At 33.3% G+C, this 115,343-nt stretch carries 106 protein-coding genes and 1 riboswitch (2 of these 107 running past the window's edge); of the genes, 46 read left to right on the forward strand and 60 right to left on the reverse strand.

The features are described from left to right. Both C8C87_RS06420 and C8C87_RS06425 read left to right on the forward strand, forming a co-directional pair. Positions 1-579 carry the 3' portion of an NAD(P)H-dependent oxidoreductase gene (locus C8C87_RS06420; RefSeq protein ID WP_121342013.1) on the forward strand. It extends 15 nt beyond the left edge of the window, so 579 of the gene's 594 nt are visible here — the last part of the coding sequence; its start codon lies off the left edge, out of view; its stop codon occupies positions 577-579. A gap of 2 nt (positions 580-581) precedes the next feature. Beyond that, positions 582-872, forward strand: a complete 291-nt coding sequence (locus C8C87_RS06425) for a putative quinol monooxygenase (RefSeq protein WP_121342014.1) — start codon at positions 582-584, stop codon at positions 870-872. A 93-nt stretch (positions 873-965) separates the two neighbouring features. Here the strand turns inward: C8C87_RS06425 and C8C87_RS06430 are convergent, their stop codons facing one another. Further along, the gene (locus tag C8C87_RS06430; RefSeq protein ID WP_121342015.1) at positions 966-2,510 is read right to left on the reverse strand and encodes a hypothetical protein; all 1,545 of its coding nucleotides are present in this window, start codon (positions 2,508-2,510) and stop codon (positions 966-968) included. A gap of 154 nt (positions 2,511-2,664) precedes the next feature. On the opposite strand from C8C87_RS06430, the gene C8C87_RS06435 reads away from it, so the two are divergent. The 14 genes from C8C87_RS06435 to C8C87_RS06500 all read left to right on the forward strand — a co-directional run bounded on the left by C8C87_RS06435 (position 2,665) and on the right by C8C87_RS06500 (position 18,863). Continuing rightward, complete coding sequence (locus C8C87_RS06435; protein ID WP_099716341.1) at positions 2,665-3,840, forward strand: 2-isopropylmalate synthase; 1,176 nt, start codon at positions 2,665-2,667, stop codon at positions 3,838-3,840. A 38-nt stretch (positions 3,841-3,878) separates the two neighbouring features. After that, positions 3,879-4,994 carry a 3-isopropylmalate dehydrogenase gene (leuB, locus tag C8C87_RS06440; protein WP_099715561.1) on the forward strand — a complete coding sequence of 372 codons (1,116 nt, stop codon included), beginning with the start codon at positions 3,879-3,881 and terminating at the stop codon, positions 4,992-4,994. A gap of 272 nt (positions 4,995-5,266) precedes the next feature. Beyond that, on the forward strand, positions 5,267-6,940 hold the full coding sequence (ilvD, locus tag C8C87_RS06445) for a dihydroxy-acid dehydratase (protein ID WP_099715560.1): 1,674 nt from the start codon (positions 5,267-5,269) through the stop codon (positions 6,938-6,940). A gap of 80 nt (positions 6,941-7,020) precedes the next feature. Next, on the forward strand, positions 7,021-8,715 hold the full coding sequence (ilvB, locus tag C8C87_RS06450; protein ID WP_099715559.1) for a biosynthetic-type acetolactate synthase large subunit: 1,695 nt from the start codon (positions 7,021-7,023) through the stop codon (positions 8,713-8,715). Between the two features lie 73 nt (positions 8,716-8,788). After that, positions 8,789-9,313 (forward strand): acetolactate synthase small subunit, encoded by a 525-nt coding sequence (gene ilvN, locus C8C87_RS06455; protein WP_099715558.1) that lies wholly within the window; start codon positions 8,789-8,791, stop codon positions 9,311-9,313. A gap of 65 nt (positions 9,314-9,378) precedes the next feature. Further along, complete coding sequence (gene ilvC, locus C8C87_RS06460) at positions 9,379-10,848, forward strand: ketol-acid reductoisomerase (RefSeq protein WP_121342016.1); 1,470 nt, start codon at positions 9,379-9,381, stop codon at positions 10,846-10,848. Between the two features lie 530 nt (positions 10,849-11,378). Then, complete coding sequence (gene acs, locus C8C87_RS06465) at positions 11,379-13,286, forward strand: acetate--CoA ligase (RefSeq protein WP_099716340.1); 1,908 nt, start codon at positions 11,379-11,381, stop codon at positions 13,284-13,286. A 146-nt stretch (positions 13,287-13,432) separates the two neighbouring features. Further along, positions 13,433-14,563 carry an NAD(P)/FAD-dependent oxidoreductase gene (locus tag C8C87_RS06470; protein WP_121342017.1) on the forward strand — a complete coding sequence of 377 codons (1,131 nt, stop codon included), beginning with the start codon at positions 13,433-13,435 and terminating at the stop codon, positions 14,561-14,563. Next, complete coding sequence (locus C8C87_RS06475) at positions 14,564-15,277, forward strand: methyltransferase domain-containing protein (protein WP_121342018.1); 714 nt, start codon at positions 14,564-14,566, stop codon at positions 15,275-15,277. It abuts the gene before it with no gap. After that, the gene (locus C8C87_RS06480) at positions 15,274-16,326 is read left to right on the forward strand and encodes a type III polyketide synthase (protein ID WP_121342019.1); all 1,053 of its coding nucleotides are present in this window, start codon (positions 15,274-15,276) and stop codon (positions 16,324-16,326) included. The genes C8C87_RS06475 and C8C87_RS06480 overlap by 4 nt, the downstream gene beginning before the upstream one ends. A 2-nt stretch (positions 16,327-16,328) precedes the next feature. Beyond that, a complete protein-coding gene (locus C8C87_RS06485) occupies positions 16,329-16,763 on the forward strand; it encodes a 3-hydroxyacyl-ACP dehydratase FabZ family protein (RefSeq protein WP_121342020.1) in 435 nt (144 codons plus the stop codon). Then, positions 16,764-18,035 carry a beta-ketoacyl synthase gene (locus C8C87_RS06490; RefSeq protein WP_121342021.1) on the forward strand — a complete coding sequence of 424 codons (1,272 nt, stop codon included), beginning with the start codon at positions 16,764-16,766 and terminating at the stop codon, positions 18,033-18,035. A 51-nt stretch (positions 18,036-18,086) separates the two neighbouring features. After that, a complete protein-coding gene (locus tag C8C87_RS06495; protein WP_121342022.1) occupies positions 18,087-18,344 on the forward strand; it encodes an acyl carrier protein in 258 nt (85 codons plus the stop codon). 27 nt (positions 18,345-18,371) lie between these two features. After that, on the forward strand, positions 18,372-18,863 hold the full coding sequence (locus tag C8C87_RS06500; protein ID WP_121342023.1) for a 4'-phosphopantetheinyl transferase superfamily protein: 492 nt from the start codon (positions 18,372-18,374) through the stop codon (positions 18,861-18,863). 8 nt (positions 18,864-18,871) lie between these two features. Here the strand turns inward: C8C87_RS06500 and C8C87_RS06505 are convergent, their stop codons facing one another. Together C8C87_RS06505 and C8C87_RS06510 are read right to left on the reverse strand one after the other, a co-directional pair. Further along, positions 18,872-19,468: a PolC-type DNA polymerase III gene (locus tag C8C87_RS06505; protein WP_121342024.1), complete on the reverse strand. Its 597-nt coding sequence runs from the start codon at positions 19,466-19,468 to the stop codon at positions 18,872-18,874. A 2-nt stretch (positions 19,469-19,470) separates the two neighbouring features. Then, positions 19,471-21,387 (reverse strand): DUF294 nucleotidyltransferase-like domain-containing protein, encoded by a 1,917-nt coding sequence (locus C8C87_RS06510; RefSeq protein WP_121342025.1) that lies wholly within the window; start codon positions 21,385-21,387, stop codon positions 19,471-19,473. Between the two features lie 185 nt (positions 21,388-21,572). Here C8C87_RS06510 and C8C87_RS06515 point away from each other — a divergent pair, with 185 nt between their 5' ends. Continuing rightward, complete coding sequence (locus C8C87_RS06515) at positions 21,573-22,079, forward strand: DUF2911 domain-containing protein (protein WP_121342026.1); 507 nt, start codon at positions 21,573-21,575, stop codon at positions 22,077-22,079. Positions 22,080-22,364: 285 nt separating this feature from the next. On the opposite strand, the gene fucP is transcribed toward C8C87_RS06515, so the two are convergent. The 4 genes from fucP to C8C87_RS06535 are packed head-to-tail and all read right to left on the reverse strand — an operon-like array spanning position 22,365 to position 26,998. Continuing rightward, positions 22,365-23,720 carry an L-fucose:H+ symporter permease gene (fucP, locus tag C8C87_RS06520; protein WP_121342027.1) on the reverse strand — a complete coding sequence of 452 codons (1,356 nt, stop codon included), beginning with the start codon at positions 23,718-23,720 and terminating at the stop codon, positions 22,365-22,367. A gap of 20 nt (positions 23,721-23,740) precedes the next feature. Beyond that, the gene (locus C8C87_RS06525; protein WP_121342028.1) at positions 23,741-24,679 is read right to left on the reverse strand and encodes a carbohydrate kinase; all 939 of its coding nucleotides are present in this window, start codon (positions 24,677-24,679) and stop codon (positions 23,741-23,743) included. 52 nt (positions 24,680-24,731) lie between these two features. Then, positions 24,732-25,586 (reverse strand): sugar phosphate isomerase/epimerase, encoded by an 855-nt coding sequence (locus C8C87_RS06530; protein WP_099715545.1) that lies wholly within the window; start codon positions 25,584-25,586, stop codon positions 24,732-24,734. Between the two features lie 29 nt (positions 25,587-25,615). Further along, positions 25,616-26,998, reverse strand: coding sequence for a carbohydrate porin (locus C8C87_RS06535; RefSeq protein WP_121343311.1), 1,383 nt, complete (start codon positions 26,996-26,998; stop codon positions 25,616-25,618). Positions 26,999-27,466: 468 nt separating this feature from the next. Here C8C87_RS06535 and C8C87_RS06540 point away from each other — a divergent pair, with 468 nt between their 5' ends. After that, positions 27,467-28,204 (forward strand): NUDIX domain-containing protein, encoded by a 738-nt coding sequence (locus C8C87_RS06540; RefSeq protein WP_099715544.1) that lies wholly within the window; start codon positions 27,467-27,469, stop codon positions 28,202-28,204. 43 nt (positions 28,205-28,247) lie between these two features. Here the strand turns inward: C8C87_RS06540 and C8C87_RS06545 are convergent, their stop codons facing one another. Then, positions 28,248-28,667 carry an Lrp/AsnC family transcriptional regulator gene (locus C8C87_RS06545; RefSeq protein ID WP_121342029.1) on the reverse strand — a complete coding sequence of 140 codons (420 nt, stop codon included), beginning with the start codon at positions 28,665-28,667 and terminating at the stop codon, positions 28,248-28,250. A 106-nt stretch (positions 28,668-28,773) separates the two neighbouring features. Between C8C87_RS06545 and C8C87_RS06550 the strand changes: the two genes are divergently transcribed. Together C8C87_RS06550 and C8C87_RS06555 are read left to right on the forward strand one after the other, a co-directional pair. Then, positions 28,774-29,493: a sulfite exporter TauE/SafE family protein gene (locus C8C87_RS06550; RefSeq protein WP_121342030.1), complete on the forward strand. Its 720-nt coding sequence runs from the start codon at positions 28,774-28,776 to the stop codon at positions 29,491-29,493. A 121-nt stretch (positions 29,494-29,614) separates the two neighbouring features. Next, positions 29,615-30,844: a multidrug effflux MFS transporter gene (locus tag C8C87_RS06555; RefSeq protein ID WP_121343312.1), complete on the forward strand. Its 1,230-nt coding sequence runs from the start codon at positions 29,615-29,617 to the stop codon at positions 30,842-30,844. 13 nt (positions 30,845-30,857) lie between these two features. On the opposite strand, the gene C8C87_RS06560 is transcribed toward C8C87_RS06555, so the two are convergent. From C8C87_RS06560 to C8C87_RS06575, 4 genes are all read right to left on the reverse strand, one after another. Further along, positions 30,858-32,138 (reverse strand): NAD(P)/FAD-dependent oxidoreductase, encoded by a 1,281-nt coding sequence (locus C8C87_RS06560; protein ID WP_121342031.1) that lies wholly within the window; start codon positions 32,136-32,138, stop codon positions 30,858-30,860. A gap of 96 nt (positions 32,139-32,234) precedes the next feature. Then, positions 32,235-33,572 (reverse strand): DEAD/DEAH box helicase, encoded by a 1,338-nt coding sequence (locus C8C87_RS06565; protein ID WP_121342032.1) that lies wholly within the window; start codon positions 33,570-33,572, stop codon positions 32,235-32,237. A 143-nt stretch (positions 33,573-33,715) separates the two neighbouring features. Then, complete coding sequence (locus C8C87_RS06570; protein ID WP_121342033.1) at positions 33,716-35,260, reverse strand: DEAD/DEAH box helicase; 1,545 nt, start codon at positions 35,258-35,260, stop codon at positions 33,716-33,718. 106 nt (positions 35,261-35,366) lie between these two features. Beyond that, the gene (locus C8C87_RS06575) at positions 35,367-35,894 is read right to left on the reverse strand and encodes a DUF6155 family protein (RefSeq protein WP_121342034.1); all 528 of its coding nucleotides are present in this window, start codon (positions 35,892-35,894) and stop codon (positions 35,367-35,369) included. Between the two features lie 102 nt (positions 35,895-35,996). Between C8C87_RS06575 and C8C87_RS06580 the strand changes: the two genes are divergently transcribed. From C8C87_RS06580 to C8C87_RS06590, 3 genes are read left to right on the forward strand one after another with little or no spacing between them, the layout of a single operon-like run. Continuing rightward, positions 35,997-36,275 carry a DUF3817 domain-containing protein gene (locus C8C87_RS06580; RefSeq protein WP_099715537.1) on the forward strand — a complete coding sequence of 93 codons (279 nt, stop codon included), beginning with the start codon at positions 35,997-35,999 and terminating at the stop codon, positions 36,273-36,275. Then, positions 36,268-37,524, forward strand: coding sequence for a mechanosensitive ion channel family protein (locus tag C8C87_RS06585; protein WP_099715536.1), 1,257 nt, complete (start codon positions 36,268-36,270; stop codon positions 37,522-37,524). The genes C8C87_RS06580 and C8C87_RS06585 overlap by 8 nt, the downstream gene beginning before the upstream one ends. Beyond that, on the forward strand, positions 37,508-37,942 hold the full coding sequence (locus tag C8C87_RS06590; RefSeq protein ID WP_233550012.1) for an ACT domain-containing protein: 435 nt from the start codon (positions 37,508-37,510) through the stop codon (positions 37,940-37,942). Before C8C87_RS06585 ends, C8C87_RS06590 begins: the two co-directional genes overlap by 17 nt. Positions 37,943-37,963: 21 nt before the next feature. Here C8C87_RS06590 and C8C87_RS06595 read toward each other — a convergent pair whose 3' ends face one another. After that, positions 37,964-38,347 carry an acyl-CoA thioesterase gene (locus tag C8C87_RS06595; RefSeq protein WP_099715534.1) on the reverse strand — a complete coding sequence of 128 codons (384 nt, stop codon included), beginning with the start codon at positions 38,345-38,347 and terminating at the stop codon, positions 37,964-37,966. 69 nt (positions 38,348-38,416) lie between these two features. On the opposite strand from C8C87_RS06595, the gene C8C87_RS06600 reads away from it, so the two are divergent. The 16 genes from C8C87_RS06600 to C8C87_RS06675 all read left to right on the forward strand — a co-directional run bounded on the left by C8C87_RS06600 (position 38,417) and on the right by C8C87_RS06675 (position 54,945). Beyond that, on the forward strand, positions 38,417-38,818 hold the full coding sequence (locus C8C87_RS06600; protein WP_099715533.1) for a glyoxalase: 402 nt from the start codon (positions 38,417-38,419) through the stop codon (positions 38,816-38,818). A gap of 212 nt (positions 38,819-39,030) precedes the next feature. Then, complete coding sequence (locus C8C87_RS06605) at positions 39,031-39,744, forward strand: esterase family protein (RefSeq protein ID WP_121342035.1); 714 nt, start codon at positions 39,031-39,033, stop codon at positions 39,742-39,744. Between the two features lie 18 nt (positions 39,745-39,762). After that, complete coding sequence (locus C8C87_RS06610; RefSeq protein WP_121342036.1) at positions 39,763-40,710, forward strand: RimK family alpha-L-glutamate ligase; 948 nt, start codon at positions 39,763-39,765, stop codon at positions 40,708-40,710. Between the two features lie 150 nt (positions 40,711-40,860). Next, positions 40,861-41,967 carry a carboxylate-amine ligase gene (locus C8C87_RS06615; protein ID WP_099715530.1) on the forward strand — a complete coding sequence of 369 codons (1,107 nt, stop codon included), beginning with the start codon at positions 40,861-40,863 and terminating at the stop codon, positions 41,965-41,967. Between the two features lie 40 nt (positions 41,968-42,007). Beyond that, on the forward strand, positions 42,008-42,838 hold the full coding sequence (locus C8C87_RS06620) for a type 1 glutamine amidotransferase (protein WP_121342037.1): 831 nt from the start codon (positions 42,008-42,010) through the stop codon (positions 42,836-42,838). 15 nt (positions 42,839-42,853) lie between these two features. Next, positions 42,854-44,044 carry a hypothetical protein gene (locus C8C87_RS06625; RefSeq protein ID WP_121342038.1) on the forward strand — a complete coding sequence of 397 codons (1,191 nt, stop codon included), beginning with the start codon at positions 42,854-42,856 and terminating at the stop codon, positions 44,042-44,044. A 479-nt stretch (positions 44,045-44,523) separates the two neighbouring features. Continuing rightward, a complete protein-coding gene (locus tag C8C87_RS06630; protein WP_099715527.1) occupies positions 44,524-45,087 on the forward strand; it encodes a gluconate 2-dehydrogenase subunit 3 family protein in 564 nt (187 codons plus the stop codon). Positions 45,088-45,141: 54 nt separating this feature from the next. Continuing rightward, positions 45,142-46,845, forward strand: coding sequence for a GMC oxidoreductase (locus tag C8C87_RS06635; protein ID WP_121342039.1), 1,704 nt, complete (start codon positions 45,142-45,144; stop codon positions 46,843-46,845). Between the two features lie 10 nt (positions 46,846-46,855). Further along, a complete protein-coding gene (locus tag C8C87_RS06640; RefSeq protein WP_233550013.1) occupies positions 46,856-48,019 on the forward strand; it encodes a Gfo/Idh/MocA family protein in 1,164 nt (387 codons plus the stop codon). 39 nt (positions 48,020-48,058) lie between these two features. Then, positions 48,059-49,111, forward strand: a complete 1,053-nt coding sequence (locus tag C8C87_RS06645; RefSeq protein WP_099715524.1) for a sugar phosphate isomerase/epimerase — start codon at positions 48,059-48,061, stop codon at positions 49,109-49,111. A 13-nt stretch (positions 49,112-49,124) separates the two neighbouring features. Further along, positions 49,125-49,505: a c-type cytochrome gene (locus C8C87_RS06650; RefSeq protein ID WP_233206902.1), complete on the forward strand. Its 381-nt coding sequence runs from the start codon at positions 49,125-49,127 to the stop codon at positions 49,503-49,505. Positions 49,506-49,609: 104 nt separating this feature from the next. After that, positions 49,610-51,067 (forward strand): Gfo/Idh/MocA family protein, encoded by a 1,458-nt coding sequence (locus C8C87_RS06655; protein ID WP_099715523.1) that lies wholly within the window; start codon positions 49,610-49,612, stop codon positions 51,065-51,067. A gap of 32 nt (positions 51,068-51,099) precedes the next feature. Further along, entirely contained in the window at positions 51,100-51,837 is a 738-nt protein-coding gene (locus tag C8C87_RS06660) for a DUF1080 domain-containing protein (protein WP_099715522.1), read from the forward strand. 70 nt (positions 51,838-51,907) lie between these two features. Further along, on the forward strand, positions 51,908-53,146 hold the full coding sequence (locus C8C87_RS06665) for a nucleoside permease (RefSeq protein ID WP_099715521.1): 1,239 nt from the start codon (positions 51,908-51,910) through the stop codon (positions 53,144-53,146). Positions 53,147-53,156: 10 nt separating this feature from the next. Continuing rightward, positions 53,157-54,050: a hydroxypyruvate isomerase family protein gene (locus C8C87_RS06670; protein ID WP_121342040.1), complete on the forward strand. Its 894-nt coding sequence runs from the start codon at positions 53,157-53,159 to the stop codon at positions 54,048-54,050. 19 nt (positions 54,051-54,069) lie between these two features. Then, entirely contained in the window at positions 54,070-54,945 is an 876-nt protein-coding gene (locus tag C8C87_RS06675) for a sugar phosphate isomerase/epimerase (protein ID WP_099715519.1), read from the forward strand. A gap of 56 nt (positions 54,946-55,001) precedes the next feature. On the opposite strand, the gene C8C87_RS06680 is transcribed toward C8C87_RS06675, so the two are convergent. Further along, positions 55,002-55,997 (reverse strand): phytanoyl-CoA dioxygenase family protein, encoded by a 996-nt coding sequence (locus tag C8C87_RS06680; protein ID WP_121342041.1) that lies wholly within the window; start codon positions 55,995-55,997, stop codon positions 55,002-55,004. Between the two features lie 155 nt (positions 55,998-56,152). Between C8C87_RS06680 and C8C87_RS06685 the strand changes: the two genes are divergently transcribed. After that, positions 56,153-56,989 (forward strand): AraC family transcriptional regulator, encoded by an 837-nt coding sequence (locus tag C8C87_RS06685; protein WP_121342042.1) that lies wholly within the window; start codon positions 56,153-56,155, stop codon positions 56,987-56,989. A gap of 43 nt (positions 56,990-57,032) precedes the next feature. Here the strand turns inward: C8C87_RS06685 and C8C87_RS06690 are convergent, their stop codons facing one another. The 24 genes from C8C87_RS06690 to C8C87_RS06805 form a co-directional block, all read right to left on the reverse strand. Beyond that, positions 57,033-58,688, reverse strand: a complete 1,656-nt coding sequence (locus tag C8C87_RS06690; protein ID WP_121342043.1) for a M1 family metallopeptidase — start codon at positions 58,686-58,688, stop codon at positions 57,033-57,035. Between the two features lie 60 nt (positions 58,689-58,748). Continuing rightward, positions 58,749-59,795, reverse strand: coding sequence for an alkaline phosphatase D family protein (locus C8C87_RS06695; protein ID WP_121342044.1), 1,047 nt, complete (start codon positions 59,793-59,795; stop codon positions 58,749-58,751). A gap of 149 nt (positions 59,796-59,944) precedes the next feature. Beyond that, positions 59,945-61,159 (reverse strand): acetyl-CoA carboxylase biotin carboxylase subunit family protein, encoded by a 1,215-nt coding sequence (locus tag C8C87_RS06700; protein WP_121342045.1) that lies wholly within the window; start codon positions 61,157-61,159, stop codon positions 59,945-59,947. A 3-nt stretch (positions 61,160-61,162) separates the two neighbouring features. After that, on the reverse strand, positions 61,163-62,596 hold the full coding sequence (locus C8C87_RS06705) for a M17 family metallopeptidase (protein WP_121342046.1): 1,434 nt from the start codon (positions 62,594-62,596) through the stop codon (positions 61,163-61,165). 67 nt (positions 62,597-62,663) lie between these two features. Then, positions 62,664-63,800, reverse strand: coding sequence for an alpha/beta hydrolase (locus C8C87_RS06710; RefSeq protein ID WP_121343315.1), 1,137 nt, complete (start codon positions 63,798-63,800; stop codon positions 62,664-62,666). Positions 63,801-63,931: 131 nt separating this feature from the next. After that, on the reverse strand, positions 63,932-64,531 hold the full coding sequence (gene hisIE, locus C8C87_RS06715; RefSeq protein WP_121342047.1) for a bifunctional phosphoribosyl-AMP cyclohydrolase/phosphoribosyl-ATP diphosphatase HisIE: 600 nt from the start codon (positions 64,529-64,531) through the stop codon (positions 63,932-63,934). A gap of 38 nt (positions 64,532-64,569) precedes the next feature. Continuing rightward, positions 64,570-65,325: an imidazole glycerol phosphate synthase subunit HisF gene (gene hisF / locus C8C87_RS06720; RefSeq protein ID WP_121342048.1), complete on the reverse strand. Its 756-nt coding sequence runs from the start codon at positions 65,323-65,325 to the stop codon at positions 64,570-64,572. Continuing rightward, positions 65,319-66,047 (reverse strand): 1-(5-phosphoribosyl)-5-[(5-phosphoribosylamino)methylideneamino]imidazole-4-carboxamide isomerase, encoded by a 729-nt coding sequence (gene hisA, locus C8C87_RS06725; protein WP_121342049.1) that lies wholly within the window; start codon positions 66,045-66,047, stop codon positions 65,319-65,321. Before hisA ends, hisF begins: the two co-directional genes overlap by 7 nt. A 105-nt stretch (positions 66,048-66,152) precedes the next feature. Then, on the reverse strand, positions 66,153-66,734 hold the full coding sequence (gene hisH / locus C8C87_RS06730; RefSeq protein WP_121342050.1) for an imidazole glycerol phosphate synthase subunit HisH: 582 nt from the start codon (positions 66,732-66,734) through the stop codon (positions 66,153-66,155). A 77-nt stretch (positions 66,735-66,811) separates the two neighbouring features. Next, entirely contained in the window at positions 66,812-67,948 is a 1,137-nt protein-coding gene (gene hisB, locus C8C87_RS06735) for a bifunctional histidinol-phosphatase/imidazoleglycerol-phosphate dehydratase HisB (protein WP_121342051.1), read from the reverse strand. A 24-nt stretch (positions 67,949-67,972) separates the two neighbouring features. Continuing rightward, complete coding sequence (gene hisC / locus C8C87_RS06740; RefSeq protein WP_121342052.1) at positions 67,973-69,022, reverse strand: histidinol-phosphate transaminase; 1,050 nt, start codon at positions 69,020-69,022, stop codon at positions 67,973-67,975. Continuing rightward, positions 69,012-70,304 carry a histidinol dehydrogenase gene (gene hisD / locus C8C87_RS06745; protein ID WP_121342053.1) on the reverse strand — a complete coding sequence of 431 codons (1,293 nt, stop codon included), beginning with the start codon at positions 70,302-70,304 and terminating at the stop codon, positions 69,012-69,014. The genes hisC and hisD overlap by 11 nt, the downstream gene beginning before the upstream one ends. Positions 70,305-70,383: 79 nt before the next feature. Then, positions 70,384-71,241 carry an ATP phosphoribosyltransferase gene (gene hisG, locus C8C87_RS06750; RefSeq protein WP_099715505.1) on the reverse strand — a complete coding sequence of 286 codons (858 nt, stop codon included), beginning with the start codon at positions 71,239-71,241 and terminating at the stop codon, positions 70,384-70,386. Between the two features lie 280 nt (positions 71,242-71,521). Continuing rightward, positions 71,522-72,034, reverse strand: a complete 513-nt coding sequence (locus C8C87_RS06755; RefSeq protein WP_121342054.1) for a hypothetical protein — start codon at positions 72,032-72,034, stop codon at positions 71,522-71,524. A 56-nt stretch (positions 72,035-72,090) separates the two neighbouring features. Next, entirely contained in the window at positions 72,091-73,209 is a 1,119-nt protein-coding gene (locus C8C87_RS06760; protein WP_121342055.1) for a VIT1/CCC1 transporter family protein, read from the reverse strand. 16 nt (positions 73,210-73,225) lie between these two features. Beyond that, positions 73,226-74,341, reverse strand: coding sequence for an efflux RND transporter periplasmic adaptor subunit (locus C8C87_RS06765; protein WP_121342056.1), 1,116 nt, complete (start codon positions 74,339-74,341; stop codon positions 73,226-73,228). A gap of 10 nt (positions 74,342-74,351) precedes the next feature. Then, a complete protein-coding gene (locus tag C8C87_RS06770) occupies positions 74,352-78,686 on the reverse strand; it encodes a CusA/CzcA family heavy metal efflux RND transporter (RefSeq protein ID WP_121342057.1) in 4,335 nt (1,444 codons plus the stop codon). A 59-nt stretch (positions 78,687-78,745) separates the two neighbouring features. Next, entirely contained in the window at positions 78,746-80,140 is a 1,395-nt protein-coding gene (locus C8C87_RS06775) for a HAMP domain-containing sensor histidine kinase (RefSeq protein WP_121342058.1), read from the reverse strand. 6 nt (positions 80,141-80,146) lie between these two features. Beyond that, a complete protein-coding gene (locus C8C87_RS06780; protein ID WP_121342059.1) occupies positions 80,147-80,809 on the reverse strand; it encodes a response regulator transcription factor in 663 nt (220 codons plus the stop codon). Positions 80,810-80,829: 20 nt separating this feature from the next. Continuing rightward, entirely contained in the window at positions 80,830-82,251 is a 1,422-nt protein-coding gene (locus C8C87_RS06785) for a DUF3570 domain-containing protein (protein ID WP_121342060.1), read from the reverse strand. Between the two features lie 44 nt (positions 82,252-82,295). Beyond that, positions 82,296-82,508: a DUF4266 domain-containing protein gene (locus C8C87_RS06790; RefSeq protein ID WP_099715498.1), complete on the reverse strand. Its 213-nt coding sequence runs from the start codon at positions 82,506-82,508 to the stop codon at positions 82,296-82,298. Between the two features lie 15 nt (positions 82,509-82,523). Next, positions 82,524-83,507 carry an FAD:protein FMN transferase gene (locus C8C87_RS06795; protein WP_369869864.1) on the reverse strand — a complete coding sequence of 328 codons (984 nt, stop codon included), beginning with the start codon at positions 83,505-83,507 and terminating at the stop codon, positions 82,524-82,526. Next, positions 83,507-83,941 (reverse strand): thioredoxin family protein, encoded by a 435-nt coding sequence (locus tag C8C87_RS06800; RefSeq protein WP_121342062.1) that lies wholly within the window; start codon positions 83,939-83,941, stop codon positions 83,507-83,509. Before C8C87_RS06800 ends, C8C87_RS06795 begins: the two co-directional genes overlap by 1 nt. A 129-nt stretch (positions 83,942-84,070) precedes the next feature. Continuing rightward, positions 84,071-84,514, reverse strand: a complete 444-nt coding sequence (locus C8C87_RS06805; protein ID WP_121342063.1) for a ubiquinol-cytochrome c reductase iron-sulfur subunit — start codon at positions 84,512-84,514, stop codon at positions 84,071-84,073. A gap of 247 nt (positions 84,515-84,761) precedes the next feature. Here C8C87_RS06805 and C8C87_RS06810 point away from each other — a divergent pair, with 247 nt between their 5' ends. Further along, entirely contained in the window at positions 84,762-86,858 is a 2,097-nt protein-coding gene (locus tag C8C87_RS06810; RefSeq protein WP_121342064.1) for an LTA synthase family protein, read from the forward strand. Positions 86,859-86,915: 57 nt separating this feature from the next. Here C8C87_RS06810 and C8C87_RS06815 read toward each other — a convergent pair whose 3' ends face one another. The 16 genes from C8C87_RS06815 to C8C87_RS06890 all read right to left on the reverse strand — a co-directional run bounded on the left by C8C87_RS06815 (position 86,916) and on the right by C8C87_RS06890 (position 103,794). Next, positions 86,916-87,914 (reverse strand): zinc dependent phospholipase C family protein, encoded by a 999-nt coding sequence (locus tag C8C87_RS06815; RefSeq protein WP_121342065.1) that lies wholly within the window; start codon positions 87,912-87,914, stop codon positions 86,916-86,918. 234 nt (positions 87,915-88,148) lie between these two features. Further along, a complete protein-coding gene (locus C8C87_RS06820; RefSeq protein WP_121342066.1) occupies positions 88,149-89,126 on the reverse strand; it encodes a YeiH family protein in 978 nt (325 codons plus the stop codon). Between the two features lie 75 nt (positions 89,127-89,201). Beyond that, the gene (locus C8C87_RS06825) at positions 89,202-90,098 is read right to left on the reverse strand and encodes a LysR family transcriptional regulator (RefSeq protein WP_099715491.1); all 897 of its coding nucleotides are present in this window, start codon (positions 90,096-90,098) and stop codon (positions 89,202-89,204) included. Between the two features lie 14 nt (positions 90,099-90,112). Further along, a complete protein-coding gene (locus C8C87_RS06830; RefSeq protein ID WP_121342067.1) occupies positions 90,113-92,140 on the reverse strand; it encodes a hypothetical protein in 2,028 nt (675 codons plus the stop codon). A 64-nt stretch (positions 92,141-92,204) separates the two neighbouring features. Continuing rightward, positions 92,205-92,951, reverse strand: a complete 747-nt coding sequence (fabG, locus tag C8C87_RS06835) for a 3-oxoacyl-[acyl-carrier-protein] reductase (RefSeq protein WP_099715489.1) — start codon at positions 92,949-92,951, stop codon at positions 92,205-92,207. A 183-nt stretch (positions 92,952-93,134) separates the two neighbouring features. After that, a complete protein-coding gene (locus C8C87_RS06840; protein ID WP_121342068.1) occupies positions 93,135-94,457 on the reverse strand; it encodes a Na+/H+ antiporter NhaC family protein in 1,323 nt (440 codons plus the stop codon). A gap of 54 nt (positions 94,458-94,511) precedes the next feature. Beyond that, a riboswitch (SAM-I-IV-variant riboswitch) is annotated at positions 94,512-94,608 on the reverse strand. Between the two features lie 127 nt (positions 94,609-94,735). Further along, positions 94,736-95,158: a hypothetical protein gene (locus tag C8C87_RS06845; RefSeq protein WP_121342069.1), complete on the reverse strand. Its 423-nt coding sequence runs from the start codon at positions 95,156-95,158 to the stop codon at positions 94,736-94,738. A 215-nt stretch (positions 95,159-95,373) separates the two neighbouring features. After that, on the reverse strand, positions 95,374-96,246 hold the full coding sequence (gene sucD, locus C8C87_RS06850; RefSeq protein WP_121342070.1) for a succinate--CoA ligase subunit alpha: 873 nt from the start codon (positions 96,244-96,246) through the stop codon (positions 95,374-95,376). A gap of 94 nt (positions 96,247-96,340) precedes the next feature. Next, entirely contained in the window at positions 96,341-96,703 is a 363-nt protein-coding gene (locus tag C8C87_RS06855; RefSeq protein WP_099715486.1) for a hypothetical protein, read from the reverse strand. A gap of 1 nt (position 96,704) precedes the next feature. Continuing rightward, positions 96,705-97,634: a UDP-3-O-(3-hydroxymyristoyl)glucosamine N-acyltransferase gene (locus C8C87_RS06860; RefSeq protein ID WP_121342071.1), complete on the reverse strand. Its 930-nt coding sequence runs from the start codon at positions 97,632-97,634 to the stop codon at positions 96,705-96,707. A gap of 69 nt (positions 97,635-97,703) precedes the next feature. Then, the gene (gene efp, locus C8C87_RS06865; RefSeq protein WP_099715484.1) at positions 97,704-98,270 is read right to left on the reverse strand and encodes an elongation factor P; all 567 of its coding nucleotides are present in this window, start codon (positions 98,268-98,270) and stop codon (positions 97,704-97,706) included. A 55-nt stretch (positions 98,271-98,325) separates the two neighbouring features. After that, positions 98,326-99,111 carry an acyl-ACP--UDP-N-acetylglucosamine O-acyltransferase gene (gene lpxA, locus C8C87_RS06870; protein WP_099715483.1) on the reverse strand — a complete coding sequence of 262 codons (786 nt, stop codon included), beginning with the start codon at positions 99,109-99,111 and terminating at the stop codon, positions 98,326-98,328. Positions 99,112-99,181: 70 nt separating this feature from the next. Then, positions 99,182-100,570 carry a bifunctional UDP-3-O-[3-hydroxymyristoyl] N-acetylglucosamine deacetylase/3-hydroxyacyl-ACP dehydratase gene (locus C8C87_RS06875; protein WP_121343316.1) on the reverse strand — a complete coding sequence of 463 codons (1,389 nt, stop codon included), beginning with the start codon at positions 100,568-100,570 and terminating at the stop codon, positions 99,182-99,184. Then, positions 100,563-101,606 (reverse strand): UDP-3-O-(3-hydroxymyristoyl)glucosamine N-acyltransferase, encoded by a 1,044-nt coding sequence (lpxD, locus tag C8C87_RS06880; RefSeq protein ID WP_099715482.1) that lies wholly within the window; start codon positions 101,604-101,606, stop codon positions 100,563-100,565. The genes C8C87_RS06875 and lpxD overlap by 8 nt, the downstream gene beginning before the upstream one ends. Before the next feature lie 40 nt (positions 101,607-101,646). Further along, positions 101,647-102,876, reverse strand: coding sequence for an HD domain-containing protein (locus C8C87_RS06885; protein ID WP_099716332.1), 1,230 nt, complete (start codon positions 102,874-102,876; stop codon positions 101,647-101,649). A 123-nt stretch (positions 102,877-102,999) separates the two neighbouring features. After that, a complete protein-coding gene (locus C8C87_RS06890) occupies positions 103,000-103,794 on the reverse strand; it encodes a DUF1080 domain-containing protein (RefSeq protein WP_121343317.1) in 795 nt (264 codons plus the stop codon). 242 nt (positions 103,795-104,036) lie between these two features. Here C8C87_RS06890 and C8C87_RS06895 point away from each other — a divergent pair, with 242 nt between their 5' ends. Genes C8C87_RS06895 through C8C87_RS06910 form a run of 4 tightly spaced genes read left to right on the forward strand, consistent with a single transcriptional unit; the run spans position 104,037 to position 110,261 of the window. Then, on the forward strand, positions 104,037-104,525 hold the full coding sequence (locus tag C8C87_RS06895) for a GbsR/MarR family transcriptional regulator (protein ID WP_099715480.1): 489 nt from the start codon (positions 104,037-104,039) through the stop codon (positions 104,523-104,525). Positions 104,526-104,560: 35 nt separating this feature from the next. Continuing rightward, entirely contained in the window at positions 104,561-105,667 is a 1,107-nt protein-coding gene (locus tag C8C87_RS06900; RefSeq protein ID WP_121342072.1) for an efflux RND transporter periplasmic adaptor subunit, read from the forward strand. A gap of 33 nt (positions 105,668-105,700) precedes the next feature. Further along, a complete protein-coding gene (locus C8C87_RS06905; RefSeq protein WP_099715478.1) occupies positions 105,701-108,871 on the forward strand; it encodes an efflux RND transporter permease subunit in 3,171 nt (1,056 codons plus the stop codon). Beyond that, positions 108,861-110,261, forward strand: a complete 1,401-nt coding sequence (locus C8C87_RS06910; protein WP_121343318.1) for an efflux transporter outer membrane subunit — start codon at positions 108,861-108,863, stop codon at positions 110,259-110,261. The genes C8C87_RS06905 and C8C87_RS06910 overlap by 11 nt, the downstream gene beginning before the upstream one ends. 116 nt (positions 110,262-110,377) lie before the next feature. On the opposite strand, the gene C8C87_RS06915 is transcribed toward C8C87_RS06910, so the two are convergent. From C8C87_RS06915 to C8C87_RS06940, 6 genes are all read right to left on the reverse strand, one after another. Then, a complete protein-coding gene (locus C8C87_RS06915; RefSeq protein ID WP_121342073.1) occupies positions 110,378-110,857 on the reverse strand; it encodes a GyrI-like domain-containing protein in 480 nt (159 codons plus the stop codon). Positions 110,858-110,889: 32 nt separating this feature from the next. After that, positions 110,890-111,429: a GNAT family N-acetyltransferase gene (locus tag C8C87_RS06920; protein ID WP_121342074.1), complete on the reverse strand. Its 540-nt coding sequence runs from the start codon at positions 111,427-111,429 to the stop codon at positions 110,890-110,892. 91 nt (positions 111,430-111,520) lie between these two features. Continuing rightward, positions 111,521-112,603, reverse strand: a complete 1,083-nt coding sequence (locus tag C8C87_RS06925; RefSeq protein WP_121342075.1) for an acyltransferase — start codon at positions 112,601-112,603, stop codon at positions 111,521-111,523. A gap of 178 nt (positions 112,604-112,781) precedes the next feature. Beyond that, positions 112,782-113,183, reverse strand: coding sequence for a hypothetical protein (locus C8C87_RS06930; protein WP_143394896.1), 402 nt, complete (start codon positions 113,181-113,183; stop codon positions 112,782-112,784). Positions 113,184-113,402: 219 nt separating this feature from the next. Further along, positions 113,403-113,987 carry a hypothetical protein gene (locus tag C8C87_RS06935; RefSeq protein WP_147402358.1) on the reverse strand — a complete coding sequence of 195 codons (585 nt, stop codon included), beginning with the start codon at positions 113,985-113,987 and terminating at the stop codon, positions 113,403-113,405. 172 nt (positions 113,988-114,159) lie between these two features. Continuing rightward, positions 114,160-114,375: a hypothetical protein gene (locus tag C8C87_RS06940; RefSeq protein WP_143394895.1), complete on the reverse strand. Its 216-nt coding sequence runs from the start codon at positions 114,373-114,375 to the stop codon at positions 114,160-114,162. 464 nt (positions 114,376-114,839) lie between these two features. On the opposite strand from C8C87_RS06940, the gene C8C87_RS06945 reads away from it, so the two are divergent. Beyond that, positions 114,840-115,343: the 5' portion of a response regulator gene (locus C8C87_RS06945; protein ID WP_121342078.1), read on the forward strand. 1,050 nt of this gene lie beyond the right edge of the window; the window shows 504 of its 1,554 coding nt (coding positions 1-504); its start codon is at positions 114,840-114,842; its stop codon lies beyond the right edge, outside the window.

Raw genomic sequence — 115,343 nt, forward strand, 5'->3', positions numbered from 1 at the left:
ATAATCAATGGCGGACAAAAGTTTGGTCATTCCGGAGGACGATTTAATGAAACAATTTCGAACGAAACTTTCAATTTTTTCAAAAAAAACAGCAATTTTGAAGTAAAAACAACCAATATCAATGACGACTATAATCCTGTGGCTGAAGTTGAAAAATTTGTTTGGGCCGATGTAATCATCTATCACACTCCAATATGGTGGTTTCAGTTGCCTCACGGATTTAAAAAATACATTGATGTGGTTTTTACTGAAGGGCATGCCAAGGGAATTTACAAAAGTGACGGACGTTCATCTGAAAATCCAACTATTAATTACGGAACAGGAGGAATGCTTCACGGTAAAAAATATATGGTAACTACTTCTTGGAATGCCCCAAAAGAAGCTTTTACTTTACCGGGAGAATTTTTCAATCAGCACAGTGTGGATGAAGGACCATTATTTGGTTTTCACCGAATGAACGCTTTTACAGGTATGAAGCCGTTACAAAGTATTCATTTTCATGATATTGAAAAAAATGCTGATGTTGTAAATGATCTCAAAGTGTATGAAAACCATTTAACACAATTATTTTTAAATTAATTATGCCAATAAATCTAACCGTTATCCTAAAAAGTAAACCGGAAAGTTGCGAGACATTGAAATCGCTTTTGCTGGATTTAGTTCAAAATTCGACTAAAGAAGCTGCTTGTTTGCAATATGATTTGCATCAAAGTCTTGAAGAGTCAACTATTTTTATTTTTCATGAAGTATGGGAAAATGTGGCTGGATTGAAGCTTCATGATGAGAAATCGTACCTTATTTCTTTTTTCGAAAATGCGAAACCATTGTTACAAGAAGCGCCTATTGTTTATAGAACAGAAAAATTAGCGTAATAATTACGGTGTAATTACTCGATGTAAAAAGAGGAAGAAAAGAATTATAGGTTAACAAAAAGGAGGCGGTGCCTCCTTTTGTCATATAAAATGTTATCGATTGATCAATTTTGCTTTCTCCTTAATAATATCACTGATTTTTCGGTTTTCAATTTTGCTTTCGAGCCAAGAAATAATGTCCAAATAAAGGAAAGCTCTTTTTTCATAAGTATTTTTTTCCAATTCAATAAATCGAGCTCTCATTTTTATAAATTCCTTCTTGATATCTGTTGGATAAATAGAGTTTAAGTTTTTCAAAAATCGAATGATTTCTTTTTGCACTTCATGTAAATCATTCATTTTGATAAGGAATTTATAAGTGTTTTTCAACTGATTTTCCAGGTAATAATCCTTACCTAATTCATAATGAGCAATTAAACACAAAATTCGAGCAAAACACATCAAATCTTCTCGCATCGAAAGATTTTTGTTGTTTATAATTTTCTCTAAATAAAAGATACATTCCGCATATTTTTCGTTCCCAAAATAAATTGAGGCAAATTTATAATAGAACAACATTTCGTGATGCTCATCAAGATGGTCCGTATGAAGTTTTAATTTATTTAATACTTCGGGAATTAAGTATTCGCTTTCGGCAAACGTTCCTTCCAGAATGTGGTAATTCAATTTATTGTTATAAACATATAAGAACGATAGTGACGCAATATTGTCATTCACGGGAAAACGTGGGTCTTTTATGGTATTTTCGAGCAGTGATAAATACTTTTTGAATTTTGATTTGTATTTCAACATGTATAAAGATTCCAATAAATAATGGTTTCCTTTTAAGAAAAATACAGGGTTTAAATAAATCATATTAGGGTTGTCATAAAAAAGCGTCACCCATTTTAAAGAATATTTATAGCAGGAAAGAAAATCCTGTACTAAGAAACTTCGCCATAAATACGCATTATAAAACCAATATTTTTCTCTAAAACCAAACTTTTTATCATCAAATTTAGAAATGTGCTTATTGAAATAGTCGTCTATATAGGTATACTCTTCATCACTTTTTACATAACCGGTTTTAAGCATAATCCCATACAGTTGCAGGGATAAATTAGATAATTTACTGGAAATGGTATTGCGGTAATTTAATTCTTTGGCCTGAATAACCAATTCATCAGCCCGTCCTTGAATACTTCGTGTGATGTATTGTGATTCAATAAGTTTTTCAAATTCTACGATTTCATACGCCATGAGTTTTTCATCATTCTCTAAAGCTAAAATTTTTGTTTTATCCAAAATTTTTAAACTCTGCTTGTATAACCCTTTATTGTACAATATAGCAGCAAAATCAATTTGTTCTCTAAGCTGATATCGAATGTTTTGACTTGGAATATTCAATCGGATGCTCACTAAAATTTGCTTGTACAAATATGATTTAAGATTCGATAATTGCACTTTTTTAATGATACCGCTTTTCAGAATGAGTTTCTCATCATAGATTTCTGATTTGTCTAAAATGTTGAATAATTCGATGAATTTTGTATTGGAACTGGTTTCCAATCGGCTTGCAAAAATCTTAAATTGTCTTTTTTCAGATTTTGAAAGCGATTTTATTAATACAAATAAGAAATCTTTTTGATGGTTAGCCATTGTAAAATATAGTAGCTTAATATGTTGTTTTTTAGTAGCTTACAAAGTTATTATTTGTTTTATAAGCAGTATATTTCATTAAATTGAGTTTTATATTAAAGTAATGAAAGATATTTTTGTTATCAAGATGTGAAATTACATTAAATAAATGAAAATGAATAGAGAGAAAGTTCAAATTTTTGATACCACTTTAAGAGATGGCGAACAGGTCCCAGGATGTAAATTAGATACCAATCAAAAACTCGTTATAGCAAATCGACTGGACGAAATGGGTGTTGACATTATAGAAGCTGGTTTTCCTGTTTCTAGTCCGGGTGATTTTTTATCTGTTTCAGAAATAAGTAAAGTGGTAAAAAATGCAGTTGTCTGCGGATTAACAAGAGCGGTGAAAAATGATATTGATGTTGCTGCAGAAGCTTTAAAACATGCAAAAAGACCTCGTATACATACTGGAATTGGAACTTCTGATTCGCACATAATACACAAGCTAAATACAACTAGAGAAGATATTATTGCCAGAGCAAAATTTGCCGTTTCACACGCTAAATCGTATGTTGAAGATGTTGAATTTTATGCTGAAGATGCAGGTAGAACAGATAATGAATTCTTGGCGCGAGTCTGTGAAGAAGTAATAAAATCAGGTGCTACCGTACTTAATATTCCAGATACAACAGGGTATTGTTTACCAGAAGAATATGGTGCGAAAATTAAGTATTTAAAAGAAAACGTCAAAGGAATTGAAAACGTAATCTTGTCTTGTCACTGTCATAATGATTTAGGAATGGCTACGGCTAATTCAATTGCAGGAGCAGTAAATGGGGCCAGACAAATTGAATGTACCATAAACGGGATAGGTGAAAGAGCAGGAAATACAGCACTTGAAGAAGTGGTGATGATTTTCAAACAACATCCTTATTTGAATTTAGATACTAATATCAATACACGTCAGCTGAATGAAATGAGCCGATTGGTTTCTGAAAGTATGGGAATGATGGTGCAGCCTAATAAAGCGATTGTTGGTGCTAATGCTTTTGCGCACAGCTCCGGAATTCATCAAGATGGTGTGATAAAAAATAGAGCAACTTATGAAATCATGGATCCTTTAGAAGTAGGTGTAAATGAATCATCTATAGTTCTTACAGCCAGAAGTGGTAGAGCAGCATTGGCTTACAGAGCCAAAAAAGTTGGGTACGAACTTACAAAAGTGCAATTAGATGTTGTCTATGTTGAATTTTTAAAGTTTGCTGACATTAAAAAAGAAGTGTTGGATGATGATATTCATCAAATAATTGAAGCTTGTAAAATGAATAAGGAATTAATCCTTAACTAAAATATTTTGATTTCTAATAAAATCTAAATCCTACTATTATGAACTTAAAAATAGCAGTACTTTCAGGAGACGGAATAGGTCCGGAGGTAATCTTACAAGCAAAAAAAGCATTGTATGCAATAGGTGTTGTTTTTGATCATGAGTTTGTTTTTGAAGACGCGCTTATTGGTGCTATTGCTATTGAGAAAACAGGAAATCCTTTACCGGAGCAAACATTGAACCTTTGTTTGAATACTGATGCTATATTGTTTGGAGCCGTTGATGATTCAAAATATGATACCCATTCAGATTCAAAATCACGCCCTATACAAGGATTATTAAAATTGCGACAAGCATTAGGATTGTATGCGAATATAAGACCTATAAAACCATACAATGACTTATTGGATTTATCTCCTTTAAAAAGAAAAATAATTGAAGGAGCTGATTTTATAATTTTCAGAGAAATTTCGGGAGGATCTTATTTCAGTGAAAAAAAGATCAATGAACAAGGCACTTTAGCATCTGATTTATGTGAGTATTCCGAAGAAGAAATTATTCGTATTAGTCATTTAGCTTTTAGAACTGCTCAAAAAAGACAAAAAAAGGTGACTTTGGTAGACAAAGCCAGTATCCTTGAAACGTCAAGATTATGGAGAAAAGTGGTATCAGAAATCGCAGAAGGATATCCTGATGTAACCTTAGATTTTCTTTTTGTTGATAATGCGGCAATGCAAATAATCATTAATCCAAAACAGTTTGACGTCATTTTGACAGAAAATTTATTCGGAGATATTTTATCAGATGAAGCGAGTGTAATTACCGGTTCAATAGGATTATTGCCATCAGCATCTTTAGGAAATTCAAATGCGCTTTTTGAGCCTATTCATGGTTCTTATCCAGAAGCAAAAAGAAAAAACATTGCCAATCCTATTGCTTCAATAGTATCTGCGGCGATGCTTTTGGAACATTTTGGTCTTCATATGGAATCTCAAAAAGTATACGAAGCAGTGCATAAAGCAATCGAATTAAATGTCGTCACGGCAGATTTGAATCCGTATTCAAAATTTGGAACGAATGAAGTGGGAGACTTTATCTCAAATTACATTTTAAGTAAAGACGACTTATATTTTAAAAGTGACAATGTCTACATAGGACAATCGACTATTGTTTAAAAAGCAATAATCAAAATGCATTTAATAATTGAAAATGCATATAATATTGAGGTTATATTTTTTTAGTACTATTTGTTTTTATACTTTTGAAGCAAATAAAAATAAAAAATGCAAATCGTATCTATTATTTCTTCAATTATTAATGTCAATGTGATTATCACATGTGCAGAGGGAATGGTATAGATATAATTAAAAAAATATTTAAAACCTCCCAATTATTTTGGGAGGTTTTTTTTTGGAATAAATTTAAAAAATAGAGAAACAATCATATAATGGAATTAAATAAATACAGCAAAATAATTACGCAAGATGAAACACAACCAGCTTCTCAGGCCATGTTGTACGGAATTGGATTAACTGAAGAAGATCTTAAAAAAGCGCAAATAGGTATTGTGAGTATGGGTTACGATGGAAACCCATGTAATATGCACTTAAACGATTTGGCTAAAGATATTAAGACTGGCGTCTGGGCAGTAGATTTAGTTGGTTTGATTTTTAATACTATTGGTGTCAGTGATGGAATTTCAAATGGTAATGATGGAATGCGTTTTTCTTTAGTTTCCCGTGATGTAATTGCAGATTCTATTGAAACGGTTATGGGAGCACAATGGTATGATGGAATGATTGCTGTTCCGGGTTGTGATAAAAATATGCCAGGAGCGCTAATGGCTATGGGTAGAGTAAATCGCCCTTCTATTATGGTTTATGGAGGATCTATTCACCCAGGAAAATGGAAAGGAGAAGATTTGAATATTGTTTCTGCTTTTGAAGCTTTAGGTAAAAAAATTAGCAATACAATCACTCCCGAAGATTTCAAAGGAGTAATTCAAAATGCTTGTCCAGGTGCAGGTGCTTGCGGTGGAATGTACACAGCGAACACTATGTCATCAGCGATTGAAGCATTAGGGATGAGTTTACCTTACAGTTCTTCTAATCCTGCTTTGAGCCCAGAAAAAAAACAAGAATGTGTTGATGCTGGTAAAGCGATCAGAATATTATTAGAAAAAGATATTAAGCCAAGAGACATTATGACCCGTAAAGCATTCGAAAATGCAATTACAATCGTAGCTGTTTTAGGAGGTTCTACTAATGCGGTTATGCACTTAATTGCAATGGCTCACTCGGTTGGTATTGAATTGACATTGAAAGATTTTCAAGATATTAGTGATAAAACACCTTTATTAGCAGATTTGAAACCAAGTGGAAAATACTTAATGGAAGATTTACACAATGTTGGTGGTGTTCCGGGAGTAATGAAATATTTATTAAAAGTAGGTTTATTGCACGGAGATTGTTTGACTGTAACCGGAAAAACAATTGCAGAAAATTTAGCTTCAGTTCCTGATTTGCATGATGGTCAACAAGTGATTCATGAAATTCAAAATGCTTTAAAAGCAACTGGAAATATTCAAATTTTATACGGAAACATTGCAACAGAAGGTTGTGTGGCTAAAATTAGTGGTAAAGAAGGAGAATTTTTTGAAGGTACAGCTGTAGTTTTTGAAGGTGAAAAAGATGTAATCAGAGGAATCCAAGCTGGTGAAGTAAAACCAGGAAACGTAGTAATCATTCGGTATTGTGGTCCAAAAGGTGGTCCTGGAATGTCTGAAATGTTAAAACCAACTTCTGCTATTATGGGAGCTGGTTTAGGAAATTCAGTTGCTTTGATTACTGACGGACGTTTCTCTGGAGGTTCACACGGTTTTGTGGTAGGTCACGTTACACCAGAAGCGTATGATGGTGGCGGAATTGCTTTAATAGAAAACGGTGATGTGATTTCAATTGATGCTGTAAAAAACACCATTAATATGAAAATATCTGACGAAGAATTTGCAAAACGTAAAGCCAATTGGAAAAAACCGGAATCACCAATTAAACAAGGAGTGTTACTTAAATATATGCGTTCGGTCTCAAGTGCCTCTGAAGGATGTGTAACCGATAAATAATTTTCAAAAAAGAAGGAATAGAAACAAAACAAAATATTTTAAATATATGTTTCTATCTCTAAAAAATAATAAACGTACCCATGGGAACAAATAAAATATCCGGCGCCGAAGCCGTTATAAGATGCTTATTAGAAGAAGGAGTAGATTTGGTTTATGGCTATCCAGGTGGAGCTATAATGCCAGTTTACGACGAATTATATAAATTTCAAGATCAATTACACCACGTTCTAGTTCGTCATGAACAAGGAGCAACTCATGCTGCACAAGGTTTTGCAAGAGCAACAGGAAAAGTAGGAGTTGCAATTGCAACTTCGGGTCCGGGAGCAACAAATTTAGTTACAGGAATTGCAGATGCGCAAATCGATTCGACTCCTATGGTTTGCATCACAGGACAAGTAGGAAAACATTTATTGGGCTCCGATGCGTTTCAAGAAACCGATATCATTGGAATTTCGACTCCGGTAACCAAATGGAATTACCAAATAACTGAAGCTTCAGAAATTCCTGAAATCATTGCAAAAGCATTTTATATTGCCAGATCAGGTCGTCCAGGTCCAGTATTAATTGATATTACAAAAAATGCTCAGTTTGACGAAATTGAATTCAGTTATAAAAAATGTACCAGTATTAGAAGTTACAATCCGAAACCAGTTTTAAATCTTGAAAAGGTTAAGGAAGCGGCAGCATTAATTAATACTGCTAAAAAACCATTTATCATATTTGGTCAAGGAGTAATTCTTAGTGAAGCAGAAGCAGAGTTAAAAGCTTTGGTTGAAAAATCAGGAATTCCGGCTGCTTGGACCATTTTAGGACTTTCGGCAATGCCAACAGACCATCCATTAAATGTAGGAATGGTGGGAATGCACGGAAATTACGGTCCTAATGTTTTGACAAATGAATGTGATGTTTTAATTGCGCTTGGAATGCGTTTTGACGATCGTGTTACAGGAAATTTAGCTACTTATGCGAAACAAGCCAAAGTAATTCATTTTGAAATTGATCCAGCTGAAGTAGATAAGAATGTAAAAACTACTGTAGCAGTTTTGGCCGACTTAAAAGAGTCTTTAACAGCTCTACTTCCTTTAATCGAAAACAACTCTCATGAAGCTTGGCACAATGAATTCAAAGAGAAATATGAAATAGAATTAGAAGCGGTAATCAATGACGAGTTAAAACCAAAGAAAGAAGGAATTTCTATGGGAGAAACGATTGAAATGATTAACAAACATTCTAAAGGAGATGCCATTATGGTTTCGGATGTGGGTCAACACCAAATGTTTGCGTGTCGTTATGCCAAATTCAATTCCACCAAAAGCAATGTAACATCCGGTGGTTTAGGAACTATGGGATTTGCATTACCGGCAGCGATTGGAGCCAAAATGGGAATGCCAAATCGTGAAGTGGTAGCCATTATTGGTGATGGAGGTTTTCAAATGACCATTCAGGAACTAGGAACTATTTTTCAAACTAAAGTTCCAGTGAAAATTGTGGTCTTGAACAATGAATTTTTAGGAATGGTACGTCAGTGGCAACAATTGTTTTTTGACAAAAGATATGCTTCTACAGAAATGATCAATCCTAATTTTATAGCTATTGCTGAAGGCTATTATATTAAATCAAAAAAAGTAACTAAAAGAGAAGATTTAGATGCTGCCGTTGCCGAAATGATGGCTTCAAAAGAATCGTATTTCCTTGAAGTTATGGTAGAAAAAGAAAATAACGTATTCCCAATGATTCCTACAGGAGCATCGGTTTCTGATATAAGATTGAGTTAGAAAAAGTTTAAGGTTTAAGGTTTGAAGTTGTACAACTTTAAACTTTAAACAAAAAAACTTTAAACAAAAAAACATGGAAAATAAAACATTCACCATTTCTGTTTATTCAGAAAACAACGTTGGCTTATTAAATAGAATATCTGGAATATTCTTGAAACGCCATATCAATATTTTGAGTTTAAATGTATCCGAATCTGAAATTGAAAATGTTTCCAGATTTATCATTGTAGTTAATACTACTGAAAAATGGGTGCAAAATATAGTAGGACAAATCGAAAAACAAATCGAAGTCATCAAAGCATTTTATCATATTGACGAAGAAACTATTTTCTTGGAAAATGCACTATTCAAAATTGAATCGAGCTTGCTTTTTGATGAAAAACAAATTCAGAACATAATTAAGGAAAGCCACTCTGAAATAGTTACTGTTGCGAGAGACTTTTTTGTGATTTCAAAATCAGGACAACGTGCTGAAATAGAATCGTTATACGAAAAATTAAAACCTTTTGGAATCATGCAATTTGTTCGTTCCGGAAGAATATCGGTTTCCAAAGCAAAAATGGAGATTTCAACATTATTAGAAGAACTTAAACAGTAGTTCGTTTAATTTTCAATTAGTAAACCTATCAATTATTAAATTTTACAATCATTAAATAATAAAAAATGGCAAATTATTTCAATTCATTACCACTTAGATTACAATTAGAACAATTAGGCGTTTGCGAATTCATGGATCAATCTGAATTTGTAGACGGAATTAAAGCTTTAGCAGGAAAAAAAGTAGTCATTGTAGGATGTGGAGCACAAGGTTTGAACCAAGGTTTGAACATGAGAGATTCTGGTTTAGATATTTCTTATGCATTGCGCGCAGATGCAATTTCAGAAAAAAGAGCTTCGTTTAAAAATGCTTCTGATAATGGTTTCAAAGTGGGAACGTATGAAGAATTAATCCCAACGGCTGATTTGGTTTGTAACCTTACACCAGATAAGCAACATACAGCTGTAGTTACAGCTATTATGCCTTTGATGAAAAACGGTTCAACTTTAGCGTATTCTCACGGTTTTAATATTGTAGAGGAAGGAATGCAAATTCGTAAAGACATCACTGTAATTATGTGTGCGCCAAAATGCCCAGGATCTGAAGTGCGTGAAGAATATAAAAGAGGTTTTGGTGTACCAACTTTAATCGCGGTTCACCCAGAAAATAATCCAAACGGAGAAGGTTTTGAACAAGCAAAAGCGTATGCTGTTGCTACTGGTGGTCACAAAGCTGGAGTATTGAACTCTTCATTTGTAGCCGAAGTAAAATCTGATTTAATGGGAGAACAAACCATTCTTTGTGGAATGTTACAAACAGGTTCTATTTTATGTTTCGATAAAATGGTTGAAAAAGGAATCGAGCCGGCTTATGCTTCAAAATTAATTCAATACGGTTGGGAAACAGTAACTGAAGCCTTGAAACATGGTGGAATTACTAATATGATGGATCGTTTGTCAAATCCTGCAAAAATTGAAGCGTATGAATTAGCAGAAGAATTGAAAGATATCATGCGTCCATTGTTCCAAAAACATCAAGACGACATCATTTCTGGAGAATTTTCAAGAAACATGATGATTGACTGGGACAATAATGATGTTAATTTATTGACTTGGAGAGCTGCAACTGCAGAAACTAATTTTGAAAAAACCGCTCCAACAGCAGCACATATTTCAGAACAAGAATATTTTGACAATGGTGTTTTAATGATTGCCATGGTTAAAGCGGGTGTAGAATTAGCTTTTGAAACAATGACTCAATCAGGAATCATTGAAGAATCAGCGTATTACGAATCTTTACACGAATTGCCTTTGATTGCAAATACTGTAGCAAGAAAAAAATTATATGAAATGAACAGAATCATTTCGGATACAGCGGAATACGGTTGTTATTTATTTGACCATGCTTGTAAACCGTTATTGGCTGATTTCATGAAAACGGTTGATACAAATGTGATAGGAAAACCTTTTTCAACTTCTAATGGAGTAGATAATGCGGTTCTTATTGCTGTAAACAAAAGTATTCGTCAACATCCAATTGAAGAAGTAGGTGAGTGGTTGAGAGAATCAATGACTGCCATGAAAAAAATAGGATAATAAAAAATAGGAATTACCACACAAGAGGGTGTGTTGGGATTAGCTCTATATCATTTGATTTCATAATATTTTGAATTAGTTAAAACTTATTAAAAAGATAAATGGATATGGATGCTTGTACATTCACTTAACTTTAAACGAGCTTAAAGTTGAGTGAAGTAGTCCCTATTAAAAATATTGGGAAGTAGTAGAAATATCCATGTTTATTTTCTAAATAAATCATGCTAAAAGATTAGTAGTAGAATTCCTTGATTGGAACAAAATAGTTTTGGTTGATTATTGTTCAAAAAATCATCGTTTATAGTACTAAAATAATTGTTGTTAAATTTTGTTGATACATGAGGTGAGGTAGATTTAAATCTATCTCGCCTTTTTGTGTTTTACTTATTTTGCCAAAAACAGTAAAAATTAAACAAATTAGTATTAAAAGTGCTTTTTTATTTGGGAATCTATTTTTTTTAGCGAGTATTTATGATTTAAATAATTTTAAGAATAGCGAGAGATTTAATACTTTTATAAAAAATTATAACATGAGCTACTACAAAATTGAAAATTTAGAACAATATTTTAAACATTACAATAAATCAGTTCGTGAACCTAGAAAATTTTGGGGTAAAATAGCAGAAGAAAATTTCACTTGGTACCAACAATGGGATAAAGTTGTCGAATTTAATATGGCTGATGCCGATATCAAATGGTTTACCGAAGCAAAAGTAAATATTGTAAAAAATTGCATTGACAGGCATCTTGCCAAAAGAGGAGAAAAAACAGCAATTATTTTTGAACCAAATGATCCAACAGAAGCTGCACTACATATTACTTATAATGAATTGCACCAACGTGTTTGCAAAATGGCAAACGTATTGCGTGAACAAGGCATAAAAAAAGGAGATAGAGTTTGTATTTATTTACCAATGATTCCTGAATTAGCGGTTTCAGTATTAGCTTGTGCCAGAATTGGAGCGATACATTCGGTTATTTTTGCCGGATTTTCGTCTACAGCTGTAGCCACTCGTATCAACGACAGTGAATGTAAAATGGTTATCACCTCAGATGGTGGTTTCCGCGGTAACAAAACCATTGATTTAAAAGAAATCGTTGATGAAGCATTAGAAAAATGTACTTCTGTAGAAAAAGTTTTAGTAGCCAAAAGAATTCATACCGATATTAATATGAAAGAAGGTCGTGACCAATGGTTGCAACCCCTTTTAGATCAAGCATCTGATAACAATGTTGCTGAAATTATGGATGCCGAAGACCCATTGTTTATACTATACACTTCTGGTTCAACCGGTAAACCAAAAGGAATGGTGCACACTACAGCAGGGTATATGGTGTACACCGCTTATACTTTTAAGAATGTTTTCAATTATGAAGAAAACGATGTTTTTTGGTGTACTGCCGATATTGGTTGGATTACCGGACATTCCTACATTCTTTATGGTCCATTATTAAATGGAGCAACTACAGTAATTTTTGAAGGAGTTCCTTCGTATCCTGACTTTAGCCGTTTTTGGGAAGTAATCGAAAAGCACAAAGTGACACAGTTTTATACTGCACCAACTGCTATTCGTGCTTTGGCAAAAGAAAATATAGAATTTGTACAAAAATATCCATTGAAGTCACTTAAAGTAATCGGATCTGTTGGTGAACCAATAAATGAAGAAGCTTGGCACTGGTACAACGACCACGTTGGTGATAAAAGATGTCCTGTAGTAGATACATGGTGGCAAACAGAAACAGGAGGAATTATGATTTCGCCTTTGGCATTTGTGACACCAACAAAACCTACGTATGCAACTTTACCATTACCGGGAGTTCAACCGGTATTAATGGATGAAAAACGCAATGAAATAGAGGGAAATCAGGTAGTTGGTAGTTTGTGCATTAAGTTTCCATGGCCAGGAATTGCCAGAACTATATGGGGCGATCACCAACGTTATAAAGACACTTATTTCTCTGCTTTTCCAGGTAAATATTTCACTGGTGACGGTGCTTTGCGTGATGAAGTAGGATATTATAGAATTACCGGTCGTGTAGATGATGTGGTAATTGTTTCAGGTCATAATCTTGGAACAGCACCAATAGAAGATGCTATCAATGAGCATCCAGCTGTTGCAGAATCAGCAATTGTAGGTTTCCCGCATGACATAAAAGGTAATGCTTTATATGGTTTTGTTATCCTTAAAGAAACTGGAGAAACAAGAAACAAAGCAAATCTGGCTAATGAAATTAATCAACACATATCAGATCATATTGGACCAATTGCTAAATTAGATAAAATTCAGTTTGTTTCTGGTTTACCAAAAACCCGCTCTGGAAAAATTATGCGAAGAATCCTTAGAAAGATTGCCGAAGGAGATTATTCTAACTTTGGAGATATAACAACTCTTTTAAATCCTGAGATTGTAGAGGAAATAAAAGAAGGAAAATTATAAATTAATTAAAAGCCGTTTGAATAAAACGGCTTTTTTTTTGAACAGAAAATATAAAATTATCGCTTATTTCATATCGAATAATTATGTAAGTTTTATATGAAATAATATAGTTGCTTTCTCAAACAAATCCATAAATTTACTTCTATATGAAAAATAAAGAAGTTTTAATTATTGGAGGTGGTTTAGCAGGATTGACTGCAGCGATTCATTTGTCCAAAATTGGACTTCAGATTACTGTAATTGAAAAAAATGAATTCCCAAAACACAAGGTTTGTGGCGAATATATATCTAACGAGGTCTTACCTTATCTCAATTGGTTGAATTTAAACATAGCCAATTTAAATCCAACAAATATCACACAACTTGAATTTTCAACAGCAAGCGGAAAAACCATTAAAAGTGTTCTGCCTCTTGGCGGTTTCGGAATTAGTCGTTTTGCTTTAGATGAATATTTATATAAAAAAGCACTTGAAAACGGATGTAAAATTCTTCAAGATAACGTTGAAAATATACAATTTGAAGACAATCAATTTATAGTTACTACGGCTAAAAAAACTATTTTAAAATCGAAAATAGTTATTGGTGCATTTGGAAAACGTTCTAACATTGACCAAAAATTAAATAGAGATTTTATTCAAAAAAAATCATATTGGCTAGCTGTTAAGGCTCATTATTCGGGAGATTTTCCAAATAATAGCGTTGGTCTTCATAATTTCAAAGGAGGATATTGTGGTGTTTCTAAAGTCGAAAAGGATATAATTAATATCTGTTATTTATCAGATTACGAGACGTTTAAGCAGTTTAAAAATATAGAGGAATATCAAAAAAGTGTGGTTTCAGAAAACCCATATTTGAAAGTAATTTTCGAAAAAAGTAAATTGCTTTTTGAAAAACCTTTAACCATAAGTCAAATATCTTTTGATAAAAAACAAGCTGTAGAAAATCATATTCTAATGATTGGCGATACAGCAGGACTCATTCATCCATTGTGTGGAAACGGAATGGCAATGGCTATTCATAGTGCCAAAATTGTTTCAGAATTAGTGGAGAAATATTATACCAACGAAATTAAATCTAGAAATGAACTTGAGGAAAAATACATTCAGGAATGGAATTTTAATTTCAAGAAAAGACTAAAAATGGGTCGATTGTTATCGAATCTTTTGCAAAAGCAAAAACTTTCATCAGTATTGATGCGTATATTAATTATATTTCCATTTTTATTATCTAAAATCATAAAAAAAACGCACGGAACCCCAATAACTCTAAATTCATAAATGTTTCTAAATACCAAATTCAGAACCGATACGCTTGAAACGATGGATGATTTTGCCATGGAAGGAGAAATCTTGCGTGATGCATTGGATAAAATAGCTAAAATCAATCAGCTTTTAGGAGGGAACCAGCTAACTTTACAAGGCGTTCAGGATTTGACAAGTAGTATTTCAAAATCAAATGAAATTGTAATTGTAGATGTAGGTTGCGGAAACGGTGATATGTTGCGGACTTTAGCTGATTTTGGATTGAAAAATAAGCTGAAATTCCAGTTAATAGGCATAGATGCCAATAGTTTTACAATTAGTCATGCACAACAATTATCTCAAAAATATCCTAATATTAGCTATCGTTGTGAGGATATATTTGAGACATCATTTAAGGAATTAAAATATGATATTGTACTGTGTACTTTGACATTACATCATTTCAAAGACAAAGAAATTGTTGATTTATTAAACGTATTTTATGCGAATTCAACTATTGGAATTGTTATTAATGATTTACAGCGAAGCGCAATTGCCTATCGATTATTTCAAGCGTTGTGTTTTGTGTTTCGATTGAATGAGATGTCTCGTGAAGACGGATTAACTTCAATTTTAAGAGGTTTTAATAAAGAAGAGTTGATTCGCTTTTCTGAAAAATTAAGTTTTAAGAACTATAAAATTCATTGGAAATGGGCTTTTCGATACCAATGGATAATTTCTAAAATATGAGTGTAAAAATCAAAACCGTAACAAAACAGTTACCAAAATATTCCAGAACAACTGAAGAAATCATTCCTTTTTTGGATGCTTGGCTCGTTGGTCAAGACGAACGTTTCATTAGAAAAGTAAAGAAAATTTTTGAAGGAGCCGCGGTTGATAAACGGTATTCCATCATGGATCCGATTGAAGTATTTACCAAAACTTCTTTTGAGGAAAGAAACGATATTTATGTTCGTGAAGTCATTGATTTAGGCGAAAAAGTGTTAGAAAAAGCGCTAAAAAAAGCCAATTGGAACCCCGAAGATTTAGATTATATCATTACGGTAAGTTGTACCGGAATCATGATTCCGTCACTAGATGCCTATTTGATTAATACATTAAAACTACGTCAGGATATTGTGCGACTTCCAGTTACCGAAATGGGTTGTGCAGCAGGAATTTCAGGAATTATTTATGCTAAAAATTTCTTGCAGGCAAATCCCGGAAAACGGGCTGCCGTAATTGCTGTTGAAAGTCCAACGGCCACATTTCAATTAGATGATTTTTCGATGGCGAATATTGTAAGTGCTGCAATTTTTGGCGATGGAGCGGCTTGCGTTTTACTTTCTTCACATGAAGACGATGAAGGTCCGGAAATTCTAGCGGAGCAGATGTATCATTTCTATGATAATATTCACATGATGGGTTTTAAACTCACCAATTCTGGATTGCAAATGGTTCTGGATATTGAGGTTCCAGAAACGATTGCATCACATTTTCCGGATATTATTCATCCTTTTTTAGAAAAAAACAATCTAAAAATGGAAGATATTGATCATTTAATTTTTCATCCTGGAGGAAAGAAAATTATTCAAACTGTTGAGGGTTTATTTTCTGATTTGGGTAAAAATATAGATGATACTAAAGAAGTTTTGCGTTTGTATGGAAATATGTCAAGCGCAACTGTTTTATATGTTTTGGAAAGAATCATGGACAATCAGCCTAAAAAAGGAGAAAAAGGATTGATGTTGAGTTTTGGTCCGGGTTTTTCAGCACAAAGAGTTTTGCTAAAGTTTTAACAATGGAGAGTCAAAAGATTATATCAAAATTACCGTATTCTAAGCCGTTTTTATTTGTGGACGAAATAGTCCAAATCAATGAAAATGGGGTGGAAGGAACCTATACTTTTGATGAAAACCTTGACTTTTATAAAGGACATTTTAAAGATAACCCAATAACACCAGGTGTGATTTTAACTGAAGTTATGGCGCAAATTGGATTGGTTTGTTTAGGAGTTTTTTTATTAGATAATTTATTTAATAAAACTACTTCAATCGCCTTAACATCAACTGAAATAGAATTTTTAAAACCTGTTTTCCCTAAAGAAAAAGTGACCGTTATTTCAGAAAAAATATACTTTAGATTTGGGAAATTGAAATGTAAGGTAAAAATGAAAAATGGAAAAGGAGAAGAGGTTTGTACAGGAATAATCGCAGGAATGGTAATTTCTAAATAAATGAAAAAACGTGTCGTAATTGCTGGTCTTGGTGTTGTTGCTCCAAATGGAGTAGGACTTGATGCGTTTAAACATGCCATCAAAAATGGAATTTCGGGAATCAAGCACGACGCTGAGTTGGAACGATTGCAATTTTCTTGTCAAATAGCAGGAAAACCAGAGATTTCTACTGAACTAGCATTGCAATACTTCTCTGAATTGGAATTGCGAAATTTTAATTCTACTGGGATTTTATATGGCGTAATTGCTGGAATTGATGCATGGAAAGATGCTGGTTTATCGTTGGAAATAAATGAAGAACCAGATTGGGACAGCGGAACTATTTTTGGTACCGGAACTTCTGGAATTGATAAATTTCGCGAGAGTATTTATAAAATAGATGATTTTCAAACGAGAAGATTAGGCAGCACCGCCGTGGCTCAAACAATGAATAGTGGTGTGAGCGCTTATTTGGGAGGGAAATTAGGATTAGGAAATCAAGTCTCCACTAATTCTTCTGCTTGTACGACTGGAACCGAAAGTATTTTGATGGGTTATGAAAGGATAAAATCAGGGCAGGCAAAACGCATCTTGGCAGGAAGCACAAGCGATTCGGGACCTTATATTTGGGGTGGCTTTGATGCAATGAAAGTTTGTACTTTTAAGCACAATGAATATCCAGAGCAAGGCTCAAGACCAATGTCTGCAAATGCTTCAGGATTTGTTCCGGGAAGTGGAGCAGGAGCTTTAGTTTTAGAAGATTTAGAAAGCGCATTGAATAGAGGTGCTACAATTTATGCTGAAGTTTTGGGAGGAAATATAAATTCTGGCGGGCAACGAGGTTTAGGAACTATGACTGCTCCAAATCCTATAGCCGTACAGAAATGCATCCAGAATGCTATTGTTAATTCTGGAATTTCTGCTGATGAAATTGATGCGATTAATGGACATTTGACCGCCACATCCAAAGACAGTCTGGAAATTCAGAATTGGAGTGAAGCATTGGGAAGAAAAGGAAAAGAGTTTCCATTTATAAATTCCTTGAAATCAATGGTAGGTCATTGTTTATCGGCTGCGGGAAGTATTGAAAGTGTGGCTTGTATACTGCAATTGCATTACGGATTTGTTTTTCCGAATATCAATTGTGATGATTTGCATCCTGAAATTACAGCAATAATTGATGAATCCAGAATCCCTAGACAATTGATCGAAAAGGAATTAAATATAATTGCAAAAGCCAGTTTTGGTTTTGGAGATGTGAATGGATGCGTAATTTTTAAGAAATACATTTAGTCACATAATGTCAGGTAATTTGAATTCAATGCATTAAAAAAAGCAAAAAATATGAATAAAGAACAAACAATAGAAGAATTAAAAAATATAGTAAAGCCGTATATTCAAAATCAAGAAGCATTTGATTTGCTTACGGAAGATACTGACTTTATCAATGACTTGAAAATCAATTCTGCTAATTTAGTAGATGTTATTTTAGATATTGAGGAGAGATATGACATTGTAATTGATAATGAAGCTATGGAGCGTATGGTGAACGTAAAGTCAGCATTGGAAATTATTGAAACTAAACTATCAGAGAAAAATTAGTGAATCAGCTGAAAAAAAGTCTGTAAAATGATTGGAAACGATATAGTAGATTTGGCTTTAGCCAGAAAAGAAAGTAATTGGAAACGAAATCGGTTTTTAGATAAAATCTTTACTGTAAAAGAACAATTACTCATTGTTGATAGCCAAAATCCTGAAATAATGGTTTGGAATTTATGGTCCCGAAAGGAAGCTGCTTACAAAATCTACAACCGAGAAACAGGAATTAGAGGATATTTTCCTTTGCAACTGGAATGTAGTTATGAAAATGAAATTTCGGGTTCAGTTTCAATAAAAGGGAAAACCTATTTTACTAAAACGATAATTTCTAAGGAATTCGTACATACGATTGCCGTAGTGAAAAAAGATAATTTTGATACCGTCAAAAAATTAAATTCAAACGACACCATCATAAAATCGAATGGAATTCCTTTTATAATTGATGAGCAAACTAAATTGATCAAGCCAGTATCCATAAGTCATCACGGTCGATTTTGGGAAGGAATTACTCTGATTGATTAGAACAAATATTATTTTATTCCCAGCCTTGATTTTAATTTTAAGAATAATAACGCCGTTTTATACGCATCTTCCGCAGATGAATTTCGATCACTTTTAGGAATATTATATACCGCGCAAAGTTCATCAAGAGAAAATTGTTTATCATTAATATCATGCAGTTTTCTATGCATAATATCAACATCTAAAGCTTCATTTTTCAATCTTCCACAGTCAAGTCGTTCTAATGCAGCGTTGATCATTTCTACATCAAAATCAATGTGATGACCCACTAAAACGGAATTTCCGATAAACTCTATCAATAATTTTATGGCTTCGGCTTCGCCAAGTTTTTTCATTTTGCTTTCCACCAAAAATTCGTTTGAAAGACCGTTATCATGAAGAAACTTGTATTGTAGCAACACAGCCTCGAAACTATCCCCAATAACAATACTATTATCGATTACAGAAAAAGAACCAATAGATAAAATAACATCTTTGACAGGATTCAAGCCCGAAGTTTCTGTAGATAAAACAACAAATCGGCTTGATTTCTTATCAAATTTAGAAAGATAGGTTTTCCAAAATTCTGGATATTCTTTATTAATACTTTTTAACCAGTCTAACATAATTATGAAAATTGAGTAAGTTGAAATTTATTTTTTATTAATTCTTCCAATTCTCTCATAGGAGCCAAAGCATTCTTTAATTTTTCCTTATCAATTTTTGATAATTCATTCAAATTTATAAATTGACCTGAATTATCATTTTTTAAGCCTTCTAAGGTTCTGAATTTTGATAAAATCAAAAAGGCTTCAGCACAATTAAGGTAAATTTCAGCATGTTTAGGATCTGCAATTGCTAACTGCTTGAATCGCTGAAAGGTGTTGTTGATTCCTCGAATATCAAAATTTAAGGTAAACAAACGAGCACCATCAATTAGCGGCATCAAAGCACGTGTTTTTATATCAAATTTATCTTTGTTTGGACCTTCTTCTTCCACAATGAAATTTTTGAAAAAAGTCAGTGGTGAATTTTTTCTCAAAGCATCGTTTCCTAAGAAATCAAAGAACAAAGTGTTATTTTTTGCATTTTTAAAAACAACATTTCCAATAGCATCTTCGATTCTTTGTTCTCCAAAAGTGATTTCGTAATCAAAGAAAATACTGCTTAAATCATTGCTATTTTCACCTGGAGTATTCATCCAGCTGTCGTATTGTTTTGTCCAATCAGTCAATGATTTACACCAAAGCATATTGCTTCCCATATGTCCGTTTGGGCATAATTCATAACCAATTTTTTCAAGCGTAGCTGTTGTTCGTTTTCCAAGTTTAAGAAAATAATCTTTTACCTCACGATATTTATCAGCCGAAACATCTTCGAATATTAAAATACTATCTTGATCAGTTAATAATAGCTGTTCTTTTCTTCCTTGACTTCCAATACTTAGCCAGGCAAAACGGGCAGGAGGTGAGCCTAAATCTAAAATGGATAACTCTACAGAACGTTTAATTATTGCTAAATTAATTTCGCTGGCAATATTAAAAACGTGAGAAAGCGGTATGTTTTTAGAAATAGATGTTTGAATCAAATCTGTTAAACGTTCTCGAATTTGTTTTAATTCTTTAGGATTTTGGGAACGCTTAATTTCTTTAATTAAAACACCTGGATTATTTGCTTGCGCAACTATCAAATCATGTTCAGAAATGACTCCTTTTACATCAGATTTATCAGTTCCGTCGTATGTTACACATAAATGGGTCACATTATGTTTCAACATAAGCAGTTGAGCTTCGGCCAAGGAAACATTTTCTACAACAGTAATAACGGGAGATGACATTATTTTATCTATTGAAACGGTTACAGGAAATCGACCGGTTGCAATTTTGGAACGCATATCACTGTCAGTCACTATTCCTATTGGAAAATTATTGTCACAAACGATAACATTGTTTTTTAATGTTTCAGTCATTAACTGAGCAACTTCTTGCGCAATTGCAGTAATAGTTGTTTTTAATGGTGAAATAGTATAGGATAAAGATTGAAAATATTGCATTTCCGACTGCTGGTCAGAATAGAAAACATTGTCAGAGATAAGTTTACCTCTTAAATTTTCTTTGTCATTTGGATTTCGCGTATTTGTTGCAAAACTCTCCAGCAAAAAGTTTAGTACTTCTGAATTATTCACCACAAAAGGACGAAAAGTAGCGATTGGTATAGCATAAACAATACTTTCTTCTCTTGCTTTGGCTGTCATCATGTAATTATTCTTGGCAAAAAAGGGACGTAAACCAAAAATATCACCTTCATGACACTTATTTAATAAAGTTTCTTCAGAATCTGAAATCACAGATAAATTGATAGTACCTGACGCAACAACATAAAAACTGTCATGCAAAACATCATTAATTTGGAATAATGTTTTATGTTTTTCTAAATTAACAACGCGAATACTTGTAGCTATTTCGGATAACTCCTCAAATGTCAAATGATTAAATGGTGGATATTCCTTTAAAAAATCGGCAATGTGCTCAGCAATTGTATTCATAAGTTGGTCAAATAAATGGTGTATTGTTTGTAAAAATAATAAAATAATAAATCATAATACCGTCATTACAGCAGTAAAACAACTAATTTATAAACTTCATAATATTTTCTTAAAATTAAGGGGAATTATGCTAAATTAAATGAAGTTATTTTATTTTTATAAGCAAAACTAAATCATTTTAAATCATGAGATTACTTAAAAAAATTCACCATTTGCTTATTGCATTTTTGATTATTAATTCTTTAAATGCCCAAGAAAAACCAACCAGCACAAAAGAAGTGGTTACTGGAAAAATTAATGGCGCTACAATTACAATTAATTATGGTAGTCCATCAGTCAGAGCAAGAGAAATTTGGGGTAAATTAGTTCCATTTAATCAAGTTTGGCGTGCAGGTGCAAATGATGCAACAACTTTTGAAACCGACAAAGAAATTACTGTTGAAGGATCAAAATTACCTGCAGGAAAATATTCTTTTTTTGTTTTACCAAATGACAAGGAATGTATCATAATTTTCAATAATGAAGCGAAACAATGGGGAGCTTATAAATACAAAGAAAAAGAAGATCAACTAAGAGTTACAGTTAAGCAAAAAGTTGCAAAATCTAAAGCTGAAAAATTAGCGTATACAATTGATAAAAATACTATCACTTTGAGTTGGGATAATTGGGATATTCCGGTTTCTGTAAAATAAGTTTCTTTTAAATTATAAAACAGCATCACCAATAGGCGATATCACCAATAGGCGATGCTGTTTTTATTTGGTTGAATATGTAATTACAAATATTTAATAATAAATTCTATTTTACATAATATAAATTATAGTGCATTTTAATACAATGGAATATTACAGCTTTCTCAGCAATTTAAATGCATTTGACGCTATTATCATTGATGAGTTGTTTATTGATATGAAAGAACCGAACAATAAATTATTATTATTCGGTTCTTTTAATATTGTTCGGTTCTTTTAATAAAGCTAAACTATTGCATCTGCAACATCTAAAACTTTAATTTTCTTAGATGCTTTCAACGTACTATATCCATAATACGCAACAACAGCCAAACAAATTAAAGGTAAAATAAAAGAAAAATTCACTTCAGGAATAAAGCCAAATAATTTAATATCAGCAAAACCTGAACCTCCTAAATCCAAAATACTTCCTTGCATAACCGGCATTAATGCGCCACCAACGATAGCCATAACTAAACCTGCAGACCCAATTTTTGCTTCGTCTCCCATATCTTTTAGTGCAATTCCATAAATTGTTGGAAACATAATCGACATGAAAATAGAAATACAAACCAGCGAAATTAATCCAGGCATTCCTTGTAAAACAATTGCTCCGGTTGCACAAATCACGCCTCCAATACCAAAAACCATTAATATTTTTGATGGATTTATGGTTTTCATCAAACCAGTTCCAATCCATCTGCCTAATAAAAATAAAATCATGGCCGCTATGTTGTAATATGTAGCTGTTAATTCTAATCTGAATGTTTTATTGATGTTGTCTACGTATTGAAAAATAAAGGTCCAACACATAATTTGTGCACCTACATAAAAAGCCTGTGCAATAACCCCATGTTTATAATTTTTATTTGCAAATAACTTTTTGAATGATTCAGATACAGACATTTTATCTTCTTGTGCCGTTTTAGGCATTTTTGTTAAAATAATAATGATCAAAATTACTAAGACAAAAATTCCTAATCCAATGTATGGAATGCTAATTACATCTAAATCATTTTCTCGAATACTCGCTAATTCACTTGATGTTAATGCTTTGTAGGCTTCTTGCGAATAATCATCTGATTTTATTTCTTTGATGACTAAAAACTGCGCCATGACCAATCCGGTTATTGCTCCAATTGGGTTAAATGCCTGCGCTAAATTCAAACGTTGCGTTGCAGTTTCTTTATTTCCAAGGAATAAAATCAAAGGATTTGAAGTGGTTTCAAGAAACGCTAAACCACACGTAATCACCCATAATGAAACCAGGAAAAAAGTATAACTTTGGTAATGTGCCGCGGGATAAAATAAAAAAGCGCCAGTTGCGTATAATAAAAGTCCTAATATTATTCCTGATTTATAGCTGTATTTTCTAATGAATAATGCCGCCGGCAATGCCATAAAGAAATAGCCAAAATAAAAAGCAAATTGTACTAATGAGGCTTGTGTATTCGAAAGTTCAGGCATCACTTTTTTGAAAGTAGAAACCATCGGAGTTGTTAAATCATTGGCAATTCCCCACAGCGCAAACAGTATTGTTATTATTATAAATTGAAAGACAAATTCTTTACTGACTACAGGGATTTTTTTGAATTGGTTCATTGTTTAGTTGGTTTAATTTGTTAATTAAGAATCACAGCGGATTCATTGGTTTTGGATTCTGTTTGTTCAAAGCCACATAAAAAATCATCTATTTCCGACTGAGAAATTACTGGGTTTGCTCCTTCGTTTTGAGCGACAATTGCGCCAACAGCACTAGCGAAATTGATAGCATATTGAGGATCTTCTCCATTCATTAACATTATGATTAACGACGCTAAAAATGAATCTCCAGAACCCACAGTATCAACTACATTTACTTTGAAACCACAGTTATGATAAAAGGTGTCATTACAATATAAAACTGCTCCATGTGATCCTAAAGTGACACAAACCGTATCAGTATTGGTTTCCTTAGCAATGAATTTAATATTTTGCTCTAATGACTTTTTATTTGAATTTAAATCCTCGCAAATTTCATTTAACTCATCATCATTAAACTTTATGAAATCAGCAGCATGCAATAAATCCAAAACATTTTTCTTGGTATAATGCGGAACTCTTAAATTCACGTCAAATATTTTATATTTTGCAACAGCTAAAAGTTGTTCCAATGTATTTCGGGAAACTGAATCCCTTGAAGATAAACTTCCGTAAACAAAAAAGTCTGCTTTTTCAACAATTGAAATATTCTCATTTGAAGTTTCAATTTTGTCCCATGCCGAAGGATAATTAATATCATACGAAGCATTTCCTTTTTCATTCAAAATAACGTTGACTAAACCCGTTGGATAATTATCTTTTACTTGAACTGCATCGGTGTTAATTCCCGAAACATTCAAATATGTTATTAATTCTTTTCCGTTTAAATCGTTCCCTACTCCACTGATAACGGAAACCTCCCCTCCTAGCGAATTTAATCTTGAAGCCACATTTAGCGGAGCTCCACCAATTTTTTTATGCTCCAGAAAAACATCAAAAAGGATTTCTCCAAAACAAACACCGTTTAATTTCTTTTTCATTTGTTGTGATTTTTTGTAAAAAAGCATTGAATAATTACTTTTTTAGGTTTAATTATTTTTGATTCGTATACCATTTATTGACCATTTCCCTCATGAAAACGAGGCTGCCTTTAGCAAGATCTTCCGAGTTGTATTTTGAAGGTCTCCACAAGGAAGTTGGGCCAACTAATGCTGTGATTTGTGAAGAAAAATTCTCCAGAACAAGTGGGCCTTGATAGTTAATAGCAGCCAAAGCTTTAAAAAAATCATCCCAATGCACGTTGCCTTCACCAGTCATACCACGATCACTTTCTGTTATATGCACATGTTTTAACCTGTTTCCTGCACGAATAATAGGATCGTAGAAATTTCGTTCTTCAATATTCATGTGAAACGTATCCAGATGTAATCCTATATTAGTTGTTCCAATGGATTCAATCATATCCAGCACTTCATCAGCAGCAGTAAAAACATAACTTTCATACCGATTAATGGGTTCGGGAGCAATAGTGATATTGCTTTTGTTAGCATAATCAGCAACTTCAGTAAATACTTGCTGAATGATTATCCTTTCTTCTTTGGTACAAGGATTCCCGGTAAATGTTCCAATAGCGGAATGCAAAACACCTCCTAAGAAATCACCATCCATTTCAGCTACTTTGTCAAGAGCTGATTTTATAATCGAGGTTGCTTGTTCCGGATATAAAGGAATGTGACAGTTTGCGGGTAAATTCAATGTACAACGACCTGAAATGCGGTTTTCGTCAAGTGATTTTTTTGTTTTTTTAGCATCGAAATCCAATGAAGCGGGTAAAATAATTTCAAGCATATCAAAACCATATTCTGCGGTTTTTTCTATTGCAAAACGACCTCCTTCGGCACTCCATCCAGGGATAAATGATAAAATTGTTGTTCCAAAAATTGGCATATTTATATAATTTTAGATTTATTTCTATTTTAAAACAACCACCATTCTGTTTTTACTCCAATAAAAGAGCCCCAACGCTTTTGGTTTACTTGTAAAAACGGAGAATAGTTATTATTGCGAGCGTAATCGTTGTAGTGCGCCAGCGTGCAAACAAGACGAATGTGAGGACGACTCCAAGGATCTTTTTTTCCTAATGGCACAATGGTGGGAGCAAAAGAAAATTTCCACATATTAGCTTCTGGATTATCGCCATCTTTTCGAACGGCATAATGTACTTCTTCAATTAAGTGTAACCATTTCGATACATAATAGAAGCTTCTGAAGCCAACTACGAAATCAGTTTTTTGATTGTATAATTGATTTCCGTTGAAATACTCGTCCGTATTCGTGCTGGCAGAACCACCTTTACTTTTGGTAAAAACGCCATATCCATTGATGCTGAATTTTTGCGAAAGGTTTAGCAAAAAATGTTCTACCATGGTGAAAGAATAGGCATTCGTATATTTTCCTTCAGAATCTGGTGCTCCGTAAGTTGCCCAAGTAAAAGTGTTTCCATTATCTCCTCCATTTGCAATTCCGGAACCATATCGTACAGAAAGTTGATTGAATGAACCTGGTAAAGCGGTTTTTAACGGTTTGTTGTATTTAATTCCTGCAACCCAACCTTTATCGGATGGGTAATTTTTTGAAGCATTTTTTGAATTGGCAGAAACATAATGAAACTCACCCAAAAGTTTGATGACATTATCATTTTTCAAATGAAAACTGTGCTCTCCTATCCAAACCATACGTTGGCGAATGGCAGGATTTGTCGCACCTGCAACGGTAACTTCGTAATTATAAGGATACACATTTGTTGAATCAGCAGAAGCGGGCATCAACATCGTCAGTTCCGTATTTTTATGGCTTACGCCAAAACCTTGCGCAGAGTGATCATCAAAATAAAAATAATCGCTGATGTGAATGTCATCATAACGACGGAAACGTGATCCTGCCCAAGCCGACCATTTGCTTCCCATGATATTTCGGGCTTCAATATACGCTTCGGGAAGGATAAAAGTCAAGCCGTTATTGGAACGGGAACTTACGTTCCCTATAAATTGTCCATTAGCTGAGTACATTCCTAAACGCATTTGAAAAGTTACGTTTGTGCTGTCTTTACCGTCAATTTTTGGAGTAAAATGTATGGCTGGCAATATATCGATATAGTCGCTTTGCTCCATTCGACCTCCTAATGAACCTTGACCGGAAAGATTCAACGGTTTCCACATATTTCCTTCTCCATTTGGCGAAAGCCCAACTCCAATTCTACCCGTTGTTCCTAATGAAAAATTCGAATTAGTGATCACTACCTGTGAATAAATTGGTATAAATAGGATTGAAAATAAGAAAGTAAAAAGTATTTTTTGCATGTAAGTGTTTATTAAAAAAAATGGCTTGAATAAGTTTTTTGGCAGTTTTAAGTTTGTAAAAATGGCACGTATAGGTATTGAAATTTTGTTATTTAATGCTTCTAAAATATTCAATACGCCAATTGATTTATGGTATAAAATTTAGATTTATGAATAGTTTTATGGTTTTTAAATAATAAGCGTCATTTTGAATATTATTTTTCAAATGTATTATATTTTTTTAATTTGCAATAAAAAAAACTAAATAAATATCTAAAATTGGCAAATATAAGCTTGATTATGTACTTTTTTAATAAATATGAATTAATTTGTTATAAATAACATATAACGTAATAGTGACGTTTAATTTTATAAATGAACAATATTACTAAAAAAATATAATTACAAATAAATCATTAGTTTTGTAGTACTAAAAGATGTTGTAAAACATTGCGTCTTTCAAAAACTAATTATATTCTTTGTTCTCATATGATGTCTAAAATAATTCCAAATATATCTGTAGACTGCGTCGTTTTTGGGTTTGACGTCAATACTAAATCACTTAACGTATTGTTGATAAAACGCTATTTAGAATCTAAGGAAAATCACGAGCCATTGGTTAATGATTATGTTCTTACGGGATATCATACATTAGAGGATGAAACCATAGATGAAACTGCTACCAGAGTTTTGAAGGAGTTAACAGGACTTGATAATGTCTATAAAAAACAATTTAAGGTTTTTGGAGACCCAAATCGTTTGATGAATGAAAAAGATGTTATTTGGGCCAAAAATGAAAATTTTAATGAGCGAACGATAACTATAGCCTATTATTTTTTATTAAAAACTCAAGAAGTTAATTTAGAAAATAACAAACATAATCCGCAATGGTTTCCAGTTAATGATTTGCCGGAATTAGGATTTGATCATAAAGATATTATCAATGAAGCCTATGCCGATTTAAAAGAAAAAGCATTGTACAAGCCTATTATTTTTGAGCTTTTGCCTGATAAATTTACCTTCAAAGAATTGCAGGATACCTACGAATCCATATTAGGAAACGAAATTGACAACAGGAATTTTAGAAGAAAACTGCTGACAAAAAAGTATATTATTGAGCTGGATGAAAAGCAAGTAGGTGTATCTAAAAGACCTTCTCAACTCTTTATGTTCAGCAAAGATGTTTATCAAAAAATTTATAAAGAAACGTATTTAATTAATATTTAGATTACTGTTTTTAATAGTCTGAAAATAAATTAGTTAGATAAAACTATGAATCTTTCAAATCTGATAAAATTAAATGTGTTGTTGGTTCTCCATAAACCAAAAGTCTGTCGATAAATTGTTGCAGATGCAATTGGTCAACTAAAACAACTTTCATGAAAATATTATGTGTTCCGGTAATTCTATAAACTTCATATATTTCAGGAAACTGGTTCAAATCATCACAAAATATTTTAAGCTTTCCACTAAATAATTTGAACATAATAAAAACTTCTAAGCCAAAGCCGAGTTTTTTATTATCGAGTTGAACATTATAACCTTTTATAACTTCAGTATCTTCTAGTTTTTGAACCCGTTCTCTAACTGATGATGGCGAAAGTCCTATTTGTTTGCCAATTTCTACAAACGAAGTTCTCGAATTAACTTTGAGACTTTCTATTATTTTTAAATCAAGCGCATCTACCATAAATAAATTTTTAATATAGGCTAAATTACATTTATATTATGGAATAATGACACTAAATCCGTGGATTAAATTTTAGTTTAGCTGGGTGTTATTCTAATTTTGCACTATGGATATGATGTTATTGCTGCTTACTATTGGAATTTTTACTGGCTTTTTTGTTCAAACTATTACCGGATTTGCGGGTGCTTTAATTGCATTACCGTTTTTACTATTTGTAATGCCACTACCGGATGCAATTGGGTATTTATCTATATTCTATTTTATTTCTACACCTATTCATGTGTATAAAGAATGGAATTATATAGACAAGCCTCTTCTTAAAAAATTAGCTTTATCTTCATTTTTTGGACTACTGATAGGAATTATAGTATTAGCATACGGCCAGCCCGTAATTCTAAAAAAAGCGTTGGGTGTATTTATAATTCTGTTTGTTTTAAATAGTTTAAAAGCAAATAAAGAGATACAGTTAATCTCAAAAATGAAATATTTTTTTGGCTTTTTAGGCGGTTTCTTTTCGGGTGTTTTTTCAACTGGCGGACCTTTATATTTAGTAATTGTAAAAAACGAAACCTCAGATGTGAAGACTTTACGTGCCACTATGTTTGGTGTTTTGGGTTTGATAACATTCATGCGAATTCCTGTCCTTGCTTTCGAAGGGATTTTAACCTTAAATCAATTGTACAACTCATTGTATGTTTTGCCTTTTTTCATACTTGCTTTGATATTGGGTAAAAAAGTATACTTAAAATTAAATGAGCTTTTTTTAAAGAGGATTATGCTTGGACTTCTTTTTCTGTCCGGAATTATGTTATTGATTAAAAATTAATTGCTTCATTTCATGCAATCTGTTTTTGCAACAGTTTAAATTTATTGGATCTAACATTTGATTCGCCTTTTAAATATTTACCTTTGCAAAAATTAAAAAAGATTTCATGACTGATACCGTAATGACAAAAGCTAAATATTTAAAATTAATTCTAATTTTAGGTTCACTGACAGCACTTGGTCCATTTTCAATTGACATGTATTTGCCTGGTTTTGCAGGAATCGCCAAAGATTTGAATACTTCTGTTGCTAATGTTTCCATGACTCTTTCCAGTTATTTCATTGGAATTTCTGCTGGACAATTGCTTTACGGACCATTATTAGACCGTTTTGGACGAAAAAAACCACTTTTTATAGGACTCTTAGTTTACATTTTAGCTTCTTTAGGTTGTGTTTTTGTAACCGATATTGATACTTTCATAGGTTTGCGTTTTATTCAGGCTATTGGCAGCTGTGCAGCGACTGTAGCATCTGTTTCTATGGTTCGTGATTTATTTCCTGTGAAAGATATTCCAAAAGTATTTTCTTTACTAATGTTAGTGGTTGGGCTTTCGCCAATGTTAGCGCCTACAGTTGGAGGTTATATAACAGAAGATTATGGCTGGCATACGGTCTTTTTTATATTGATGTGCATGGGAATTTTGATTCTTTTAGCAGCTCAAATTGGGTTACCAAATACGTTTAAGCCAGACACTTCAATTTCATTAAAACCAAAACCAATTATTTCAAATTTCATCAGTATTGTAAAGGAACCACAGTTTTACACCTACGCGTTTACGGGTGCTATCGCTTTCTCAGGATTGTTTACATATGTAGCGGCCTCCCCTATTTTATTTATGGACATTTTTAAAGTTGACGGAAAAACGTATGGTTGGATATTTGCTTTTATGTCATTAAGTTTCATTGGTGCCAGCCAGCTGAATTCATTCTTGTTACGAAAATTCACGAGTGAACAAATGATTTATGGCGCATTAATCACGCAATCTTTCATTAGTATTTCATTTCTTATTTTGGCAATGAATGATCTTTTGGGTTTATATGAAACTATTGCGATGTTATTTTTGTTCTTAGCGTGTTTAGGGATTTCAAATCCAAATACAGCGGGACTTACCCTTGCTCCTTTTTCAAGAAATGCAGGAAGTGCTTCGGCATTAATGGGGGCTATTCAGTTAGGATTAGGAGCATTAGCTTCTTTTGCTGTGGGTATTTTTGTTAAAAATTCAATGTTGCCAATGGTTATGATTATGGCTGTTTCAACAATTCTGGCTTTGATTATTTTAATTTTCGGAAAACGAAACATAAAAAAAACTATTACAACTTCTCATGATGAAGGAGTTGCAATAGTTCATTAATTATAGATTTGATTTATTGTTGTTTTGGCTCCGTTTTTATTTTTTTATCGGGTCTGATAATCATACGTAACGATTGATCTTTAGCAAAATAAGCAATCATCCAATTGAAGAATGTTTTCACTCTGTTGCGATACGTTATCAATGAAATGAGGTGAATAAATAACCAAATTATCCAGGCAAAAAATCCTTTGAAATGCATTTTTGGTTTTGGTAAATCAACCACAGCCTTATTTTTACCAATAATAGCCATAGATCCTTTATCATTATATTTAAAGGGTTTTAATGGCTTTTTTTGACTCATTAGTTTAAAGTTATCAGCCAAATTTATTCCTTGCTGAATAGCAACTTGTGCCACTTGCGGATGACCATTAGGAAAAGCTTCATCTGTAAGTTGAATACAAGTATCGCCTATTGCATAGATATTTTCAGTGCCGTTAACTTTATTAAAAGCATCAGTAGCCATTCTTTTTCCGCGACCATAACTTTCTGCAGGAATTCCTTCGAAAACTTTAGCCGAAACTCCTGCTGCCCATATTAAATTTTTGGTTTGAATTGTTTCACCGTTTCCAAAATATACCGTGTCATCGATATAATCAACCACAGTTGTATTCAATTTTACCACAACACCTAATTTTGTCAGCGCTTCCAGTGTATCTTCCTGTGAAGCTTTACTCATTGGAGATAACACAGCATTGGCGCCATCAACCAGATAAATATTACTTGCCGTAGTACTTAATTCCGGATATTCTTTCAGTAAAATATTTTTACGCATTTCAGCAAACATTCCTGACACTTCAACACCTGTTGGACCTCCACCGGCAACAACAATGGTTAACAATTTTCTGCGTTCGCGAATGTCTTTACAAATAGCTGCTTTTTCTAAATTTTTCAATAATGTATTACGCATCACAATGGCATCATTGAGCGTTTTCATTGGAATGGCATTTTTCTTTACGTTTTCCATTCCAAAATAACTCGTTTCGGCACCAGTGGCAAAAACCAAGTAATCGTATGTTAATTCGCCATTATTGAGAATGATTTTATTTTCTGAAGGATTAACTTTTAATAAATTTCCCAGACGGAATTGTAGATTTTTTTTACCCGAGAAAAATTTTCGAAAAGGGTAACTGATACTTGAAGGTTCTAAAAAAGCGGTAGCAACCTGATATATTAGTGGCGGAAAGAAATTATAATTGTTTTTGTCAACGAGTGTTACATTGACTCCTTTTTCATTTACTAGTTCTTTAGCAAGATTTAATCCTGCAAATCCTCCTCCTATTATTATAATTTCCATATTGTATTTTATAGTCTAAAATTAAAAAAGCATCCATAAATATACGTTATTTATGGATGCTGATAAAATATTAAATATTAAAAAAACTTTAAATGTTTAGTTCTTTTTTAGTCTTTTAACGGGCTTTTCTATAGGTTCATTTTTATTTTGAAGGATGTAATTAGCCAATAATTTTTCAATTAATTCATCTTTAGTCAAATGATGAAAAACCGTTTTTATTTTTTCTTTTAATTCTGGGGCTACATCATGATTGGGTTTTGTCTTGAAAATTTGCTTCGCCCATAATAACGTATTATTTTCTTCGATGCTGGCAACAGTTGGTTTCTTGAATTGAGTAAATTTAATTCCCAACTCTTTTTCGAAATCAGCAATTTCCACTACTTCTTCCGGTTGTAAAACCGTCAAAGAAAGTCCCTTTGCTCCTGCTCTGGCTGTTCTTCCGCTACGGTGTACATACGCTTCGTAAACATCCGGCAAATGATAATTAACTACATAAGAGATTTCTTTTACGTCAATTCCTCTTGCCGCTAAATCCGTCGCTACTAATATATTGATATGTCCTTCACGGAATTGCTCCATGATTCTGTCTCTAATTCCTTGTGATAAACTTCCGTGCAATGCACCCGAAGAAAATCGGTTGATGGCTAAGTTTTTAGCTAATTTGTTGACTGCAGCTTTCGTTTTGCAAAAGATAATTCCTCGTTCTCCTTCTTTAGAATTCAAGAAATGCATTAAAACATCTAGTTTTTCAATAGGATCCACCACAATATATTCATGGTCAATTCCTTGATTTCCTATCGTTTCCATGTTGGCACTAACTTGCACCACATTTTTATTTAAATAGTTCTGAATTAATTGCTTAATGGTTCCTGGCATGGTTGCCGAGAATAAAAAAGTATTGTGAGTTTTAGGTAATTCAGATACAATTTCATCTAAACTTTCTTTTAGAATAGTTACCATTTCATCGGCTTCATCGAGCACGAGGAATTTGGTTTCTTTTAAGTTTATTGCTTTGCGCTGAATCAAGTCAATTAATCTTCCCGGAGTTGCCACAACAATGTGCGTTGGCAATGAAAGTCTTTCGATTTGAGGTTTTATCGGAATTCCTCCACAAGTTGCTGCAATAGAAACTTGAGGTAAATATTTAGCAAAATCTTCTAAGTTTCTAAAAATCTGGTGGCCTAATTCACGAGTTGGAACTAAAATAACAGCTTGTACAACAGGTAAATTAGTATCTATTAATTGCAAAATAGGCAATCCAAATGCTGCCGTTTTTCCTGTACCTGTTTTAGCAAGTCCAACCAAATCCGCAGTGTTTGATAAAAGTAACGGAATTGTTTTTTGCTGAATTTCTGTTGGTACAACAATTTTCAATTCGGTAATCGCTTTTAATATGGGTGCTGAAATTCCTAAATCAGAGAATTGTTTTGGCATTTTTTTGGATTTTATATTTTATAAAAAATAGTTGTTTTGTAAACGTAATTTTTAGCCCCGATAGCAGTGAAAATCCTTTTATTTTTTCTTTAAAAATAAAAGATTGTAACGAATAGCGGGATTAGCTCCTTGAAAAGAAAATATTAATCTTCATCCGGTTCGTTCATGATTTTCTCACGATATTTTTTCCCGGTTAACAATACCAGTTTCAATTTGTAATCGTCAACAAGCCACTCTCGGTAATTTTTACTGCACTGACTCAAACATTTTGAATAGCGCTTGATGCGGCAATCGATATCATCATCTAACAGTTTCCCTAATGCTTTCGCTTCTTGCAGGGTTTCAGAATTATCAACACACATGGCAGCGTGCTGTTTCAATGATTTTTCCAGTACTTCTTTGGAACGTAAATTTTGTTTGATGATGAGTTTGTGCTCTTCATCAACATCAAAAGTCACGACTTCGGTTTTACTGAATTTTGCTCTTACATCAGGCGGCATACTGTATTTAAAATACAATTCGATTTCTGTATCATCACGTAAATTCTCTAAGTAAAACTCTGGTGATTTAAAGATGTGTTGCCAGTTTACCGGCTCACTCCACAATCCGAATCGTGCTGCATTATTACCTAAATCGATAACGCTAAAAGTATCTTTATTAGGTAGTTTTCTGGAACCACGACCAATCATTTGGTAATATAAGGTCAATGATTTTGTCGCTCTGTTCAGAATAATGGTTTCTACAGTAGGTTCATCAAAACCTGTGGTAAGAATTCCAACCGATGTTAGAATTGCATCCGGCGTATGCTTGAACCAATGTAAAATATCTTTTCTTTCCTCGTTATTACTGGTGTTGTCTAAGTGACGAATCGCATAACCGGCTTCTCTAAATGTTTCATACACATATAAAGATGTATTGATTCCATTATTGAAAATTAAGGTTTTCTTGCCTAAAGATTTCTCGGTATAGGCATGCAATAATTTTTCCTGCATCGCCATATTCGTGTACAAATCATCAGATGATTTAACGGTGTAATCCCCATTGATACCGACTTTTAACGAAGTCAATCCTACATCATAACTATACGTGACTGCTTTTGCCAAAAATCCATTTGCTATCAAAGAACTAATGGTGTCCCCTACGATTAATTCATCATAGCTTTCATGCATTGGTAATTTAATATTCGAACTTAAAGGTGTTGCGGTAACGCCTAATATGAATGCGTTTTTGAAAGAGCTCAATAATTTTCTGAAGGAATTGTAATGCGCCTCATCAATGATTACCAATCCTACATTATCTAAATGGAGTTTTTCATCGTTGATACGGTTTTTCAAAGTTTCTACCATGGCTACAAAACAAGAATAATCGTTTTGGTCCGGAAGTTCTTTTACTTTACTGTTGATGATTTTGTTTTTTACATCAAAACCCTTCAACATTTTTGAAGTTTGCTTACACAACTCAATTCGGTGTGTTAAAACAACTACTTTTTTATCGTGTTGTGATAAATAACGGCGTACTATTTCTGAAAAAACCACAGTTTTCCCACCACCAGTAGGCAGTTGATATAACAAATGGTGTTGTGGAGGCGCATTATCTATGCGTTCAAATATGGCATCAATATCGCCTTGTTGATACGCATAAAGTTCTTTTTTGTCTTCGATTTCTATTTCTAAAGTGTTTTGGGACATTGCTTATTGTTGGATTTTTGCAAAAATACACCTAAAAAACAGTTTAATTGTCAATTTTAATTAAAAAAAACAGGATTGATTAAATAAAATTGAATTATGCAACCGCTCAATATTCAAATCGTTCTATTATTGCATTAAACTCCGGTTCGTTGAACCACTTTTGCTCGATGGTTTCGGTATGAATTCCTATTATTCTTGTTTTGAAATCATTGAGTATTCCATTTGCAATCAAGAAAATAACGGCTTGCTCAAAAGAATTGAACATACTTTTAAAAAATAAGTCTTGCTTAACGATATGTTCAGAGGAGAATGTTTGTGCAATTTCGATGTTATAGAGCATTACATCGGCAATTAGGAATGGATCTACGCCCAAAAGTGTAAAATGCTTGATGTATTTTTGGGCAACGGAACGCCTCATTTTTGGTTTACTGCGTCTTCCTGCCTTTTTTAAAGGGTAATATTCATTCGAAATTTTGAGTTTGCATTCCTGCAAAAGTGTTTCTTCCTTTGGATTAAAAACAAAATTATAATAGACTTTTACGGGGCTGAATTTCTCGTACAATTCAATAATTTGTTCTTCGAGTTGCTCCTTATTAAGTTCGGCTAAATATTTTTTTAAATCGCGTTTGCTCATTATCAAAGTTTAAGAACACAAAAGTAATTTACTTTAGGAAGGAATGCATCGAAAATCAATGATAATACTTAATTTTGTCAATTATCACTTAAAATAAAATAAATGCTTAAGATTTTTAAGGTTACAGCAATAGTAGAAGGTATATCTGCCTTATTGTTATTTTTCTTTGCTATGCCAATGAAATACATTTTTAATGATCCTATTTATGTCAAACACATTGGAATGGCTCACGGCGTATTATTTACTGCTTACATTATTTTGGCAACAATTTTAAAGTTTAGTGAAAAGTGGGATTTAAAAAAGTATTTTATCATTTGTATTGCGTCAATTCCTCCTTTTGGGACTTTTTACATAGAAAGAAAATACTTGAAAAATGTATAAATTAATAGAAAAAATATTCAATTTTCTATATCCTATATTCAGAAAATGGGGATTAGGCAGCAGTTTTGCTTCTTACCTGAGTCTGTTTATAAATATTGCTATACTTTGCGTTTTGGCATATGCTATTTATGTAGTCTTTCGTCTTATTTTGGTAACAATTATGGCAGTAATCGCCCAGAAAACTAAAACCAAATTTGATGATTTATTAGTATCTAATAAAACGGCTAAATATATTGCACATTTAATTCCGCTGTTGTTTATTTATAAATCGGTTCCAATCATTCTGGAGCGCTATGAATATTGGGAAGGCGTTTTTGGAAAACTTGTTGGGATTTATATTGTATTGCTTGTTTTATGGATTATCCGAACTATTTTCAATGCATTACGAGATTATTTAAAGCTAAAACCAAGATACAGCGATAAACCTATTGACAGTTTTATTCAAGTAATCATGATTGTTCTCTGGGCTGTTGGGATTACAGTGATTATTTCTAAATTATTTGATATTGATCAAAAAGAGCTTTTAACCATTTTGGGAGCTGTTTCTGCGGTAATAATTTTGATTTTCAGAGATACAATTTTAGGTTTTGTCTCCAGCGTTCAAGTATCTATAAATGATATGGTTCGAATTGGCGACTGGATTACAATGGATAAATTTGGTGCCGATGGAGATGTAATTGAAATCAATTTGGCAACAGTAAAAGTTCGAAATTTTGACAATACAACCACCACAATTCCTACATACAGTTTAAGCTCCGATTCGTTTCAAAACTGGCGCGGAATGCTGAATTCAGATGGAAGACGTATCAAAAGACACATTCTTATTAAAACGAGCAGCATCCGATTTTTGGAAGAAGCAGAATTGAGTGACTTAAAGAAAATACATCTTATATCAGATTATATTGACACTCGAAAATTAGAAATAGACGAATATAATTCTAGCCATAAAATTGATAAATCAATTGCTATTAACGGACGAAATTTGACTAATTTAGGTTTGTTTAGAAAATATATTACAGAATATTTATTCAATTATCCGGGATTAAATAAGGATATGTTGATGCTTTGTCGTCAATTACAATCTACATCACACGGAGTTCCTCTCGAGGTTTATGCCTTTTCACATGACAAGCGATTTGAGAATTATGAGTACATCATGTCGGATATATTCGATCATATTATTGCTTCTGTAAAATATTTTGATTTGGAAATTTTTGAAACGGTATCCGAAAATGATTTCAAAGTATAAAAAATTAAATGCATTCTACATTAAAATGAGCGGAGAAAAAGACTTAGAGAAGTTGCTTAAAACAATGAAACCGGAACATATTTTAGGAGAATATGTTTTTTGTGTGGTTCATGATTTGGCAAATCTAAATCTTAACGATGTCATTATGACATTCAAAGAACAGGAAGGTACTACCATAGTGATCAAGAAGGAATTTGCCGATAGTCTAAAATTAGAATATTCTTTTATTGCTTCTTGGATTACTTTAACAGTTCATTCTTCACTGGAAGCTGTTGGATTAACCGCAGCTTTTTCTAATGCTCTTTCGCAGGAAGGAATAAGTTGTAATGTGGTAGCCGCTTTTTATCACGACCATATTTTTGTAGATAAAAAAGACACTGATAAAACAATGGAAATCCTTAATCGATTTTCAAAGTAAAAGCGAAAATATCAAATCTAATTACAAACGATTCTTAACAAATTCAATTTCGGTTTTTCCGTGTGCTTTTGGTTTTCCGTTACCATCTAAATTTACCATTGTAGTGTGATCTATCGTGATAATTGTTTCGCGTGTCATCATATTTCTAGCTTCACATTTTAGGGTTAGCGAAGTATTTCCAAATTTTAAAACATCAATACCAATTTCTATAATATCACCTTGTTTTGCTGAGCTTCTGAAGTTGATTTCCGACATGTGTTTGGTTACAATTCTGGTATTTTCTAATTGAATAATGGTGTATAATGCCAATTCTTCATCAATCCAAGCCAATAATTTACCTCCAAATAATGTTCCGTTAGGGTTTAGATCTTCTGGTTTTACCCATTTCCTAGTATGAAATCGCATAATTTTTCTTTATATCTGCAAAAATAAACTTTTCTTATGGCTATTTTCTTTATTTTTAAAGAAAAAAAAATGAGCGAACGTGATACTTTTTTAAAAGAATTCAGAGGACAAACAATAGGCTCCGTAACCAATCAATCTTCAACCGAAGAATCATTTCAAAATGAAGTACTTAGACCTATTTTAAAACTACAAAACGATTTGTTTATAGCTTCATTTATTAATTACGTAGCAAAAAACAAAGCAGACTTTTATAGCTACACCGTTGAAAAAAAGTTATCGGTTATAGAAAATGCTATCCAAAAAGACATCAAGTTTAGAAATGCATTAAAAGGAATGATAATCGCATTATTCACTTTGGATGAATATGCCGTTTATATAAAAAACTCGTCAAATATCAATAAAAGAATGATGAGTATGTTAATTGAAAGACTAAAAAGTCAAGTCCAATTGTTTGAATTAAAGGAAAACTAAAAAAAGGAATCTTGATTTTTTTAGTTTTAGAAATATGTTAAAAGGAATTGATTTGTTGTTTATAATTTAAAAAACAGCGACATATCCATTCAAATTTTACAATTAAATTACAATTTGACAATCGTAATGTTTTATACAATAAATCTTAATTAAGTATAAATATTTATGTCATTTGCACGAATTTTTTCATTATAATTGTTAAAAATAAAGTTATGAAGGAAGAATATTTTAAATGGCATTCACCCAATCTTAACAGGGATATTGAAATGTTAGTTTTTGGACACGCAGGATATCCTATTATTTTATTTCCCACTTCTATGGGCAGTTACCATGAAAATAAGGATATGGGATTGATTGATTCCGCAAGATGGTACATCGATCAGGGTTTAATCCAAATATTTTGCCCGGACAGCATTGACAAAGACAGTTTTTACAATAAAAATATTCATCCCATACATCGCATAGAAAATCATGTCAGATATGATAAAATGATTTGTCACGAAATTGTTGAAAAGGTAAAGAATAATACTTCTTCAGGAAAAGTTGTTATGGCAGGTTGCAGTTTTGGTGGGTATCATGCGGCCAATTTTGCGTTTCGACATCCAGGATACGTGAGTCATGTATTCTCGATGAGCGGAGCTTTCAATATTAAAAGTTTTATGGATGGTTTTCACAATGATGATGTGTTCTATAACAGTCCTGAAGATTATTTATACGGACTAGATGATTATGAATTATGGAACATGGATATCGTTTTAGGGACTTCTAACTGGGATATTTGTTTTGATGCTAATCTAAAATTAAGCAAAGTACTGAGTGACAGGAATATTCATCATTGGTTGGATATTCGTCAGGAACGCAAGCACGACTGGCCTGTTTGGAAAGAAATGTTTCCACATTATTTATCAAGAATTAAATTTTTTTAAAATTATAAACGTATCAAGATGAAAAAAATCGGAATTTTATTTGGAATGGAAGACACCTTTCCGCAAGCATTTATTGATCGTGTCAATTCAAAAAATGAAAAAGGAATAATTGCCGAAGCTGTTGCAATTGATAAAGTGGTTCAAAATCAAGACGGTGAATATGCAGTAATTATTGACCGAATTTCACAAGACGTTCCTTTTTATCGTGCTTATTTAAAAAATGCCGCTTTAACAGGAACCAATGTAATTAACAATCCTTTTTGGTGGAGTGCTGATGATAAGTTTTTTAATAATGCTTTGGCAGACACGCTTGGAGTTCCATTGCCAAATACGGTGATTCTTCCTTCAGCTGAACATCCTACCGATACAACCGGAAAATCATTCCGAAATTTAAAATACCCAATGGATTGGGAAGGAATCTTCGACTACATTGGATTTCCGGCTTACATGAAACCATACGCTGGCGGAGGTTGGAAAAATGTATACCGATTAGAAAACAAAGAAGAGTTTTGGGAAAAACATCAGGAAACAGGACAATTAGTAATGATGTTACAAGAAGAAATCGTTTTTACGGAGTATTTCAGAGTGTACTGTTTGGGCTGCAAAGCCGTTCGAATTATGCAATACGAACCTAGAAATCCACATCATTTGCGCTATGTAATTGACGGACCTCCAGTAGATAAAAAGTTATTGGCAACTATAAAAGACTACACTTTGCGTCTTTGTAAAGGTTTAGGATATGACTTTAATACGGTTGAATTCGCAGTTCGTGACGGAATTCCATATGCGATTGATTTTGGAAATCCAGCGCCTGATGCCGAGTTGACTTCGGTGGGTGCTGAAAACTTTGAATGGGTAGTTGAAGAAGCTGCTAAAATGGCTATTGCTGCTGCAAAAAAACAAAAACCAGGAAAGATAAATTTAACTTGGGGAACTTTTATAAAAGATGCCGCTGCCGGGAAATAAGATGCTATAGATTGGCGAATGCCTTAGTCCTGATTAAAGTGAAAATTATTTTTTGTTCTGAACTTTTTCAGGACAAAAAATGATTGAAACGGAAAGTGGACACGAGCGAAGCGAACTGACGGAGTAAATAGCTCCTAAAAAAATAAATTAATGAAAAAATTACCTGTTTTTACACTTGGTGTAGAAGAAGAATATCAAATTATTGATCCTGAAACGAGAGATTTACGCTCGCATTTGTCAAAAATTGTGGATGGTGCCAAAATAATTTTAAATGAGCAAGTTAAGGCCGAAATGCACCAATCAGTGGTGGAAGTTGGAACCAATATTTGCCATAGCGTTAATGATGCCAAAAATGAGATTCGGTTTCTGCGTTCAAAAATCGTTGAATTAGCGGATAAACAAGATCTTATTGTTGGTGGCGCAGGGACTCATCCATTTTCAAAATGGCAAGATCAACCCATAACTGACGATCCCAGATACCACGATATTGTTAATGAATTACAAGATGCGGCACGTTCTAATTTGATTTTTGGAATGCATTGTCACGTAGGTATTGAAAACCGTGAAATTGGTTTGCAATTGATGAATCAAGCGACCTATTTTCTGCCTCACATATTTGCGCTTTCGACAAATTCCCCTTTTTGGGAAGGTAGAAAAACTGGCTATAAGTCGTTTAGAACTAAGGTTTTTGACAAGTTTCCAAGAACTGGATTACCGGAATATTTTGATTCTGTAAGTTCGTATGAAAACTATTTAGATACTTTGGTAAAAACAAATTGTATCGATAATCCAAAGAAAATTTGGTGGGATTTACGCTTGCATCCTTTTTATAATACGATAGAATTCAGGATTTGTGACATGTGTTTAACGGTTGATGAAACCATTTGCATAGTAGCTATTATTCAAGCAATTGTGGCTAAACTCTACAAATTGAATATGAACAATACGAGTTTCAATATTTATCGATTGGCGTTGATTAAGGAAAATAAATTTCGTGCTGCCCGCTATGGAATCGATAATAATATGATTGATTTTGGGCTTCAAAAAGAAGTGGAAACTAAAATGCTCATCTTAGAATTACTAGATTTCATTGACGATGTTGTTGATGAATTGGGAAGCCGTGAGGATATTAATTATGTTCATGAAATTTTGAAAAATGGAACTGGAGCTGACAAACAATTAACTGTTTTTGAAGAAACAGGTGATCTTTGCAAAGTGGTGGACTTTATAACTGGCGAATTTACAAAGGGATTGTAAAATATAAATTATCTTTGCGCATCGTTTTTTAAAAATAGTTATGTCGAATAAAATTATAAAAATAGCGCTTTTAGATATGTACAAAGGGGAACCTAATCAGGGGATGCGTTGTATAATTGATGTTGTAAACAGGTTTAGTCCTGTAATTAGTTTTGAAATATTCGATGTTCGGGTAAAATGTGAATTACCGGATATTAAGGAATTTGATATTTATATTTCTACCGGTGGTCCAGGGAATCCATTAATTGGAGATGGAAATTGGGATGTGAAATATTATGCGTTTATTGATACGTTGAACAAATGGAATAGTGAAAATGCGGTTAAAAAGCATGTACTGTTCATTTGCCATTCTTTTCAAATGGCTTGCTTGCATTTTGGATTGGCCACGGTGACCCGAAGAAATGATACTTCTTTTGGTGTAATGACCATTCATAAAACCAAAGAAGGAGTTACAGATCCTTTATTTGAAGGACTTGCTGATCCTTTTTACGCAATTGATTCCAGAGATTATCAAGTAGTACAGCCTAAGCTTAGTGTTTTTGCCAAAAAAGGAGCTAAAATTATTTCGTTGGAGAAAATTAGAGACCATGTTCAATACGAGCGTGCTATCATGGCGGTTCGTTTTACAGATTATTTTGTAGGTACTCAATTCCATCCCGAAGCAGATCCAATTAGCTTTGTCTCTCATTTAAGAAACAAACAGGCAAAAGAAAAAATTAGGGCTATGAAAGGAAAAAGGAAGTTTAGAAATATGTTGGAAGATTTATTAGATGATGATAAAATATACCGAACTAATGAAACCTTGATTCCAAACTTTCTAAGAACAGCTATTAATGACTTGATGAAAACAAAGAAAATGCTTTCTAATTAATAAATTCATTTCGAGATGATTTCAAAATATCGGGAGTTATTTAATGCTCAATTTACAGAAAAGAAATATCAGGAATTTAAAGATGATATTGCTTCCGATTTTAATTATATGCCTACCTTCCGTTTAGGAGAAACGCCTTTTTTTATTTCGAAAGAGCTTAAAAACCAATTGATTGAAGGTTGTAATGAAGTTATTTCTTTTATTCAAAAAGAAGACTTTAAGTTATTAACAGATAAGTCGTTAGAACTAAATCATAAAGTTCCAAATGAGGATGATCACACCACTTTTTTAGCAATTGATTTTGGAATTTGTGAAGAAGACGGAGCTGTTATTCCTAAACTTATTGAAGTGCAAGGATTTCCTTCTTTGTATAATTATCAGATTAATTTATATGATAAATTCAAGAACCACTATCCATTCCTCAGTGAGTTAACCCCATTTATCAATAACATTGAACCACAGGAATATCTGGATATTTTGGAAGAAGCAATTTGCAATAACCATCCAAAAGAAAATGTTATTCTACTTGAAATTGAACCCGAAAAACAAAATACAAAGATTGATTTTTATTATTGCCGAAGAGATATTGGCATACCGATAGTTTGCGTTACTGAACTCATAAAGAAAGGCAAACAACTGTTCTATAAAAATGAAAAAGGCGATGAAATTCTTGTAAAAAGAATCTATAATAGGGTTATTTTCGATGAATTGGATTTGCGAACGGATTTGAAATTAAACTTTCATTTCTCTGATGAACTTGATGTGGAATGGGCTGGACATCCCAACTGGTTTTTTCGAATCAGTAAATTTATTTTACCATTCTTAAAAGGGAAATATTTCATCGAAACAACTTTATTAAGTGAGCTCAAAGAAATCCCACAAGATTTAGAAAATTATGTTCTAAAACCACTCTTTTCCTTCTCAGGAACAGGAGTTATTTTTCATGTAACAAAAGAGGATATTGAAGCAGTTGTCGAAAAAGAACTTTATATTCTTCAAAAAAAGGTAAATTATCTTCCTATTGTACAATCTCCTGATGGGAAAGTAAAAGCCGAAGTTCGGGTGCTTTGTGTTTGGAAGAATGAAGATGCCGCACCTACTCTATTGTGCAACTTGGTACGATTGAGTCGTGGCGAAATGATAGGCGTAAAATTCAATAAAGACAAAGATTGGGTGGGCGGAACACTTGGATTATTTGAGAGGTAATTATTCATGTTGTCAAGCTTAAAGTTTTAGGACTTATATATCAGTTTAGATTCTCATTCACCTTTTATTTTATTCAAAACAAAGACTTTTATATCTAATTTTATTACCATAATTTAGTTGAGCTAATTAAAATTCATTTTTAAGTTTAATTTTTGGTAATAATGTCATTTTAACGCATTGAAATTCGTTAAAATGGAAATTGATTAAAATTTTATAAGTTAAAACTGATTAAATTAAACTAAAAACAGCAAAAAAAGGGATTTCTACCCCTACTTAATTTTTAAAAATATATTTTTTTTCTTGTTTTAACAGATTACAGATAGTGTTTAATGAATTTTTTAAAGCGATTCCCTTAATAATTTGAAAAAAATGGAATTATTCAATAAATTAACATAAAAAAAATTAAGCTATTTTTTTTTTCTTTATTATTGTAAGGTTATAATAATTTAAGAATAATAAACAATTTTAATAATTAACAAATGAATAGAAGAGAAGCACTTAAAAGCGTTGCGTTTTTGATGGGAAGCGCAATCTCAGCAACTACTATGGGCGTTTTATTTGAAAGTTTTACTTTGCCTGAAAAAGAAAAAAATCGAGTATTTTTTTCCGCTTCGGATGAGGAGGTTTTAGCTGAATTTGCCGATATAATTATACCGACGACAGCATCTTCACCAGGAGCTAAAGCAGCAGGACTTGGCGCTTTTATTCCTATGATGATTAGAGATTGTTATCCAGCACAAATGCAAGAGATTTTTGCTTCAGGAATGAAAGAAATGCAAGCAAAATGCTTGAAAGATTTTAATAAAGATTTCTTGGCTATGTCTATTGAAGAACGTCAGAAATTGATGGGAGCTTTAAAAGATGAAACAATTGCTAATGGAAAAGCACCATCTTTCTTTTTGATTGCAAGAGATTTGACTCTTCTGGGGTATTACTCTTCAGAAATAGGATGTACACAAGCACGTGAATACCTTCCTGTTCCTGGTAGATACGATGGAAGTGCCGATTACAAACCTGGACAAAAAGGTTGGGCTACCAACTAATTGTTATTGGAACCTTTTGTCTTAAACTATTTTATTAAATAAAAAATACTACACGTGAATATAAATACGAATTTAAAAGAGGAAAATACATATGATGCTATTGTAATAGGATCAGGAATTAGTGGTGGTTGGGCAGCAAAAGAACTTACTGAAAAAGGTTTAAAAGTTTTGATGTTAGAGCGCGGTATGAACATTGAGCATGTTAAAGATTATGAATCTGCAATGAAAGCTCCGTGGGAATTTGAGCATGCCGGTAAACTTACCGAAGAACAAAAAAGAACACATCCGGTACAAACGCGTGATTATCCCTATAATGAAGCTACCGAAAAATGGTGGGTTAATGACTTAGAATGTCCGTATACAGAAGATAAACGTTTTGACTGGTACAGAGGATTTCATGTGGGAGGAAAGTCTTTAATGTGGGGTCGTCAAAGTTACCGTTTCAGTGACCATAATTTTGAAGATAATGCCAAAGATGGTCATGGTAATGACTGGCCTATCCGTTATAAAGACCTTACTAAATGGTATGATTATGTAGAGAAATTTGCAGGAATCAGTGGTCAAGCAGAAAACTGGCCTCTTTTACCCGATGGTAAATTTTTGCCTCCAATGGATTTAAACTGTGTAGAAAAATCAGTTAAAGAAAGATTAGAAAAGCATTATAACAGAACACGTATTTTAACCATTGGTCGTACGGCTAATTTAACGGTGCCTCATAAAGGTCGTGGAAGTTGTCAATATAGAAATTTATGTAGTCGTGGTTGCCCGTTTGGAGCTTATTTCAGCACGCAATCATCTACATTACCTGCTGCTATGGCTACTAATAGATTAACAGTAAGACCCTACTCTATTGTGAATCATATCATTTATGATAAAGACACAAAAAAGGCAAAAGGTGTAATGGTAATTGATGCAGAAACAAATGAAACTATGGAGTTTTATGCTAAAATTGTTTTTGTAAATGGTTCAACTTTAGGATCAACATTCATCTTATTGAATTCAACTTCAGAAGCGCATCCAAATGGGATGGGTAATGCTAGTGAACAATTGGGACATAATTTAATGGATCATCATTTCCGTTGTGGTGCTGAAGGAAGTGCTGAAGGTTTTGAAGATAAATACACGTACGGAAGAAGAGCAAATGGTATTTATATTCCAAGATACCAAAATGTAGGTGGTGATAAACGTGATTATTTAAGAGGTTTTGGTTACCAAGGAGGTGCCAGCAGAGGATTATGGCATAAAGAAGTTGCTGAATTGGCTTTTGGAGGTGATTTCAAAGATACCATGTCTTTACCCGCAGATTCTTGGAGCATGGGATTAGGTGGATTTGGAGAAATGTTACCTTATTATGAAAACAAAGTATATATCGATCACAACAAAAAAGACAAATGGGGACAACCTGTTTTGGCTATTGATTGCGAATACAAAGAGAATGAAGCTAAAATGCGTGAAGACATGATGAATGATGCTGCTGAAATGCTCGAAGCTTCTGGAATCAAAAATGTAAAAACATACGATAACGATTGTTATCCTGGAATGGCAATACATGAAATGGGTACTGCAAGAATGGGTAATGATCCTAAAGATTCAGTTTTAAATAAATGGAATCAAATGCATGAAGTAAGCAATGTATTTGTTACCGATGGTTCTTGTATGCCTTCTATCGCTTGTCAAAATCCATCATTAACATTTATGGCTTTAACGGCACGTGCTTGTGATTATGCAGTAAAAGAATTAAAAAAAGGAAATATTTAGGTTCATCATTATGAGAAAATTAAGAATGGGTATGGTCGGTGGTGGCCAAGATGCCTTTATAGGTGCAATTCACCGCTTAGCCGCCAATATGGATGGACTAATTGAATTAAGTTGTGGTGCATTAAGTATAAACCCAGAAACAGCAATAGCATCTGGTAAAGCCTTGTTTCTTCCGGAATCAAGAACATATTTAACGTATGACGAAATGATTAAAGCTGAAGCGGCATTACCTGCTGACGAAAGAATCGATTTTGTTACTATTGTTACTCCAAATTTTGCACATTTTGCACCTGCTATGATGGCTTTGGAACATGGTTTCAACGTAGTAATTGAAAAACCAATGACTTTTTCATTAGAAGAAGCAAAACTATTGAAACAAAAAGTAGAAGAGACAGGATTAATACTTTGTTTAACACATACTTACTCTGGTTATCCAATGGTTAAACAAGCGAAAGCTATGGTTAGAGAAGGAAAATTGGGTAAGATTAGAAAAGTCGTGGTAGAATATCCTCAAGGATGGTTAAGTAAACTATCAGAAAGAGAAGGAAATGCACAAGCTGCTTGGAGAACTGATCCTAAAAAATCAGGAAAAAGTTCTGTAATGGGTGACATTGGAACCCATGCCTCTCATTTAGCCGAATATATTACCGGAGCTAAAATTACAGATGTTTGTGCAGAATTAAATACACTTGTTGAAGGCCGCGTAATGGATGATGATGGCGCTGTATTGTTGAAGTTTGACAATGGCGCAAAAGGAGTTTTAATTGCATCTCAAGTTGCTGCTGGCGAAGAAAACGCTTTAAAAATTAGAGTTTATGGTGAAAAAGGTGGAATCGAATGGTTCCAACACGACCCAAATACTTTAATAGTTAGATGGTTAGATGAACCAGCGCAGATTTTAAGAGCGGGATCTAATTATGGAGCACATTTATCTTCATTTGCTACCCATAATTGTCGTACTCCTGGTGGGCATCCAGAAGGTTATTTAGAAGCATTTGCTAATATTTACCGCAACTTTGCCTTAACGCTTGGTTGTAAGTTAGATGGTACAGAGCCTACGCCTGAAATGTTAGATTTTCCTTCTGTTGAAGATGGATTAAGAGGAATGGCATTTATTGATAACGTAGTAGCATCATCACAATCTGATAAAAAATGGACTCCTTACGTTTTGTAATAAAATAGGAATTCATAAAAGTTTTAGACAAAATATAATATGACAACAATACAAGGCCCAGCAGTATTTTTAGCCCAATTTATCAGTAATGAAGCTCCTTTTAATTCCTTAGACGGAATTTGTAAATGGGCTGCTGATTTAGGTTTTAAAGGTATTCAAATGCCAACATTAGATACTCGATTCATTGATTTGCAAAAGGCTGCAGAAAGTAAAACCTATGCAGAAGAACTTAAAGGAACAATTGCTTCTTACGGATTAGAAATCACAGAATTATCAACTCACTTACAAGGTCAATTAGTTGCGGTTCATCCTGCATACGATGATTTTTTTGATGCTTTTGCCCCTGTAAATGTACATGGTAATTCTAAAGCCAGACAAGAATGGGCAGTGCAACAATTGAAATATGCTGCAAAAGCATCCCAAAATTTAGGTTTAAATGCACATGCAACTTTTAGTGGTTCTTTGCTTTGGCAATATTTTCACCCTTGGCCACAAAGGCCTCCCGGCTTAGTTGAAGACGGTTTTGCAGAATTAGCAAAACGTTGGTTGCCAATTTTAAATGAGTTTGATCAAAATGGGATCGATCTTTGCTATGAAATTCATCCAGGAGAAGATTTATTTGATGGGGAAACCTATGAAATGTTTTTGAAGGCTGTAAATAACCATTCAAGAGCTTGTTTACTTTACGATCCGTCACATTTTGTATTGCAACAGTTAGACTACATTCAATATATTGATTTCTATCACGAAAGGATTAAAGCTTTTCACGTGAAGGATGCCGAGTTTAACCCTACAGGAAAGCAAGGAACTTTTGGTGGATATCAAAGTTGGGTAAATCGTGCGGGACGTTATCGTTCTCCTGGGGATGGTCAAATTGATTTTAAAACTATTTTCAGCAAACTGGCACAATATGATTTCAAAGGTTGGGCAGTTATGGAATGGGAATGTTGTATTAAAAATCAAGAAGATGGAGCACGTGAAGGTGCTGAATTTATTAAAAATCATATTATAAAAGTTACCGATAAAGCATTTGATGATTTTGCTGCGGTAGAAACAAATAAAGCTTTTAACAGAAAAAACTTAGGATTATAAAACTTAAATAGAAATGAAAATGAAATTAAAATATTTGCTTTTTGGGGTTGCTTTAATTAGCTTAACCTCATTTTCTAATGATAATTTAGATACAAAATATATTAAAGCCACTAAAAAATCAAACGCTATTTTTCAAACATCTGATGGAGAAAAATTAATTGCAAAATCTGATTGTGTTGGATGTCATAAATTAGACAAAAAACTTATAGGTCCCTCCTATTTAGATATTGCAAAAAAATATCCTTCTAATGAAAAAAATGTTGCTTATTTATCCGGTAAAATTATAAAAGGAGGTTCTGGAGTTTGGGGAACTATACCGATGGCCGCTCATACATCTCTTAAAAAGGATGATGCAAAATCAATGGCTAAATATATTTTATCCTTAAAAAAATAATTCCAAAGGTGCTTTTCAGTATTCTAAATAACTTTAGAATATTGAAAAGCACTTCATTTATTATGCTATTTTATTACTATTAACTATAACCGTATTAAAAATAAATGAAACAAAAAGAAGAAGAGAATAAAATCACAAACAACCGTCGTGATTTCATAAAAACAACAGCTATAGCGGCAGCAGCCTTTATGATTGTTCCTCGTCATGTTTTAGGAAGAGGATTCGTAGCACCAAGTGATCGTTTATCAATAGCCAGTATTGGTGTTGGTGGAAAAGGAAAATCTGATATTGCTATGTTTGCCAGCAGTGGAAAAGCTGATATTTCATTTTTATGTGATGTAGATACCAGAAGAGCCGCTGCAAGTGTAAATGCATTTCCTAAAGCTAAATTTTATAAAGATTGGCGCGAAATGTTAGACAAAGAACATAAAAATTTCGATGCAGTTTCAGTTTCTACTCCAGATCATAATCATGCTATTCAAGCTCTAGCAGCTATGCAATTAGGGAAACATGTATATGTTCAAAAACCTATGGCACATGATATTTATGAAGCTCGTATTTTGACTCAAGCTGCCAAAAAATATAAAGTGGTTACCCAAATGGGAAATCAAGGTTCCTCAAATGATGGAACCAGAATAATGAAAGAATGGTATGAAGCTGGTTTAATAGGTGATGTTCACACTATTCATGCTTGGACTGACCGTCCGGTTTGGCCTCAAGGTATTCCTTGGTCTGCCAATAAAGCGGATATTCCAAAAGAATTAGATTGGGATTTATGGTTGGGTACAGCTCCTCATAAAGAGTATGTAAATAAATTAGTGCCGTTCAACTGGCGCGGTTGGTGGGATTACGGAACAGGAGCATTAGGAGATATGGGATGCCATTTATTGGAAGCTCCTTTTAGTGTATTGAACTTAAAATATGCTAAAGATGTTCAATGTAGTGTTGGTTCTGTTTATGTAGATGAATTTCAAAGAGGGTATTTCCCAGAGAGTTGTCCTCCTTCAAGTCACGTTACATTAACCTTTCCAAAAACTGAAAAAACAAATGGTGACATAGCGGTACACTGGATGGATGGAGGAATTCAACCTGAAAGACCTACTGAACTAGGTCCGAATGAAATTTTTGGAGACGGTGGAAATGGAACATTATTTACTGGTACAAAAGGAAAAATGATGTGTGATACGTACGGTTTAAATCCTCGTTTACTTCCTCTTAGTAAAAATGAAAATTTAAAAGTAGCTCAAAAATATGCCAGAGTAAAAGATGGTGCTGATGGACACTACAAGCAATGGGTTGAAGCTGCAATAGCAGGTTATGGAAAAAAAGAATTAAGTTCTCCTTTTGAAATAGCAGGTCCTTTAACAGAAGCTTTATTGATGGCAAATCTTGCTATCAGAGGGTATGATGTGATGAGAGAAGAGCTTGGAGAAGAAGTGTATCCAGGACGTTCAGCAAAATTATTATGGGATAATGATGCTATGAAAATTACCAACTTTGATGAAGTTAATCAATTTGTGAAACGTGATTATCGCCAAGGTTGGAAAGCTTTAACTTTATAAACAAGATTAATTATTAATTCAAAAATTTAAAAATGATTAAAAATATTTGTACTTCATTAATTGTTATGATAATGATTCAAACAGCAAATGCACAACAAGCACCAATAGCAAAAGGATTTAAATCAATATTTGATGGACAATCAACAACAGGATGGCATACTTATGGAAAAAAAACTGCTGGTTCCGGTTGGAAAGTTGAAGATGGTGTATTGCATTTTGACCCTACCGCTGCCAAAAATGGTCAAGGAGGCGATCTTGTAACAGATATAGAATACGAGAATTTTCATTTAAAATTAGAATGGAAAGTAGCTGCAAATGCAAACAGTGGTATTATTTTCTTTGTAAACGAAGATTTGACAAAATTCAAAAATACTTACGAAACTGGATTGGAAATGCAAGTATTGGACAATGACGGTCACCCTGACGGAAAAATTGAAAAACACAGATCAGGAGATTTGTATGATTTAATAAAAAGTACTTCAGAGCCTGTTAAACCAGTTGGAGAATGGAATTCTGTTGACCTAGTATGTAAATTCGGAAAACTGACAATGTTATTGAATGGTGTAAAAGTAGTTGAAACTACACTTTGGGATGCCAACTTTAAAACATTGGTAGCAGGTAGTAAATTTGCTACTTGGCCAGGTTTTGCTGCATTCAAAAAAGGAAAAATTGCATTACAAGATCACGGAGATAATGTGTGGTTCAGAAACATTCAGATTAAAGAATGGAATTCTATGAAAATTACAACTGGTTGTGAAGCCGGTATGTAATTGAGAATGAAATATTAAAAAATAAATTACTGCTAATTAACCAAAACCAAAAAATAAAACCAAAATACCAATGAATAGCACCATCCGAATTAAATTATCCATAATGATGTTCCTAGAATTTTTTATCTGGGGAGCATGGTTTGTAACCCTTGGTACGTTTCTGGGGAATAATCTAAAAGCATCTGGATCAGAGACTGCCGCAATTTTTTCTACACAATCATGGGGCGCTATTATTGCACCTTTTATTATAGGGTTAATCGCTGACCGATATTTTAATGCTGAGAAAATTTTAGGAATACTTCATCTTATTGGAGCATTTTTAATGTATCAAATGTATCAGTCAGAAGAGGTTGGAATGTTTTATACTTACGTTCTTAGTTACATGATTTTATACATGCCAACATTAGCATTAGTAAATTCAGTTTCTTTCAATCAAATGAAAGATCCAGAGAAAGAGTTTGCAAACATTAGAGTTTGGGGAACAATTGGTTGGATTTTAGCAGGATTGTCTATTAGTTTTGTTTTCCATTGGGATGCTGCAGAAGCAATTTCTGAAGGAATGCTTAAAAACACGTTCCTTTTAGCTGGAATCGCAGCTTTAGTTTTAGGTATATTTAGTTTTTCTTTACCAAAAACACCACCAAAAGTAAGTGACGAAAAAATAAAAATAGGAGATATTATTGGTCTTGATGCTTTAAAGTTATTGAAGGATAAAAACTTCGCTATCTTTTTTATCTCATCAATTCTTATTTGTATTCCTCTTGCGTTTTATTACCAAAATGCACATCCATTTTTGACAGAAGCGGGAGTTGAAAATCCTACAGGAAAAATGGCAATCGGTCAAATATCTGAAGCTTTATTTTTATTATTGATTCCTGTATTTTTTACCCGTTTTGGCTTCAAGAAAACAATCTTGGTTGGAATGTTAGCGTGGGCAATTCGTTACGTTTTATTTGCTTATGGTAACGGAGATGATTTAAGTTTTATGCTTATTATAGGTATTGCTTTGCACGGTATTTGCTATGATTTCTTTTTTGTTTCTGGTCAAATTTACACCAATTCAAAAGCAGGAGAAAAATATAAAAGTGCCGCTCAAGGTCTAATTACGTTAGCTACATACGGAGTTGGTATGTTGATTGGTTTTGCAGTTGCTGGTTGGATAACGGACAATTATAAAATGTTAGACGGCGCTATAAATTGGGAAATGGTTTGGATAATTCCTGCCGGAATTGCTTTGGCAGTATTCCTTCTTTTTGCACTTTTATTCAATGAAAAAAACAAAGTTGAAGAAACATCTTCTGCTGTATAAAAAATAAAAAATGAGCACTAATTTAAATAGGAGATCTGCTATAAAAGGAATACTTGCCGGAACAGCGGCTATAGGAATTCCTTCTGGATTTTCTGCTTTGGCTATGCCAATGAATAATACAGAAACACAATTGGGTATGTTGAAAGGAAATATAAATCACTCTGTTTCTCGTTGGTGTTTTGACAGTCTTGATTTGGATACACTTTGCATTGAGGCTAAGAAAATTGGAATTACCGGTATTGATTTAGTAGGACCTTCCTCTTGGCCAACATTGAAAAAATATGATTTAGTTTCTACAATGTGCAACGGTGCTGAGATTAATTTAGTCGATGGTTTCAATGATATTAAATTTCATGAAACACTTATAAAGAATTATACCGAAATGATTCCGTTGGTGGCTAAAGCCGGTTATAAAAATCTAATTTGCTTTAGCGGAAGCCGAAGAATAAAAACAGATGAAGAAGGTTGGAATAATTGTGTTCTTGGTTTACAAAAACTAATTCCATTAGCTGAAAAGCATAATGTGATTTTGGTGATGGAATTGTTAAACAGCAAAATTGACCATAAAGATTACCAATGTGACAGAACATCATGGGGAGTTGAATTAGCAAAACGTTTAAACTCAGAAAACTTTAAACTTCTTTATGATATTTATCACATGCAAATTGATGAAGGTGATGTGATTAGAAACATAAGAGATAACCATCAATATATTGCACATTTTCATACAGCCGGAGTTCCCGGACGAAATGAAATTGATAATACACAGGAATTAAATTACGAAGCAATAATGAAAGCTATTGCAAAAACGGGTTTCAAAGGTTTTGTAGGACAAGAATTTATTCCTAAAAACCCAGACAAACTTGCTTCATTGAAGCAGGCTATTGCAATTTGTGATATTTAACTAATCTAAAAAATAACCCATGATAAAAAGAAGAGAATTTTTAATTAATGCTGGTTTAGCATTAGGCGCACTAGCCATTGCTCCTACATTTGCTTTTGACTCTAAAAAAAGAGCCATCGGAATTCAATTATGGACATTACGTGATACTTTACCAAAAGATGTCAAAGGAGTTTTATCCCAAGTAGGAAAAGCTGGATTTACAGAAGTGGAAACTTTTGGTTATTCAGTAGACAAAGGCTTTTTTGGAACTTCTGTACATGATTTTAAATCGATACTTGATGATAATGGTTTGAAAGCCACCAGTAATCATTTCGATTTTAACTCTATGATTAAGGATGGTACTACTGATCTTGTAAAATCATATATCGAAACTGCAAATCATTTAGGAAGTGAATATGTAACTGTTCCCTATATAATTTCAGAATTGAGAGGAACAACTGGTGATGCCTATAAAAAACTAGCTTCACAAATAAATAAAGTTGGCGAACTTTGTAAAGCCGGAGGTTTAAAATTAGCCTATCACAATCATGACTTTGAATTTACAAAATTCGGAGCAACGAACGGATATGAGATTTTATTGAATGAAACGGATAAAAACTTAGTTGATTTTGAAATGGATTTATACTGGGTTGTTCGTTCTGGAAATGATCCGTTGCAATTGTTCAAAAAATATCCTGGACGTTTCACTATGTGGCACGTAAAAGATATGGATAAAGTAAATCCTGATTGGAATGCCGAAATAGGAACTGGAGCAATTGATTTCAAATCGATTTTTGCTCAAGCTGAACTTTCCGGAATGAAACGTTTCTTTTTAGAACACGAATCAAACTACAAACCGAATCCGATAGAATCCGCAGTAACAAGTTTTAATTACATTAAGAAGAATTTAATCTAAATGTTTTAAAAAATAATAAATATAAAAAAGGGATACTTATTGTATCCCTTTTTTTATTACCACTTCTCTACTCCCAATAATTTTTTCCCCAAACCACTCAATTCTGCAGTTTTATATTTGGTTTGTTCCCATTTTCGAGGATCTCCAGGAAACGCATATCCTTCAGGCGCAATGCGATTTTTCCAAGAATTAACTCTCCATTGACGCAATTCTTCATTATCTTCTTCAGCTGGCATCATAGAAATATATTGTGCCATTCTTACTTTATCTTTTGTAATATTTGGGCGAATCCCATGCGGTTGCGTGCTATTAAAAATTAATAAATCACCAGCTTCCATTTTTACTTTTACAAATTTATCTTCAAGTCCGGCAACATCCGGTTTAAAACGGTTCCTATCTTCTGGTTGTGTCTGTTTCCAAGTATCATAATTTCGATATAAATCAGGTATACATTGAAATCCTCCCATATTTTCATCCATTTGGTCAGCCAAAGCTAGAACCCCTTGCACGTTTTGAGGTTTTGTCTCCGGATCATAATCCCAATGGATAAATCCTTTGAAATCAAAACCTGGACGAACCGGTAAATTCAAATTTGCTCGGTCGATAGTAACCCATAATTTCTCGGTTCCCCAAATATCTACAAATGCATCATATACTTTTTCCATTTGTCGGTTATCCCATTGATATTGATGATTGTAAACTTCAACCATACCGCTATTGGTAAGCTCTTTCATTTGCATTTCGGCTCTTGGCGGAGCATACCAAGTTTCTGGATCATTTTGATTTTTCTCTTCAAATTCCCATAGAAAATCAGCCATTTTTTTAGCGTTTTCTTTCGGAATAGCATTTTTTATGACAATGTAACCGTTTTCAATCCAAAACTTCCAGTCGTCTTCAGTAAGTAAACGTAACGGTTTGCCATTTGAACGATCATTTAATTTTGTTGTGCTGGATTTTGCAGTAGATGGATTTCCCGGAATATCTTTATGAGCATTATTTTGTGCCATTGTGGGAACCATAGTTGGTGTCATTGATTGATTATTCTTTTCCATAGTCTTATATTTTAGTGTTATAACTATTTCAAAATTAGAAAAAGTGAATACTAATTACTTCCACAAAATTTACTGCTATTTGTACTATATTGATTTTTTTATTAACTTTAAACAAGTATATGTATTCTATTGAGCAATTATTTAGCTAACGAGATATGAAAATAGTTTTTGAGGATATAAAAAGATTAGCCGGGAGTTCATTCAGAATATTGGTAAATCCAAAATTGAATGATTTTTATTATTGGCATTTTCATCCTGAATTTGAATTAACTTTCATTGTTGCGCCAAATGGAACACGACGCGTAGGCGATCATATTGGCAATTTTGAAGGAAGCGATTTGGTTTTTATAGGTTCCAATATTCCGCATTTAAATTTTGATTATGGAATTAAAACTGAATATGAAAAAGTAGTTTTACAGATTAAAGAAGACTTTTTCAAAAATGACTTTATAACAACTCCTGAATTAGCTTCTATTTATCAATTATTTGAGAACTCAAAAAAGGTGATTTGTTTTCATGGAACTGTAAAAGATAAAATTGGTAAAAAGCTTCAAAAAATTCATCTTTTATCTCATTTCGAACAATTTATTGAAGTGCTGTCATTATTTCAGATTTTATCAACATCAAATGAAATGACTTTTTTGCACAATAAACCATTTGAGAATTTATACAATAATAAAGAACAATTGCGATTAAAAGTAGTCTATAAATTTATAGAGGAAAACTACCAAAGGGCTGTTTCCATTGAAGAAATCTCCCATTTAACTCATTTATCTAAAGCGGCTTTTTGTCGTTATTTTAAAAAAATGACGCGATTGACGTTTACTGAATTTTTAAATCAATATCGAATCGAACAAGCTAAAAGACTTTTAAAAAGTGATAAAAACGTAACCGAAACGTGCTTTGAATGTGGATTTGAAAGCCTGTCGTACTTTAATAGAATCTTCAAAAAAGTGGTGGGAGAAAATCCGATACAGTTTAAGAAAAGATAAAAAAAGGTGTGTTTCCTAAATTTTAGAAACACACCTTTTGAATTTACTCGGTAATATTAAAACTGGCTACATAAAAATTCTTATCTATTTCCAGTTTTGAATTTTTAGAAATTACTGGAATACTCTTCCATTCTGTTTCTGGTTGCAGTAATTCTTCTTTTCCATTTAGCGTTACTTTCACGGGCATATTAAAACCCGGAACGCAATTTGTCCAGCGATAACCCACTTGATTATCCTTGAAAAAATATTCTAATGTTGGAATTCTGGTATCTCTTAAATACTGATTGAAAACTGTTGATAAATCGATTCCAACTTGCTGACTTAAATAATCTTCAATTTGTTTTGTAGTAACAGTTTGGTGATAAAAAGTACTGTTTAAGCCTCTTAAAATGCCTCTCCATTTTTCATCATCATTTACAATTTGGCGTAAAGTATGCAACATATTCCCTCCTTTTGGATACATATCACCAGAACCTTCGTTGTTTACATCATAATTTCCTATAATTGGTTTGTCATTTTTTATACCTTTTCTGGTTCCCAGAACATATTCAAATCCGGCTTCTTTTCCATAGTAATATTCTACAAAAAGACTTTCTGAATAGTTTGTAAAACTCTCGTGAATCCACATATCAGCAATATCTTTATACGTGATATTATTGGCAAACCACTCATGCCCAGATTCATGAATAATGATAAAATCAAATTTTAATCCCCAACCCGTTCCGCTTAAATCCTTACCACGATATCCGTTTTGAAAACCATTCCCATATGTTACGCTACTTTGATGTTCCATTCCTAAATACGGAGCTTCAACCAATTTGTAACTGTCTTCATAAAATGGATACGGTCCAAACCAATGTTCAAAAGCTTTTAGCATTTTTGGAACATCTTGAAATTGTTTTTTGGCTTTCGCCAAATTATCTCTCAAAACATAATAACTGCAATCTAAATCGCCTTTTTCTCCTTTATATTTTTCCGAAAACGAAACATAATCGCCAATATTTATATTTACACCATAATTATTGATTGGATTTGATACATACCAATTATAGGTTTTTGTTCCATCTTTTAATTGCTTTACACTTAGTAAACGCCCATTGGAAACATCCGTCAAATTTTTTGGAACATTTACACTAATCAGCATATTATCCACTTCATCATACATGTGATCTTTGTTCGGCCACCAAACACTTGCCCCCAATCCTTGACAAGAAGAAGCAATAAAAGGATTTCCATTACTATCTTTTTTCCAAGTTATACCTCCATCCCAAGGTGGGTTTACGGCTACTTTTGGTTTTCCGCCATAAAATATGGTAATTTCTTTTAGTGCACCTTTTGTTTGAGGAGCAATTAATTCAATAAAAAATGCATTTTCTTCTCTTTTATATTTTAAAACTTTTCCATCCTGAATGACTTTATTAATTTCCATAGGATTTTGTAAGTCAATTTGCATGCTATTGTATTCCTGTACAACTTGATATTTTATTGTATTTGAACCCGTAATAGTACTGTCTGCTGGATTTACTTTAATATTGAGATGATAATATTTCACATCCCACCACGCTCTTTCTTTTGTGATACTTCCGCGCAAAGTGTCTTGTCTCGTGAATTTTTGCTCTGATTTATTTAGTAAACCTTGTGCATTTATACCGTTAAAAAATAGAAACGAAATAAAAATAATACTAAACTGTTTTTTCATAATTAATCATTTTGAACAAAAATAAACTTTATAATTTTATAAATATAGTACCTAAAAAAATTATTTTTCAGGATAGGATTGAACATATTCTTGAATAAATTTATTTTCCTTTCCACGAATTTCCATTATCACTTTATTGTTTTTAAAATCAAATTTTAATAGTCCAAAGTTCAACTCTTTAACCACTTCCCCTTTCACATAAGGATTTTCCTCACCGGAAAAAGAAGCGTAAGTATGCGTCAATCCACTCGAGGTAAAATCTACTAACGGATAGGATAAACCCGCAACATTTTTTGAAGAAAAAGTGGCAATATGGCGATCTCCTGAGATTATAAAAGTGCCTTTTGCTTTCGTCGAAAGAATCAATTTCTCCAGTTTTTCTATTTCATGAAGGAAATTCCCCCAAGCTTCAAAACCATGTTTATCAGATAAAAATTGAATGCTGCTGACAATCACATTAAATTGCGCATCAGATGATTTAAGTTCTTTTTCAAGCCATTTCCATTGTGCCTCTCCTAATACGGTTCCTTCACCATATGTATTGGGTTGAAACCGTTTTTTTGAATCGGTGGCTTTAGTCAATGCCGTTCTAAAAAAACGAGAATCCAATACAATAACTTTTATTTTATTTCCATTTACAAGAATAGTTTTAGCAGTATAAACCCCATCTCTTTTTCGCTCAGGAGCATTCTTTGACGTATCTAAAAAATCCAGTAATAACTGTTGACTTTGTCTTTTAAAAGGATATTCTTCCCCGCCGTCATTCGCTCCATAATCGTGATCATCCCACGTTCCTAATATAATTTTGTCTTTAATGAACTTGAGATAATCTGAATCTTGTTTCTGAATTTCATAATTACTTTTAAGAAAATCCATGTCCTTAGTATCCGAATACACATTATCACCTCCCCAAATCCAAACTGAAGGATGATTGCTATCTATTGCCGACCAAAGTTCATTTTTAATTTTCTGGTTATCGCAGGAACCAAAAGCTATGGTATAATATTCATTTTGAACCGGTTTCTCAGATTCAATAAAGCTGGTTGTATCATACGTTTTGCAGCTAACTAAACCTAAAAAGCAAAAAATCAGAATTGTTTTTTTCATGTGAGAAGGAGATGAAAAGCGTTATTTTATTATGAGAATTTTGACGAAGATATAAAAATCTGCCTACTTTTAGTTTAAGCAAACTTTAAATAAAAAAAGCAACTATCTCTCTTGAAATAGTTGCTTTTTTTTAGTTCAGTACTAAACATTTAATGCAAGTTGGTTACTTTACTTTGTTCTACTACAGCAGTAAAATCATTGGCTAAACGATTACCATAATCATCCAACAATTCTAAAACTCTTTCTTGATTATCTGATTTGACAATAAGTCCCGCATGATATTCCAATGGAACTCTGAAACAAATTTCCGGATCTGAAAACGACGACAAATTAGGATGCTGGAATTTTGATAATGTCAAAACGATACCGGCATATTCTTTTTTTACTTTTGGCAAAATGTATTTAGTTCCTTTAACCAATGCGTCTTCAATTGCAGCCCATTCTTTCCATAAATTAATATTGGAAGCTTCTGTTACCATTTCGGCCAAATGAGCTCCTCCTACTCTGGAAGAAGTTTCCAGGAAATAAATTTGACCATCTTCATTGCATTTTATGAATTCAGTATGTGCGGCACCGTGTTTCAATCCGAAGCCTTTCATTACTTCTTCATTTAACTTTTTTATGGCTTTATCATCCTCTGAATTGTACTTAATATTAGCTGAACGGAAAACACCGCCACCTTGAGAAATTTCCATTGGTGTGGCTAAATATTTTGAAGTCAAACTAAAAATTACTTTACTTTCTGAAATCAAACTATCACAATGATACACATCGCCAGGTTTGAATTGTTCTAATAAATATTTGAATCTGTTATTCCCCATTTCATTGATATGGATCCACAAACTCTCTTTATCATATATTTTTATAATTCCTGTTGCTGAAGCTTCGGAACGTGGTTTCAAAACCCATGGAGCTGAAATCGTGTCTGCAAAAGTATTGATGTCATGATCATTAAATAAAGAACAAAATGCCGGAATAGGAATTCCACAACTTTTGGCTCTCATTCTCATCGCCAGTTTATCTCTAAAATAACGTCCTGTTGTTTGTCCCATCCCGTCAATGCGCAGGTTTTCCCTTAGATACGTAGCCTTTTCGACATCATAATCATCTAAGGCAACAATGGCATCAACTTTGGTTGACTTCATAAAATTACCAACACCTAGCAGCAGATGTTCTAAGTTCCAATCGACATCTTGACCTTCCATATAAAAAATCTCATCGATATGTTGATGTGGCCATGGTTTGTCTCTCAGCTTTTCACTTGTCACTAAATAGACTTTGTTACCTAACTTTTTTAAATTAATTAAAAAATCGGAACCCTTGAAATAATTTGAAATACAAAGGAAGGTTTTAGAGTTTTCCATACGTTATAAATTTTCAATGAATTTAGTTAATAAATGAACTCCATATCCTGTAGCATGCTTACTTTTAGCAAACTCATCATCGCCAAATGCGACACCTGCAACATCAAGATGTGCCCAAGCTTTGTGTTCTTGGGTAAAATATTCTAAAAATTTAGCGGCACTTATTGCTCCTGCAACTGGTTTTCCACTATAATTTTTTACATCTGCAATGTCACTCTCAATATCTGATTTATAAGCGTCCCAAAGCGGTAAAGGCCACAAACGCTCTCCTATTGCGTCTCCATTTTCTTGTAGCTTCTTAGCCATTTCGGTATTATTGGTAAACAAAGCACCACATTCATACCCAAAAGTACCAACACTGCTTCCGGTAAGTGTGGCGATATCCACAATATATTCTGGTTTGAAATTTTTAATTAAATACGACAATCCATCCGCCAAAATGAGTCGTCCTTCAGCATCTGTATCAATGATTTCTATAGAATGTCCGCTATAACTGTGAATTACATCACTTGGTAAAAATGATTTGGCATCAACTGAATTTTCGGCACAAGGAACAATTGCAGTCACTTTTACGGGTAATTGCAAATCTGCAATCAATTGCATCGCCCCAAAAACGGCACCACCACCAGCCATATCGCACTTCATATGAAGCATTCCCGCTGTTTTTATATTCAATCCTCCTGTATCAAAAGTGATTCCTTTCCCCACTAACCCAACATGTTTTAGGTGTTCCACATCGGCTGCAGGAGTGTAATTCATAATGATAAACTGTGGTTCATTTTCACTTCCTTTTCCAACTGCCAAAAAAGCGCCCAATCCCACTATTTTTGCTGCATCATGACCTAAAACTTCTACGTCAAAACCATATTTTTCACCCGTTTCTTTAGCCCAATTGGCCAAATATTTAGGATTAATCGTGTTGGGTGGTAAATCAACCAAATTATAAGTTGCCAGTTGTGCTTTGGCAATTTTAATTCCTTTTTTGACTGTAGCCAAATAATCTTTTTCGGATACTAAATTTAAAGTAAAATCAGCACTCAAAAAAGGATGTGCGTTTTTTTCTGATTTGAAATGACCTAAATCATACGTGCCTAAAAGCAAACCAGAAACTACGGCTTCAACTTGATCCTGAGTGAATTGTTCAGGTATAACTAAAGCAACATTCGAACTGAAATTTTCTTTTTGTTTTGATGAAATACGACGAAAAATAGTTTTCAATGATTTATAGTCTATCTCTTTTCCTAAGCCAATAAAAACATACGCATTGTTATTTTTTTCAGCTAAATAGTGCGTGTCTTTTTTTCCAAAAAAAACTTTTGATGTTATTTCTAATCCATTAAAAGTTATAGGAACAATGCTTTTTGAATACGTTTCAAAAACCGGAATCAAAATTGTTCCTGAAAAATCAGCTACGTTTTGTAATGTATTTGTTTTCATTTGTTCTTTTCTTTTCTTTTCTTTTCTTTTTTTCTACCTATTAATTCAAGACCCTATGAATAGTGCTCTACGACTCTTTTGTATTAAAAAACAACCATTCTATTGCTTTAGGAAATTCATCACTCCAATAGGTTTCACTATGTTTTCCTTGCCTGTTAATGCTTAAATTAATCTTTGATTTGTCTTTTACAAATTCGCTTGAAATCAGATTATCTTTAAAACTTTTTATATGTTCAATCATTGTTTTACTCTCATCACCACCGCCATACAAATAGATTTTGGTATCGGCTGTATTGGCTTTTTTGGGATTAATTTTCAGTTCTGGAACAACCCAAAGCGATGGTGAAAAAATCATTAATTTACCATATACTTCCGGGTTTCTTAATCCACTAAAAATACTGACTAATCCTCCCATCGAGCTTCCTCCGATCCCCGTAAATTCTCGTTCTTTTTTTGTTCTAAAATTGTTGTCAACAAATGGTTTTAGGGTATCAGTTACAAATCGGATGTATTTTTTTCCTTGTCCTTTTCCTAATACTGTTTTCCCAACATTGTATTCTTTTATTCGATCTTCTTTGGCGTGTTCTATGGCAATAATTATAATTTTTCCAATTTTATACTCGGACATAACAGCCAGTTTTTTATCAATTTCCCAATTACCAAATTCGGCTGATTCATTGAATAAATTTTGGGCATCCTGCAAATACATTACGGGATAACTTTCACTTGAATTATCATAATCATGAGGCAACAAGGCCCAAATTTTTCTGGTTTTATTAAGTTGCGGGATTTCAAATTCATCTGAAATTAACTGAACCTGTGGTAAAAAAGACTGCTTAAAAGGCAACCAGTTTTTTCTCCATCTTGCTACGTGTTCATTTTGAATGCCCGTATGTGCTAATGTTGAACGGTTTTCGGTACGATTGCCGTGGCTGTCAATCTCAACTTCACTCCAATCCCCTTTAGTAAATTTATACAAAAGCTCGACAGGATAATCAAAATCATGCGAAAATTTGTAATGGTATACGTTATTTCCAATTTTCTCCATCATAAACTCCTTGTCCTGAGTACGCCAATTATTGAAATTCCCTGAAATATAAACAGGTCTTGCATCGTCTTCGTCAGTTGTAAGGATTATATATAGTCCCGTATTTAGGATTGGATCGTTTGATTCTTGTGTCAATGTGGTATTATCTAAATTCATCACTTGCATGTGGTACTCTTATTTTAAAATAATAGTAAATATAGTGGATTGCTATTTGAAATAAAAGAAAACCCAATAGTATATTCATTTACTATTGGGTTTTATTGATGTAAAATCTTTAAAAAGAATTTCTATTTCTGACGACTTTTTAGTACTTCAACAACATCATTTAGCTTAAATCCTTTGGCTTGCAACAATATAAGGTAATGAAAAAGCAAGTCAGCACTTTCGCTCAAAAACAAATCATCATTATCATCTTTGGCTTCAATAACCACTTCTATTGCTTCCTCTCCTACTTTCTGGGCAATTTTATTCATCCCTAATTTAAACAAGGAAGCCACATAACTTTTCTCAGAATCAGCATTCTCTCTTCGAAGTTGGATTGTATCTTCTAAATTCGAAATAAAGCCATAATCTTCTTTGTTTTCATCAGCCCAACACGTATCCGTTCCTTTGTGACATGTTGGCCCTTCTGGTTTTACCTGAATCAACAACGTATCATTATCACAGTCATTTTTGATGTCAATCAGATTTAAAAAGTTACCACTTTCCTCGCCTTTTGTCCAAAGTCTTTGCTTGGTACGACTATAAAATGTCACTTTTTTAGTATCAACCGTTTTTTGATACGCTTCGGCATTCATGAAACCCAACATCAAAACCGTTTTGGTTTCGCTGTCTTGAATGATGGCTGGAATTAATCCATCTGTATTTTTTGAGAAATCTATGTTCATATTTTTTAGTCTAAAGTTTTAAAGTCAAAAAAAAAAATTTAAATTCGTACTTCGATATTGTTATTTTTAAGGGCTGCTTTCAATGTTTTAATTTCAATTTCTTTAAAATGAAATACACTTGCGGCTAATGCTGCATCTGCTTTTCCTTCCAGAAAAGTATCTACAAAATGTTGAATGTTTCCTGCACCACCAGAAGCTATTATTGGAATATTAACTAATTCCGAAAGTTTAGCCAAAGCTTCATTAGCAAATCCGTTTTTAGTTCCGTCATTATCCATTGATGTGAATAAGATTTCACCTGCGCCGCGTTCTTCAACTTCTTTTGCCCAATCAAATAAATTCAATTCGGTAGGCACTTTCCCTCCTACTAAATGAACAATCCATTGTCCATCAATTTGTTTGGCATCAATTGCAACAACCACACATTGACTTCCAAATTTTTGTGCCAAATCATTAATCAACTGCGGATTTTTCACCGCCGATGAATTAATGGAAACTTTATCCGCTCCATTTTGCAATAAAATTTCAACATCTTCAACGGATGAAATTCCACCACCTACAGTAAACGGAATATTAATAGTTGAAGCCACTTTACGAACCAAATCAACTAAGGTTTTTCTTCTTTCTTCCGTTGCCGAAATATCCAAAAAAACCAATTCATCAGCACCTTCATCCGAATATATTTTGGCTAATTCAACCGGATCTCCCGCATCACGTAAGTCCACAAAATTAACACCTTTTACGGTTCTTCCGTTTTTTATATCGAGACAGGGAATAATTCTTTTTGTTAACATTTTTCTAAAATATAGTTTTCTAACTGTTTCAAGCTAATACGACCTTCATAGATTGCTTTCCCGATTATCGTTCCTTCACAACCCGATTCGGCCAATTTTGGTAATTCGTCAAAAGTAGAAATTCCTCCTGAAGCAATTAGTTTAATCCCTTTGGCTTCTGCCAAAATTTTAGCGTATAAATCAAAAGATGGTCCTTCAAGCATACCGTCTTTGGCAATATCCGTACAAATTACGTACTGAATTCCTTTGCTTTGATAATCTTGTATAAAAGGAATCAAGTCTTCATTAGAATCTTCTAACCAACCAGAAACAGCTACTTTTTCATTGTTAGCATCTGCTCCCAAAATGATTTTATCTGAACCATACTCCGCAATCCATTTTTCGAATAGTTCTCTATTCTTAACGGCAATACTTCCACCGGTAATTTGATTTGCACCACTTTCAAAAGCTATTTTCAAATCGGAATCCGATTTTAATCCACCCCCAAAATCAATTTTCAATTTGGTTTGTGTAGCTATTTGCTCCAGTATTTTATAATTCACAATTTGGCTCGACTTTGCTCCGTCTAAATCAACCAGATGCAAATATTCAATTCCGTGTGCTTCAAATGATTTTGCTACTTCAAGCGGATTTTCATTGTATATAATTTTGGTATTGTAATCGCCTTTTGACAAGCGAACACATTTTCCTTCTATGATATCTATTGCAGGTATTATTCTCATTGAGATTTATGATTTTTGATTAACGATTTTTGATTTCAGATTTGTTATTGCGAGGAACGAAGCAATCTCACTGACTATTCTCATTATTGTTATTGCCATTAAAATTTATAACTTCAAGAAATTAGCCAAAATTTGTTCTCCAACGTCACCACTTTTTTCTGGGTGAAATTGTGTTCCGTAGAAATTATCCTTCTGCAAAGCTGAGGCGTATTCTACTTCGTAATCAGTTGTAGCAATGGCTTCAGGGCAGTTAGGAGCATAAAAACTATGAACCAAATACATGTATTCGTTTTCATTAATTCCTTCGAATAAAGGCGATTTCAAATTATAAATTTGGTTCCAACCCATTTGTGGGACTTTTACTTTTGGCGTGAATTTGATTACATCAACATCAAAAATTCCCAAACCTTTTGTATTCCCTTCTTCTGATTTGTTGCACATCAATTGCATACCCAGACAGATTCCTAAAACGGGTTGTTTCAAGGTTGGAATCAAAGTCTCCAACCCACTTTCTAAAAGCATTTTCATTGCTGAACTTGCTTCTCCAACACCAGGAAAAATAACTTTATCGGTTGCTTTAATTTCGTCAGGATTATTACTCAAAATGGCTTTAAATCCCAATCTTTCGATGGCAAACATAATGCTTTGAATATTTCCTGCTCCGTAATTTATGATTACTATCTTCATTTTAATTTTGTTTCAAGTTTAATGTTTAATGTTTAAAGTTGCTCGAGTCAACCTGAAACTTTAGACTTTAAACAATTTTACAACATTCCTTTCGTGCTAGGCAAAATCATCTTCTCCGTATCACGTTTTACGGCTACTTTTATTGCTTTTGCAAAAGCTTTAAAAATCGCTTCAATCTTGTGATGTTCGTTAGTTCCTTCCGCTTTGATATTAATGTTGGCTTTAGCACCATCAGAGAACGATTTGAAGAAATGATAAAACATCTCTGTCGGCATTTTTCCAACCATTTCTCGCTTGAATTCGGTTTCCCAAACCAACCAGTTTCTACCTCCAAAATCAATCGCCACTTGCGCTAAACAGTCGTCCATTGGTAAACAAAAACCGTAACGTTCAATACCTAATTTATTTCCTAATGCTTTCGCAAAAACTTCTCCTAAAGCAATCGCTGTATCTTCGATAGTATGGTGTTCATCAACTTCTAAATCACCTTTCACAAGGATTTCCAAGTCCATTTGTCCGTGACGTGCAATTTGGTCGAGCATGTGGTCAAAAAAGGCAATCCCTGTTTCGATTTTACTTTTCCCAGTTCCGTCAAGGTTTAAGTTGATGAAAATATCCGTTTCGTTTGTTTTTCTTTCAATAGAAGCGGAACGTTCTTCTAGTTTCAAAAACTCATAAATTACTTTCCAATCTGTCGTTTGTAAAGCAATGACAGAATCCAAAGCTGACCTTTTTGAAGTAATTTCATCACTTCCCAAACCTTCGTCCGTGTTGATAAAAATGGCTTTTGAACCTAAGTTTTTTGCCAATTCAACATCCGTTATTCTGTCTCCAATTACGAATGAATTTGCTAAATCATATTCCGGATTATCAATATATTTTGTCAACAAACCAGTTGCAGGTTTGCGAGTTGGTGCATTTTCGTGCGGAAATGTTTTGTCAATTAATACTTCTTTGAAAACAACGCCTTCATTTTCAAAAGCTTTCATGATTAAATTATGAACGGGCCAAAAGTTAATTTCCGGATGAGAATCAGTTCCCAAACCATCTTGATTCGTAACCATTACCAATTCGAAATCTAGTTCCAAAGCAATTTTTCCAAGGAATTGAAACGCTTTAGGATAAAATTCCAGTTTTTCGAAACTGTCTAATTGGTAATCATTTGGTTCCAAAACCATTGTTCCATCACGATCTATAAAAAGTATTTTTTTCATTAAAAAAAGTTTAAAGTTTAAGGTTTAAAGTTGTTTTAACACCTCAATTAATTTCATATTTTCTTGTTCTGTTCCAACGGTCAGACGCAAACAATTATCGCATAACGGTTGGGTGGTTCTGTTTCTAATTACAATTCCTTTTGCAATCAATTCATCGTATCTTTTATTGGCGTCATCCACTTTTACCAAAATAAAATTAGCTTCCGTAGGATAGATTTTTTCGACAAAATTTACATTAAGTAAAACTTTAAGTAACGCAGATCTTTGTGTTATTATAGATTGAATTTCCGATTTTATTTTATCTTTATCATCTAATCGTTCTAAAGCTCTTTTTTGAGTCAATTCGTTTACATTATACGGAGGTTTAATTTTGTTTAAAACCGAAATTACCTCCGCAGATGCGTAACAAATTCCTAATCTAATTCCAGCCAAACCATACGCTTTTGATAGCGTCTGAGTAATGACCAAATTTGGATATTCATCTAATTCGTTAATCCAACTTTCCTTTTTAGAAAAGTCAATATACGCTTCATCAATAACAACTAAACCTTTAAAATTTTGCAAAAGTGACACTACACTTTCATCCGAAAATGAATTTCCGGTTGGGTTATTTGGAGAACACAAAAAGATTATTTTAGTATTCTCATTAACCGCTTCCATGATTTTCTCAATTTGTGGTTGAAAGTCTTCAGAAAGTAAAATTTCTTTATTTTCTACGGCATTAATATTAGCCAAAACGCCATACATTCCGTATGTAGGTGGCAAAGTGATTACATTGTCCGTTTTTGGTTCACAAAAAGCTCTGAATAACAAATCCAGCACTTCATCACTACCGTTACCCAGTAAAATTTGATTCGTTTTGACATTTTTTTGTTTTGCCAAAATCCCTTTTACACTCATTTGTTGTGGATCTGGGTACCTGTTCACCCCATTTTCAAATGGATTTTCATTAGCATCCAGAAAAATCATATCTGCAGTGTCAAAATCCTCAAATTCATCTCGTGCGGAAGAATAGGGTTTTAATTGCTTAACGTTTGCTCTAACTATAGTATTTATATCAAAATTATTTTCCATCTTCAATCGCTTTTAATCGTAATGTAACTGCATTTTTGTGTGCTTGTAAGCCTTCTGCTTCTGCCATGATTTCGATGGCTTTACCGATATTTTGTATTCCTTTTTGAGAAATTTTTTGAAAAGTCATTGCTTTGGTGAAACTGTCTAAATTTACTCCGCTGTAATTCTTCGCATAACCGTTGGTTGGCAACGTATGGTTGGTACCTGAAGCATAATCTCCAGCACTTTCAGGAGTATAATTTCCAATGAATACTGAACCTGCATTTTGAACGCCATTGCTGTAAAAATCATCAAATTCTGAGCAAATGATAAAGTGCTCCGGTCCGTATTCATTGATTAATTCCAAGGCAATTTTATCGTTTTCAACAAAAATTAATTTAGAATTCGCAATGGCTTTTTCAGCAATGGTTTTCCTTGGAAGAAGTTCCATTTGTATTTGGATTTCATCTTCAACAGCATCAATTAATTTTTTAGAAGTAGTGACCAAAATAACTTGGCTATCCGCTCCATGTTCTGCTTGAGACAATAAATCCGAAGCTATAAAAGCAGGAACAGCAGTATCATCAGCAACAATCAATAATTCTGATGGACCGGCAGGCATATCGATTGCCACGCTAAATTGTGTTGCTAATTGTTTAGCCACAGTCACAAATTGATTTCCGGGACCAAATATTTTATACACTTTCGGAATTGTTTCCGTTCCAAAAGTCATTCCTGCAATAGCCTGAATTCCTCCTACTTTCAAAATTTTAGTCACACCACATAAATTGGCAGCATATAGAATAGCGGGATTTATATTTCCGTTTTTATCCGGAGGAGAACATAAAACAATTTCACTACAACCAGCAATCTCTGCAGGAACAGCAAGCATTAAAACAGTAGAAAATAATGGAGCAGTTCCTCCAGGAATATACAATCCTATCTTTTGAATAGGTCTTTTTTCCTGCCAGCAGTTAACTCCTTCAATTGTTTCTACAGCAACTCTATCTGTTTTTTGAGCTGTATGAAATTTTTTAATATTTGATTTTGCAAGTGAAATTGCGTCTTTTAATTCGGTAGAAATGGACGCAATTGCTTGGTCTATTTCAGCTTTAGTAACTTCGATTGTATCTATTTTGGCACCATCAAAAAGCGACGTATATTTTGCTACGGCAGCATCGCCTTTCTTTTGTACTTCCTTAAAAATTTCTTTCACAGTCGCTTCAATATCATCGATAGTTTTTGTGGGTCTTTCTAAAATGGAAGTCCAGGTTTCTGGTTTTGGATTGTATATTTTATTCATTTTAATTGTATTCAAAGATTAAATAATTGAACTATTCCGTTTCTTAAACTCATAATTCATACGTCATAATTTAAAATTCTTACAGTACCATTTTCTCAATTGGACACACCAAAATCCCTTCGGCTCCAGCTTCTTTCAATTGATCAATCACATCCCAGAAAGTATCTTTATCGATTACAGAGTGTACGCTACTCCATCCTTCTTGTGCCAATGGCAATACGGTTAAACTTCTTAATACAGGAAGAATTTTTCCAACGGCATCAATTTTGTCATTTGGAATATTCATCAAGATATATTTCGATTTTCTTGCTCTTAAAACGGATTCAATTCTGAATTTTAAAGTATCGATTATTTTTTGGGATTCAGGACTTACTTTTGGAGAAACAGCTAAAACCGCTTCACTTTTAAAAATAACTTCAACTTCTTTTAAATTGTTTTTAAACAAAGTACTCCCGCTAGATACAATATCAACAATAGCATCGGCTAAACCAATGTTTGGTGCTATTTCTACCGAACCTGATATCTGGTGAATATCGACTGTTACCCCTTTAGAATTGAAAAAATCAAGAACTGTTTTTGGGTAAGAAGTGGCAATTCGCATACCATCTAAATCTTGAACTGATTTGTAATTAAATGCTTTTGGCACAGCAACGGATACTTTACATTTTGAAAAACCTAATTTTTGAATTACTTCAATATTATTTCCTTTTTCAACTAATAAATTATCGCCAACAATAGCAATATCTACAACTCCATCTATTAGATATTGAGGAATATCAGAATTTCTTAAATATAAAACCTCTAAAGGAAAATTAGATGCTTCTGCTTTTAATTGGTCGATACCATTATCGATTGAAATACCTGCATCTTTAAGAATTTGAATGCTGTCTTCGTTTAAACGTCCTGATTTTTGAATTGCAATTTTTAATGTACTCATTTTTTGTCTTTTTTGTTTTTGTTTAAAATATTTTGATTGAGTACAAATATTGGGTAATAAAAAACCCGTTTGATGTACTCAAACGGGTTTTTAGAATATGATGATTTACACACATACCATTAACACATCGCTTGAGAGCAATAATGAAAATGATGATGATGCAATTGATTTGTAAACATTTTTGTGTTTGTTTTATTTTAAAATTCTTTTGCAAATATAAGAGATAAAATATTTAAAAAGCAATTTTTATTTTAACTTAAAGATATGAAATTGTTACAAATTACTTTTTATCTATTATTTTATTCGGTTCATTTTCAACAGAATTTGTATCGCTTGTTACTGTAGTACCGTTGTCTTCCCTGATTTCAGTATGACGAATTTCACCACCGGAAGTCCCAACGTTTATTGATATAACTCCAGCAATTAAAGCTAAAACAAGCGTAATAAATGAAAATATTTTAGCCAGTCGGAACTTTTTTATGGCAGCTACTAATGAAATCAATGCAAAAACTCCGGTTGCATAAAGTACTAATGCAAATTTCTCTGCCAGTTCTTCATGTTCATGGATAATTGCTTTTCCAATGTTTGGAAAATCTTCAACCATTTCCTCCGCTCCTTCACCAGTTCCCATACTGAGCGCTCCAAAAATTGCTGCAATTATAAATAATATATAAGCAGTATTTTTAACGGAACCGTTATTTAAAAATATCCCTGCAATTAAAATTCCAATTCCAAAAATGGTTCCGATTATTGGAAAATGGTTTACAACCATATGTAAATGAGCGTCATTCATAATTTTTTTATTTAAAGTTTACTGTTTTAAAGCTGAATTATTTGAACAAATTATTTTTATCCCGCGAGTGAAACTCCAATTAAAGAGCCAATGCCATAAGTCACCGCTGCTGCTACTAATCCAAAAGAAACTTGTCTAAATCCAGAAAATAGAACGCTTTTCCCTGTCAATAAAGTAATTGCGGCACCTATTCCAAAAAGCCCGACAACACTGCTTCCTACACTCAATAGAATGGCATTCTTCCCATTTAAAAACATAAAAGGATATAACGGAATAATGGCTCCAATAGCAAAAAGTACAAACGAAGCTGTTGCTGCTTCCCAGGCTGATCCTCCTAATTCTTCTTTATCAATTCCCAGTTCTTCTGTGATGATAGCATCAATTGCCGTTTCAGGATTTTCAAATGCTTTATCCGCCAGTTTTTGTGCTTCAACAGCATTCATTCCTTTGGCTTGGTAAAGCAATACTAATTCTTTTTTTTCTTCTTCGGGAGAAGCTTCTAATTCTTCTGTTTCCAAATCAATTTGGCGCTGGTTTAATTCTCGAGAACTTTGTACCGAAAGCCATTCGCCCAAAGCCATTGAAATTGCTCCTGCCAAAAGCCCTGCAATACCGGTTAATAATATCGTATTATTAGAAACAGCCGCTCCGGCAACTCCCATTACTAAACTCATATTAGAAACCAATCCGTCATTTGAACCTAAAACGGCTGCACGCAATGCATTTCCGCCTACTGATTTATGACGACTTTCAAATTTGGACAAAAAGCCACCCGAAACATTCAAAGCAGCATTATTGTTTACTGCTTCAATAATATTAAGATGATTGTGCTCAAAACCTGTTGGCTTTTCTCCGCTTTTAATCTTATTTTTAATTGAATTTACCGCAAACTGTTTTTCTATACTTGAAAGGTTGCTGATTATAGAACTGTAACCAAAAATTTTACCCAACTTCAATTGAAATTTTGCTCTGGAGGAAGGTGAAGGCATTTTGTAATTTGGTTCAAAAGTCAACACTTTATCAAACATATGTTTCGCGTGTCCTTTTTCAATTTCACCCAAACTCAATAATACTCTTTTAAGATTATCCTCAGATTGAATGGCAGCAATGCTATCATACAAAAAAGCCGTATCAACCTCTGTTTGCAACTGATCTTTTAGTTTATTCAAGTCCATTTTTATTTGCTTTTTATTAATTAGCCAAATCAAAAACACCTTTTGTTAAAATCCTTGAAGAAGCATTAATTATAGTATTTGGAAGTATTTCAATGAATTTTTCAGATTTCTCGCCTACCGTAACGCTTACTTTCTTGAATGAATATCCGTTTTTTTCATTCTCCAATAAAAGTACGAAATTTTTGTTATTCTCTGTCAATACGGCTTCCGAAGGAACCGCTAAACCTTTTTTAGAATCAATAATAATTTCAGCCTCAACAAACATTCCTGTTAATAGCTTTTGCTTAATCATATCGTATAAATGTCCATGAATATTAATCGTTCTGTCGTTTCCTTCTATTGATTTTCCAACCAAATGTACTTCAGCATTAAAAACATCTTTTGTTGCTTCAGGAACTTTAAAAAGAATCTTTTGTCCTATTTTCACATTCAAAATATCTTTTTCAAAAACGGCCAGTTCTAAATGCAAGTGATCCGTATCGACAATTTCTAAAATCACATCCGAAGGCGCTACATACATTCCCACATTCGCATTCATAATCACAATATCGCCAGTTATAGGAGAAAAAATAGTGATTGTTGAAGTCAAATTTCCTTTCTCTACATTTTTCGGATTAATGTTCAAAAGCACTAATTTGGCGCGCAAGCTTTGATGCATTGCTTTGGCTCTTTTATAGTCACTTTCCGCTTTTAGGTAGTTTTTTTGAGAAGTGATTTTTTCATCATACAGCGTTTTTTGTCTGTCATATTCGGATTTCAAGAAATTAAGCTGCTCCGCCACTTCCATATAATCTTTTTGAATATCAAGAAATTCTGTGTTTTGTAACGTTAACAAAGCTTGTCCTTTTGTGACTTTATTTCCAACCAAAAGCGTAGTAGATTTTACATAACCGCCCATAAAAGTGTTCACTTTAGCGCGGTTTTGTGGTGGTACATCAATTTTTCCCGATGCTTTTACCGTTACATCAAAATCTTGTTCTGTTGGACTTGCAATCTCCATTCCCGAAGATTTAAATTGAGCGGAAGTTACGGTAATCAAACCGTTGTCTTTTTGTGTTACTTCTTCAGTTTTTGACTCTTTACAGGAGAATAGAACAAGAGATAAAATAGCTATATATAGTATTTTTTTCATTTTTAGCGGATTAAAAATTAAGGTATTGTAAATCTAATTGGCTTTGATTGAATTGCAAAATAGTGTCTAAATAGTCCACTTGGATGGTCGTAGCATTTTCTAAACTTTGAATGTATTGGAAAAAATCTATTTCGCCATGTTTGTAGCTATTGTTTCCTACTTTTATAATCTCATCCGATAATTTTTTACCGTACAGATTGTAGTAATTTATCGCTTCCTGATGTTTGGCTAATTCGTTCTTTTTTTGATTAATGTACTTCTCTATTTTTACTTCCTCATTTTGCTTTTGTTGTTCCCAACTTTGTAATTCAAGTTGTGCAACTTTACTTTTAGCAACTTGTCCCGAGAATAAAATCGGTACTGCTAAACCAACTTGAAAACCATACAACGACTGTGATAAACCGTTATTTCTTCCTTGAAAATAGTCTAAGTTAATATCTGGTAACCAATGCTTTTTTTGTAAGTTTATTTGATTTTTATAATTTTTAGTAACACTTTCTAAATAAGTAGTATAAGTTGTTTTACTTATCTCATCAGTAAAAGTATTTAACGGTGTAATTGTATTGCTTTTTATTGCTATTATTTCATCGTTTTGAAGCAAGGATTGTAGCAGTTCATATTGTGCTTTTTTATCATTTTCTATTTGGGAAAGCTTCGTTCTTATTTGTCTGAATTTAGCTTGAGCTGTAATTTTTTCCAAATAATTAGTTTCTCCTAATTCAAATCGTCTATCGCTTGCTTTAGAGAAATTTTGGTACAAACTATCTAAATAATGATACAGTTTTTCTTGATGTTGTAAATAAACAATGTGCTGATACGATTTAGAAACAGCTAAAGAAAGTTTGTTTTTTTGAATATCAAAATTGGCTTTTTCTTTTTCATATTCGGAGGAATAGACTTTTTTCTGCGCTCCGTAAACCGTTGGAAAAGAAAAGCGTTGCTGTACGCCAAAAACTCGTAAAGGTTCGTTATTGAGTGCCAAATTATTTTGATCGTAACTGTAATAAATATTGGTTTTGTCAAAAGTATTTGCCGTTTTAATATTGGCTTTTGTTTTATCCACTTGCAATTGAGCCGCTTTAATTCCTTTATTATTTTGAATTGCTTTAGCCAATAAACTATCCAATTCCGGGTTAGCATTTTGTGAAAAAGCCAACGAAGAACTCAACAATAACAAAATGATATAAGTGGAACTTTGATGTTTCTTGAACTTCGCTTTTTTAAACGCCGCACTATCAAAAACTTTATATAAAATAGGCAAGACTATCATCGTTAAAACAGTTGCCGTAAACAATCCGCCAATGACTACCGTTGCTAATGGTCGTTGCACTTCTGCCCCAGCCGAGGATGAAATTGCCATTGGTAAAAATCCTAATGCAGCTGCCGAAGCGGTTAATAAAACCGGACGTAATCTGTCAGTAGTTCCTTTTAAAATCAATGCATCGATATCTTTCATGCCTTGCTGTTTGAGTTCTTTAAAATGTTCGATTAGTACAATTCCGTTTAATACTGCAATTCCGAAAAGTGCAATGAATCCAACGCCTGCCGAAATACTGAACGGCAAATCTCTCATCCATAAAAACAAAACACCGCCAACTGCAGATAAAGGAATCGCTGAATAGACCATTAAGGCTTCTTTTACGGAACCAAATGCAAAATACAAAAGGATAAAAATCAAAAATAAAGCGATTGGAACTGCAATCATCAAGCGGGCTTTTGCACTTTGTAAATTCTCGAATTGTCCGCCGTATTTCACATAATATCCAGATGGTAATTTTATTTGATTGTCTACAATTTTTTGGATATCGGTAACCACACTTTGCAAATCTCGGTTGCGAACATTGATTCCCACTACAATTCTTCTGTTGGTATTGTCTCTAGAAATTTTTGCTGGGCCTTCGGTATATTCGATAGAAGCCAATTCGCTCAACGGAATTTGTTCTCCGTTTGGCGTTGGCACATATAAATTACGTAAATCTTCAATATCGTGACGGTTTGCTTGATCCAAACGAATCACCATATCAAAACGTTTCTCGCCTTCAAAAACATTTCCAACGGTTTTTCCGGCAAAGCCAAGAGCAATCATTTCGTTCAAATCAGAAATATTCAAACCATAGCGGGCAATTTTAGAACGATCATAAACGACAGACATTTGTGGCAAACCTTCTGTTTTTTCGATTATAATATCCGAAGCACCTTCTACTTTTGCAATAGCATTTTTGATTTCATGCGCTTTTTGTGCCAAAATATCTAAGTCTTCGCCAAAAACTTTAACCGCCACATCAGATCGCGTTCCAGAAATTAATTCGTTGAAACGCATTTCAATAGGCTGTGTAAATTCGATTTCCATATTCGGAATTTCTTTTTCCAATGCTACTTTTATTTTGTCTGCCAATTCATCTTTGGTCGAAGCTGAAGTCCATTCCGATTTGGGTTTTAATTTTACAATAACATCGCTTTCTTCCATAGACATTGGGTCTGTAGGCACTTCGGCAGCTCCAATTCTACTGACAACCTGTGTGACTTCCGGGAAATTTTTAAGGATTATTTTCTCGATTTTGGTCGTTATCGCTATTGTTTTTGTCAAAGAAGTTCCTGTTTTTAAAACCGGCTGAATCACAAAATCACCTTCGTCAAGCGTAGGAATAAATTCTCCTCCCATCGTTGCAAATAATACAATGGCCAGCAATAATAATCCTAATGCGCCATACAATACTTTTTTGGTATTGCTTATTGCCCAAGTGATTATGGGTAAATACCAAGAATTGAGTATGTGGATTAATCTACTGGATAATGAATTTGGATTTTCTTCTTTTGGTTTTAAAAATAAAGAAGAAATTACTGGAACATACGTAAAACAGAAAATCATCGCACCCAATAATGCAAAACTAAAGGTCATTGCCATTGGTTTGAACATTTTACCTTCGATTCCGGATAATGATAGAATAGGAATAAAAACAATCAGAATAATCAATTGGCCAAAAATAGCCGAATTCATCATTTTGGAAGCACTTTTATACGTGATTTGGTCAATTTCTAACTGACGTTCTTCCTTGCTGAGATTTACTAAATGAGCTGATTTACTGGCTATTTGAAAAGCAATAAACTCGACAATAATTACGGCGCCATCGATGATAATTCCAAAATCAATAGCTCCTAAACTCATTAAATTGGCATCGATACCAAAAATGTTCATGAATGAAATAGCAAACAATAAACACAACGGAATTACGGAAGCAACAACCAATCCCGAACGCCAGTTTCCTAACAATAAAACCACGACAAAAATCACAATTAAACATCCTAAAATCAAGTTTTCGGCAACGGTAAAAGTAGTTTTTCCTACCAATTCACTTCGTTCCAAAAAGCCATTGATGTACACACCTTCAGGTAGAGATTTTTCTATTTCAATCACTCGGTCTTTAACATCGCTGATGACTTGTTTCGAATTTCCTCCTTTGAGCATCATGACTTGTCCCAAAACTTTTTCACCTTCACCATTGCCAGTGATTGCTCCAAAACGATTGGCATGACCAAACCGAACTTGCGCTACATTCTTGATATAAACCGGTAATCCATTAGTATTTTTAACAACTATGTTTCCAATATCTTCCAGCGAATTGACTTTTCCTTCACCCCTGATAAAATAACTTTGATTTACTTTTTCGATGTATGCTCCACCGGCAATACTGTTGTTTTTCTCCAGTGCTGTAAAAACATCCGCAGTAGTGATGTTCATGGCTTTCAAACTCGAAGGATTAATAGCAATTTCATATTGTTTCAAAAAACCGCCCCAAGTATTAATTTCTACAACACCTTTTATTCCTGATAGTTGTCGTTTTACCACCCAATCTTGTATCGTACGCAAATCAGTTACTGAATAATTATTCTTAAACTCTGGTTTAACTTCTAAAGTGTACTGGTAGATTTCTCCAAGTCCAGTAGTAATCGGACCCATTTCCGGGGTTCCAAAACCTTGCGGAATTTTCTCGGAAGCCGTTTTTATTTTTTCTGCAATAAGTTGTCTTGGAAGATACGTTCCAAGATTTTCATCAAAAACAATCGTGACTACGGATAAACCAAATTTTGAAATAGAACGAATTTCTTTGACCCCAGGCAAATTGGCCATTTCAATTTCTACAGGATACGTGATAAACTGTTCAATATCTTGTGTAGAAAGGTTACGAGAAGTTGTGATTACCTGAACTTGGTTATTTGTAACGTCTGGAACTGCTCCAATGGATATTTGGAAAACAGAAAACAAACCAAATCCGAAAACTCCCAAAGTAAAGAGTAAGATAATCAGTTTGTTTTTTAAACTAAAAGCAATAATTTTTTCGAGCATTTTTACCTTAATTTGTTTTTTACAAATCTAAGATTTAAAGATAAGGATTTACTTAAGAATTACTTAAGGTCTGCTTCAAATAAACTTAATACCACTCGTGTTCCTATGTTTTCTTCACTGGTAATTGCAATATCAATAGTAAGCAACGAACAGAGTCTTTTTACAATAGACAAGCCCAATCCAGTTCCTTTTATTTCAGGGTGTGCATTCGATTGTGAACGATAAAATTGATTGAAAATATTCTCTAAGTCATCCGCAGGAATTCCTATCCCAGAATCAATGATATGGCATTCAATTCTAGACGCTACACTTTTTATATGTACCGTTAAATTCCCGTTTTGATTTGAATATTTCAATGCATTAGAAATCAAATTATTAACAATAATTAAAAATAGATAACTATCTGTTTCTATGTAATAATCTCTCGAAAATTGTGTAGTGATAGTAATGTTTTTAGACTGAATCGCAGTAGAGTTTCTGGCAATAGTATCTAAAAATATAGCGTTCAAATAGACTTTTTCTATTTTTAAACTTTGTTTTTGATTTTCAAATCGGGCCAATAAAAGCAACTGATCAACCAAATGATTCAACCGATCGACTTCGGTTACACAAAAATTAATTTTTTCTTCATATTCAGCAGGATTTCGAGGTTTTCGAATCAAAACTTCCAATGTTCCTTTGATAACCGTTAAAGGCGTTCTTAATTCATGCGATGCATCCGAGGTAAATTGTTTTTCTCTTTCTATAGCAGTTTCAATTCTATCTAATAAATTATTTATGGTTTGAGACAGAATATACAATTCGTCACGGTTTTGTGGTAATGGAATTCTGGATGTCAGATTGTCTTTAGTAATAATATTAGAAGTCGTAATTATGGAACTAATAGGTTTTATGCTCCTTCCCGCAATAAATCGTGCTATAAAGAAAAGTACCATTAGAATTAAAGGATAAACAATTAGCAAGACCTCAAATAAATTATTAAGTACCATCGTAGCATCTTCTAAGGACATTGCAATTATGATGTACCCAATAATTTTTGTTTTTTGATAAATGGGAACCTGAATTTGTCGAATAGAATTATCGGCTAATTTTGTATCAAAGAGCTTGTTCTCCGCATTATTTTCATTGAAGATAAGAGAAGATTTTTTGAGATTAGGCGATTTTTCAATCACATTTCTATTTTCATCCACAAACTGAATAAATACAGGATTTACATCCAGCGTATTGTGTTCCCGTTCTTTCCATTCTTCTTTATGAATTAAATGAAAAGTGTTGCCTACAATTTCAATTTCGGATAGATGTTTATCAACTTCACTGGTAATATCATTATTCACATGACTGTAAACACTGAATTTAACAATAGAATAGATGATAAAGAAAACTACAAAAATCAATAAAGCTGTAGTCACTATATAATGGGAGGCAATTCTATTTTTAAAGGAAAGTTGTTGCATTTTTATTTAGTCATTAGCGATGTAACCTACACCGCGAACTGTTTTTATGTAGTCTTGTTCAATTTTTAAATTTAATTTTTTACGAATTGCATTCATAAAAACATCAATCACACCCGTATCATATTCAAAATGAATGTCCCAAACATCCTCGATAATTTGGGTTCTGGTGCATACTTTGCCTTTATTTTTGACCAAATACGTCAATAAATCAAATTCACGTTGAGTCAAATTCACTTCAGTATCACTCACTAAAACACGATGTTTGGCAATATCAATTTCTATCGTTCCAAGTTTTAGAATTTGATTCTCATTTTGGTTTCTAAAATGAATTTTGATGCGTTCCAGTAATTCATCAAAACTAAATGGTTTTTTGATATAATCATTGGCACCCGCTTTCAAACCTTCAATTGTTTCTTGCACCGTATCTTTGGCCGTCAAAAATAAGATTGGCGTATGACTGTTTTTCAACCGAATGGATTTACAAAGTTCCAGTCCTGTCATTTTTGGCAACATCCAATCTAATAAAATCAGATCAAAATTGTTCTTTTGAGTGAGTTCAAACCCTTTTAAACCATCCGAAGCACTGGTGATTGTATATCCTTCTTCTTCTAATCCTTGTTGAAGAAATTGAACAATTCCCGCTTCATCTTCCACGATTAATATGTGCATGATTGTATAAATTTAGGCTTTTATTGCATTACAAATTTAAAGGCAATTGTACCAATATTAGCATTTAAATTGTCACTTCTTTCATAATGATTGAATCTAAAATCAATATTTTTCAAACCAAATTTCCAAATTTTTGCACCTGTGAAAATATCAGTATAATTGATTCCAAAACCATATTGATTCGCATCAAATGTAGCCAAATCAGCATCAGAGGTATAATATCTTTCTGTTGATAAATGGGTTTCATAAGGCGCATAATATTTTGAAGCCGTTTGGGTGTAATAGCGATACATTGGGAAAACGGTAAACCTATCAGATAATTTTATAGGAAGCTCAATCGTTGCGGTATGCGATTGAATATCCCAATTATCGGAATAAAAACGGTAATAGGTTCGCAATATAAATCGCTCGTTGATGTAATAATTCAAACGTGCTCCAACAGGGATTTTAAATCGGGAATCCGGTAATCTTTCGATATCATCAGCCAGTTTATAAACTCCGGTATTCGTTGAACTTTCGTAAGTATTAATATATTGTGCCTGACCGATGTAATAATTAGCTTTATCTGCAAAATAAATGCGGTGATACGGTGAAGACAATAATCCTTGTTGCTGTAGAATATCGAAGAAGATTGAAAACTGTAGTTTTTTGGTTAAAACCTGAGAGAAACCAACAGAAGCCGAATAAGAGTTTCTATTTACGCCACTTACCGTTTGAAATGCTGAAGGCAAATAATTTGTTGTAGCTTGACCATTTTGATCCAAAACCGATACGCCATTAAAATAGCCTTGATTTAAAAAATTAGCACCATATTTTGAATATTCATGGAGTTCTGTTGGATAAATAGGTCTCCATTGATCCAGATATACATTGGCTTTCAAACTTAACTCAGTGTTTTTTTCATTAAAAAGAGTTGCAATTCCTCCTCCAAAACCAACCGAAGTATAATCATACTCATTTGAAAACGAAACATCAGTATTCCAAATAAAATTTCTGGAATCGCTGCTATGACTATAATTGGCAACAATTGACACTAATTGATCACTTTTGGAAGCACCTGATGAAGCTTGCCAAGGAGTTCCACTAGGCGTTGGAGCCGCTATCCTGTCATCATCACCGCCAGACGCTCCAGTGGCATTGAATGGATTTATATTACTCGACGAAGCCGATGAATAGGCTGATATTCCCAAATCAATGGTTAAAACATCATCATCATTTAATGGCATCGCTACCACAATATTCGAAGCAACATCTGTTAATTTTTCAGAACCTAAACCTCCTGAAACAGCTGATTTTGAACCGTCCTGATTGTAATAACTGGTTAAAAAATCGACTTCAGTACTTTCTAAAACTCGTTTTTTAAATGCTGGCGCAGTAGTTTTGTCTTGCGAAAAGGCAATGCTGCTGATTAATACTAAAAGAAATAAAAATTTTATTTTCATTGTATAGAAATTACTATTTACTATCTAAATTGTTGTTTTGTAAATTAGTTGCAACCGCAACCACCACCTGATTTACCACCATTGGCCCCAGCAGCTGCCTCACGATATACTTGAAAAGAAGTTTCATATCGCTCTGCAGTTCTTGCCGTTAGTTTCATGTCAGGATCATTTATTTTTTCTTTTTCGTATTCTTTTACTGAACTACAGGATTGTAAAATCAGCATTACAAAAAACAAAACCGTTATTGTCTTTATCATTTTGAATGTCTTTTATTAATTATATTTTTTGATATCAATTCCTTTTGACGAATGGATTTTACCTTTGTCATCAACAATAATACATTCAATCCCTTTAAGCTGATTGACTAAATCCAACCCTACTTCTACCCCGAGAACAAAAATTCCAGTAGCCAAAGCATCAGCTATTTCCGTTTGCTTTGCAAAAACAGATACACTCACCACGCCAGTTGCCGGATAACCCGTTCTGGGATCTATAATATGCGAGTAGCGAATTCCATTAAAAATAACATACTTTTCATAACTTCCCGAAGTTTCTACAGCGCTGTCTTCTAATGGAAATGTGGCAAAAACTTTATTTTTATTCAAAGGATTTACAATTCCCACATTCCAAGGTTTCCCATCGGGTTGTTTTCCCCAGGCATTAATATCTCCCGAAACATTTACAATTCCTGAAATACAGCCTTTTGAAACCAATAAATCTTTCACTTTATCAGCAATATAGCCTTGACCAATTCCGCCCAAACCTAATTTCATTCCTTCTAATTTCAGGAAAATGGTTTGTTCTTTTTTGTTTATAATAATATTTCTGTATCCAATTTTTACAACTGATTTTTTTATGGCTTCTTCTGTCGGCATTACTTTCATCGAACCGTCAAATTTCCATATTTTATCCATGGAAGCATACGAAATATCAAAGGCACCATCTGTAATTTGGGAAATTTTAATGGCTCTTTCGACCAATTCCAAAACTTCAGTATCCACTTTTACAGGTTTAATTCCTGCATTACGGTTGATTTCTGAAACTTGTGTAGTCGGAATCCAATCAGAAATTAAATTCTCTATGCGTTTTACTTCGGCTACAGCCAAATCTATATATTCATTGGATTTTATAGTATCGTTTGCGACAGCTGTAATCTCAAACGGACTTCCTAACATCGACAACTTTCTTTTATGGGCGACTTGACCAACGGAAATGAAGGTTGTCAATACTAAACATAGGGAAATTATGCTCTTCATCATTTTTCAAACGAATGGATTAATTTGATATAATCAGCTGGAGAAAGATTTTTGAAACCTGTAATGCCTAACACATTCCCAGTTTTGTCCAAAAGCAACACTAATGGAAAATTTCCTGATTTATTATATTTTTCTGCTAATTTTTTATTGCTCTCCATTAACTCTGGTACAAGTTGATTTGCTTTCTTCTTTGGAAAATCAGCTTTATAAATAACCCATTTTTGGTCGGCTTCCTTTTTAAATTCTTCAGATTTCCAAATAGTGTTTTCTAATTTAATGCATGGAGCACACCAATCTGATCCTGAAAATACAAGAAGGATGTTTTTATCTTCTGAAAGTGACTGCGCTTTTGCTTCTTCAAAATTGGATTTCCAGTTTTGAGAATATCCTAACGTTCCTATAAAAAGAAACAAGAACATAACCTGTTTTTTCATCTTTTAAATCTGTTTTTAATACTGTAAAAGTATTTATTTCTAGTGAAGTATAGTTTTCTGACAGTGAAAATTAAGACAGAATTAATTTAACGACTTTTTACAGATATACATCATTCTTTATTTATTGGACTAAACAATAACGGTCAAAGTTGTTCCAGATAATGTAGTCTGATATTGTTTTAAATTAGATGGCGCAGGTCCGGAAATTACGGTGCCAGTACTTGTAAACTGAGAATTATGCCTTGGACAAACAAATACATTCCCTGACTTATCATAACCAAGCGTTACACCTTCGTGAGTACAAGAAGACGATACAGCCAAAAAAGTTCCCGTAGTGGTCCGTGCAATGATAATCCCTTTAGTGACCTGGAAACCTCCATTTGTGGCCAAAGGTCCAGTGCTGGTATCAACTGTAAAATTACTTGTGGCGGTTGGTGTTGCTGTTGATGAACCAGAACCATCAGTATTAGAATCGTCTGAGCTACAACTCGTAGCTAAACCGGCTATACAAGCAGGCAATAAAACAGTTGCCGCTCCAAATCCTACTCTCGCAAAAAATTCTTTTCTAGTCATGATTATTTTATATTAGGTTGGTTAATATAATCACATACGCAAAAAAAATACTTATAGTTTTTTTAGAACTAACAAATAGAACTTGTATAAAGATGCAAAATATTTCAGGACTGTTTTAAAATTTCTACACTAATCATAAAATGGATTAAATCTCCTTAATCTAAGATCCTGTTTTCATAAAATATTAAGCAATTCTTAAAAAATAGCGCTAAAAATTATGTATACTTTTGTATATAAAAACAATTCTATGAATTTTCTGAAAAAGTCATCCCCTTTTTATTATTTATTACTCTTTTACATTGCCGTAAGCTTTGTTTTAAGGGTTATACTATTTTTTCATCCCATAACGCAAACATCATTTACTTGGACTGATACGCTGTCTTTATTTGTTTTTGGGTTTGTATCTGACTTTTTTATTTTTGTTTTACTTAGTGGCTTTTTATGGCTCTATCTTATTTTTATATCCAATTCTAAATATTTAAAACCGTACGGTTATATTATTTTTGTATTGCTATTAACGCTATTACTTTATGTTTCATCAGGCAAAACCATACTCAATGAATATGGCAGCGCTTTGCCCGCTATTGCAATTGGTTTTGTGGCAATAAAAACACTTTTGTTTGGATTGTTACTTTTTCTTCCAAAATACCGTGGTCAAATCAGGTTTTGGTTGTTCTCATTTGTGATTTTTCTTTATGTGGTTTTAATTTTGCAAAATGGAATCAGTGAATACTTTTTCTGGAATGAATTTGGCGTGAAATACAATTTTATTGCAGTAAATTATTTGGTTTACACCAATGAAGTTATTGGGAATATTATGGAGTCTTATCCAGTGATTCCATTGTTTTCAGTACTCTTTATAATTGCTGGATTTGTAACATATCTAATTGTAAAAAAATCAAAAAACTATATTGAAAGTATTCCTGCCTTTGTAGAAAAAATAAAATTATCGGGGATTTATTTAGCGTTATTCGCCCTTTCCTTATTTGCAATCCCATTTTTTTCTACTAAAGAAAGCTCTCATAATGTTTTTGCGAATGAACTTCAAGCAAATGGTATTTACAAATTCTACCTGGCATTTATGCACAGTGAATTGGATTATTTTAAGTTTTACAAAACACTTCCCAGTAGCGAAGCATTTGCTCAATTAAAACAACAGATTCCATCCATTTCTGGAGAAACAACTTGGAGACAAATAGAAAACGAAGCTACCGATAATCATAAAAATGTAGTGCTGATAACCATCGAAAGTTACAGCGCCGAGTTTATGAAAATGTATGGTGACGAAAAAAATATCACTCCATTTCTTGATAGTTTAGCAACCAAAAGCTTAGTTTTTACAAACCTTTATGCTGCAGGAAACAGAACGGTTCGCGGTCTTGAGGCCGTTACTTTATGTTTTCCTCCTACCGCTGGCGAAAGTGTTGTAAAACGCGAAGACAATAAAAATAAATTTTCGACAGGAAACATCTTTAAACAGAAAGGGTTTACTGTAAAATTCATGTACGGTGGTGATTCATTTTTTGATAATATGAAAGACTTTTTCACCGGAAACGGATATGAAATTGTGGACAAAACAGCATTTAAACCAAATGAAATCACTTTTGCTAATATTTGGGGTGTCTGTGATGAAGATATGTACAACAAAGCAATCAAGATAATGAATAAAGAAAGTGTTGCAAATAAGCCGTTCTTTAATCACATAATGACCGTAAGCAATCACAGACCTTTTACTTATCCAAATGGAAAAATTGATATTCCGGGAGATGTAAAATCTCGTGACGGTGGTGTAAAGTACACGGATTATGCGATGAAAAAATTCTTTGAAATGGCCAAAAAGCAGCCTTGGTTTGCCAATACCGTTTTTGTAATTCTTGCGGATCATTGCGCTTCCAGTGCAGGAAAAACAGAACTTCCAGTGGAAAAATATAGAATTCCAGCAATGATTTATAGTCCAGGTTCAAAACCCCAAAAATATACAAACCTAATGTCGCAAATAGACATTATGCCTACTTTATTCGGGTTATTAAATTTTGATTACCAAAGTAAATTTTATGGTCAGGATGTTTTAAAACCAGATTACAAACCTCGCGCTTTGATTGCAACCTATCAGGATTTAGGATTAATAAAAGATAATGTTTTAACGGTTATTTCTCCCAAACAAAAAGTAAAGCAGTTTCAATTGACTTTGAAACCCAACCAAAAAGTAGCTCGTGATTTCCAAATTCATTACGATCAAATAGTGTTGAAAAAAGAAAGGCCAGATTTAATAAACGAAACGATTTCATACTATCAAACAGCCTCGGATCTGTTGAAGAAAAAGAAATATCAAAAGATTAATTGACATAAAAAAAACGGGTGAAATTAAAATCTCACCCGTTTTTTAATTGGAAATATAGGATTACTCTCTTTCGCTTGTCAAACCAAAAAGATTTCCTTTTTCAAATGTTTTTAAATCCTTTTTTAACGTTTTGCTGTTGCGTTTTGTAAGTTCGGCAGCATCAAGATTACTTAAATCCGGTTTTCCTGCATTTACCCAAGCCGTATACCAAAAACTTGCTGTAGCTGTAATGGCTTTTTTCATTTGTTTTTCAACCATTCCATTCAAATCCGTGTGTAATTTAGCTGCATATTCATCAGAATATAACATTCCACCGTATTTGTTTTTGACAACATTTCCAGTAGCATCAGTTACATACATCTTGTTTTCAGCAGTTGCATTTCTTAGTTTTCTATCAGTTGCCAACAAAGGTTCCACTAAACTATGAGTGTCAAAAATGATATCCCAAGTTGCTTTATCTACATCCTCTAAGTATTTTCCTTGTGCAACATTCAATTTATAATCTTTAGCAAACAATTCCGGCAAACGACTTTCCCACAACGAATGAATTCCTTTTTGATTCGTATTTTGTCCATCATGATTGTCAGAAGTATGCAATGGCATGTGTGCATCTGCAATATAATGTCCTAAATCACCAGCAATGAATAATATTTCGTTTTTTCTTTTGTCCTTAAAAGCCTTGGTCAATTTGACCATCATATCTTGGATGTACCAAGGTAATATTCCGTTTTTAGTCAAAAACTTCTCATCGTATTTTAGCTTTGCTTCTTCCATTGTTTTAGGAAAAGTTTCTACAGCACCAAAATTCTCCATGTCAAAATAATGGCGAGGTGGCTCTCCTTTGTCATTCAAAACATTTCGTCTTAAATCCGGAACAGTAGATTCTTGTGTAATGAAATCAATATGATTGTAAAAAAAAGTCTGCAATGGTTTTGGAAGTGCCATTACCGCTGCTCTATTGATTCGTTCATGTCCAATAACTCCCCATGACAAGAGAAAAAAAGCAACTCCAAGAGTAGATAACGCAATAAGTGTAGGTCTGATTTTAAAATTTTTCATTAAATTTATTTTTTTGAAATGCAAATGTATTTCTTTAAATCGTTATTAGAAAAAATTGGCTTTAAGATTCTGTTAATTAAAAAAGAAAACTTACAAATATGTTTCGATAGTAAGGAAAAAGAGCCGTTTTCATGATTTACGTTTATCTACGCCATAGTTTTGTTACAGCAATTTTTAATGATACTTTCCGATTTGAATTTCATGTTATCAAACGAAAAACCTTTCATCATAAAACTATTTTAGATAAATAATCGAAATCAAAGTAGCGGTTGCAATGAAGCCCCAAAGTAAAATTCCTTGAGCCAGCGGTTTTAATCCCACTGATTTCAGAACAGTTCTATTCAATCCGGCTCCAATTAAAAACAAAGTTACCGTCAGACCTATTTTTGCAACTGAAACAAAATGCGGTCCTATGCTCTTCATTTGAGGCAGATACGTATTGGCAATCATAGCCAAAATAAACAGCCCAATAAAATATGGGATTTTTATTTCCCCCGATTTATTTTTGAAAATAAATGCCGTAATCAATGCTACAGGAATAATCCACAAAGCTCGGGCTAATTTTACTGTCGTAGCTATTTGTAAGGCTTCCGGACCATATTTACTGGCTGCTCCCACCACAGAACTGGTATCATGAATGGCAATGGCGCACCATAATCCAAATTCTTTTTGTGATAAATCCAACCAATCACCCACCGCTGGAAATAAAAACAGCGCCACCGAATTCAGAATGAATATCACTCCCAAAGCAACTGAGGTTTGTTTTTCATTTGATTTGATTACTGGGGCAATCGCGGCTATGGCACTTCCTCCGCAAATTGCAGTTCCGCAAGAAATTAAATGAGAGGTTTTCTTCTCTGTTTTTAACCATTTCCCTAAAAAAGTTCCTAAAACTAAAGTGCTCACAATAGAAATAATCGTAAACAAAAAGCCTTCTTTACCAGCAGAAACTGCACTGTGGACATTCATTCCAAATCCTAAACCAACTACTGAAAATTGTAATAAAAAATGAGTGGCTTTATGATTTAACTCTAAAAAAGGATGCCCAAAAAGGTTCGCTACAATTAATCCTAATACTAAAGCAATTGGCGGAGAAACAAAAATGGTTGTGCAAAACAATAGCAATGCAACGAAAATGAGTTGCTGCAATGTGGCATTTACTTTAAAAAAAATAAAAGATTCTTTTTGAATAAGTTTTTGATGCGTTTCCAATGTAAAGTTGTTGAATTATTACAGTACAAAGGTGGATAGATAAATCTATATATACCAATCGCAAATTATAATCTCCTATAACTTTAAATTATAATGATTCGAAATGTTCTGGATAAACAAATCGGATAACGAATCCGTTTTTCCTTGTAACGTAATAACGTAAAAGAAACGTTCTATAATAAGATCTTTAATATCTAAGATAGCTAATTCATTGTTTTGAAGTTCTTTTTTTATGGCATGAATCGATATAAAAGCCACACAATCAGAGTTCATTAAATAGGATTTTATGCTTTCGGTACTTCCTAATTGCATTTCGATTTTTAATTCTGATAATTTAATTTCAAATGGTTTTAACGCATGTTCAATAACTTCAAGTGTTCCTGAACCTTGTTCCCGCATCAAAAAATACATTTTTTTAAGATCTTCCTGGGTCACTTCATCACGACTTACTAACGGATTGGAACTCTTACAGACTAAAACCAATTCGTCCTTTAAAAACTCCGTATATTTAATAGACTTATTTTTTGATTGTCCTTCAACAATTCCTATTTCGATTTCCTGTTTTAATAAAGCATTTTCTATTTGTTCCGTATTTCCATTTAGTAAACTTACTTTTACATCTTGTAATTTTTGATGAAAACGAGCTAAAAGTGGCGGAATTATATACTGAGAAATTGTCGTACTGGCTCCTAATCGTAACAGTCCGGAACGTTGATTTATCAGCGTACTCATATCAAAATCTATCTCACGGTATATTTCAAAAATACTTTTGGTATGTTTCAGTAAGACTTCACCTGCAGCTGTCAGTGAAATTTTAGAACCGTTTCTGTCAAACAATTTGATTTTATATTGTTCTTCTAATTCTTGAATATGTTTTGAAATCGCAGGTTGCGTAATAAACAATTCAGTTGCAGCTTTTGTGAAACTCAACCGATTAGCAACGGTATAGAATACTTTTAGTCTAAAATCCATGATGTTTAATTGTATTACAGTAATCCGTTGTATTTACGAACAAACCATTCGGTAGCCAACAAAATTGAAATTAAAACCAGTAACCAAATCCAATCAATCAAAGGTGTTTTGGTAACAATATTCTTTTGTATCGCCTTATATTCCTCATTTTCCAAAAGTGTTTTAATCAACACATCTACTTGATCTGAAAAATACGCTTTCCCTTGTGTTTGCGTAGCCAATTGTGTCAATTTCTCCACATCTGGATTGACAAATTGCTTTTCGATATCAAAATCAAGAATTTCAAAACTACTGGAATACGTCGTTTTAGAATTCAATTCTTTTACCGTAAACGCGTAAGGTCCCGCTTTAAGCCCATCAAGGTTGACTTTATAGGAATTATTTCCTTTTAATAAATCGTAATTTTTTGTTTGTTTCGTTTTGGTATTCGTTACCGCAATAGTCAAACGTGCTTTTTCATCAAACTCATAATTCTTATTGAAATATTGCGCGGTTATTTCAATGGCTTCGCCGGAATTATAGAAACTTTCATGTTCTACCACTAATGATTTTTTAGAATTATTAGAAGCCAAAAATTGAATAATCTTATCCATGAAAACATCATATTTTTCAAATGATTGATTGTTGACATGGGTTTGCAAACGCCATTTCCAGCTGTTTTCTCCCAAAAGATAAGCGGCTCTCCTGCCTTGATTTTCTGTGAAAGCCAGTAAAGGTGAATTAGTGTCTATTACTCTAATTTTTGATGAAAGCAAAACTGACACCGCTCCTTTTGTGGTTACTGTTCCAAAAGCATTTTGCAAAGGCGGTAAATTTTCAAATCCAATATTATCAACAGCAAACAAATTAAACTGCGCATTAAAAACCGACAAATAATCTTCTTTTTGTCCGCTCATTTTAAAGTTCAAATTATCCTGTTGCTGATTCAGAAAATTAAAATCGGTGTTGTTACCAGTAATGATAAACGTATTGATTCCAGCACCTTTATTACTCTCAAAAATGTTTTTAAATTCGGCTGTTGGCTGGTATAAAATCAAAACATTAAAATCTTGTAACGTATTAATATCATTAGGTTTAATGATAGTTACTTTACGTTGTACATTTGATTCAATGGCTCTTTTTAGTGCGCCTAAATCAGGATGAGTTATAGCTGATACTATAGCAATATTTGTTTTTTGATCTATAACTTCAACCGCAAAATTCTTAGTGTTATTGTACGTGTTTTTTTCTTTTTCTTTAGATGAAATAGTAGCTTTAAAAATCTGTAATCCTATTTTATCAGCTGGCAAAAGCACGCTTACAGTTGCCGTTTTTTTGGAAGGGGAAAAGGCAATCGATTGTTTGCTGAATACCGAATTTCCTTGTGAAATAATAAAATCGGCCGTTATGCTTTTAGTTCCTGAATACTGTAAAAAAGCTTCTACAGGAAATTTATTCTTATGAAAAGCATATTTATTAACATTCAGTTGATTGATTTTAAAATCTAAGAAAGTTGTTGTATCGCCAACGATTACAGGATATACTTTATTCGCAGTATCAAAACTAAAGACATAATCATTTCCCGAAGTTTGGTTTCCATCCGTAATTAAAACTGTTGGATACTTTGCATTTTTATAAATGCTTTTTAGATTTTTGGCAACAACATCAATATTAGTTTGAGTTCCTTTAAAATCAAATGTTTCTGTCGGTTCAAAATCATCTGAAAACTGATACGATTGCACATCGAATTTCTCTTGTAAATCTGAGTTTGATTGTATTTTTTTATACAATTCCAATGCTTTTTCATTGGCATTCAAAAAAGAAATAGAACTCGAATTATCAAAAACAATCGGCAAAGGCGTTTTTACCGTTTCAAGCGTCTTTTTGGTTAGTATTGGATTAATTAACAATAATAAAATTCCAAAAATGGATGAAAAACGCAAAAAAGCCAAAAACCAACCGACTTTCGATTTGTTTTTGGCTTTGTAGATATATTGAAAAAATGACAAACCGCCAGCTATTAGTAAAGAAAGTAGTAATAATAGTAAAGTGTTTGTTGTCATATTTTAGTAGTGTTCAGTCATCAGTATTCAGCAACTGAGCACTGATGACTGATCACTATTTTTTTTAGGTAAGCATTCCTCCACAAACATTCATAACCTGTCCAGTTACATACGCACTCATATCAGACGCAAAGAAAAGACATGCATTAGCAACGTCCTCAGTCGTTCCGCCACGTTTCAAAGGGATTCCGTCTCTCCATCCTTTTACAACATCTTCGTTTAATTTAGCCGTCATTTCTGTTTCGATGAATCCAGGAGCAATTACATTACAACGAATATTACGTGATCCTAATTCCAACGCCACTGATTTAGAAAAACCAATAACTCCCGCTTTTGAAGCAGCATAATTAGTTTGTCCTGCATTTCCTTTCACTCCTACAACTGAACTCATATTGATTATAGAACCAGAACGTTGTTTCAAAAAAGTACGTTGAATTGCTTTGGTCATATTAAAAACTGATTTCAAATTGACATCCATCACTTTGTCAAAATCTTCTTCGGACATACGCATCAAAAGGTTGTCTTTAGTAATCCCAGCGTTATTGATTAAAATATCAACCGTTCCAAATTCAGCCAAAACTGCATCTACAAAAGTTTGCGCTTCATTAAAATCGGCTGCGTTAGATTGATATCCTTTGGCTTTAATTCCTAAAGCGTTCAATTCATTTTCAAGAGCCAAAGCTGATTCCACTGACGAACTGTATGTAAATGCAACATTTGCACCATGTTTTGCAAAAACTTCAGCAATTCCTTTTCCAATTCCGCGGCTTGCACCTGTAATTATGGCAACTTTTCCTTCTAGTAATTTCATATTCAAAAATTAGTTTAAATTTTATTTGAAGCTAATCCTGCTATCCGCTTCAATCTTTTATGAACACTAACGTTCACATAAAAGGATTTTCACTACTATCAGGGCTATCTTACACCCGTCAAATATATAATAATTCCCTTTTTAAAAAAAATTCAAAAGCAATTACAATCAAAAATTCAATTCTTAAATTTTAAAGAATCGCTTTGTCCATTTGTCCCAAAACGAAATATAAATAGCCACCAATGTGAAAATTAGTAAAAATAAATGGTACCAAGCATTACTAATTAAGTCAAAGAAATCTAATTTTCCATTAGCGTAGCTCAATATAAGCAATACTTGAGCGCCATACGGTAAAACTCCTTGAATTATACACGAAAAAATATCCAGAATTGCAGCCGTTTTTCTAGGATTCAATTCATATTCATCATTAATTTCTTTGGCAATAGGTCCTGTAATTACAATAGAAACCGTGTTGTTCGCTATTGCTAAATTAGCAAAACCCACTAAAGCACCAATTCCCGCTTGAGCTGATTTTTTACTTTTAATTCTTTTTTTAATTTGAACTAATAAATACGTTATTCCACCCGCTTTATCTACCATAGCTGCTAAACCTCCAGTAAGCATTGATAATAAGAAAATATCAGTCATACTGGTAAAGCCTTCATATATCTTTTGAGTGAACTCCATTAACGTAAACGAACCACTAAAATAACCTATGATTCCTGCCAATAAAGTTCCAATAAGTAATGTTGAAAATACATTAACACCTACTACCGCCAATACTATTACTAATATATAAGGTACAATTGCAATCCAGGAAAAATCATTTTTTGCAATGGCAACAGTCACAATATCCGAGTTTAAATCAAGATAAAAGAAAACCATAATAGTCAAAATTGCAGCAGGAAAGGCAATAAATAAGTTAATCTTGAACTTGTCCTTTAGATCACATCCCAATGACTGCGTTGCTGCGATGGTAGTATCAGAAATCATCGAAAGATTATCTCCTAACATAGAGCCACCTAATAAAGCGCCTGAAATTAAAGGTAATGAAGCACCGCTTTTATCAGCTAATGCGACAGCTATCGGGCCAATAGCTACAATTGCACCCACTGATGTTCCTGTAGCAGTTGATAAAAAAGAAGCAATCAAGAAAATTCCTAAAGGAAAATAAGCAACATCAATAGTATTTATTCCAAGATTCACGACAGCATCAACTCCACCCATCGCTTTACTTACTACTGCGAAGGCTCCTGCTAGCAAATAAATTAAACACATGGTCATGATTTTACTTTCACCACATCCTGCAATCAATGTAGCAACTTTTTCATCAGTAGTGGATTTGAAAAGTAAAAAGGCTGCTATGATACCAACTACAACTGCCACTGGCGATGGAAAAGCATAAAAATCATTCAGAACAATTCCTGCTCCTAAAAAAGTAAAAATAAAAACCAATAAAGGAATCAAGGCAAAGGCATTTCCTTTTTCTTTTGAAAATAAAGTCATAAAAAAAATTTAAAATTAAAAATTATGACGAAAAACAAAGCTAAATATGGGAATGTAAACAACATTTTTTCCAAAGGATTTGGCTTATCGTTTTAGCACCTTGCTTGTTGTTGCAGGTTGCTATCCTATTGAAGGATTCGTGATAACGGGTGCAAAAGTAATTAATTATTTATGAAATTAGCCTAATTTTATTCCAAAAAAAGATAATTCAAAAAAAAGCGCCACATAAAAATGTAGCGCGATTATAATTAAGATGTTGAAAGGCAGACTTTAAATAATTAAAAAGCTACATTCCATTTTGGCAGTCTTCCATTTTCGTCAAGGAAGTTTTGTAAAACTTGTCCTTCTACAAATGTTGGAATCACTTTAGTTTTATCGTTGAATGTCTCATACCAAACCACTTCTAGTGTACTGATGTCTTCAATTTTCATTTGTGCAGGCCAAGAATATTTTCTTCCAGTTTTAGCAAATTGGTGTCCTTCAACAATTTTGTCTTTTAAACCACCATTTTTAATTTTCAAAGTTCCGTTATTTTGAACAGTTCCAGTAGAACCAACCATAATTAACTCTTTTTCATCTCCTACTGAATACACTAAAAATACTCCAGATCCTTCTGATGCATTGCAAACTTCTGCTAAACTATCTTCTGTAGTAAATGAAAACTGATTGCTAACTTTGAATTTTTTTAACTCTTTGTACATATTATTTTATTTTTATTTGAACTGGCTTCGACAAAAAAATACCCCACAAAATCGTGAGGCCCATTAGAAACCATTCGTTTATGTTTGTTCTTATTAGGATTACATCTTAAAAACAGATGCATTTAATAAAGTGCAAAGATATTTCTTTAATTCAATTTATAATAAAAAAGCCCCACAAATTGTGAGGCTTTTAAAATATTTAATTAGAGTTTAGATTAACCTAAAACTTCTTTTACTTTTTTACCAATTTCAGCTGGAGAATCTACCACGTGAATTCCACATTCTCTCATGATTTGTTTTTTAGCTTCAGCAGTATCGTCAGATCCACCAACGATAGCACCTGCATGTCCCATTGTACGTCCTGGAGGAGCAGTAACTCCTGCAATGAAACCTACAACTGGCTTACGGTTACCATCCGCTTTGATCCAATGAGCAGCATCAGCTTCTAATTGTCCACCTATTTCACCTATCATTACGATACATTCTGTTTCTGGGTCATTCATCAATAATTCAACTGCTTCTTTTGTAGTTGTTCCAATGATTGGGTCTCCACCAATACCAATTGCAGTAGTGATTCCTAATCCTTGTTTTACTACTTGGTCAGCTGCTTCGTAGGTTAATGTTCCAGATTTAGAAACAATACCAACAGTTCCTTTTTTGAAAACAAAACCTGGCATAATACCAACTTTTGCTTCACCCGGAGTGATAATTCCAGGGCAGTTTGGACCGATTAATCTTGCGTTTCTTTCTTTAACATAACCATTTGCTTTTATCATGTCAGCAACAGGAATTCCTTCAGTAATTGCAATAATTACTTTAATTCCAGCATCTGCAGCTTCCATAATTGCATCTGCAGCAAAAGCCGGCGGTACAAAAATGATAGTTGTATCAGCTCCTGCTTGTTCTACAGCATCTTTTACAGTATTGAAAACTGGTCTGTCTAAGTGAGTAGTTCCCCCTTTTCCTGGAGTTACACCACCAACAACGTTAGTACCGTACTCAATCATTTGAGAAGCATGGAAAGTTCCTTCGCTTCCTGTAAAACCTTGAACAATTATTTTGGAATCTTTATTAACTAAAACACTCATGATATATTTTTTATGTAGTTTTTAAAATTGTTATGCAAAAGTATAAAATAGTAATCAGTAATCAGTATTCAGTATTCAGTTTTTTGACACTAAATTATGATAATTGACTCATTTGATACCCTCGAAATAGTTTATTGTCTTTTATTTGCCAAATAACCATAAAATGCGCCAATAACATTTCTTCTCTAGGATTCTCAATCGTTTTCACAAAATGAGAATAACGCACCGAAATGGTATCATTTTCACTTACAATATGGCTAATTCTAACCTTTGAACGAACGTAGGCTTTACTCAAATCATTAGACAGACTCAATAAAGAATTATAATCCAATTGAACCAATCCCTTACTGCTGTTCCATTCAACGATAACTTCAGGATGCAAAAAATCTTTTATGACTTCGCTGTCAATTAGCGCATCTGATTTGTAAAATTTCTGAACGATTTCTTTAGCAGACATATTACTTTAGTTTATTAAGAATTTCTGGTATCTTCTTGATATTAGCCAGTTGTTTCAATTTTTCTCTTGATTCTTCTATTGGTGTACCAAAATAGGACTTTCCTCCTTCTACTGATTTTGTAACTCCGGTTTGACCAAGAATAACTGCCTTCGCTCCTATTGTTATTCCGCTTGTGGTTCCTACTTGTCCCCAAATAGTAACTTCGTCTTCAATAATGACACAACCCGCAATTCCAGTTTGTGAAGCAATTAAACATTTTTTTCCAATAACGGTATCATGGCCAACATGTACTTGATTATCAATTTTTGTGCCTTCGCCAATAGTAGTATCGCCAGTAACACCTTTGTCAATAGTACAAAGCGCTCCTATTCCCACATTATCTTTGATAACTACTCTTCCACCGGAAAGTAATTGATCATATCCTTCAGGACGTTTTTTATAATAAAACGCATCAGCACCAAGAACAGTTCCTGCATGAATCATTACATTATCGCCTATTACGGTATAATCATAAATGGAAACATTAGAATGAATCAAACAATTCTTTCCAATAACCACATGATTTCCAATAAACGTATTAGGCTGTATTACAGTTCCTTCTCCTATTGAAGCTGAAGCAGCTATTGAAACATTCGAAAACTGAAAAGGCTTGAAATAGTTTGTTAATTTATTAAAATCCCTAAAAGGATCTTCAGAAATCAACAATGCTTTTCCATCTGGACAAGCTACATTTTTATTGATTAAAACAACAGTCGCTGCAGAGTTTAATGCCTTGTCATAATACTTAGGATGATCCACAAAAACAATATCTCCAGATTCAACAACATGTATTTCATTCATTCCTGTCACTGGAAAATCCTTATCACCAACATATTCACAGCCGATGATACTTGCAATTGCTTCTAAAGTGTAAACTTTTTGGAATTTCATTTATTTAGTATTCAGTGTTCAGCAATCAGTGTCCAGTAAATCTGATTACTGAACACTGATTACTGTAAACTATTCTTTAACTCGTTCCATGTAAGAACCTGATGCAGTATCAATTTTAATTTTATCTCCTTCATTAATAAACAAAGGGACATTTACAGATGCACCAGTTTCAACAGTTGCTGATTTTGTTGCATTTGTAGCAGTATTTCCTTTAATTCCTGGCTCAGCGTATGTTACTTCAAGAATAACTGAAGCTGGCATATCTACTGAAAGCGGTAAATCAGTCTCAGTATTGATGCTTACCATTACATTTTCTCCTTCTTTCAATAAATCAGGTGAGTCTAAAATGTTTTTGTTTAAAGTAATTTGTTCGAAAGTCTCTGTATTCATAAAATGAAATTGATCACCTTCTGGGTACAAAAACTGAAATTTATGGTTTTCTACTCTAACTTCTTCAATTTTATGACCCGCAGAAAAAGTGTTGTCCAAAACTTTCCCGTTAGTTAAACTTCTAAGTTTAGTTCTGACAAAAGCAGGACCTTTTCCTGGTTTTACGTGAAGAAATTCAATGATTTTGTAAATATCGTTGTTGTATTTAATACACAATCCGTTTTTAATATCTGATGTAGATGCCATTATTTTTTTATTTTTATTACTATTTTTATTTTTTGGTAACTAAAAACTACTTTTTTTAGTAGTTTCCAGAATATCCTTTCATTACTCCTCTTGATGAATTTCGAATAAAATCAATGATTTCATCTCTTTCCGGTGTCGCTTCCATCTCAGCTTCAATAATACCCAAAGCTTGAGTTGTATTGTAATTTTTTTGGTATAGAATTCTATAAATATCTTGAATTTCTCTGATTTTTTCAGTTGTAAAACCGCGTCTTCTCAATCCAACAGAGTTAATTCCAACATACGACAATGGTTCTTTTGCCGCTTTTGTATAAGGAGGAACATCTTTTCTTACCAAAGATCCACCTGATATCATGGCATGATCACCAATTTGAATAAATTGATGTATTGCTGCCAATCCACCGATAACCGCAAATTTACCTACAGTAACGTGACCTGCCAAAGCTACTCCATTTACAATAATTGCATTATCGCCAATATGACAATCATGAGCAATGTGCGCAGTTGCCATTACCAAACAATTATTACCTAAAGTAGTTTGTCCGGATGCAATTGTTCCTCTATTGATAGTTACACATTCTCTGATGGTACAATTGTCTCCAATTATTGCTAAAGAATCTTCTCCACCAAATTTTAAATCCTGTGGAACCGCCGAAATAACTGCACCAGGGAATATATTACAATTTTTTCCAATTCTTGCGCCTTCCATTATGGTAACATTCGAACCAATCCAAGTTCCATCCCCAATAACTACATTATTGTGAATGGTTGTAAATGGTTCAATGACAACATTTTTAGCGATTTTGGCGCCTGGATGAACATAGGCTAGTGGTTGATTCATATTCTTTGTTTAATCGTTTAACTGTTTAATCGATTAACCGAATACACGATTAACCAAATCAACAAAAAAATTACTGTTTCTTAGCAATTTGTGCCATTAATTCTGCTTCAGCAACTAGTTTTCCATTTGCGTAAGCGTTTGCTTGCATGTGACAAATCCCTCTTCTGATAGGTGTAATTAAATCACACTTAAAAATTAAGGTATCACCAGGCAATACTTTATGTTTGAATTTAACATTATCTATTTTCATAAAATAAGTCAAATAATTTTCAGGATCCGGAACAGTGCTTAAAACTAGAATTCCACCCGTTTGTGCCATTGCTTCAACAATTAAAACACCCGGCATTACTGGAGCTTCAGGAAAATGTCCTACAAAGAAATTCTCATTCATCGTAACATTTTTCATCCCCACAACATGGGTTTCAGACATTTCAATGATTCTGTCAATCAATAAAAACGGTGGTCTATGAGGTAAAACAGCCATAATTTTATGAATGTCCATCAAAGGTTCTTGATGTAAATCATAAACAGGAACATAATTTCTTTGTTCGATTTTTATGATTTTTGCCATTTTTTTGGCAAACTGTGTATTTACAAAATGTCCTGGTTTATTAGCAATTACTTTCCCTTGAATTCTTGTTCCAATTAAAGCCAAATCACCTACTACATCAAGTAATTTGTGTCTTGCCGCTTCATTTGGATAATGCAAAGTAAGATTGTCTAAAATTCCATTTGGTTTAACTGTAATTTCGTCTTTTCCAAAAGCAACTTTTAAATTTTCCATTGTAGCTGCTGATATTTCTTTATCTACGTATACAATAGCATTATTTAAATCGCCACCTTTTATCAAACCATTTTCTAACAATGATTCTAATTCATGTAAAAAACTGAAGGTTCTAGACTCCGATATTTCCGTTTTAAAATCTGTGATGCTTTTCATTGTAGCATTTTGAGTACCAAGTATTTTAGTGCCAAAATCCACCATTGCAGTAACTGAATAATGATCGTTTGGCATTACCAATATTTCACTACCAGAAGCTTCATCTGTAAAAGAAATTACTTCTTTTACTACGTATACATTTCTTTTAGCGTTTTGTTCTTCAATTTCTGCTTTTTCAAGCGCTTCAACAAAATATTTTGAAGAACCATCCATAATAGGAAGTTCAGAAGCATTCAATTCGATGATTACATTATCTAAATCGCAACCAATTAGTGCTGCTAAAACATGTTCAGGTGTCTGAATTTTTACGCCTAATTTTTCTAAATTGGTTCCTCTTTGCGTGTTTACAACATAATTAGCATCTGCTTCAATAATAGGTTGTCCTTCCAGATCTACTCGAACAAAAGTAAAACCATTATTTACTGGAGCAGGTTTAAAAGTCATTTTTACTTCTTTTCCTGTGTGTAATCCAACTCCAGTTAGCGAAATTTCTGTTTTGATGGTCTTCTGTTTAACCATTGTTTCCATTTTTTTGGTTTAATATTTGTTTTTTTAATTCTTCTATTTCTGCAACAATTTTAGGCAAATTCTTAAAATGAACATATGATTTACTAAAATCATTGTATCCAAATGTAGGGCTTCCTTGCAAGATTTCATCATCTTTTATATTACGTCCCACACCTGATTGCGCTTGGATTCGAACATTATTACCAATAGTTAAATGTCCAGAGATTCCAACTTGTCCGCCAATCATCCCACTTTTTCCAATTTTTGTAGAACCAGCAACTCCTGTTTGAGCAGCAATTACGGTGTTTTCACCAATTTCTACATTATGGGCAATCTGAATTTGATTGTCAAGCTTTACTCCTTTTCTAATAATTGTTGACCCCATTGTAGCTCTATCTATTGTAGTACATGAGCCTATATCTACATTATCTTCAATAATTACATTTCCTATCTGCGGAATCTTAGTGTAGGTTCCGTCTGGATTAGGTGCAAAACCAAAACCATCAGCGCCTATTATAGCACCGGAATGAATGGTACAATTATTCCCAATTACAGTCTCCGAATATATTTTTGCGCCAGCGAACAATATTACATTATCCCCTATTACAACATTATCCCCCACGAAACAATTAGGATATATTTTTACATTTTCACCCAAAACTACATTCTCACCCACATAACTAAAACTACCAAGATATAACTTATCTCCGTATTTTACACTTTCTGAAAGGAAAGAAGGTTGCTCAATTCCATTTTTATTCAATTTCACCTGATTGTAAAACTCTAATAATTTAGAAAATGCGGCATACGCATCTTCCACTTTTATTAGTGTAGTGGTTAAAGGTGATTCAGGCACAAAAGTGTCATTAACAATTGTTACTGAGGCTTTTGTAGAATATATATAATTAAGATATTTAGGATTTGATAAAAAAGTTAGCGATCCCTCACTACCTTCTTCGATTTTTGACAATCTAAAAACTTCCGCCTTGGGATTCCCAACAACTTCACCTTCTAAAATCCCCGCTATTTGTTCTGCTGTAAATTTCATTGCGACAAAAATATAAAAAAATAGATTTTAAATGACCTTTTTATAGCAGTTGTTTTGGGAAACAGATATAATACTTGGTCACTAATTTAGATAACGATTTTAAATTCAGCTGGTCAGAAGATTCTATAACGTCCTCAATTGTGCTGTCTTTTTTCAAAATTCGTATCGGTTCGGCTTCTTTGCTATACGCTTGATTTTTTATTTTGCCTTTAAAAATAAAATAATTGGTTTCTAATAATGAAATATTATTTTCCAATGCAAAACGCTCTTTTAGTGGATGCAATTCTTCAATCGCTACTTTTTCACTAGTTAGTTTTATTTTTAATAAATCTCGATTGACAATCATTTTGCTTAAAGATGATAATATAAAATCATCTTGTTTTTGCCAAGCTTTTAATGCGCCAATAATATCAAAATCATCTAATTGAGCAAATAAATCCAAGGTTTCAGCATCAAAAGTATCTATGGTCACTTTGTTTTGCATAAAAAACAATAAAGGCTCGCTGCATGGTAATTGCACTCCTTTTAACGTCAATTCTTTGGCGCGTTTTAAGATTTTCATCAAAATTAACTCTGCTACCAAACTGGTTTTGTGCAAATACGCCTGCCAATACATCAATCGTCTGGACATCAGAAATTTCTCTACAGAGTAAATTCCTTTTTCTTCGATTACCAAATAATCGTCCACGACATTCATCATTTGAATCAATCGTTCCGAGTTGACATTTCCTTCTGCCACTCCAGAATAAAAGCTATCGCGTTTCAAATAATCCATTCGATCCATGTCCAATTGACTGGAAATCAACTGCAACATGAATTTTCTGTTGTATTCCCCTTTAAAAACCTGAATTGCCAAACTTAACTGACCGTTAAATTCCACATTCAATTGGTTCATAAATAGCAAAGAGATTTCTTCGTGATGTACATCTTCAACAATGCTTTTTTCCATCGCATGCGAAAACGGTCCGTGACCTATATCATGCAATAAAATAGCAATATATAATGCGTTTTCTTCTTCGGGAGATATTAAAACTCCTTTAAAACGCAATACATCTACCGCTTTTTGCATCAAATGCATACAACCTAAAGCATGATGAAAACGGGTGTGATTTGCGCCAGGATATACTAAATACGACAATCCCATTTGAGAAATTCGACGCAAACGTTGAAAATAAGGATGCTGAACTAAATCGTAGATTAAGGCATTTGGAATGGTAATAAACCCATAAATGGGATCATTGAATATTTTAAGCTTATTGATTTGACTCACTATTAAGTTTGTTTTTAAGGTCAACAAATATAAGTAAATTAGATTTCAAAACAGAGTTGTTCCTAATTGTGATTTGGAGCCAAAAAAAACGGAGCGTATGAAGCGCTCCGTTAGTATGATTTTTTAAAGTTTTCTAATCCAAATATTTCTAAATTGATTTTTAGAATCATGATCTTGAAGCGAAATAACATCATCACCATGAGATGAAGGATAATTATGCAAACCAATATAAAGAGTCAACCCATTTATTGTAGTGTTATTTTGTACCAAAACACCATTCAAAAATACGGTAATTCTCGCCGGAGCATCAATCTTGCCATCAGCTTTGAATCTTGGTGCAGTGTAGATTATATCATAAATATTCCATTCCAATGGCGTTTTTACAGCGTTTACTAATGGTGGATGGTCTTTATAAATACTTCCGGCTTGACCATTATTGTATGTTCTGTTATTGTAGGAATCCAATATTTGCAATTCGTATCTGTTTTGGAAAAAGACACCACTATTTCCTCTAGCCTGTCCTCCATCTAAAACAACATCCGGTGCGCTCCACTCCAAGTGCAACTGGCAATCACCAAAAGCCATTTTAGTTTGAATCGCTCCAGAACCCGGAACAACTTCCATATAATCTTTGTCAACAATTTTCCATCCTGCAGGTTTGCTTGCATCTTTTTGACTTACCCATTGGTCTAAGTTTTTACCGTCAAATAAAATAATCGCATCCGAAGGCGCACTTCCAAGAGTTTTAGCAGGCGTTATTACTTTTACTTCCGGTTCCCAAATTTCCGTCATTTCGGGTTTCATTGGCATTGGGGAAACCTCAGGTGGAGTATTCACATATTTGTGTTGCGCCATAGCTGCCGTTGCAGAGAATAAGGCAATCATTAAAAAAGAGTTCTTGAAGTTTTTAGATTTCATAGTTAAATTCATTTGGTTTAAAAAAATATAAATATAGCATAATTGTTCTCTTATCAATATTAAGCATTTTTTTTTCACGAACTAACTTTTAATTTAAATATAACTAATTGATGGTTAAACTTTAGATTTTTATTCCAAAGGCTGACAATTCCAAAGAAATCGTTTTCTTAAAAAATTAACATAATTTTAAGTTCGTTTAGTTCGGTAAATTACGAACTAACTTTAATTTTGCAAAAAAAATCATGGCTGCAATACAAAAAGAGAGAGAAGAACTTATCGAGATGTTCGGAATTCATTTTGAGTTATTATACAATTTACCGCCACTAGGTTCCAGAATTTTAGGATTACTAATAATTGATGGTTGCAAAACCGGGTTAACATTTGAAGAGATAGTAGAAAAACTTGGAGCCAGTAAAAGCTCTATTTCAACCAACTTGAATCTGCTTCTAAAAATGGATAAAATAAATTACTACACTTTATGTGGTGATCGAAAAAAATATTTTAAGCCTTCTCAATTCAGTGAAAGATTAACAAATTATATCAAAATCCTAGATTTTGAAAAAAAGATAATAGACAAATTAATCTCTTACAGAGAGCAAACTATTTCGTGTACTGAAGAACGATGCAATATGGAAAATGTCAAGGCTTACAAGGCACACGTTTGCGAAGTAGAAGAACTTTTAATTAAGACGATCGAAAAATTCAAAGAAATAGAAAGAAATAACAGTTAAAATAATAATTAATCAATTTTAGAAAATAGTCCCGTATGAAAAAGAAATATTTTATAAGTGCAATTTTGTTATCAATAAGCTTGCTCTCCTGTAAAAAAGAAACTGCTCCTACAGCTCCTCCTGTAATGCCCTATAAAGTTGTCGAAATAGGAACATCTAATACCACTTTATTAGCTGAATATCCTGCTAGTCTAGAAGGTGTTACAGATATTGACATTCGTGCAAAGGTCGATGGATATATTGAAAAAATATATGTACAAGAAGGTCAAGAAGTTAAAAAAGGTCAATTGCTTTTTAAATTAGAGACACAAACGGCAACCCAAGAAGCTGGAGCTGCAAAAGCAAAAGTTGCTGCTGCTCAAGTGGAAGTAAATCGTTTAATCCCTTTGGTAGAAAGAAAAATAATCAGTGATGTTCAATTAGAAACTGCAAAAGCAAATTTAGCTAGCGCTAAAAGTACTTATCAAAGTATCGTTGCCAGAATTAATTATGCTACCATAAAAAGTCCGGTTAATGGAATTGTGGGAACTTTACCTTTAAGATTGGGAAGTTATGTCAGCAGTCAAACAGTCGAACCTTTAACTCGCATTTCAGATGTGAGTACCATTTATGCTTATTTTTCAGTAAATGAAAAAGAACAATTGGACATCATGATGCATGCTCAAGGAAAGTCTTTTCAAGAAAAAATAAACAAAATGGAAGCTGTAAACTTAGTTTTGAGCAATGGTATGCAATATGAACAAAAAGGTAAAATTGAAACCTTTAGCGGACAAGCCAATGCAGCAACAGGTTCCTTTAATGTAAGGGCAAGTTTTCCAAACGGGAATAAATTATTGCGTTCTGGAGGAAGTGGAACTATTCAAATCCCAACAGATTTAGAAGATGTTATTATTATCCCACAAAATGCTTCATTAGAATTACAAGACAAGCGTGTGGCACTTGTTGTGGATAAAGATAACAAAGTAAAAGCTGTTCCAATTGAAGTACGTGCAATTCCTGGAGGTAAGTTTTTTGTAGTTGATAGCGGATTAAATATAAACGATAAAATACTTATTGAAGGAGTTGGGATTGTAACTGAAGGAACTCTTATTAAACCTGAAGTAGTTGATTTTAATACGATAATCAATCCAACAAAAAAATAATTGACAAACTAACTATTGAATAAATAACAAAATATGTTTTCAAAATTCATTGACAGACCGGTATTGTCAACGGTGGTATCTATTATCATCGTAATTTTGGGAGTTTTAGGGTTAACCTCACTTCCAGTATCTCAATATCCAGAAATAGCGCCACCTACGGTAACTGTATCAGCAAATTATCAAGGAGCAAGTGCCGAAGTTGTAATGAACTCGGTAGTAATTCCATTAGAAGAACAAATCAACGGTGTTGAAGACATGACTTATATGACTTCTACATCAAATAATGATGGTTCTGCTTCCATTAATATATACTTTAAATTAGGTACAAATCCTGATTTAGCAGCTGTGAATGTACAAAATCGTGTATCACGTGCTACACCTTTATTGCCTCAAGAAGTTACAAGAGCCGGTGTTACAACTTCAAAGAGACAAAGTGATAATATTTTGATTTTATCACTGTACAGTGAAAACCCTGATTATGACGATGTTTTTCTTCAAAATTATGCTAACATCAATATTTTACCAAAAATAAAACGTGTAGCCGGAGTTGGAGAAGCAATGATTTTTGGTCAAAAAGACTACTCTATGCGTATTTGGCTTAAGCCAGATGTAATGGGAGCTTATGGACTGGTTCCTTCGGATATTACAACGTTATTAGCAGAGCAAAATATTGAAGCAGCTCCTGGTCAATTGGGTGAAAGTGGCGACCAATCGTTTCAATATACATTGAAATACAAAGGGCGTTTACAAAATGCAAAAGAGTTTGAAGAAATTATTGTTCGTTCAACCGAAAACGGAGAAATCCTTAAGTTAGGTGATGTAGCAAAAATTGAATTGGGAGCTGTAAATTATGCCAGTAATGCGTATACAAACGGAAACAAATCTATTGCAATTGCTATTGCACAAACTGCTGGATCTAATGCACAAGAAGTAATTGAAGGATCCTTAAAAGTATTGGATCAAGCAGAAGTAAATTTCCCTAAAGGGGTAAAATATGCTACATTAATTAATGCAAATGACTTCTTAGATGAATCTATCACAAAAGTGATTCATACCTTAATAGAAGCCTTTTTACTAGTATTTATTGTAGTTTTTATCTTCTTACAAGATTGGAGATCAACTCTTATACCTGCAATTTCTGTACCTGTGGCTATTGTGGGAACTTTCTTTTTCCTAAGTCTATTTGGCTTTACCATTAACTTATTAACGCTTTTTGCCTTAGTACTTGCCGTCGGAATTGTGGTTGATGATGCCATTGTTGTTGTCGAAGCCGTCCATGCCAAAATGGAAGCTGGAGAACACGATCCAAAAAAAGCGGCTCACAGTGCCATGCAAGATATCAGTAGTGCAATTATTTCCATTACACTTGTTATGTCGGCGGTATTTATTCCTGTTTCATTTATCAGTGGTTCTGCAGGAGTTTTCTACAAACAGTTTGGATTAACTTTAGCCGTTTCAATTGTATTATCAGCTATTAATGCCTTAACGCTTTCTCCTGCATTATGTGCCATTTTCTTAAAAGAACATGATAAAAGTTCCAAGAAGAAGGGTTTTATGGAACGTTTTTATACTGCATTTAATGCTGGATTTGAAACAACAACCGCCAAATACAAAAGATCAGTAGAATTTTTTATAAAACGCAAATGGTTAGCATTCTTAGGAATTGCGGTTTTTGCAGGGATTTTTATCTTGTTATTAAATATTACACCAAAGGCTTTTGTACCTGGTGAAGATACAGGTGCCATTCTTTCGGATGTTTCACTTCCACCCGGAACTTCATTAGAAAGAACTGAGGAAGTATTATTGCAAATTGAAAATAAAGTAAAAGACATTCCTGAAATAAAAGAAGTGCTTCGTATTTCAGGTCGTAGTTTGATAAGTGGTACTGGTAGTAACTACGGAATGGTCATTGTAAAATTGAAAACCTGGGCTGAACGTAAAGATGCCAATCAGGAAATAACAGCTGTTGTAGCTGAACTTTTTAAGCGTACCGCTGCAATTAAAGATGCGAAAGTACTTTATTTTGCTCGTCCTACTCTTGTTGGTTTTGGTTTTACCAATGGTTTTGAATTTCAATTGCAAGATCAAAAAGGAGGTTCTATCCAAGAGTTAAGTGAAGTAAATAATAAATTTTTGGCCGCTTTAAACAGCCGTCCCGAAATCAAATATGCTGCTACTTCTTTTTCTCCAAATTACCCACAATACCGAATTGATTTGAATGTTGCTGCCATAAAAAAATCAGGTTTAACAGTAACTGATATTTTAGGAACCATGCAAGGCTATTATGGTGGAGTTTATGCCTCTAATTTTAACAAATTTGGAAAACAATATCGAGTAGTTTACCAATCTGATCCAGAGTTTAGAAGTAATCCTGAATCATTGAATAAAGTATTGGTTAGAAATAATACCGGTCAGATGGCTCCTATTTCACAATTTGTGACTTTAGTAAAAGTATTTGGTCCACAGGCAATTGAACGTTTCAATTTATTTACATCGGTAAAAATCACTGGTGCACCAAATGAAGGTTTCAGTTCTGGTGATGCGATTAAAGCCGTTGAAGAAGTGGCAAGTCAAAGCTTACCTGTTGGATATGGTTACGAGTATTCAGGAATGACTCGTGAGGAAATTAGTGCAGGTGGTCAGACATTGTATATTTTCTTATTGTGCTTGGTTTTTGTATATTTCTTGTTAGCTGCTCAATATGAAAGTTATATGTTGCCTTTTGCCGTATTAATTTCATTGCCTATTGGTTTAGCGGGAGCTTATCTATTTGCTTATTTATTCAATGTGAGTAATAACATTTACTTACAAATAACACTTATTATGCTTATTGGATTGCTCGCTAAAAACGCCATTTTGATAGTCGAGTTTTCTGTAGATTCAAGGAAAAAAGGAATGAGTATTACGCAAGCTGCTATTCATGGTGCTGTTGCTCGTTTACGTCCTATTTTGATGACATCATTTGCATTTATCTTCGGATTATTGCCTTTAATGTTAGCTAAAGGAGCTGGAGCTGTTGGAAACAATGCTATTGGAACTGGAGCAATTGGCGGAATGTTAATCGGAACCATTTTTGGGGTATTTGTTATTCCGGTATTGTTTATCGTTTTCCAAACCCTGCAGGAAAAAATTTCTACAAAACCACTTCCTGTAGAAAATCAGGAATCAGATGTTACACTTTTAGATGAAAAAAATGAAAAATAATATATACAGAATCACACTCTTGGGAGTTACAGCAATACTGATGCAGTCTTGCTTTGTCGCCAAAGATTACAAACGACCGGAATTAAAAACGGAAAATTTGTATCGAAATGAAGTGGTTTCCACAGATACCATTTCACTTGCGAATGTAGCTTGGAACAATGTTTTCACAGATCCTCTTTTGCAGGGATACATCAAAAAAGGATTAGAAAACAACCTTGATATCAAAATTGCCATGCAAAATATTGCAGCGGCAGAAGCAACCATGAAACAAGGAAAAGCGGGATACTTCCCTACTCTTTCTTCAGGTGCCGATTGGACGCATCAAGAACTTTCTAAGAACAGTCAGTTTGGAGCATTGCTGCAAGACAGAAGTACCGATCAATATCAATTTACGGGAAGTCTTTCTTGGGAAGCTGATATTTGGGGAAAAATAAGAAGTAATAAGCGTGCTGTAAATGCCGCTTATTTACAAACAACAGCTGCCAATCAAGCCGTAAAAACGCAATTGATTGCTAACATTGCAGCTACGTATTATCAATTGCTTTCAGTTGATGCACAAATAAAATTAGCGGAGAAAACATTGGTTAACAGAAACCAAAGTGTTGAAACTATTGTCGCATTAAAAAAAGCAGGAAATGTAACCGAAGTTGGCGTGAAGCAAACTGAAGCGCAAAAATATGCTACTGAAATTATCATTGCCGATTTAAAAAACAACATTATCATTCTTGAAAATACCATGAGTATTCTTATGGGTGAAGGTTCCGCTAAAATCGAAAGAAGCACATTTGAGTCACAATCCATACAACCAACAATTACACTTGGCGTTCCTGCGACATTGTTGAGAAACAGACCTGACGTGATTACAGCTGAATACAACTTGATTTCAAACTTTGAACAGACTAATGTTGCCAAAAGTAATTTTTATCCAACATTAAAACTTACTGCAACAGGCGGACTTCAGAGTATTGATTTGAAAGAATGGTTTAGTGCCAATTCGATTTTTGCAAATATAGTTACGGGATTAACGCAGCCTATTTTCAATCAAAGACAAATTAAAACGAGGTTCGAAATTGCAAAAGCCAATCAAGAGAAAGCCTATCTTCAGTTTGAGCAGTCGTTATTAACTGCTGGAAAAGAAGTTTCGGATGCATTGGCACAATACAATAATGAAACATATAAACTCACCGTTAGAGAAAAACAAGTCGATGCTTTGAATAAAGCCACTGATTATTCGGATGAATTGTTGACGTACGGTTTAGCCAATTATTTAGAAGTTTTGACTGTAAAAGACAATGCTTTGAATGCAGAACTAAGCTTGATAGACAATAAATTCCAACAATATAAAGCGATAATTCAATTGTACAGAGCCCTTGGTGGTGGCTGGCAATAATGAGATTGCTTGACTAATTATTATTGATTCCTGTTTGTTTCAAAACCACTGCTTTTTGTACCGGCAGTGGTTTTGTCATTTATACCATTTTTCTTTTTGATAATTAATTTGGAAAATTATTTCAGTTGGATTGGAATCCAAATTTCCTCTTCGGAACTGGGATCGTTATTCTTGTACTTTTCCCCTAATAATTCAAAATGGAATCTGTCATCCAAAACATATTCAGAGTTGGGCAACCAGCTTCCAAAAATATACTGAAATGTGTTTGAAGCGGTCGATACATCTCCTTTGTGAAAAAAAACCGCATACAATCCTCCAGCCAAAGTAATCGGTTCCATTGCTTCTGGAATTTCATTGAAATCAGTTACAGCAACGGCTGCCCATTTTTCGAATTCAGCATTGGGATTAAAAGTATTAAAATACGACGCATCGTATTTTTGCATGGAATACAAATCGGCACCAATATTATTTTGGATTTCCTTTCGTCTGGGCATAAAACTTTTCCAAAGTTCCGCAGTTTTATTATTGGATAACGAAAGTATCATTCGTTTGCCAATTAATTTTGTTTCCGAAAGCGTTTCAATTCTGGGATTCATATAAAAATTGCTTTTTTAGATTGGACAAATGGCTAATCAGTAGCTAAAATAGCGTAACCGTAATTATCAGACCAGCCAGATGACAATGGTAATAATTTTCGGGTGTGGGCTTCTCTTGTCATTCCGGTTTTTTCCAAAACGCTGATAGAACCTATATTTCCCACTGCGCAACCCGCTTCAATACGATGCAGATTCAGTTCTTCAAATCCAAAACGGATAATTTCTTTCAACGCTTCAGTTGCGTAGCCTTTGTTCCAATGGTCTTTGTGGAATTTAAACCAAACTTCGGCATTTTTATATTTTACTTTCCCCAAATTGATTCCAATTAATCCTATCATTTGGTTTCCGGTATTTAATTCGACCGCAAAAGTAAAATGGGTCGCAAGTTCTTTATTGTTTTCAAAAATCCACTTTTCTAAAAGTAGTTTTGTTTCTTCAATATTATTTGGAATTCCTAATGTATTAAATTCATCTGTTTCTTTCAAAGAATGTAATTCGTGAACATAATCCAAATCCAATAATGTGATTGGTCTTAGTATTAATCGTTCCGTTTTAAGAATTATAGTATTCATTTTTTGTTTTAATAATTGTATCGTTTTCAAAAATCTCTTGATATTCTACTTGCTCATTTCTTTCATACCGAATAAAAGAACCATTTTTAAATTAAACCTTCTTTCTCCTATCCGTTAAATACTTTCGGATTGGAATATCATAAAAAACCATTGCTAAATAAGCGAAGCCAACCAACAATAGTGTTCCTATTGAGATGATATAAAACAGCTCAGTCGTTTCTGGTTTGTACGTTGTATAATAGTTTGCGAATAGCCACATCACTGCATAATGCGTCATGTATAGAGGATACGATATTTTTCCGGAGAAGATGCACAGTTTTCTAAATCCCTGTTTTAGTGTCGCTCCGGCTCCCAATGCAATCAATAACGGGAAATAAAACAAGACCACCAAAGGCTCAGTCAACCAGTTCCATTCCGTAAAAGGTATTAAAAAGGCCAACATTAGTAATACAGACAGACTGATGAAACCGAGTTTTGATTTAATAATCCAATTGGAACGAAAAATCAACATCCCAACTAAAAAAGAATACGAAATACGGGCAGCGCCATCCCAAAAGGTTTCTCCATTCCATCCGCCCAGCAAGGAACCTCCCGCACGATAGCTGACAAAACAGAGTCCTGCCCCAGCCAAAATAGTTAGTAAAAACAGCGAACGACGGCTCAATTTGTACAGAAAAAGTGCATACAGAATGTTGGCAACATATTCCCAAAACAAAGACCAAGCTGGTGCATTTAAACCGAACAAGTTGAAATATCGGTCTGGCATTGCTGGAAAAGGGATTAAAAATACGGAAGCTAGAAATATCAGAATCAATTTACCCGTTTCGTAGGTTTCAGGATGACTGCTAAAAGGATCAAAAAGAAAAGCCAACAAACCCAGAACCGAACCAAAAACAACCAAAGGATGCAATCGGATGAGCCTTGTTTTAAAAAACGCTGCAATTCCCATTTTTTCAATACGCTCCTGATGATAAGCATAGGCAATCACAAATCCGGATAAACAAAAGAAAAAGTCAACCGCAAGAAAACCATGCGCAATGAAATTTTTGCTAGGCTGATAAACGATTTCCATAAAATGAAAAAGTACAATGGACAAAGCTGCTATTCCTCTTAATCCATCAAGGATTTCAAAATGTTGTTTTTGTTTTAAAATGGCGGAATCTATTTTGGTCATGAAGTATTAATCTTATTTTAATCAATTCTGTTTCTAGCAACGCTTTATTAATACAGCGGATTTGGGATTAAATTAATATTTGTTTTTTTGGTTAAGTACAAATTTTCAAAATACAAAACCATTTTTCATTAAGCCAATTGCCCAAATCCGTTGTAGTAGATGTTGGCAGTAGTGTTTTTTATTTAATGCTAATTTCTATTTTAGTTTTAAACCAAAATCCGTGTCGATTTTCTTTGAAAATATCGTCTATAGATTTTTTTGTTTTATAAATTGTTTTAATATTTTGAGTTTCTATTTCAATATTATTGATTGAACTTGTTAATTCTTCAATTTGTTTGTCTGACCAACTTCCGATTCCAAAATGCAAATTTGCTGTGTCTTTTGGTTTTATGTTAAAAACTATAGAATCGTTAGTTGTTATTCTTTCCAAATCATAATTCTCAACTTTAGGATTTAGATTAAACTTTACTTTTACATTTGAATCAGTTTTATTTATAAAATCAATAAAGTGTGGAGGGTCGCAACTCATTAATAATTGTGAACTTATTATGAGTATTAAAATGTTTTTAATTTTTTTCATTAATCCATTTTGGTTTTGTTAATCATATGTTCTTCTTCACGGGCAACATTACTGCTAACGTTCTGGCACTACAGCGGGTTTGGGACTAAATTAAGCCCATTCTTCGGATTTGCCACTCGAGCGATAGCGAACAGGCGAAGCAAATCATTCCAAATACAAAACCAACTTTACATTTAGCCAATTGCTCAAATCCGTTGTAGTAGCTGTTGCCAGTAGAATTTATTTTTTAGATTGTTGTTTTTCAATTAATTCGTATTCTTCGCCATTATGAAGTTTTATTTGAACTAATCCAAGCTTCTTGCTCCAAATGAAATTTTTTATTTTGAAATCTGGAAGATTATTAAAATCTTGAAAATTGCTAAAAATATGGCATTGCTGAATTCCAAAATTCTTTAGAACTACTGTTGTGTCTTTCAAAGTTTCGCCATTAAACTCTATGTCATATATTCTAATTATGGGCAAACTCAATCCAATTTCTTTGACATGTTGAATTAAATAATTTGAATCACTCATTTTTCCATTATGCGAATATTTATAATCTATAAAGTAAGCTTCAGGATCCACATTAGAGACTGAAGGATTGCAATTTCCAATAGGTAAAGTATGGGTATTTTCTAAAATAAATATCGTATCTCTTTTACGCGAATCCAAATTGGATTGAAATATTTCAATGTTACCTTTTTTGTATGGAGTTATCCAATATTTTTCATTTTCATTAAAATAGATTTTTTTACAACTAAAATCACACGCTGAAAATAAATTAAGCAAGATTATAGAAATACAGAATGTAAATGTTTTATACATATTTTTTATTCGTTTCGCGCGGATTTTGTTGCTAACGTTCTGGTACTACAGCGGGTTTGGGACTAAATTAAGCCCATTCTTTGGATTTGCCAAATCATCCCAAATACAAAACCAGCTTTCCATTAAGACTATTGCCCAAATTCGTTGTAGTAGCTTTTACCAGCAGTTAATTTTATATAATTGAATTTTGTTTCTTCTTTGCCTGCTCAACAGTAATTTTATTAAATATTATCCTTAAGAATCCTGTAATTGAAATAAAAGCAATTCCAACCAATAGTTGATATTCTTGAAATATATTATTTGGATATAAATCCGTTAAAGCGATTATTAAAATTGTTAAACAGCCAATCCAAATAAATGCAATAGAAACGAGAAGGATTTTTTTCATATTTCTGTATTTGCATAATATTTTATTATTGCTCATCATTATTTGCGTTTCTATGACAATGATTGGTAACTAACGGTTTGATAAATATCAGATTTTTGTTATTTTCAAATATATAATAAATTCATTACAAATAATACAATCTAGTTTTGTTTTCTGAGAACTTTTCCAATCAAAATGTAGTACTAAACCCCAATCATTCTCGCAAGTGCGTGAGGGATGGAAGCGGCATCCTTTCCTTTTTTCTTTAAAAAGGAAAGATACAGCGTACAGCCCGACCCGGACGAAGTTTACGCAGGATGGGTCACGCCCAAGAACAAACCTAATACAGAACGAAAGCGAATTGCAGTTTTATAAAATGTAGCGTAAGTATGTTAAAAAATTATCATAATATTAGCAGGTAGCCGTTGCAAAAAAATGTAATTTGGCACTTTAAATAGTACTTTAGAACACTTGTTTATACAATTATGGATAAAATAAAAATACTTTGGGTAGATGATGAAATCGACCTTTTGAAACCACATATCTTATTTCTGGAAAAGAAAAATTACGAGGTAACGACTTGTAACAATGGGCTTGACGCGATTACAATTTTTGAGGAAAACAATTTTGATATTGTTTTCTTGGATGAAAATATGCCCGGAATGAGCGGCTTGGAAACCTTATCAGAAATGAAGGAGAAAAAATCTTCGGTTCCCATGATTATGATTACTAAAAGCGAGGAAGAATACATTATGGAGGAAGCCATAGGTTCTAAAATTGCCGATTATTTGATTAAACCCGTGAATCCAAACCAGATTTTGTTGAGCTTGAAGAAAAATCTGGATCATTCCCGATTGATTTCGCAAAAAACAACGCTGGATTATCAGAAAGAATTTAGAAAAATTACCATGGAAATGGCGATGGTAAATTCCTATGAAGACTGGATTGAGTTGTATAAGAAATTGATTTTTTGGGAACTTGAATTAGAG

Origin of the sequence: Flavobacterium sp. 120 (assembly GCF_003633605.1) — a bacterium.
Taxonomy (GTDB): Bacteria; Bacteroidota; Bacteroidia; order Flavobacteriales; family Flavobacteriaceae; genus Flavobacterium; species Flavobacterium algoritolerans.

Bases quoted from the DNA above. Each gene is read 5' to 3' on its own strand.
- C8C87_RS06425 (WP_121342014.1), top strand. From the start codon at position 582: ATGCCAATAAATCTAACCGTTATCCTAAAAAGTAAACCGGAAAGTTGC.
- C8C87_RS06430 (WP_121342015.1), bottom strand. From the start codon at position 2,510: ATGGCTAACCATCAAAAAGATTTCTTATTTGTATTAATAAAATCGCTT.
- C8C87_RS06435 (WP_099716341.1), top strand. From the start codon at position 2,665: ATGAATAGAGAGAAAGTTCAAATTTTTGATACCACTTTAAGAGATGGC.
- leuB (WP_099715561.1), top strand. From the start codon at position 3,879: ATGAACTTAAAAATAGCAGTACTTTCAGGAGACGGAATAGGTCCGGAG.
- ilvD (WP_099715560.1), top strand. From the start codon at position 5,267: ATGGAATTAAATAAATACAGCAAAATAATTACGCAAGATGAAACACAA.
- ilvB (WP_099715559.1), top strand. From the start codon at position 7,021: ATGGGAACAAATAAAATATCCGGCGCCGAAGCCGTTATAAGATGCTTA.
- ilvN (WP_099715558.1), top strand. From the start codon at position 8,789: ATGGAAAATAAAACATTCACCATTTCTGTTTATTCAGAAAACAACGTT.
- ilvC (WP_121342016.1), top strand. From the start codon at position 9,379: ATGGCAAATTATTTCAATTCATTACCACTTAGATTACAATTAGAACAA.
- acs (WP_099716340.1), top strand. From the start codon at position 11,379: ATGAGCTACTACAAAATTGAAAATTTAGAACAATATTTTAAACATTAC.
- C8C87_RS06470 (WP_121342017.1), top strand. From the start codon at position 13,433: ATGAAAAATAAAGAAGTTTTAATTATTGGAGGTGGTTTAGCAGGATTG.
- C8C87_RS06475 (WP_121342018.1), top strand. From the start codon at position 14,564: ATGTTTCTAAATACCAAATTCAGAACCGATACGCTTGAAACGATGGAT.
- C8C87_RS06480 (WP_121342019.1), top strand. From the start codon at position 15,274: ATGAGTGTAAAAATCAAAACCGTAACAAAACAGTTACCAAAATATTCC.
- C8C87_RS06485 (WP_121342020.1), top strand. From the start codon at position 16,329: ATGGAGAGTCAAAAGATTATATCAAAATTACCGTATTCTAAGCCGTTT.
- C8C87_RS06490 (WP_121342021.1), top strand. From the start codon at position 16,764: ATGAAAAAACGTGTCGTAATTGCTGGTCTTGGTGTTGTTGCTCCAAAT.
- C8C87_RS06495 (WP_121342022.1), top strand. From the start codon at position 18,087: ATGAATAAAGAACAAACAATAGAAGAATTAAAAAATATAGTAAAGCCG.
- C8C87_RS06500 (WP_121342023.1), top strand. From the start codon at position 18,372: ATGATTGGAAACGATATAGTAGATTTGGCTTTAGCCAGAAAAGAAAGT.
- C8C87_RS06505 (WP_121342024.1), bottom strand. From the start codon at position 19,468: ATGTTAGACTGGTTAAAAAGTATTAATAAAGAATATCCAGAATTTTGG.
- C8C87_RS06510 (WP_121342025.1), bottom strand. From the start codon at position 21,387: ATGAATACAATTGCTGAGCACATTGCCGATTTTTTAAAGGAATATCCA.
- C8C87_RS06515 (WP_121342026.1), top strand. From the start codon at position 21,573: ATGAGATTACTTAAAAAAATTCACCATTTGCTTATTGCATTTTTGATT.
- fucP (WP_121342027.1), bottom strand. From the start codon at position 23,720: ATGAACCAATTCAAAAAAATCCCTGTAGTCAGTAAAGAATTTGTCTTT.
- C8C87_RS06525 (WP_121342028.1), bottom strand. From the start codon at position 24,679: ATGAAAAAGAAATTAAACGGTGTTTGTTTTGGAGAAATCCTTTTTGAT.
- C8C87_RS06530 (WP_099715545.1), bottom strand. From the start codon at position 25,586: ATGCCAATTTTTGGAACAACAATTTTATCATTTATCCCTGGATGGAGT.
- C8C87_RS06535 (WP_121343311.1), bottom strand. From the start codon at position 26,998: ATGCAAAAAATACTTTTTACTTTCTTATTTTCAATCCTATTTATACCA.
- C8C87_RS06540 (WP_099715544.1), top strand. From the start codon at position 27,467: ATGATGTCTAAAATAATTCCAAATATATCTGTAGACTGCGTCGTTTTT.
- C8C87_RS06545 (WP_121342029.1), bottom strand. From the start codon at position 28,667: ATGGTAGATGCGCTTGATTTAAAAATAATAGAAAGTCTCAAAGTTAAT.
- C8C87_RS06550 (WP_121342030.1), top strand. From the start codon at position 28,774: ATGGATATGATGTTATTGCTGCTTACTATTGGAATTTTTACTGGCTTT.
- C8C87_RS06555 (WP_121343312.1), top strand. From the start codon at position 29,615: ATGACAAAAGCTAAATATTTAAAATTAATTCTAATTTTAGGTTCACTG.
- C8C87_RS06560 (WP_121342031.1), bottom strand. From the start codon at position 32,138: ATGGAAATTATAATAATAGGAGGAGGATTTGCAGGATTAAATCTTGCT.
- C8C87_RS06565 (WP_121342032.1), bottom strand. From the start codon at position 33,572: ATGCCAAAACAATTCTCTGATTTAGGAATTTCAGCACCCATATTAAAA.
- C8C87_RS06570 (WP_121342033.1), bottom strand. From the start codon at position 35,260: ATGTCCCAAAACACTTTAGAAATAGAAATCGAAGACAAAAAAGAACTT.
- C8C87_RS06575 (WP_121342034.1), bottom strand. From the start codon at position 35,894: ATGAGCAAACGCGATTTAAAAAAATATTTAGCCGAACTTAATAAGGAG.
- C8C87_RS06580 (WP_099715537.1), top strand. From the start codon at position 35,997: ATGCTTAAGATTTTTAAGGTTACAGCAATAGTAGAAGGTATATCTGCC.
- C8C87_RS06585 (WP_099715536.1), top strand. From the start codon at position 36,268: ATGTATAAATTAATAGAAAAAATATTCAATTTTCTATATCCTATATTC.
- C8C87_RS06590 (WP_233550012.1), top strand. From the start codon at position 37,508: ATGATTTCAAAGTATAAAAAATTAAATGCATTCTACATTAAAATGAGC.
- C8C87_RS06595 (WP_099715534.1), bottom strand. From the start codon at position 38,347: ATGCGATTTCATACTAGGAAATGGGTAAAACCAGAAGATCTAAACCCT.
- C8C87_RS06600 (WP_099715533.1), top strand. From the start codon at position 38,417: ATGAGCGAACGTGATACTTTTTTAAAAGAATTCAGAGGACAAACAATA.
- C8C87_RS06605 (WP_121342035.1), top strand. From the start codon at position 39,031: ATGAAGGAAGAATATTTTAAATGGCATTCACCCAATCTTAACAGGGAT.
- C8C87_RS06610 (WP_121342036.1), top strand. From the start codon at position 39,763: ATGAAAAAAATCGGAATTTTATTTGGAATGGAAGACACCTTTCCGCAA.
- C8C87_RS06615 (WP_099715530.1), top strand. From the start codon at position 40,861: ATGAAAAAATTACCTGTTTTTACACTTGGTGTAGAAGAAGAATATCAA.
- C8C87_RS06620 (WP_121342037.1), top strand. From the start codon at position 42,008: ATGTCGAATAAAATTATAAAAATAGCGCTTTTAGATATGTACAAAGGG.
- C8C87_RS06625 (WP_121342038.1), top strand. From the start codon at position 42,854: ATGATTTCAAAATATCGGGAGTTATTTAATGCTCAATTTACAGAAAAG.
- C8C87_RS06630 (WP_099715527.1), top strand. From the start codon at position 44,524: ATGAATAGAAGAGAAGCACTTAAAAGCGTTGCGTTTTTGATGGGAAGC.
- C8C87_RS06640 (WP_233550013.1), top strand. From the start codon at position 46,856: ATGAGAAAATTAAGAATGGGTATGGTCGGTGGTGGCCAAGATGCCTTT.
- C8C87_RS06645 (WP_099715524.1), top strand. From the start codon at position 48,059: ATGACAACAATACAAGGCCCAGCAGTATTTTTAGCCCAATTTATCAGT.
- C8C87_RS06650 (WP_233206902.1), top strand. From the start codon at position 49,125: ATGAAAATGAAATTAAAATATTTGCTTTTTGGGGTTGCTTTAATTAGC.
- C8C87_RS06655 (WP_099715523.1), top strand. From the start codon at position 49,610: ATGAAACAAAAAGAAGAAGAGAATAAAATCACAAACAACCGTCGTGAT.
- C8C87_RS06660 (WP_099715522.1), top strand. From the start codon at position 51,100: ATGATTAAAAATATTTGTACTTCATTAATTGTTATGATAATGATTCAA.
- C8C87_RS06665 (WP_099715521.1), top strand. From the start codon at position 51,908: ATGAATAGCACCATCCGAATTAAATTATCCATAATGATGTTCCTAGAA.
- C8C87_RS06670 (WP_121342040.1), top strand. From the start codon at position 53,157: ATGAGCACTAATTTAAATAGGAGATCTGCTATAAAAGGAATACTTGCC.
- C8C87_RS06675 (WP_099715519.1), top strand. From the start codon at position 54,070: ATGATAAAAAGAAGAGAATTTTTAATTAATGCTGGTTTAGCATTAGGC.
- C8C87_RS06680 (WP_121342041.1), bottom strand. From the start codon at position 55,997: ATGGAAAAGAATAATCAATCAATGACACCAACTATGGTTCCCACAATG.
- C8C87_RS06685 (WP_121342042.1), top strand. From the start codon at position 56,153: ATGAAAATAGTTTTTGAGGATATAAAAAGATTAGCCGGGAGTTCATTC.
- C8C87_RS06690 (WP_121342043.1), bottom strand. From the start codon at position 58,688: ATGAAAAAACAGTTTAGTATTATTTTTATTTCGTTTCTATTTTTTAAC.
- C8C87_RS06695 (WP_121342044.1), bottom strand. From the start codon at position 59,795: ATGAAAAAAACAATTCTGATTTTTTGCTTTTTAGGTTTAGTTAGCTGC.
- C8C87_RS06700 (WP_121342045.1), bottom strand. From the start codon at position 61,159: ATGGAAAACTCTAAAACCTTCCTTTGTATTTCAAATTATTTCAAGGGT.
- C8C87_RS06705 (WP_121342046.1), bottom strand. From the start codon at position 62,596: ATGAAAACAAATACATTACAAAACGTAGCTGATTTTTCAGGAACAATT.
- C8C87_RS06710 (WP_121343315.1), bottom strand. From the start codon at position 63,800: ATGAATTTAGATAATACCACATTGACACAAGAATCAAACGATCCAATC.
- hisIE (WP_121342047.1), bottom strand. From the start codon at position 64,531: ATGAACATAGATTTCTCAAAAAATACAGATGGATTAATTCCAGCCATC.
- hisF (WP_121342048.1), bottom strand. From the start codon at position 65,325: ATGTTAACAAAAAGAATTATTCCCTGTCTCGATATAAAAAACGGAAGA.
- hisA (WP_121342049.1), bottom strand. From the start codon at position 66,047: ATGAGAATAATACCTGCAATAGATATCATAGAAGGAAAATGTGTTCGC.
- hisH (WP_121342050.1), bottom strand. From the start codon at position 66,734: ATGAAGATAGTAATCATAAATTACGGAGCAGGAAATATTCAAAGCATT.
- hisB (WP_121342051.1), bottom strand. From the start codon at position 67,948: ATGAAAAAAATACTTTTTATAGATCGTGATGGAACAATGGTTTTGGAA.
- hisC (WP_121342052.1), bottom strand. From the start codon at position 69,022: ATGGAAAATAATTTTGATATAAATACTATAGTTAGAGCAAACGTTAAG.
- hisD (WP_121342053.1), bottom strand. From the start codon at position 70,304: ATGAATAAAATATACAATCCAAAACCAGAAACCTGGACTTCCATTTTA.
- hisG (WP_099715505.1), bottom strand. From the start codon at position 71,241: ATGAGTACATTAAAAATTGCAATTCAAAAATCAGGACGTTTAAACGAA.
- C8C87_RS06755 (WP_121342054.1), bottom strand. From the start codon at position 72,034: ATGAATGACGCTCATTTACATATGGTTGTAAACCATTTTCCAATAATC.
- C8C87_RS06760 (WP_121342055.1), bottom strand. From the start codon at position 73,209: ATGGACTTGAATAAACTAAAAGATCAGTTGCAAACAGAGGTTGATACG.
- C8C87_RS06765 (WP_121342056.1), bottom strand. From the start codon at position 74,341: ATGAAAAAAATACTATATATAGCTATTTTATCTCTTGTTCTATTCTCC.
- C8C87_RS06770 (WP_121342057.1), bottom strand. From the start codon at position 78,686: ATGCTCGAAAAAATTATTGCTTTTAGTTTAAAAAACAAACTGATTATC.
- C8C87_RS06775 (WP_121342058.1), bottom strand. From the start codon at position 80,140: ATGCAACAACTTTCCTTTAAAAATAGAATTGCCTCCCATTATATAGTG.
- C8C87_RS06780 (WP_121342059.1), bottom strand. From the start codon at position 80,809: ATGCACATATTAATCGTGGAAGATGAAGCGGGAATTGTTCAATTTCTT.
- C8C87_RS06785 (WP_121342060.1), bottom strand. From the start codon at position 82,251: ATGAAAATAAAATTTTTATTTCTTTTAGTATTAATCAGCAGCATTGCC.
- C8C87_RS06790 (WP_099715498.1), bottom strand. From the start codon at position 82,508: ATGATAAAGACAATAACGGTTTTGTTTTTTGTAATGCTGATTTTACAA.
- C8C87_RS06795 (WP_369869864.1), bottom strand. From the start codon at position 83,507: ATGAAGAGCATAATTTCCCTATGTTTAGTATTGACAACCTTCATTTCC.
- C8C87_RS06800 (WP_121342062.1), bottom strand. From the start codon at position 83,941: ATGAAAAAACAGGTTATGTTCTTGTTTCTTTTTATAGGAACGTTAGGA.
- C8C87_RS06805 (WP_121342063.1), bottom strand. From the start codon at position 84,514: ATGACTAGAAAAGAATTTTTTGCGAGAGTAGGATTTGGAGCGGCAACT.
- C8C87_RS06810 (WP_121342064.1), top strand. From the start codon at position 84,762: ATGAATTTTCTGAAAAAGTCATCCCCTTTTTATTATTTATTACTCTTT.
- C8C87_RS06815 (WP_121342065.1), bottom strand. From the start codon at position 87,914: ATGAAAAATTTTAAAATCAGACCTACACTTATTGCGTTATCTACTCTT.
- C8C87_RS06825 (WP_099715491.1), bottom strand. From the start codon at position 90,098: ATGGATTTTAGACTAAAAGTATTCTATACCGTTGCTAATCGGTTGAGT.
- C8C87_RS06830 (WP_121342067.1), bottom strand. From the start codon at position 92,140: ATGACAACAAACACTTTACTATTATTACTACTTTCTTTACTAATAGCT.
- fabG (WP_099715489.1), bottom strand. From the start codon at position 92,951: ATGAAATTACTAGAAGGAAAAGTTGCCATAATTACAGGTGCAAGCCGC.
- C8C87_RS06840 (WP_121342068.1), bottom strand. From the start codon at position 94,457: ATGACTTTATTTTCAAAAGAAAAAGGAAATGCCTTTGCCTTGATTCCT.
- C8C87_RS06845 (WP_121342069.1), bottom strand. From the start codon at position 95,158: ATGTACAAAGAGTTAAAAAAATTCAAAGTTAGCAATCAGTTTTCATTT.
- sucD (WP_121342070.1), bottom strand. From the start codon at position 96,246: ATGAGTGTTTTAGTTAATAAAGATTCCAAAATAATTGTTCAAGGTTTT.
- C8C87_RS06855 (WP_099715486.1), bottom strand. From the start codon at position 96,703: ATGTCTGCTAAAGAAATCGTTCAGAAATTTTACAAATCAGATGCGCTA.
- C8C87_RS06860 (WP_121342071.1), bottom strand. From the start codon at position 97,634: ATGAAATTCCAAAAAGTTTACACTTTAGAAGCAATTGCAAGTATCATC.
- efp (WP_099715484.1), bottom strand. From the start codon at position 98,270: ATGGCATCTACATCAGATATTAAAAACGGATTGTGTATTAAATACAAC.
- lpxA (WP_099715483.1), bottom strand. From the start codon at position 99,111: ATGAATCAACCACTAGCCTATGTTCATCCAGGCGCCAAAATCGCTAAA.
- C8C87_RS06875 (WP_121343316.1), bottom strand. From the start codon at position 100,570: ATGGTTAAACAGAAGACCATCAAAACAGAAATTTCGCTAACTGGAGTT.
- lpxD (WP_099715482.1), bottom strand. From the start codon at position 101,606: ATGAAATTTACAGCAGAACAAATAGCGGGGATTTTAGAAGGTGAAGTT.
- C8C87_RS06890 (WP_121343317.1), bottom strand. From the start codon at position 103,794: ATGAAATCTAAAAACTTCAAGAACTCTTTTTTAATGATTGCCTTATTC.
- C8C87_RS06895 (WP_099715480.1), top strand. From the start codon at position 104,037: ATGGCTGCAATACAAAAAGAGAGAGAAGAACTTATCGAGATGTTCGGA.
- C8C87_RS06900 (WP_121342072.1), top strand. From the start codon at position 104,561: ATGAAAAAGAAATATTTTATAAGTGCAATTTTGTTATCAATAAGCTTG.
- C8C87_RS06905 (WP_099715478.1), top strand. From the start codon at position 105,701: ATGTTTTCAAAATTCATTGACAGACCGGTATTGTCAACGGTGGTATCT.
- C8C87_RS06910 (WP_121343318.1), top strand. From the start codon at position 108,861: ATGAAAAATAATATATACAGAATCACACTCTTGGGAGTTACAGCAATA.
- C8C87_RS06915 (WP_121342073.1), bottom strand. From the start codon at position 110,857: ATGAATCCCAGAATTGAAACGCTTTCGGAAACAAAATTAATTGGCAAA.
- C8C87_RS06920 (WP_121342074.1), bottom strand. From the start codon at position 111,429: ATGAATACTATAATTCTTAAAACGGAACGATTAATACTAAGACCAATC.
- C8C87_RS06925 (WP_121342075.1), bottom strand. From the start codon at position 112,603: ATGACCAAAATAGATTCCGCCATTTTAAAACAAAAACAACATTTTGAA.
- C8C87_RS06930 (WP_143394896.1), bottom strand. From the start codon at position 113,183: ATGAAAAAAATTAAAAACATTTTAATACTCATAATAAGTTCACAATTA.
- C8C87_RS06935 (WP_147402358.1), bottom strand. From the start codon at position 113,987: ATGTATAAAACATTTACATTCTGTATTTCTATAATCTTGCTTAATTTA.
- C8C87_RS06940 (WP_143394895.1), bottom strand. From the start codon at position 114,375: ATGAAAAAAATCCTTCTCGTTTCTATTGCATTTATTTGGATTGGCTGT.